We start from the raw sequence: 111,506 nt of genomic DNA on the forward strand, positions 1-111,506 counted from the left end.
GGGCGGCGAGAAAGCCCCGCAGGTCTGCGGGGCGCAGATCGGCGATATCCGAAATGCCGGGTGGGCCGCCGCAATGTCCGGTCAGAAAATGCAGGAACTGGCGCGTGTCGCGCTCATAGGCTTCGACGGTTTCCGGCGACAGCCGGCGTTCGCGCGCCAGCATCTTCAGCCAACTTTCGCGCGCTGCCTGAAGGTCGGGCTTTGCCGGGATGAGGAATTCCTGCATGGCGCTCTTCCAGTTCACGGCCATTTTCCGGCAGCCGGGTTAGGAAGCGGTGAAGAGCGCGTCATTGAAATGACAACTGGCTAGGGCTAGAGCAAGGCAAAGGACCTTTCGCCATGAGCAAGCCCCAGAACCCCGTCCAGATGGCCGTGATCGGCGCCGCGCACGGCATCAAGGGCGAAGTGCGCGTCAAGACGTTCACCGGCGAGCCGCTTGCGCTGGCCGATTACGGGCCGCTCTATGCCAGGGACGGCCGCGCCTTCCAGATCATCGACATCAGGCCGGCCAACACCGTGGTCGTGGTGCGGTTCAAGGGCGTGAGCGACCGCAACGCCGCCGAGGCGCTCGCCGGCACGGAACTCTTCGTCGACCGCTCGATGCTGCCGGACGATGGCGAGGAGGACGAATTCTACCATGCCGACCTGGTCGGCCTGGCGGTCAGGGACGACACCGGCGCCGAGATCGGCAAGGTCGTGGCGGTACACAATTTTGGTGGCGGCGACATACTCGACGTGACTCTAGGCGGGCGCAAGGGCGTGCTGATCCCGTTCACGCAGGCCGCCGTGCCGCAAGTGTCGATCGCCGAAGGTTTTGTTCGCGTCGATCCGGCGGCCGCCGGCCTGGTCGACGACGAGGACAGCGAGGCGCCCGGCCGCGACGGTTTCGATCCGAAGGGCCGGCCGCGCGGACCAAGGGATGCCGGGGGCAACCGGTGAGCTTTGCCGCCTCGGTGCTGACGCTCTATCCCGAGATGTTTCCGGGCGCGCTCGGCCTGTCGCTGGCCGGGCGGGCGCTGGAGGCCGGGACATGGTCGCTGGACGCGATCCAGATCCGCGATTTCGCCACCGACCGGCACCGCACCGTCGACGACACGCCGGCCGGCGGCGGCGCTGGCATGGTGATGCGCGCCGACGTGCTGGCGAAGGCGATCGACCATGCTTCGCCGCCGGGCGATGCGCGACCGCGCCTGCTGATGAGTCCGCGTGGAAAACCGTTGACGCAGGCTCGGGTGCGCGAGCTCGCCGCCGGGCCGGGCGCTGTCATCCTCTGCGGCCGTTTCGAAGGCGTCGACCAGCGGCTGATCGAGGCGCGCGGGCTGGAGGAGGTTTCGGTCGGCGACTTCATCCTCTCCGGCGGCGAGCCGGCCGCACTGGTGCTGCTCGACGCCGTGGTGCGGCTTTTGCCCGGCGTCATGGGCAATGCGGTGTCGGGCGAGGAAGAAAGTTTTGAGAACGGTCTGCTCGAACACCCACACTATACAAGGCCGCAGGAGTTCGAGGGCCGGCCGATCCCCGAGGTGCTGATCTCGGGCAATCACAAGAAGATCGCCGCCTGGCGGCGTGCGGAGTCCGAGGCGCTCACAAAAACACGACGGCCGGACCTGGTGCAGAACGGCAAGACCAAAGGCTGAGATCGCTTCAGAGTCTCTGGCGACCACCTGGCTACCCTGTTGGCTATTAGCCGGGCATCCGCTCGAACTTCTGCAAGACGGGGTCCATCGTGTCCCAGGCACGGCCGCGAATGCTGTATGTCACAACCCGCGGATTGAATTGGCCTGGGTCGTCAAGGCTGGTCGCGTGGACCGCGATCAGGTCCGGCATGGCGGCGAATGTCAGATAGACCGGCGTTCCGCAGGTCGGGCAGAAGGCATGCACCTTTTCGTTGCCGCTGTCGCCCGCCAACCGCCAGGTTTTCGCTTCGCCGGTGATTGCCATATCGGCGCGCCGGCCGAAGGTCAGATAGGATCCGTGGCCAGTGCCACTGCGTTTCTGGCAATCATGGCATTGGCAGTGGTTCTCGAAGATGGGTTCGCTGCTCGTTTCGTAACGGATTGCGCCGCACGCACATCCGCCGCCATAGACCTTGCTCATCGTCGTTCTCCCGCTAACTCTTTGTTTTCACGCAATTCCGACGGAAAACCGCTACGCACTTTTCCTGGAATCGCTCTAGCGTTTCAGGCCGATTTCGGCTTGGCGAAAAGGTCGATTCCGCTCCCGGTTTCGAGGAAGGATTTCATGCTGGACAGCACCGCCGGCCAGCCCTGGCTGATGCCTTTCGCCATGCCGCTGCCGGCTTCGAGCTCGTCATGGGTGACGGTCAGCCGCACCATGGTGTCGTATTCCTCGATGCCGAACGTCACCCGGCTGTATTGCGACGGATCGTCGGCCTGCGAGGCGTTCGCCCAGGTCATCACGAGACGGGTCGGCGGCGAGATTTCGACGACCTTGCCGACGAGTTCGACGGTGCGCTCGTCATTGGCGCGGATATGTTCCCATTTCGATCCCGCCTTCCAGTCGGAGACGTTCTCGTGGCCCCAGTAGCGCCTGGCGATATCGGGCCTGGTTATGGCCTCGAACACTTTTTGCGGCGTAGAGCGGATATAGGTCACGTAGACAAAACTGGTCGTCTCTCTGGTCATCGGTCCTCTCCTTCGAGTTCTTGCTTCAGGTCGTGCAGCAGGCTGAGCCGCTGCCGTTCGAATTTTCGCACCCACCGCTCGTAGATGTCGTGCAGCGGCACGGGGTTGATGAAGTGCAGCTTTTCCCGGCCACGCCGGACCGTGCTCACCAGATTGGCCGCCTCCAGCAGGTCGATGTGCTGAGTGGCGGACTGCCTTGCCATCTCCAGGTTTTCGCACAGCTGGCCGAGCGTCTGCCCGTTCTGCTCGCACAGAAGGTCAAGCAGCTTTCTGCGTGTCGGGTCGCCCAGCGCTTTGAAAACCTTGTCGGCGTCCATCGCCCTCACTCCGTTGTGAGGCCAATACGCAGGTAAATACCTGCATGTCAATGAAGCTCAGCCGTGTTTCATCGCGGCGGCGGACAGGCCGGTCATGACGAATGTGATGCCTGCGCCGATATTGATCCCGGCAACCGCGCGCGGACGGCTGTGCAGCCATCGGCTCAAAACCGAAGCAAAGCCGCCGATGAGCGAAAGGCCGATGGCGGCGATGATGGCAAGCCAGGCGCCGTAGGTCAGCATCTGCGTGTTGACCGAGCCGCGGTCGGCGCTGACGAACTGCGGGATGAAGGCAAGCACGAACAGTCCGATCTTCGGATTGAGGACGTTCGACATCAGCCCCGCCAGGTAGATCGCGTGAAGAGGCCGCCGCGCCGTCGGCGCGAAACTGACGAGATTTCGCGAGAACAGCGCCTTCGCCCCCAGCCAGACAAGATATGCAGCTCCGGCGAGTTTTAGCGCCAGGAACGCAGCGGCCGAGGTCTGGATCAGCAGCGCCAGCCCGAAGGTGGCGGCAAGCGAGTGGATCAGGATGCCGGTGCCGGCCCCCATTCCCGACACCGTCGCCGCGAGGCGGCCCTGGCTCAGGCCGCGCGCAATCGAGAGCACGATGTCGGGTCCGGGCGCGAGCACGATCAGGACGCTCGCGATTGTGTAGGCCAACCAGATATCGATCGGAAACATGGCTCAGTCCTCCGTGTGAATGCGTTGGTGTCGGCTGGCTGTTTTGCGTGGTCCATTTCGACCACCAGGCTCGGTGCCGACATCGGTCATGAGCTGAACGGTAGATCGCCAGCGTCAGCACGCACAGTCACAGCCAGCGGGCATCTGATATGGTACAGTGAGGATTATCGGGCATCTGTACCAGGCGAAGTGCCTGCAATCTGTGTCAGTCGGCTCAGTCGATTTTGCGGTAGGCATTGCACATGCAAGACGATCAATCCGCAGAGGTCCTTTACCTGCAGCTCGCGCATTCGATCGCGACGCCGATCCGGGCGGGTACGCTGATGCGGGGCGAACGCATTCCCTCCGTGCGCGAACTGGCGCGCAACCGCGCCGTGTCGATCGGCACCGTGCTGCAGGCCTATCGCATGCTGGAGGATGCGCACCTGATCGAAGCGCGACCGCGCTCGGGCTATTTCGTCGCGACACGGTCGCCGAGCCTGCCCGAACCGGAGACATCGAATCCGCCGGCAGATTCCATGGCGGTGGACGTCAGTTCGCTCGCGGCGCGAGTGATGCATCTCGCGCACGATCCCGCCTACATCTCCTTCGGCGCTGCCTGTCCGAGTGCGGACCTGTTTGCCGAGGAGCGTGTCCGCCGTGCCGTCAGCCGCGCCGTGCAACGCCACCGGGCGACACTGTGCAACTACACGACCGGCTATGGCGACGAGAGCCTGCGGCGCGCCATTGCACGCCATGCGCTACGCATGGGCTGCCAGCTCGACCCACAGGACATCGTCGTGACCAACAGCTGCCTGGAATCGATCACGCTGTGCCTGCGGGCGGTGACGAAACCGGGCGACATCGTTGCGCTGGAATCGCCGACCTTGTTTGCCTTCCTGGAGATCCTCGAGAACCTGCACCTGCGCGCGCTCGAGATCCCGACCCATCCACGCACCGGCTTCTCGCTCGATGCGCTGCAATTCGCCTTCGACACTCAACCGATCAAGGCCGTGCTCGCAGTGCCCACGCTTTCCAATCCGATCGGATCAAGTATTCCCCTGGCCGACCGGCAGCATTTGGCGCGGATGGTTGCCGACCGCGGCATCCCGCTGGTCGAGGATGTCCTCTACAACGATTTCGCCGAGCTGGACGAACAGCGCCGCGCGGTGCGCGCATTCGATGCGACCGGGCACGTCATGATGTGCGGGTCGTTCTCCAAGACGATCGCGCCAGGCCTTCGGCTTGGCTGGGTGGAGGCCGGGCGCTGGGGTGCCAAGCTCGTGCGCCTGAAGGAATCGACCAGCGGCAGCCAGACGGCGGTGCTGGAGCGTGCGATGGCCGACCTCTTGACGCAGCCGGGCATCGAGGCCGGATACCGTCAATTGCGCGCGACGGTCGCGACGCGGGTCGACGAGGCGCGCGGATTGATAGCGCGGTATTTTCCAGCGGGAACGCGCGTCACCGATCCGCAGGGCGGGTTTATTCTCTGGGTGGAACTGCCGCACAGCATCGACTCGCTTGAGCTGTTCCGGGTCTGCCTGGCGGAGAACATCGTGATTGCGCCTGGAAAGATGTTCAGCGCCACAAACCATTTCGGCCACTGCATCCGGCTGGGGCTGGGCGGACGCTGGGACGATGCCCACCGGCACGCACTGCGGCGGGTGGGGGAGCTGGCGAATTCCATGGTGGCGAACCAGACCGATGCCGACAAAGCTTCCGGCAATGGTCGGGTTCACCCCTTGGCGAAGTAATAGAAGGCGAGAAAGAGGCCGACGGCGACGACGAAGCCGCGCACGACATTTTGCGGCACGCGCTTGGCAATCCAGACGCCGGCATAGCCACCGAGCGCGCCGCCCGGGATCATGACGATCGCCTGCGGCCAGGCGACGACGCCGCCGGAGACGAAGACGACGATCGCAACCGCGGCGATGACCATGGCCAGCATGTTCTTCAGTGCGTTCAGCTTGTGATAGTCGCCTGACTGGGTAATGCCAAGCGTCGCCAGCATCATCACGCCCATGCCGGCGCCGAAGAAGCCGCCATAGATGGAGGTCAGGAATTGCGCCAGCGAGCCGACGAGCGAGCCCACAGACGCTTCATGGTCCGGCTTCGGCGACGGCTTCAGCCATGGCCCGGCAGCGAAGAGAGCAGTTGCGGCCAAGAGCAGCCACGGCACCATTGCCCGGAAGGATGGATTGTCGAGCGCCAAAAGGATGAGCGCGCCGGCCAGCGCACCGAAGGCCGAGATCAGGCAGAGCAGCAATGCCTGGCGCCAGAAATGTCTGATGTCAGCGGCGTAGGCGAGCGTCGAGGTGACGTAGCCGGGAAACTGCGTCACCGAAGAGGTGGCATTGGCGACGATCGGCGGCAGGCCGACCAGCGTCATGGCACCGAAGGTGATGAACGTGCCGCCGCCGGCGACCGCGTTGGCGGCGCCTGACAAAAAACCCGCCAGAAACAGCAGGATCACGTCGAAAACAGACATCAGGGCGCCGCCGAAGACTGGTTGCTTGCCCCGGATTAGGAAGCTTGACGGGAGCGTGCAACCCCGGCCGGGACAATTGCGTAATGGCATGCGCGCAAAAAAGACAGGGCCAAGGCGTGACAAAGCGTCGAAATAGCTGTATGTGCCCGCCCGAACCGGAAGAACAATCTGCCAAGCGCGATCTTCTGGCCCGTCAACAATGACGGTGTAGTCGCCCCTGCCCGATGTCTCCGACAAAGGGCATAGCCGAGCGGTCAATGGAACTGCAAGGCGAGTGTCGGACGCTCTGACTGTCGGAAGAACAAGAAGTGGATTTTTAAGAGATGGATATCCTCCGTCAGCTCGAGGCCGAACAGGCCGCCAAGATCGAAGCCAAGCGCAAGCTTCCCGAATTCCAGCCCGGCGACACCGTGCGCGTTCAGGTCCGCGTGACCGAAGGCACCCGCACCCGCGTCCAGGCCTATGAGGGCGTCGTCATCGCCCGCTCCGGCGCCGGCTTCCAGGAAAACTTCACCGTCCGCAAGATCTCCTACGGCGAAGGCGTGGAGCGCGTGTTTCCGGTCTATTCGCCGATGGTCGAGGGCGTCGAGATCGTGCGGCGCGGCAAGGTGCGCCGCGCCAAGCTCTATTACCTGCGTGACCGCCGCGGCAAGTCGGCCCGTATTTCGGAAAACACCGGCGTGCGCGCCCGCAAGCTGAACGACGAGGAGCGTGACGCGCTGAACGCCGAGAAGGCGCGCATCGAGGCCGAGAAAGTCGCCGCTGCCCAGGCGCTGGCCGCCGAGAAGGCCGCCCAGGAAGCCGCCGAGAAGAAGGCCGCCGACGAAGCCGCCAAGGCCGCCGACGAGGCCGCCAAGGCTGCGGAAGCGGCTACCGCCGAATAAGTTTTTCGAGAAAGCATGGTTTAGAAAGGCGGCTTCGGCCGCCTTTTTTCGTTTTGCGGGCAGGCAGAGCCCGTCCCGCTGGGATCGGCTTGCTCAAGGCGAAAAATCTGCCCCTGCTTTGGTTGACTCGAATTATCTTGTACACTAAATAATCGTGCAAAAATAAATGGAGAAACGAAATGCCTGCACTCTACTCCACCGAAGCCCGTGCCGTCGGCGGCCGCGCCGGCCATGTCCAGACCAATGATGGCCTGCTCAGCGTCGACCTTGCCTTGCCGAAGGAACTGGGTGGCAAGGGTGGCGCCACCAATCCGGAGCAGCTGTTTGCTGCCGGCTATGCGGCGTGCTTCGAAAGCGCCATGCGCTTCATCGCCGGCAAGCAGAAGCTGCCGCTCGAGGATGCTGCGGTGACGGCCAATGTCAGCCTGCACCCCAATGGCCAGGGCGGTTTCGCGCTGGGCGTTTCGCTGTCGGCGGAGACGAAAGGCCTTGATCAGGCGGCCGCCGAAGCGCTTGTATCGGCGGCGCACCAGATCTGCCCCTATTCCAATGCCATCAAGGGCAATGTCGAGGTGGCGCTTTCGGCAGTGACGCTCCCGGCAAAGGCAGCATGACGACAAAGATCATAGGGAGTGCCAGCGACGTCCCGGCGACAGCCGCCGGGACTTTTCCCGTTCCGCGGCTCGACCAGCAGCTCTGTTTCGCGCTCTATTCGGCGAGCGGGCTGATGACGAAGCTTTATCGGCCGTTGCTCGATCCGCTCGGGCTCACCTATCCGCAATATCTGGCCATGCTGGCGCTGTGGGAGCACGCGCCGAGCACGGTGGGCGCGCTTGGCGCGGCGCTGGGCCTGGATTCCGCGACGCTGACCCCGCTGCTCAAGCGTCTGGAAGCAGGTGGTCTGGTCACGCGTCGGCGCGACGCGGCGGACGAGCGCCGCGTGCTGGTCGAGCCGACCGCCAAGGGCCAGGCGCTGCGCGGGCGGATGAAGGAGGTGTCCTCCGGGCTTGCCTGCAGCATGCCGCTGGAGCCTGGCGAGCTGAAAGCCCTGCACGCGACGGTCAGCCGTTTGGTCGCTCGGTTGCGGAACGCTACCGAGAATGCGGCGGATCGCGACTGATCCTCACCACGACACGATCGTTCCGGAATTCGCCGATTGAAAGCATGGGAATCCGCTATCGCGCCAAGCGGTGCAGCGGATCGGCTTGCATGGCGCTTGCGGAAAGCTAAAGTCGGCGCCGGATTTTCCTGCAAGCCCCAAACGGATCGGGGCGTTTCACGTTCCGGGAGTGTGTCATGACCAAATCGAAACTGCTGCTGGCCGGCCTGCTGGCCTGCCTTCTCGCGCCCGTCGCCGCATGGGCGCAGGCGCTGCCCGATCTCGGCGGCAAGAAGGTGGTTGTGGTGACGGAAAACGCCTATCCGCCGCTGCAGTTCATCGATTCCAAGACGGGAAAACAGATCGGCTGGGAATATGACGCGATGGATGAGATCGCCAAGCGGCTGAACTTCAAGGTCGAGTACCAGAACACTTCCTGGGATGCGATGATCCAGGCGGTTTCCGACAATCAGTACAACATCGGCATGACCGGCATCACCATCAAGGACGACCGCAAGGAGAAAGTCGACTTCTCCGACCCCTATATGCGCTCGGAACAGTTCATGCTGGTGCGTGGCGACGAAAGCCGCTTCACCGACGCCAAGACCTTCGGCGCCTTCAAGGACGGTTTGATCGGCGCGCAGGCCGGCACGACGCCCTTCTACACCGCCGTCTACAGCGTGCTCGACGGCAATGAGCAGAACCCGAGGATAAAACTGTTCGAGACGTTCGGCGCCACGGTGCAGGCGCTGAAGTCAGGCGACGTCGACATGGTGCTTACCGACGGCACTGCCGGCAAGGGCTATGTCGATGCCTCCGAAGGTAAGCTGAAGCTGATCGGCGGACCGCTCGGCACCGAGGATTTTGGGTTTATCTTCCCGAAAGGATCCGACCTGGTGAAGCCGGTCAATGCGGCGATCGCCGCGCTGAAGGCGGATGGCACGCTGGATGCGCTGAACAAGAAGTGGTTTCTTGATTACAAGATGGGGCAATAGGCCATCTTGGTGCGACTGATGCGCGACGGTTGTGCGCCGAAAATCCCGCTGGCATTGCGTCAGGCTACCCCCCTCTGCCCTGCCGGGCATCTCCCCCTCAAGGGGGGAGATCGGATGTCGCTTCGGTCTTCGCCAATCTCCAAAGTTGCAGGATGGGCGGCGAGGGTGAAGCTGCCAATCTCCCCCCTTGAGGGGGAGATGGCCGGCAGGCCAGAGGGGGGTGCCTTGGCGCCCGGCTTTCGGAAAGCCACCCTGATCGCTGTCGCCTGATGGCAACGCCCCCATCTTCCATCCCAAAATCCGAGTTCCCCTGGTGGCTAGCCGTAGCCACGACGCTTGCGCTTGCGGCCGCCATCTTCATCGCCACGAGCGGCCTCTACGCTCAGGTCTTCGCCACCGTTGCCAAGGGCATCGGCATCACAATCTTCGTCACCGTGGTCGCATTTGCGATGGCCTCGGCGATCGGGCTCGGCATCGCGCTGATGGGATTGTCCGGCTCGCGTGTGCTGCGCCAGGTCGCGCGCTTCTATGTCGAGATCATCCGCGGCGTGCCGATCCTGGTGCTGCTGTTCTGGATCGCCTTCGCCGGCGCGCCGGCCTTCGTCGCGGCATGGAACGCGCTGACCGCGCCGCTGCAGAATGCCGGTCTCCTCGGCGAGCTTTTGGTGCGCGACGTGTCGCTCTTGTGGCGCGCCATCATGGCGCTGACCATCGGCTATTCGGCCTTCATCTCAGAGGTTTTCCGCGCCGGCATCCAGGCGGTCGAGAAGGGCCAGATCGAGGCGGCCAAGGCGCTCGGGCTGACGCGCACGCAGCGCTTCCGGCTGATCGTTTTCCCGCAGGCGATCCGCACCATCCTGCCGCCGCTCGGCAACGACTTCGTCGCCATGGTCAAGGATTCCTCGCTGGTCTCGGTGCTCGGCGTCGCCGACATCACCCAGATGGGCAAGGTCTATGCCGCCGGCTCGTTCCGCTTCTTCGAGACCTATTCGATCGTCGCCTATATCTATCTCATCCTGACCGTCGGCCTGTCGCTGGCTCTGCGGGCGCTGGAGAAGCGGCTGCGAAACCAGCACGGGGAATAGCCGGCCAGTAAAGACGGCGCTACGATCGCAGAATGCGACCAACTCCGGAGAAACCCATGATCGTCGACAAGGCCAATGCGGCGCTGGACTCCGTCTATTCGGCAGACACGCCGGAAGCACTCGCCAAGGCCTATGCCGAATGGGCCGCGACCTATGACAGCGAGACCGCTTCGCTCGGCTATCTGCTGCCGTTCCTGATCACCGCCTGGGTGTCGCGCCATGTGCCGGCAGGCGAAGGGCCGTTGCTCGATGCCGGCTGCGGCACCGGCCTGTCGGGGCCATCTCTCAAGGCGCTTGGCTATCATGACATTGCCGGGCTCGACCTGTCCGACGACATGCTCAAGATCGCCGGCAGCCGCAATGCCTACAGCGAACTGAAGAAGGCGATGCTCGGCGGCCCTTTGCCCTGGCCGGATAGGCATTTTCGCGCTTTCTTCTCCACCGGCGTGTTCACCATCGGCCATGCGCCGGCCTCCGGCCTGCACGAACTGGTGCGCATCACCAGAAAGGGAGGCCACGCCATCTTCACCGTCCGTGACCAGGTTTTTGAGGCCGGCGGGTTCCAGGCCGTGTTCGATGAGCTTGTGCAGGCGCAAAAATGGCGGCCGGTCGAGGAAAGCCCATGGTTCCGCTGCTATGCGATCGGCGATCCGGAGGCGCTGGTGAAGACGTTCGTGTTCGAGGTGGCTTGAGCGGGACGCATCTTTCCTTCTCCCACAGGGGGAGAAGGCAGGGTCGTGCAAGGCAGCCGCAATTGCCGAAAAGCCAAAACATTGATATGAGCAGCGCCATGGAAGAGCTTTTTGGCGATCCGGCCTACAAGGGTTTCGTGCTGCAGGACAGAAAACGCCTGCCGTCGCGATTTTCCGCGCGCGTCTGCGGCGCGCCGACCAGCCGACTTAGCTAGGCCGAACCGACCAGACCGCTTGCCGGGCCGGATGGCTTCCGGCGCTACCTCTTCCCCATTTTCATATCGACGGATTTACGCACATGAGCGCACCGCGCACCCTCTACGACAAGATCTTCGACGACCATGTCGTCGACCGCCAGGACGACGGCACCTGCCTGCTCTATATCGACCGTCACCTCGTCCATGAAGTAACCAGCCCGCAGGCCTTCGAAGGCCTGCGCATGACCGGCCGCAAGGTTCGGCATCCGGAAAAGACGCTGGCCGTGGTCGACCACAATGTGTCGACCTCGCCTGAGCGCAAGTTCGGCATCAAGAACGAGGAAAGCCGCATCCAGGTCGAGGCGCTGGCGACGAACGCCAAGGACTTCGGCATCGAATATTATTCCGAGAACGATATCCGCCAGGGCATCGTCCACATCATCGGCCCGGAGCAGGGTTTTACGCTGCCCGGCATGACCATCGTCTGCGGCGACAGCCACACTTCGACGCACGGTGCCTTTGGTGCCTTGGCGCATGGCATCGGCACCTCGGAGGTCGAGCATGTGCTGGCGACGCAGACGCTGATCCAGCGCAAGGCCAAGAACATGCTGGTGCGCGTCGACGGCGTGCTGCCGGAAGGCGTCACCGCCAAGGATATCATCCTCGCCATCATCGGCGAGATCGGCACGGCCGGCGGCACCGGCTATGTCATCGAATATGCCGGCGCGGCGATCCGCGCGCTGTCGATGGAAGGCCGCATGACCATCTGCAACATGTCGATCGAGGGCGGTGCCCGCGCCGGCCTGATCGCGCCCGACGAGACGACCTTCGCCTATGTCAAGGACAAGCCGCGCGCGCCCAAGGGCGAGGCCTGGGATGCGGCACTCGCCTACTGGCAGACGCTGCAGTCGGACGAAGGTGCGCATTTCGACAAGGTGATCGTGCTCGACGCGGCGAAACTGCCGCCGATCGTCTCCTGGGGCTCCTCGCCCGAGGACGTCGTCTCGGTGCAGGGCATCGTGCCGAACCCGGAAGACATCACCGATGAGAACAAGCGCACATCGAAGCTGCGCGCGCTCGACTATATGGGGCTGACGCCGGGCACCAAGATCACCGACATCGCGCTCGACCGCGTCTTCATCGGGTCCTGCACCAATGGCCGCATCGAGGATCTGCGCGCCGCCGCCAAGGTGGTCGAGGGCAAGACCGTCAATCCGCGCGTCAACGCCATGATCGTGCCGGGCTCAGGCCTGGTCAAGGAACAGGCCGAGGCCGAGGGTCTGGACAAGATCTTCCTTGCCGCCGGCTTCGACTGGCGCGAACCGGGCTGCTCGATGTGCCTGGCGATGAACGACGACCGGCTGAAGCCACATGAGCGCTGTGCCTCGACCTCGAACCGCAATTTCGAGGGCCGCCAGGGCTTCAAGGGTCGCACCCATCTGGTGTCGCCGGCGATGGCGGCGGCGGCGGCGATCGCCGGCCATTTCGTCGATATTCGCGACTGGAAATAGGCCGTCGCGTCATTTCCGAATACTGCCTCATGCAAAAACCCCGGACCGCTAAGCGGTTCGGGGTTTTCTTTCCGCCGCTTGCAGCCGCGATCCCGAGCGAATTTTTGAGCGCATCGGCCTTCGCTTAACCGCTTGTTTGGGCTTCCGTATTAGCGTCTTCCCTGACGTAAGCGGGGAAATCACAGTCGTTTGGACACGGGTCTGCTCATTGCGCTGCTCAACCCGACGATAGCGCTGGCGCTCGGCGCTGCGTTCCTCGTGCTGTGGTTCCATCAGCGCCACCGTCCCTATCTGGCCGTGCTGGCCCTCAGCTATGCCTTCTGTCCGGCGGGTTTCCTGCTGCAGTATTTCACGCTGCCGATCGGCATGGCGCCGACCAAGCTCCTCTCCAACATATGCTTCACCATTGCCGCCTGCTGCCTGGCCGGGGCGATCGTGGCGCGTTACGGGCGGCGCGTGCCCTATGTCGGGATCGGCATTCTGGCGGGCGGCGGCTTGTCGGCGCTGTGCTGGTTCCTGTTCGTCCAGCCGGACCTGACATGGCGGATTCTCTCGATGAATTTCGGTTTCGGCGGCCTCAGCCTGCTGGTCGCCGCGGAACTGCGCACCGTGCGCAGAAATGGCCCGACGGAGATGATCCTGTTCGTGCTGGCGCTGCTTTCCGGGCTCAATTTCATCGGCCGCACCCTCGCCATCGTCGTCGTGCATGGCCCCTTCACGACCTATGACGGGTTTTATTCCTCGTCCTACTGGACGACGGCGCTGCTGTCGCAGGCGCTGCTGTCGCTGTTGATCGCGCTCTCGCTGTTTACCGCCGCCGCGCTCGACGTGATGAAGGCGCTGAAGGCCGAGACCTACACCGATCCGCTGTCCGGCCTGCTCAACCGCCGCGGCTTCGAGGAACGGGCGGCCCTGCTTCTGCGGCAGTGCGCCTCGGCCAGGTTCCCGGTTGCGCTGGTGCTGGCCGACCTCGATCACTTCAAGGCGCTCAACGACCAGCACGGGCATGCGGCGGGCGACAGGGTCATCGCCGATTTCGCCGCCAAGCTGAGTTTCGCTACCGGCACGCGGGGCGCTGCCGGCCGCATCGGCGGCGAGGAGTTCGCCGTGCTCCTGCCGCTGTGCGATCTTGCTTCGGCGCGCCTGTTCGCCGAGGCGATCCGTTCGCTCTATTCGTCCGGTGGCGTCACCACCCTGCCGCCGGGTGTCAGGGTGACGGCAAGCTTCGGCGTCGCCGCCCGCACCGGCGATGAAGGGCTGGCGCCGTTGATGCAGCGCGCCGACGAGGCACTCTACAAGGCCAAGAAGAACGGCCGCGACAGCGTGCGCCTGTCCTACGAGCGGGCGGAAACCGTCTTCGTTCCGGAGAACGCCAGCGTCGGCTGAAGGCGAACGCGCTTCGGCCAACGACTACGTCATCATGCCGCCCGTTAACGTCTTTTTCGCCCGTCGATGGTTTGCTGTCCTGCGGGGTATGAAGAACCATGGGCAGCGTCGAATTCATTCTGATTATCAATCTGTTCGTCGCCGGCCTGCTGGCGGCGGCCTTCATGATGATCGCCATCCACGACGTGGGCCGCGTGTCGGCGCGCTGGCTGGCGTTCGGCTACATGCTGGGCATGGCCTATTTCGCCATCGAATTCAGCATCCCGGCCTTCGACAATGCCCGGCCGGTGGTTGTCACGGCCTTTGCCGTGTTCCTCGGCGCCACCATCGCCTTCAATGGCGGGTTGGCCCATAAATACGGTGTGACGCCGCCTTGGCCGCCGATGCTGGCCTTCTTGGCCGTCGCTTCGGTCGCGGTGTGGTTCGTGCAGGATCTGCCGCGCCATTCGCTCACCCGCATGATGGCCTACCAGCTTCCCTACGCAGCCATGCAGTTCGCGGCCCTCGGCATCGTCTGGTCGTCCAGGCAAAGGCGCGGGCGGCTCGATGCCCTGCTGATGGCCGTTCTGGCCGCCAGTGCGGTGCAGTTCGCCTCGAAGCCGTTCATCGCGCATGCCCTTGGCGGCTGGGGCGCCAATCCGCAAGCCTATGGGACCACCGTCTATGCACTGGTGTCGCAATCGCTCGGCACGGTGTTCGGCTTCGCGCTAGCGCTGCTGGCGCTGGCGATCCTGGTGCGCGACGTGCTGGCCGAAGCGACGTCGAAGTCGGAGACCGACACGCTGTCGCGGCTGCTCAACCGCGGCGGCTTCGAGCGTCATGCCGAGATCGCGCTGAAGGACGCGGTGCGCCAGGGCGTTCCGGTGGCGCTGGTCATCGCCGATCTCGATCACTTCAAGAGCATCAACGACAGCTACGGCCACGCCGCCGGCGACCGCGTCATCGAGACGTTTGCCGGCTTCCTGCGCGAGGCGGCGGCCGAGCATCACGTCGCCGGCCGCATCGGCGGCGAGGAGTTCGCCATCATCCTGCCGGGCGCCAACCTCGCGGCCGCGCGGCTGTTCGCCGAAGGTGCGCGCAGCGCTTTCGGCGCGCTGCCGATCGACAGCCTGCCGGTCGAGCATCGCTGCACCGCCAGCTTCGGCGTCGCCGAGCTTCATGCGGGCGAGGATTTTTCCGATCTGCTGCGGCGCGCCGACGAGGCGCTGTATCAGGCCAAGGGCAGCGGCCGCGACTGCGTGCGCGTCTCGGCCGGGCCGGCCGCGCGGCAAGACCGCGCGATGCCCAAGGTCAGCGGCAAGGGCTGAGGTTCGGCATCTCGCCATCGGAGAGGCCGTACATATAGGAGCGGCCCTTCAAGAAGACCGGCGGCTGGTAGCAGCCGGGGCCCGAGACATCGTCCGATTCGTTTTCATAGATCACGTCGGGCTGGCCGGCGCCGGTGTAGTCGGACAGTTCCTTGGCCAGCTTGCCCTCGCCGACGATGATGCGCTTGTAGCCGGCGGCGCTGTCGATGACGAGATTGCCGAAGGAATCGGCATAGACGCGATCATGGTGTCTCAGCCCGGCATAGGCCGGAGCCGTAAAGCCGACGGCCAGCGCCGTCAGCGTGAGCGCCGCGAGGCGCTGTCTGCCCGAATTCGAACGCATGGCGTCCTCCGTGAGGTTTCGACCTTTTGGTCTGGGGCCTGTTCGAATCGAAAATTAACCTTTTCTTAACCTTTGTTAATAGCCCGGCGGCTTCCGCTGCAGGATCTTGATGAACATGGTTAATATCCTGGGCCTGGCAGCATCTTTCGGCCATGCTTGCCCGCACCATCGCCGGCCCAGGGGCTAAGGTCTGGTGACCTTGATCTGGCGAGGCATCGTGGCTAGCTTGCCGCGCGGGAGGACAGCATATGGCGTTACGCCGGGCATTTCGGGTGGCGCCGTTGGTTTTGCTGCTCCTGGCCGTAGCGGCCTGCGTGCCGCAAAACAGCGCGCCGAAGGCCGGAAATGCCGCCGCCCCCACTGCCACCGACCTGACGGCGCCGCAGCCGCGCACTGCCACCTACAACTGCGCCGACGGCGGCAGGATGACCATCGAAAACCTCGGCACGTCGCTGCGCGTGCTCGGTCCCGACGGCACGAGCGAAGATCTGCCGGCCTCGCCCGCCAACCAGAACAGCCGCTTCGGCATCGCACATGACGCAATCGTGATCGACGGACGCGACGCGCTGGTCATGAAGGGCGGAAAGACGCCGCTCACCTGCACACGGTAATGCGGTGCTACCGGTATATCGCACTGCAGCGAACGTTGCGCCGGCTTCTCGCCGGCGTCCTAATCGATTGAAGCAAAAGACCGCCGATTTGTCAGACTAAATGACGTTTCCAAAACGATTTTCTGGCTTTGACGCGGTGCAAAAAGAGCATTAGAAACCGGCTGTCCGAAGTCATATGTAAAAGCGGCAAATGCCGCATTTATCGCGGCTCCGGGACGCCGAAACTGGGGGAGCCATGAGCAAATCACCAGCCACCCGAGCCAGACCGCTTTCGCCGCACCTGACCGTGTACCGGCCGCCGATCACGATGACGATGTCGATCATCCATCGCATCACCGGCGGCGCCCTCTATTTTGGCACGTTGCTGGTGGCGCTCTGGCTGATGGCTGCGGCGAGCACCGAGGCCACCTTCGATATCGTCAACTGGGCCTTCGGTTCGTGGCTGGGGCGGCTGGTGCTGTTCGGCTACACCTGGGCGCTTATGCACCACATGCTGGGCGGCGTGCGCCATTTGGTCTGGGACACCGGCGCCGGGCTTGAGAAGCACACCGCCTCGAAGATCGCCTGGGCGACGCTGGCCGGCTCGATCGCGCTGACGCTGCTGATCTGGATCGCCGGCTATATGGCGCGGGGAGCCTGACCATGAGCGGCAAGAATACCGACATGCGCACGCCGCTGGCCAAGGTCCGTGGTCTTGGCTCGGCCCGCGAGGGCACCGAGCATTTCTGGCGCCAGCGCCTGACCGCAATCGCCAACATCCCGCTGACGCTGTTCTTCGTCGGCTTCCTGATCGCGCTCAACGGCGCCGGCTATGCCGAGGTGCGGGCAGCGCTTGCCAATCCGTTCGTGGCGCTGATCCTGGCGCTGGTGCTGATCTCGGGGCTCTACCACATGCGGCTCGGCATGCAGGTCATCATCGAGGATTATGTGCATGGCGAGGGCATGAAGCTGGCGCTGATCGCGCTCAACACATTCTTTTCCATAGCAGTCGGCGTCGCCTCGCTCTTCGCCCTGCTCAAACTGGCATTCGGAGGCTGACGTTGGCCAAGGACGCAAAAGCCGCCAGCACGGCTTCCGCCTATACCTATGTCGACCACAAGTTCGATGTGGTGGTCGTCGGCGCCGGGGGTGCCGGCCTGCGCGCCACGCTCGGCATGGCCGAGCAGGGGCTGCGCACCGCCTGCATCACCAAGGTGTTCCCGACCCGCTCGCACACGGTGGCGGCGCAAGGCGGCATCGCCGCATCGCTGTCCAACATGGGCCCGGACTCCTGGCAGTGGCACATGTACGACACCGTCAAGGGATCCGACTGGCTGGGCGATGTCGACGCCATGGAATATCTGGTGCGCGAAGCGCCGGCTGCCGTCTACGAGCTCGAGCATTACGGCGTGCCGTTCTCGCGCACCGAAGAAGGCAAGATCTACCAGCGGCCGTTCGGCGGCCACATGATGAATTTCGGCGAGGGTCCGCCGGTGCAGCGCACCTGTGCTGCCGCCGATCGCACCGGCCACGCCATCCTGCACACGCTCTACGGTCAGTCGCTGAAGAACAACGCGCAGTTCTTCATCGAGTATTTCGCGCTCGACCTGATCATGGAGCCGGACGGCACCTGCACCGGCGCCGTCGCATGGAACCTCGACGACGGCACCATCCATCGTTTTTCAGCGAAGATGGTGGTGCTGGCGACCGGCGGCTATGGCCGCGCCTATTTCTCGGCGACGTCGGCGCATACCTGCACCGGCGACGGCGGCGGCATGGCCGCACGTGCCGGCCTGCCATTGCAGGACATGGAATTCGTGCAGTTCCACCCGACCGGCATCTACGGCGCCGGCTGCCTGATCACCGAAGGCGCGCGCGGTGAGGGCGGCTATCTCGTCAACTCCGAGGGCGAGCGCTTCATGGAGCGTTACGCGCCGTCGGCCAAGGATCTTGCCTCGCGCGACGTCGTCTCGCGCTGCATGACGCTGGAGATCCGCGAGGGGCGCGGCGTCGGCAAGAACAAGGACCATATCTTCCTGCATCTCGACCATCTCGATCCGGCGGTGCTGCATGAGCGGCTGCCCGGCATTTCGGAATCGGCCAAGATTTTCGCCGGCGTCGACCTGACCAAGGAGCCGATCCCGGTGCTGCCGACGGTGCACTACAATATGGGCGGCGTGCCGACCAATTATTGGGGCGAGGTGCTCAACCCGACGGCGAATAACCCGGACAAGGTGTCGCCCGGCTTGATGGCGGTCGGCGAGGCAGGCTGCGCCTCGGTGCACGGCGCCAACCGGCTGGGCTCGAACTCGCTGATCGACCTCGTGGTGTTCGGCCGCGCGGCGGCGATCCGCGCTGGCCAGGTCATCGACCGCAAGGCGGCGATCCCCGCGCCCAACGAAGCCTCGGTCGAGAAGATCATGGACCGCTTCGACCGGCTGCGCCACGCCAACGGCTCGACGCCGACCGCCGTGTTGCGCGAAAAGATGCAGAAGGCGATGCAGGACGATGCGGCGGTGTTCCGCACCCAGGAGTCGCTCGAAAACGGCTGCAAGCGCATTTCGCAGATCTGGGGCGAACTGAAGGACATCAAGGTGTACGACCGCTCGATGATCTGGAATTCCGATCTGGTCGAGACGCTGGAGCTGGAGAATTTGATGGCCAACGCCATCACCACGGTCTACGGCGCCGAGGCGCGCAAGGAGAGCCGCGGTGCGCATGCACGCGAGGATTTTTCGGCGCGCGACGACGCAACCTGGCGCAAGCATACGCTTTCGAGGCTCAGCGAAGACGGCAAGGTGACTCTTTCCTATCGGCCGGTGCATACCGAGCCGTTGCTGGCGGAAAAAGACGGCGGCATCAACCTCGCCAAGATCGCGCCAAAGGCCAGGGTGTACTGACCATGGCGCTGGCGGCAGCGGGATATTCCGGCACACCTCTCCCGGCCAAGCTCGGCCTGAAGGACGGGATGGTCGCCGCTTTCATCGCTCTGCCGCCGGAACTCGACGAGTTGGCCGATGCCGTCAATTTCGCCCAGGTTGACCGGCTGACCGAATGGTCGGTGATCTCGGGCAGCCTGAAGTATGACGCCGTCCACGCTTTCGCCCGGCAGCGCGCCGAGATCGAGGATCGTCTCGGCGATGTCGAAACGGCGATCAAGCGCGACGGCATGGTGTGGGTCTCGTGGCCGAAGAAGGCTTCTAAGGTGCCGACTGATGTCACCGAGGACGTCATTCGCGCTGAGGCGCTGAAGCGCGACCTCGTCGACGTCAAGGTCGCCGCCGTCAACGAGATCTGGTCCGGGCTGAAGCTCGTCATCCGAAAGGACCGCAGGTAATGGTCGAACTCACGCTCCCGAAGAACTCGAAGATCCAGCAGGGCAAGACCTGGCCGAAGCCGGAGGGTGCCACCAATCTGCGCGAGTACCGCATCTACCGCTGGTCGCCGGACGATGACGAGAATCCGCGCATCGACACCTACTTCGTCGACATGGACGATTGCGGGCCGATGGTGCTCGACGCGCTGCTCTGGATCAAGAACAAGATCGATCCGACGCTGACGCTGCGCCGTTCCTGCCGCGAAGGCATTTGCGGCTCCTGCGCCATGAACATCGACGGCTCGAACACGCTCGCCTGCACCAAGGGCTGCGACGACATTTCCGGTGCGGTCAAGGTCTACCCGCTGCCGCATATGCAGGTGGTCAAGGACCTGGTGCCGGACCTCACCAATTTCTACGCCCAGCACGCCTCGATCGAGCCGTGGCTGAAGACGGTGTCGCCGGAGCCGGCCAAGGAATGGCTGCAGAGCCATGAGGATCGCGAGAAGCTCGACGGGCTGTACGAATGCATATTGTGCGCCTGCTGCTCGACCTCGTGCCCGAGCTACTGGTGGAACGGCGAGCGCTATCTCGGTCCGGCGACGCTGCTGCAGGCCTATCGCTGGCTGATCGATTCCCGCGACGAGGCCAAGGGCGAGCGGCTCGACAATCTCGAGGATCCGTTCCGCCTCTATCGCTGCCACACCATCATGAACTGCGCCCAGACCTGCCCCAAGGGGCTGAACCCGGCCAAGGCGATCGCCGAGATCAAGAAGATGATGGTGGAGAGACGGGTTTAGGTTCTCCGCCTCTCCTCGCGCAGGCAGCGATCCTTCGCGCCCCCTCTGTCCCGCCGACTTTGAGAGGGTCAGCCCTGTCGCGGCGCTCTGATGTCTGTCAAAATCACTGCGCCAAGAACCATCAGCAAGTAGCCAAACCTATGACCGACACCGACCTTCCTATCCTCTCACCCGCCGAAGCCCGCGTGCTCGGTTGCCTGATCGAGAAGAAGGAGCTGACGCCGGATATCTATCCGCTGACACTCAATGCCGCGCATGCCGCAGCCAACCAGAAGACGGCGCGCGAGCCGGTGATGGCGCTGGAGCAGACAGAGGTGCACCGGGCACTGAAGCTGCTTGAGCAGAAGGGACTGGTGCGGCAGATGTTCGGCTCGCGCGTGGAGCGCTATGAGCATCAGATGGCGCAGCGCTTCTCGCTGACCACGCCGCAGACCGCGTTGCTCGGCCTGCTCTTGCTGCGCGGACCGCAGACGGCGCATGAGCTCCTGGCGCGCAGCGAGCGCATGGCGCGGTTTTCGTCGATCGAAGACCTGCGCGGTGAACTCGACATGCTGATTGGCCGCCGGCCGCCGCTGGTCCAGGAAATCCCGCGCGGGCCAGGCCAGCGTGAGGACCGCTACGTGCATCTCCTCTCTGGACCTGTGGACGTTGCAGCTCTATCGGCGCAACGGAGTGCGTCAGTCATGCCTGCTTCCGACCTGGAAGCGAGATTGGAGACGCTGGAGCAGGAAGTCGCGGCACTACGCGCCCGGCTTGATGCGCTGGGTGGTTGAGGCCGAGCAATCATTCCAGACGTTGCCGCACAGGGGCGCCATTGTCGGCAAAACGCCGGCCCTCAGGCCGGCGTTTGTCACTTCAGGTCATCCTGCTCAGCCGAGCTTGGCGTCGAGCGATACGTTGATGGCGCCGAGCGCCTTCGACACCGGGCAGCCGGCCTTGGCCTTCTCGGCCAATTCCTGGAATTTCGCGGCATCGATGCCCGGCACCTTGCCGACCACCGTAAGCGCGCTACCGGTGATCCCCGTACCGGGAACCAGCGTTACCACCGCCTTGGCGTCGACTTGGTCGGCGGGCGTGCCGTTCTCGGCCAGGAAATGCGAGAACTGCATGGCGAAGCAGCCGGCATGGGCCGCGGCGATCAACTCTTCCGGATTGGTGCCGGATTTGCCGCTCTCGTCTTCGAAGCGCGCCTTGAACGAATAGGGCGTGCCCTTGAGCGCCCCGCTCTGCGCGTCGAGCGTGCCTTTGCCCTCTTTCAGATTGCCTTGCCAGACGGCGTTTGCGGTGCGGTCCATGAAGTCCTCCTGATTGTCGTGGTTGCGCCGGCCGGGCGGCGGCGTTCCTCCTGACTATAGCGCCGGCGCGCGAGAAGACCACCGCGAGCCGTCATGCAATGTCGGCGGCGGAGAAATTATTCTGAAAAAAATGCGCGTGCAAAAATGTCGACTTCCATCCGGCCCGACCGTCCTGCGGGTGGCCACGGAGTTCCTGGCCGGATGGAGGTTCAAGATGGACAATCTGTTTTTCGCCCTATGGAAGAGGCCAGGCCGCAAGGCCGACCGACCGGAAGATTTCTGGCTGCATCCGCCGCCTTCCGGTCTCGGCCGGTTGCTGGCGGCGGTCGCGATCATCGCGGTCGCGGCATGCCTTCTCGATTATGCGGCGGCAGTCAAAGGCCCCGCAGACAGTGTCACCACCGCATCCTATGGTTCGTCACTGCAAGGGAGCCGGAAATGAAATATGTCTGCCTGGTCTATGGCGAGGAAAAAGACCTCTACGCGCTCGCCGCCGAGGGATCGGCCAAGCTCGACGCCGATTCGCTGGCCTATGACAGGTCGTTGGACCAGCAAGGCAAGCTGATCGTCGCGCAGGCGCTGCAGTCGGTGAAGACGTCGAAGTCGGTGCGGCGGCGCAAGGGCAAGCGGCTGGTCACCGACGGTCCCTTCGCCGAAACCAAGGAGCAATTGCTCGGCTTCGTCATGATCGAGGCCGACAATCTCGACGAGGCGCTGGAGATCGCCGGCAACATCCCGCTTGCCGAACTCGGCACGATCGAAGTCCGCGCGATCTATAACGTACCGGGGTCATAGCCCCAACATATCCTGCTCCCACTCTTGCGAGCGGTGACTTGAAACCGCGGACTCCGATTGCGGGATCTAAAATGCCTGAATGGGACACTTCGGATTTCTTCGGAGCCGCAACTCCAAAGTGTTGAAGCAAGGCGATGCTTCTCTTATCCTCGCCGCGGGTTTGGGGGATTTCGACATGCCTTTCCTGCTTGCTATCCTTGGCGTGTTGGGAGCGGCCGCGTTCTGGTGGTATCGGATGAAAGCCATGAACGACGCAGCGCGCGAGGTCGCGGATGTCGTCGGGCGCGTGCAAGGCAACATCCGGCGCAAGAAATTGCGCAAGCAGGCGGCATTGTCGCCGCTGACGGCAATCGACGATCCGGTGGTGGCCGCCGCGACGCTGATCACCGCCATCGTCTCCGAAAATGGCCCCGTGCTGCCGCAACGCGAAGCCGTCATCCGCTCGGTGATCTCGGAGATCGCCGACAAGAAGAAGACCGACGAGGCCGTGGTCTATGCCAAATGGGCGGCGGCACAGATCGACGACACCACGATCGTCATCGACAAGCTGGCGCCGTTCCTGCGTGAGCGCCTAGACGTGGCCGAGCGAAACGATCTGCTGCAGATGGTGAACCGCGCGGCCCAGGGCGGGGAGAAGAAACTGGAGATAGCCGACCAGCGCATTCTGCGGCTGCGGCAAAAGCTCGGCTTCGAGGTGAATTGACCCAGGCGACGGTCGATCTTTGAACGGAAGGCAGTCGTGCCTACATGAGGTTTAGGCACACCGAACTGTCACGGTACAAATGGAAGCAATAGCCTACCTGGCTGCGGAATTGGCTGATCTGATAGGCACGCTGTTTGGAGATTGGTTGCGCAAATCCAGGGCCGGCAGGTTGTTGATCGCGTCGTGGCTTTTTACTACCTTCTTTGGCTGCTAGATCGCCTCTCCTTTTAAGAGCCGCGGCGTGTCGCCTGAAAGCCCCGATGCCTGGCGGATGAAGAAATCCTTCAGCTTGGGCATGCGTTCGACGAGGCCGAGGCCGATGTCGCGGACGGTGCGCAGCGGACCGATGTCGTTCGAAAACAGCCGGTTCAGCACATCGGTGGTGATGCCCATCTGCACGGTGTCGAAGCGCCGCCACTGCTGGTAGCGTTCGAGCACGTCGAGCGCGCCGATGTCCTGTCCGAGGCGGTCGGCCTCGACCACCACTTCGGCAAGCGCGGCCGCATAATTGAGGCCGAAACGCTGTTCGACCTCGTGCTCGAAGACGAGGTCGTCGCCATCTGTCGAATGCCCGGACGTCGACGATCCTCCGCGGCAGCCACGCGCCACCGTAGGCGTTGAGCAGTTGCGCATCGCCGAGGATCGGCAGCGCGCGTGTAGTAATTCGACGCGGCTTTGTCTCGGTCTGTCCCCATGCGGGAAACGCGATTGGTTAGGCTGTCGCCGAGTTTGCGAGCGAGAGATATCAAAACGTTCTAATAGGGTACGAGTTCAATTTGGATGTTACCGAAACTAACGCTGCGCAAGGTTCGGCCGATTTCATTGGAGCGTTGACGCGGGGGGCATTCGGAATAGGGCTAATAGCGTCTGCTACATTGCAGCGGAATGGCGTCGAGAATTTCCGCGTCCTAGATAGCTTTGGTCGACTGGTAACACTTGTTCCGGACGACGAGTATTGCGAGCGGGCGCCCCCTCGCACGAAAAATTACATTTATCCAATCACCGGGGTGCTCGGTCTGCGCACGTATGCCCAGACGTTCCTGAGCATGAATCAGTCGGGCAATCTTGACACATCCAAGACTCCCTACACCATAACTTTGACATTTACGACGAGTGCGAAGAGTTCCGTCGGGCCGTCGCTTACGCTGAATCCGCTCGGCGACTCATTTGAGATCTCGAAAGTGTCAGGGTCCGTGTCTAATGATCGATCCGAGGTGCACAAGGTGGCCATCACATTTGTTATGCCAACAGGGCCCGACAAACGAGCTCTCACGATCGCAGAGCAGAGGGTCGAAGATGAGCTGAATAACGTCCGCTTCCAGCAAGCATTCGATCGCAGACGGGAATAGAAAAGGAGGAGCCGAAATGGCAGTCAATTACGACGACTTAGAAATAAGCGCCGTTCCCGAAAATCCCCCTCTCATGACCCCAGAGAAAGTCTTTGAGGTAGTGGATCTTATAACTCGACTGGGGGGTAGAGAGCAGTTTCTGGCCGCCTGCCATGCTCATGGCTTCGCCCTGAACGTGCCATCCGGCGACATTGCCTTTGTGAAGCAAGCTGTCCTCGACATCGTCCGAGCCAATGCTGAGCGAGCGCAAGACTCAAACGTCGAGATCCAAGCAATCGTGCGTTCAAATCCCACTTGCATATAATGATCCGCTCACTGATCGCGCCTGCGTAGCTTTCCAACGCAAAAAGCCTGTACTGGCCAAGGTGTAGGTGTTGGCGTTGATCAGGGCATCGAAGGCCGGGCTGGTGCTGTCTGCGTCATTGTCATGAGACGTCAGGGTAGTTACCCTCGACCTTCGGCGTCGAGGCCAAATCTCGACCACGCATCCACCGGACGCCGGCAGGCATCGCGTCGACGGCCTCGCATCGAGCGTTGGAAAAGAAGGCCTGAGGTAAATTGTGCTAAGCGGCGGCGCTCAGATCGCCTCGCCCTTAAGCAGTTTCGGCGTGTCACTTGACAGACCGGATGCCTGGCGGATGAAGAAGTCCTTCAGCTTGGGCATGCGTTCGACGAGGCCGAGGCCGATGTCGCGGACGGTGCGCAGCGGACCGATGTCGTTCGAAAACAGCCGGTTCAGCACATCGGTGGTGATGCCCATCTGCACGGTGTCGAAGCGCCGCCACTGCTGGTAGCGTTCGAGCACGTCGAGCGCGCCGATGTCCTGTCCCAGGCGGTCGGCCTCGACCACCACTTCGGCAAGCGCGGCCACATCCTTGAAGCCGAGGTTGAGGCCCTGGCCGGCGATCGGATGGATGCCGTGGGCGGCATCGCCGGCTAAAGCGATGCGCGGCGCGACGAAGGCGCGGGCGAGCGTCAGGCCAAGCGGCCAGGCGCGTGGCTTGTCGGCGACGTGGATAGCGCCGAGCTTGAGGCCGAAACGCTGTTCGAGCTCGTGCTCGAAGACGAGGTCGTCGCCGTCGACCAGTTTCTGTGCGTCCTCCGAGCGTTCGACCCAGACGATCGACGAGCGGTTGGTGCCGCTGCCGTCCGGCTTGAGCGGCAATGTAGCGAAGGGGCCAGCGGGCAGAAAATGTTCCTCGGCGCGACCATTGTGCGGGCGCTCATGCGCGACGGTGCAGACGATGCCGGACTGGCCATACTCCCATTTCACCGTCTTGATGCCGGCCATGTCGCGCAGTTTCGAATTGACGCCGTCGGCGGCGACCAGCAGGCGCGCCTTCAGCGTCGCGCCGTCGGCCAGATGCACGGTGATGCCGGCGCCATCGGTGTCGAAGGCGCTGACGGCGAGACCCTCGATGACGTCGATGCCGAGTTTTTCGGCGCGCCGGCGCAAGGCGCCGTTCAAATCCTTGTTGGCGACCATATGCGCGAAAGGCTCGCCGGGCGCCACCTCGCCGTCGAAGGTGAGAAACACCGGACGCACCGGATCGGATGCGCGCGAATCGGTGATGATCATGTCGGTGATCGCCTGCGCCTCCGGCGCGATTTCGTTCCAGACCTGAAGCTGTTCCAGCATGCGGCAGGCGGCCGCCGCGATCGCCGAGGCACGGCCGTCTCTTTGCCAGACGCCGGCGGGCGCGGCGTCGACCACGGCGACGGCGAGGCTGGGACGTGCCTGTTTCAGCGCCACGGCGCTGGCCAGGCCGACATAGCCGGCGCCGGCGACCAGCACGTCGAGCGAGGCCCGGGTTTTCGCATCCGCCTTGCGGTCAACCATGACAAATTCCTTTCGTGGCCCTGGCCCTTGCCGGCCATGTCCGGCCATTCGGCCTTGACTGCCCGTCATTCCTGTCGGAAACCGCCATAACACTTCCGCGGATGGAGCGCGAAACATGACAGTGGCCATGGACGAGCTTCTCGGCATTCTCGACCTCGAGCGGCTGGAACACAACCTGTACCGTGGTCGCAGCCCCAAGCTCGACTGGCAGCGCGTCTTCGGCGGCCAGACAATCGCCCAGGCGCTGGTCGCTGCCCAGCGCACGGTCGAGCCCGAGCGCCATGTGCATTCGCTGCACGGCTATTTCATGCGGCCGGGCGACACCACGGTGCCGATCGTCTACGAGGTCGACCGCATCCGTGACGGCGGCTCCTTCACCACGCGCCGCGTGGTCGCAATCCAGCACGGCCAGGCGATTTTCTCGCTGGAAGCCTCGTTCCAGCAGGATGAGGTCGGTCTCGAGCACCAGGTGCCGATGCCGCAGGACGTGCCGGCGCCCGACAGCCTGCTGTCGCAGCGCGAGTTGCTGGGCAAATTCGGCGAGGCGGTTCCGGAAGGCATCAAACGCTACTGGGACCGCGACCGGCCGATCGAAATGAAGCCGGTGATGCTGAAGCACTATACGAGCCGGGAAAAGCTGGAGCCGGAGCAGAACATCTGGATCCGCACCACCGGACCTGTGCCGGCCGACCGCGCCACGCAGGCGGCGGTGCTCGCCTATCTCTCCGACATGACGCTGCTCGACACCTCGACCTTCGCGCATGGCCGCGCCATCTTCGACCGCGACATCCAGGCGGCCAGCCTCGATCACGCCATGTGGTTCCACCGCAGCCATCCGCTCGACGACTGGATCCTCTACACGCAGGACAGTCCGTCGACTCAAGGCTCGCGCGGCTTTACGCGCGGCTCGCTGTTTGCCCGCGACGGCACGCTGATCGCCTCGGTTGCCCAGGAAGGGCTGATCCGGCTCAAGCGTTGAGCAGGACAGGAAAGCGGTCGTATGCCGCTTCGGCCTGTCGAATAGGCATTTTCAAAAAATTGCCTATTTTTTAATCAGTGACAATGCCGTGACTGTGCACGACTTGCCGTTCCGCGGCCTTCAATCTCTTTGTTTACAATAGGTTAACAGGCTGCTTCGGCAATTGGCACGGAGCTTGAATCCTAGCGGGCACTCTCCGGCTCTCATTGGGATCGGCGAAGTCGTGCAAACGCGGGGACCCGCAACAGCAAAGGGTGAAACCTTATGAAAATCGTGATGGCTATCATCAAGCCGTTCAAGCTCGACGAGGTGCGCGAGGCGCTCACCGCAGTCGGCATCCAGGGCCTGACCGTCACCGAAGTCAAAGGCTACGGGCGTCAAAAGGGACATACGGAAATCTATCGCGGCGCGGAATACGCGGTCAGCTTCCTGCCGAAGATCAAGATCGAGGTCGCGGTCGCTCTCGACATGGTCGACAAGGCCGTCGAAGCCATCACGGCGGCGGCCAAGACCGGCCAGATCGGTGACGGCAAGATCTTCGTTTTCGGCATCGACCAGGCCGTGCGTATCCGCACCGGCGAAACAGACACAGACGCGCTTTGAGCAGCGAGCACGCATTCCAATGGAGAGTTCAATGAACATACCTTCCACCTTGAAGTCAGCGGCGCGCTCCGCGCTGCTGGGCTCGTTCGCGCTCGGAGCATTGGGCACGGTCGCCGCGCTGGCGCAGGAAGCGGCCCCCGCCGTCGCCGCGGCCGCGCCGGCAGCCCCCGCTTTCACCGTCGACAAGGGCGACACCACGTGGATGATGATTTCCACCGTGCTGGTGCTGTTGATGACCATTCCCGGCCTTGCCCTTTTCTACGGCGGCCTGGTTCGCACCAAGAACATGCTCTCGGTGCTGATGCAGGTCTTCACCATCACCAGCGTGGTCATGATCATCTGGGTCTTCTACGGCTACAGCCTCGCCTTCACCGCCGGCAACGCCTTCGTCGGCGGTCTGTCCAAAGCGTTTCTCTCCGGTGTCAGCGTATCGACGCTCTCGGAAACCTTCACCAAGGGCGTCGCCATTCCTGAACTGGTGTTCGTCGTCTTCCAGATGACCTTCGCCTGCATCACGCCCGCGCTGATCGTCGGCGCCTTCGCCGAACGCGTCAAATTCTCCGCAGTGATCCTTTTCGTCATCCTCTGGGTGACGTTCATCTACTTCCCGATCGCGCATATGGTCTGGTTCTGGGGTGGTCCGAGCGCCTATTCCGATCCGTCCGGGCTGATCTTCAGCTTCGGCGCCATCGACTTCGCCGGCGGCACGGTCGTTCACATCAATGCGGGCATCGCCGGCCTCGTCGGCGCGCTGATGATCGGCAAGCGAATCGGCTACAAGAAGGACATCATGGCGCCGCACTCGATGACGCTGACCATGGTCGGTGCTTCACTGCTGTGGGTCGGCTGGTTCGGCTTCAACGCCGGTTCGAACCTCGAGGCGAACGCCTACGCGGTGCTCGCCATGATCAACACCTTCGTCGCCACGGCGGCGGCGGCTGTGACCTGGACCGTGCTTGAATCGCTGCTGCGCGGCAAAGCGTCCATGCTGGGCATAGCTTCCGGCGCGGTGACCGGCCTCGTCGCCGTCACGCCGGCTGCCGGCTTTGCCGGGCCGATGGGTGCCATCGTGCTCGGCATCGTCGCCACCTTCGTCTGCTACTTCTTCGTCTCGGTGGTGAAGAACACGTTCGACTATGACGACAGCCTCGATGTCTTCGGCGTCCACTGCGTCGGCGGCATCATCGGCGCGCTCGGTACCGGCATCCTGGTCAACCCCGCCCTCGGCGGCGCCGGCATCGTCGACTATTCGACGGCCGATTTCGCCGCCGGCTATGCCGGCACGGCCACCCAGTTGCTGGCGCAGGGCAAAGGCGTGCTGGTGACCGTGCTCTGGTCGGGCATCGGCAGCGCCATCCTCTACAAGATCGTCGACATGATCGTCGGTCTGCGTCCGTCGGCCGACGCAGAGCGCGAAGGCCTCGATCTCACCTCGCATGGCGAAGCGGCCTATCACTCGTAAGCCTCGCCAGTGCCGGGCGGCTTGCGCCGCCCCGCATCCTCCCATCCCGTCGTGACGCTCCCGAAAAGGGCTCACGCATTGAGGCCCGGACCTGTTCCGGGCCTCTTTTTTGTCTGACCTTTTGTTTTTGCGCAATTCCGGACGGAAACCCGCGGCACACTTTTCCTGGAATTGCTCTAGATGCCCGCCTGCCGCCAATGCCGGCGGCCCGATCACTATCAGTTGATCGGGCGCGTCGTCAGGCTTCCCGTCTGAAACATCCGGCATGCCGGTTTCGAACTGGGGTGGCGATCGTCGCTTGGGCGCCCGCGAAAAACTGGGAAGGAAACCCATCTCATGAACATCAGGAGTATCTGCCTTGGAGCGCTTGCTCTTTCCATGGTCAGCGGCGTGGCATTCGCCGGCGCTCTCGACTCGCCGGACAATATGGCGCCGTTCTTTACCGACAGTGGCATGAAGGCCATGAAGCCCAAGGCCGAGTTCAAGGCGGCCTGGGACTCGATGGCCAAGGACAAGCAGGACGCGATGATGAAGGAATGCCAGGATGCTGCGATGAGCAAGCCGCATGCCGAATTCTGCGCCAATTTGCAGGCGCTCGGCGGCGCCAACTGAGATGGCAAGGATCAGGCCCATGCGGACCTGGTCTTTCCAAGCAAGCGATGGCGAGTCCGCGGGTTCGCCATTTTTGTTGGTACGGATCCGGCCCGTCAAGCATCAAGCGAATGTGATTCAGAGTGATTCCACAGGCGCATCGTTTGTCGGCTAGCTTGCGCCTCGATCCCACCCCCGGATCAGCGGAGGGCCAAATCCCACTTTCGCCCTCCTCAAGAAAGGCCTCGCTGGCTCCGGCTCGCGAGGCTTTTTTGCATCGACCCGTCCGGCTCGGCAAGGCGGGCGCCGGCAGGCATCCGCAACTCACGGTATCGGGTTTTGGCCGCCTCAACTTCTTATAGTTAATGCGGCCTTAACCTTCCCACCGATAGTCTGGCATCCGAATCTGCCGGAGTGCGTGTTGCGCCCGGCCAGTCCATGACAGACGGGGAACGAGGCATGCGTTCAGGGGCTTCAGCACCGCTCGCGCTGACCGATACGGGGCACGGCATCCAGGCATTCGCGCGGCGCCAGGTCGGCCGGCTGGTCGGCGTCGCCCTGTTCGTGTTCGTTGCCTTCGGCATCGCCAGCCTCGCCACCTGGAACGTCGCGGATCCGAGTTTTTCCCACGCCACCGCCAACATCGTCACCAACGCCATGGGCTATACGGGCGCGGTCTTTTCCGACCTTGCCATGCAGTTCTTCGGTCTTGCCGCCGTTGCTGCCCTGGTGCCGGCGGTGATCTGGGGCTACCTGCTGTTTTCCGCGCGCGGCGTCGACAGGCTACCGAAGCGGGGGCTCACCTGGTTCGGCTTCGCGCTGCTCGCGGCGGCGATCGTCGGCTGCGTGACGCCGCCCAAGACCTGGCCGCTGCCGACCGGGCTCGGCGGCGTGTTCGGCGACATGGTGCTGAAGATCCCCGGCCTGGTCATCGGCGGCTATCCGACCGGTCTCTTCGCCAGTGTGCTCGCCGTGCTGCTTGCCGCGCCGGCGCTGTGGTTGTTCGCCTATGGCTCGGCGCTGATCGCACGCAAGAACGGCTTCGCTGTGCTCGAGCCAGCTGCCGCGCCCGATCCCCGAGAGGACGACCTGCTCTTCGACAATGACGAGGATGAGGGCGACGAAGGCATATTGGCGCTCGGCGCCATCACCCATTGGTGGCTGTCGCTGCGCGCGTGGATGCATCGCCGCGCCGTGCGCCGCCAGCAGGAGCGGGACGAGTTCGAGCCGGAGATGGAGCAGCGCTCCACCGCCTGGCGCCGTGCCGCCGAACGCGTCGAATCGGCGGAATATGCCGAGGCGCGGATGAGCCCGGGCGGCCGCGCCCGCGTCGAGCCGGAATTCTTCGCCGCCATGGTCAACGACCGCAGCATTTCCGTCGACCCGGACGATGACGACGTGTTCGACAATGACGACGCCGACATGGATTTTGCCGACGACGAGCCCGTCCAGCGCCGCACTGCGCCGACCGCCAAGGTGCAGAACTTCCGCTCCGACGCGGCGACCCGCGTCGAGGCACCGGCGCCGCGTCCGGCCCCCGGTGCCCGCGTCCAGCGCGAGGCGCAGACCTCGCTGATCGGCTCGGAAACGTTCGAAATGCCGTCACTGCATTTCCTGTCCGAACCGAAGAACGTCGTGCGCGACGCCAGCCTGTCGAAGGACGCGCTGGAGCAGAACGCCCGCCTGCTCGAGGGCGTGCTGGAGGATTTCGGCGTCAAGGGCGAGATCATCCATGTCCGGCCAGGCCCGGTCGTCACGCTCTATGAACTCGAGCCCGCGCCCGGCATCAAATCCTCGCGCGTCATCGGCCTGTCCGACGACATCGCCCGCTCGATGAGCGCTATCGCCTGCCGCGTCGCCGTCGTGCCCGGCCGCAACGCCATCGGCATCGAACTGCCCAACGCCAAGCGCGAGACGGTCTATCTGCGCGAAATCATGGCCAGTCGCGATTTCGAGACCACCAAGGCAAAGCTGGCGCTGGCGCTCGGCAAGACCATCAACGGCGAGGCTGTCATCGTCGACATCGCCAAGATGCCGCACGTGCTGGTCGCCGGCACCACCGGGTCCGGCAAGTCGGTCGCCATCAACACCATGATCCTGTCGCTGCTCTACCGGCTGACGCCGCAGGACTGCCGGTTGATCATGATCGACCCCAAAATGCTGGAACTTTCGGTCTATGACGGCATCCCGCATCTTTTGACGCCGGTCGTCACCGATCCGAAGAAGGCGGTGGTGGCGCTGAAATGGACCGTGCGCGAGATGGAGGATCGCTACCGCAAGATGTCGAAGGTTGGCGTGCGCAACATCGACGGTTTCAACGCACGCGTCCAACAGGCCGAGAAAAAGGGCGAGAAAATCTCGCGCACCGTGCAGACCGGCTTCGACCGCCAGACCGGCGAGGCGATCTACGAGACCGAGAATCTCGATCTCGAGCCGATGCCCTACATCGTCGTCATCATCGACGAGATGGCCGACCTGATGATGGTCGCCGGCAAGGACATCGAAGGCGCCGTGCAGCGTCTGGCGCAGATGGCACGCGCCGCCGGTATCCACGTCATCATGGCCACGCAGCGTCCCTCGGTCGACGTCATCACCGGTACGATCAAGGCCAACTTCCCGACCCGCATCTCTTTCCAGGTGACGTCGAAAATCGACAGCCGCACCATTCTGGGCGAGCAGGGCGCCGAGCAGCTGCTCGGCATGGGCGACATGCTCTACATGGCCGGCGGCGGCCGCATCCAGCGCGTGCACGGGCCCTTCGTCTCGGACGACGAGGTCGAGAGGATCGTCGCCCATCTGAAGCTGCAGGGCGTGCCTGAATATCTCGACGCCATCACCGAGGACGATGGCGAGGACGACGACGACGAGCCGTCCGGCAAGGGCGGGTCCGGCGGCGGCGGTGGCGGCAATTTCGAGGATTCCGACGATCCCTACGACCAGGCGGTGGCCGTGGTGCTGCGCGACGGCAAGGCCTCGACCAGCTACATCCAGCGCCGGCTCGGCATCGGCTACAACCGCGCCGCCTCGATCATCGAGAAGATGGAGAAGGAAGGCATTGTCGGTCCGGCCAACCACGCCGGCAAGCGCGAGATCCTGGTACCGACGGAGGACGACAAGTTCTGATGCGCCGGCAGGCGCTGCGCAGCGCCTGCCCGCAACCTTTGAACCTTCTGGCGCGTTGAAGCGATTGAGCGCTGTCCGACCCGCCAAACTTAAGCCTAACTGGGGGTCCACGGACTGCTACACCATACGCAACAGACGAAAGTGACCGGCATGAAAAACTTGATTTTCGCCAACAGCGATTTTGCCCCAACCCGCCGTCAGGTGCTTGGCCTTGGCATGGTCCTTGCGGGTGCCGCGGCCATAAACGTCGTGCCTGGTTTCCAGCTGCTGGCGTCAGCGCAAGCGGCTGTTCCGCCGGCGGCGCAGAAGATCGCCGACCATTTTTCGTCCGTAAAATCGATGTCCGGCGAATTCGTGCAGTTCGGGCCGAAGGGCGAGCAGACCGGCGGCAAGTTCTTCCTGGAACGTCCAGGCAAGATCCGCTTCAACTATGACGGATCGTCGAATTTCCGGGTGATTTCCGACGGCAAATCGGTAGTCATCCTCAACAAGAAGCTGAAGACGTCAGACCTCTATCCGCTGTCGAAGACGCCGCTGAAGCTGTTGCTCGACGACAGGATCGACCTCTCCGGCAACCGCGTCAAAAGCGTCAAGGAAGAGGACGACCTCACCACGATCCAGCTCTCCGACAAATCCGTGTTCGGCAATGCGAGGATCACCATGATGTTCGATCCGAAGTCCTACGAACTGCGCCAGTGGACCATCACCGACGCGCAGGGCAAGGACACGACGGTGATGATCTTCAACGTCAAGGAAGGTGTCAGCTTCGCCCCCGACACCTTTGCCATCGACTATACGGCAAACCGCGAGCTGAACACCAAGACGCGCTAGGGGTCCGCTGTCGTGCGGAACCTTCCGGGCGTTTGCGCTGCCCCTCATCTGGCTGCCGCCATCTTCTCCCCGTAAACGGGGAGAAGGACGCTGCCATCGAACGTTTCGCCAATCGCCAGCGTTGCAGAATGAGCGCAAGGCTGCGGCCAGCTTTTTTCTCCCCGTCTACGGGGAGAAATGCCCGGCAGGGCAATGAGGGGCAGCGCCGACCTTGCCGATTATCACCCAGCTTGTTTTTGCGGCGTGCGACTGGCAGTAGATCGGTGATCTTTTGCCGGACCCTGCCGCATGCCCTTTTCCGTCGCCACCTGGAACATCAACTCCGTTCGCTTGCGCATGCCGATCGTCGAGCGCCTGCTTGTTGAGCAGGCCCCCGACGTGCTCTGCCTGCAGGAGACGAAAGTTCCCGACGAATTGTTTCCCGAGAAGGCCTTCCGCAAGCTTGGCTACGAGCACATCGCCTTCCACGGCCAGAAGGGCTACCACGGCGTCGCGACGGTGGCACGGCGGCCGATCGCAGTGGTCGAGAAGCGGCGCTTCTGCGAGATCGACGACAGCCGGCATCTGTCGGTCACGGTGCGGGCCGGCGGCAAGGCGATCCTGCTGCATAATTTCTATGTGCCTGCCGGTGGTGACGAACCCGACCCGGAGATCAACCGCAAGTTCAGGCACAAGCTCGACTTTGTCGCCGAGATGAACGCCATCCGCGCCGAGCACGACGAGGTGTCCGGCTCGATCCTGGTCGGCGACCTCAACATCGCGCCGCTCGAGCACGATGTCTGGTCGCACAAGCAGTTGCTCAAAGTCGTCAGCCACACGCCGGTAGAGACGGAAAGCTTCGAGGCGATGCGGCGCGCCGGCAACTGGGTCGACCTGATGCGGCTCAACGTGCCGCAGCAACAGAAGCTCTACACCTGGTGGAGCTATCGCGCGCAGGACTGGGAGGCCTCGGACCGCGGCCGCCGGCTCGACCATGTCTGGTCGTCACCGAACCTGGTGGCAAATTTTGCCGGCTATGAAATCCTGCGCCCGGCGCGTGGCTGGGAGCGACCGTCGGACCATGTGCCGGTCATTGCGCGATTTGATTTAGAGTAGTCGTGGTCGACGCGTAGTCGAACCTACCCCGTAAAGCGCGGCGCCAGCTCCTCGATGCGACGGATCAACGCCTGAAAATCCTCCAGGATGCGCTGGTGCAGGTTCACCGCGATCTCGGGATATTCTTCCAGGATGCGGCGGAACATCTTGCGGCTCAAGCGCAGCACTTCCGAATCGATCTCGGCTGAGGCGCTGGTCAACCGGTTGGTGTCGGCAATCAGCGCCAGCTCGCTCAAGATGGTGCCCGGACCGACCGTGTTGATGGGGATGCGGTCGCCATTCTGCTCGCGATAGAGCACGATGCGGCCGCTGACCACGATATAGGCCGAATCGGCCACGTCGTCCTCGCGGTAGAGCTTGTGGTTCGCCTGCAGCAGCGTGGTTTCGGCGCCGAAGGCGAGCAGGCGCAGCTGTTCCTGCGTGAAGCCCTCGAAGAGCCTCACGGCGGACAGGATGCGGATGTCGTCATCCAGCGCCATCTAGCTATGTCCCCGAGCGGTCAGTCCAATCCCTCCCTTAGAGCGCCGCATCCCATTGGATGCGCAAAGGATGCTCTAACATCCTGAATCTACGCACCATGCTTTCCAAAAATCGATTCCGATCTTTGGCCGATGCGTTTCGGAGTCGATCCTACCACCCTCCAGCATCAGGATCGCACCCGAAAGCGGCCCCGCCCGACCGCTCATTGGATCATGAAAAGTTTAAGGAACCAGCTTGTAGCCGCCGCTTTCTGTCACAAGAATTTCGGCATTGGAAGGATCGCGCTCGATCTTCTGGCGCAGACGGTAGACGTGGGTTTCCAGCGTGTGCGTGGTGACGCCGGAATTGTAGCCCCAGACCTCTTCCAGCAGCACGTCGCGCGTCACCACCTTCTGGTCGGCGCGGTAGAGATATTTGATGATCGAGGCCTCCTTTTCGGTCAGCCGCACCTTGGCGCCGCGCTGGTCGATCAGAAGCTTCTGGCTCGGCTTGAAAGTGTAGGGGCCGACCGAGAAGGTGGCGTCCTCGCTCTGCTCGTGCTGGCGCAGCTGGGCGCGGACGCGGGCAAGCAGCACCGCGAAGCGGAACGGCTTGGTCACATAGTCGTTGGCGCCAGCCTCGAGACCGAGAATCGTGTCGGAATCGGTATCGTGCCCGGTCAGCATGATGATGGGCGCCTTGTAGCCGCCCTTGCGCAGGATTTTCACGGCCTCGCGGCCGTCCATGTCGGGCAGGCCGACATCCATGATGAGCAGGTCGACGAGGCCACCGCGGGCCGCAGCGACGCCTTTTGCGGCCGTTGCCTCCTGCTGGACGTCGAATTCCTCGTAGAGGGCCAGTTGCTCGACGAGTGTGCCGCGCAGGTCGTCATCGTCGTCAACGATCAGAATGGTGCGTGAGGTCATGGATCAATCCGTTGTTTTGAAAAGAAAATTCAGTTGACCGCCCCCCGTTTATGCGGAAGCTGACCGACAGAACAGCCGATCACAGTGATTTGTTCCGTGACACGATCATACAAGAAAAAACGTGCATGCAATGCAGCCGGCGCATTTTTGCCAAAAGGGCTCGCCGTGCTCAGCGTGCGCGCCAGGCCCGGCAACCCCAGTCAGGGGTTTTTGCAGGCTGGCCGCCTGGTGTTTTCCTGCGCCCTGGGGCGCGGCGGCATTTCTGCCAACAAGCGCGAAGGCGACGGCGCCACGCCGCTTGGCCCCATGCGGATCCTGTCCGGTTATTTCCGTGGGGATCAATTTTCCGGCGGCCGCAGGACGCGGCTGGCGATGACGCCGATCGGCCCCGATCTCGGCTGGTGCGAGGTGCCGGACGACCGCAACTACAATCGCCCGGTGAAAATCCCCTACGGCGCCAGCCACGAGCGGATGCGGCGTTCCGATCGGCTCTATGACGCCTGCCTGGTGCTCGACTGGAACATTTCGCCGCGGCGGCGCGGGCGCGGCAGCGCCATCTTCTTCCATCTGGCGCGCCCGGGCTTCACGCCGACGCAAGGCTGCGTGGCGGTGACGGCGCAAACCATGGCGCGGCTTTTGCCGCTGCTGTCGGATAGGACGGTGGTGAGGGTGGTTCGCTAAGGGCCACTGAGATTCAGGTGATGCCGGCCTGCAAACGATGGCTTCCTGCGCTTCCGGTGCTCACGTACTTAAGTACGCTCCGCTCCGGTTCTCGGAAGCCACCTTGTTTGGTCGCTTCGCGCCCGTCTTCGACTCCGACTCGGCCTGACCTGAATCTCAGCAGCCTTCGAGCGTATCAATGGTTCGGACGGCGTGGCGACTGCCAGCCTGTGTCGAGCAAGCCGAGGCGGCCGAGTTCGCGGTCCATGGCGCGGGCGACGTCCTTGCGTTCGCCGCCGATGTCGCGCAGCTGGCGATCGGAGAGGTCCTCGACATCCTGGTGGGCGATATCCTGGTGGGCGAGGCGTATGGCGACCCTGGCGTGGCGAAGCCAGTCAAGCGCAGCGCTGATCCAGCTCGGCCGGGGGGCTCTCAAGGCGATGTGTGACATGGTGTAATCCGTTCTCCGGATGTCAAATCCGGTTTGATGGTGTTTCGATGATCACATCATGCCGGATTGAAATTTAAGGGGGAAACGAGTAGTTCTTTTCTCATCATCAAGTTTTCTTTGAGGATCGAAGCGCCATGATCCCATTTGACCAGGTCTCGCCCTGATGGCCCGTCTGCTGCCGGGAACCCGTGCCTTGAGAACGCTGGAGGCGGCGGCAAGGCACCTCAATTTCACCCGCGCCGCCGATGAGCTCGGGCTGACGCCGGCCGCGGTCAGCCATCAGATCAAGGAGATCGAGGACCAGCTCGGACTGGTGCTGTTCACGCGCACCAGCCGCACCATCCGGCTGACGGAAGCAGGTACGGTGCTTTCCGACGCCGCGACCGACGCGCTCGACCTGCTGGGCCGGGCGGTTTCGCAGGCGCAGAAGACGGCGCGCGGAACGGCGCTGCTGAAGATCACGCTGGACGCGCAATTCGCGACGAAATGGCTGATGCGGCGCGTCGATGATTTTCGCCGGCAGCGGCCTGGCATCGAGCTGCGCTTCGACATCTCCTATGAAGTGCGCGACTTCGACCGCGACGACGTCGATATCGGCATCCGCTTCGGCACCGGCAAATATCCGGGACTATGCGCCGACCGACTGTTCGAGAACATCATCACTCCGGTCTGCAGCCCGGCCCTGCTGCGCTCCGGGCCGCCGCTCAAGGAGCCGCGCGACCTGTTCCAGCACACGCTCGCCCATATCGTATGGTCGCGCCAGGGCGTCACCTGGCCGAACTGGCGCATGTGGATGGCGGCGGCGGGCGTCGATGATTTCGACGACAGCCGGACCATCGTTTTCGGCAGCTCATCGGATGCGGTGCAGGCAGCGCTCGACGGCAATGCGGTGGCGCTCGCCGATTTTGCCATGGTGGCCAACGACCTGTCCGAGGGCCGGCTGGTGCGGCCGTTCGCACTGGGCATCAAGGTCGCGCCCGAATTCGCCTATTTCCTCGTCTATCCGGTCGCATCCGCCAATGACGCGAGGGTCGTGGCCTTCAAGGACTGGATCCTGAACGAGGTCCACAAGCCGCAGCCGGACCCGACGCGCCGGAGTTGGGACGAGCTTTAGATTGCGCCAGCCGCCATGCGGTCGGGGGGTGTGCTCAGCCGGCAACGACCGGCGCACCGAACCAGCCGATCACCGCGCCGATGAGAAGCAGCACGCCGAGCCAGTGACCGGTGTCGATGAGGGTCAGGTCCCAGCCAAATCCTTCATAGCGGTGGTTGACCGACAGCGTCGTTGCGACGAAGCCCAGCCACAGCACGAAGCCGAAGACCAGCCCGGCGACCAGGGTCGGTTCGCCGCCGGTCATCGCGCCGACGACAAGCGCCATAACCAGAGCCATGATCAGTTCGGCGATGAAGGAGATGATGAAGGGCAGCAGCGAGCGTTTCATCGTCGCCGGGTCGAGCTTGGCGGCCTTCAGCCACGGCTTGCTCAAGCCCATGTACCACGCGGCGCCGAACAGCCACGCCACCACGGCGGCGACGATCACCGCCAGCCAGTTCACGGCCGAAAAATCCATGGTCCCCCCTCCGTATGCAGGTCGCCCAAAGTGCGCAGCTGCTTCGAGACAACGACATGCATATTCTTTGATGCGCGATGGAACGCCTGTTCGGCGGCGGCGTCAAGCAAGGCGCCAGACGGTCGTGCGCTTGACCTCGGCATCCTCCAGCGCGCGTGTCACCGGCACTTCGTAGACGCCAAGCGGCTCCAGGCCCGTCCTGGGCAGATAGGAGCGGCCGGGATCGCCGATCAGGATTTCCGCGCCGCGCGCCTTCAGCGTCGCGAACCATGGCATCAGCCTGTCGGCGAAGGGCTTGTCGTAGAAGACGTCGCCGGCAAGAACCACATCCCAGCCTTCATCAGTGCCGACGCAGTCTGTACCGAAGCATTCCACCTCGACCTGATTGGCTTCTGTATTGAGGGCAATCGCCGTCGCGCAGAACGGGTCGACGTCGGCGGCGATCACCGCGGCCGCGCCGCCCTTCGCAGCCGCGATGGCGACAAGGCCCGAGCCGGAGGCGAAGTCGAGCACGCGCTTGCGGCGTACCGTGGCCGGATGGTCAAGCACGTAGCGGGCGAGACCTTGGCCGCCGGCCCAGGCGAAGGCCCAGAAGGGCGGCGGCAGGCCGATCGCGGCGAGCTCGTCTTCGGTGCGCAGCCACAGATCATGCGCTTCGTCGGCCAGATGCAACAAGACTTCGGGTACGTGCGGCGGTGCCATCAGCGCCGTATTGTCGAGGATGAATCTTCTGGCGCTGTTCGGCGTGAGTATCGTCACGGGGCGGGCGTCAGCCCGCCCATTCGACAGACTTCCTTCCATTCGGCCGGCGTCACCGGCTGCACGGAAAGCCGCCCGAGCCGGACCAGCGCCATTTCGGCGAGCTTGGGATTGGCCTTGACCTCTTCCAGCGTCGGCGGGTTCGGCACGTCCTTGACGGCGCGGATGTCGACGCATTCCCAACGCGGATCGTCGGTGGTGCTGTCCGGATGGGCCAGGGCGCAGACCTCGGCGATGCCAACGATGTTGAGCCCCTCATTGGAATGGTAGAAGAAGCCGAGATCGCCGATCTGCATCGCCTTCATGTTGTTGCGCGCCGCGTAGTTGCGCACGCCGTCCCACTGCGTGCCGGCCTTGCCCTTGGCCTTCAGCGCCTCGAAGGAGAACACCGAGGGTTCGGATTTGAACAGCCAGTAGTTCATGCTTTGCTCCTCCGTTCGGCCTGCAATCAATTAGCCGCCGGCTTGTTGAAGGTCCAGTTCCACTGGCGGATTTCGACGCTTTCGAACAGGCCGGCCTTGGCATAGGGATCGGCCGCCGACAGCTTCTCGGCGCCGGCCAGGTCCGGGGCTTCGACGACGACGAGGCTGCCGTTCGGCTTGCCGTCGGCATCGAGGAACGGGCCGGCGAAGGCGAGCTTCTTGTCGCCGTTCAGCCCTTCCAGGAAGGCGATATGCTCGGGCCGCGTATCGAGGCGCACCTGCAGGCTGCCCGGCTTGTCCTTGCAAATCAACGCAAACAGCATCTTTTTCAGCTCCGGTTTGTTCGAGACTTATATGTCGGTTTCGGTCTTCAGCGGCCGCGTCATCAGCGCCGACACAGCCTGTCGGACTGTAACCGTGCCGTCCAGTATGGCGGCGATGGCGGTGATGATCGGCGCGTCGATGCCGCGCTCCGCGGCGATGCGGGCGGCGATTGCCGCCGTTGGCACGCCTTCGGCCAGTGGCAGACCGGCAAGCGGCTTGCCTTGTCCCAGCGCCAGCCCATAGGCGAAGTTGCGCGACTGCGCCGATGAGCAGGTCAGCAAGAGGTCGCCGAGGCCCGAAAGCCCCATCAGCGTCTCCGGCTTGGCGCCGAAGGCCGCACCGATGCGGCGCAGTTCGACGAAGCCGCGCGTCACCATGGCAGCCTGGGCGCTGGCGCCGAGGCTGGCACCGGTCACCGCGCCGGCGGCAATGGCAAAGACATTCTTCAGCGCGCCGCCGATCTCGACGCCGACGAGGTCGTCGCTCGAGTAGCAGCGCAGGTTCTCGGCCGAAAAGCGGGCGGCAAGGTCGGCGGCCAGATCAGCGTCGCGGGCCGCGACCACCACAGCCGTCGGCAGTCCACGCGCGACGTCAGTGGCAAAACTCGGACCGGACAGAGCGGCAACCGGATTCTTGGGAAGGATGTTCTCGACGATCGCCGACAGCAGCGCACCGGTGTCGCGTTCGATGCCCTTGGCGCAGAGAACCAGCGGCACGTCCTTCGGCACATGGCCCTTTGCGACGGCCAGCATGGTGCGCAGCGCCTGCGCCGGGGTCACGGCCAGCACACAGTCGGCGCCGTCGAGCGCGGCCCTGATGTCGCTCGTCGCCACGATGCCGGGCTCGATCGCAATACCCGGCAGATAGCGCGGATTTTCGCCGCGGTCGATCGCGGCGACGGTCTCCGGGTCGCGCGCATAGAGGCGGACGAAATGGCCGGCGCGCAGCATGGCCAGCGCCAGCGCGGTACCCCAGGCGCCGCCGCCGAGCACGGCAACGCGCCAGCCGCTTGGCGCCCTATCCTCGCCGCTGGTCATGCCCCCCTCGATCATGCCTTTGCCCCGCGCCGGCCCGAGCCGACCATCGGCGCCGAGATGCTGTCCAGCGGCCAGCGCGAGCGCGGCACGAAATCGGCGGCGTTCTCCTCAGCCATGCCGGCGCGCAGCCGTTCGATGCCGGCCCAGGCGATCATTGCCGCATTATCCGTGCAAAGCTTCAGCGGAGGCGCGACAAAGGTGAAGCCGGCTTGTACGCATAGGGCCTCCAGCGTCGCCTTGATCGTGCGGTTGGCGGCGACGCCGCCGGCAACGACCAGCGCCGGGTCCGCCTTGCCCGGGAATTCCTGCCGGAAGCGGTTCAGTGCCCGACCAACACGATCGCCCAGTGCGTCCGCCACCGCCGCCTGGAAGGAGGCGCAGATGTCGGCGACATCCTCATCGCTCAACGGTGCAATGGCCGTCGCCGCCTGGCGCACGGCGGTCTTGAGGCCGGAGAAGGAAAAGTCGGGCTGCGCCGAGCCTTTCATCGGGCGCGGGAAGGCAAAGCGTGCGGCATTGCCTGACGCCGCCGCCTTCTCGACATTGGGGCCGCCGGGATAGGGCAGGCCGAGCATCTTGGCCGTCTTGTCGAAGGCTTCGCCCAGTGCATCGTCGATGGTCGTCGCCCAGCGCTGGTAGTCGCCAACGCCACGAACGGCGACAATCTGCGTATGGCCGCCGGAAACCAGAAGCAGCAGGTAAGGGAAGTCGAGCCCGTCGGTCAGCCTTGCCGTCAGCGCATGGCCCTCGAGATGGTTGATGGCGATCAGCGGCTTGTTCGCGGCGGCGGCAATCGCCTTAGCGGTCATCAAACCGACGATCAGCCCGCCGACGAGGCCGGGGCCGGCGGTGGCAGCGATCGCATCGATATCGCCGAGCGCCATGCCCGAATCGGCAAAGGCGGCCTCGATGATGCCGTCGAGGGCCTCGACATGGGCACGCGCGGCGATCTCCGGCACGACGCCGCCGAAGGCGGCATGCTCCTCGATCTGGCTGAGCACGATGTTGGACAGGATTTCGGGCGCGGACGTGCCGTCGAGCGCCACCACGCTGGCGGCGGTCTCGTCGCAACTCGTCTCAATGCCTAGAACGCGGATCAATTCGTCACGGTCCTCGAAGATTGTATCGCCAGGCGTTCCCCGTTAGGAGAAAACCCGGCAAGACTCGCTTGCCCGGGGGTTATCACGGACCGCGCGCCATGCAAACAACCTTGAAAATCGGAACACGCGGCAGCCCGCTGGCGCTGGCCCAGGCGCATGAAACGCGGGCGCGGCTGATGGCGGCGCACGGCCTGCCGGAGGCAGCGTTCGAGGTGGTCGTCATCTCGACCAGCGGCGACCGCATCCAGGACCGGCCGCTGTCGGAAGCCGGCGGCAAGGGGCTGTTCACCAAGGAGATCGAAGAAGCGCTTTTGGCGCGCCGCATCGACATCGCAGTGCATTCGTCGAAGGACATGCCGACGCTGTTGCCGGACGGGCTGGAGCTGTCCGCTTTCCTGCCGCGCGAGGACGCGCGCGACGCCTTTGTCGGCAAGGCGGCGAAGAGGATTGCTGACCTGCCGCAAGGCGCGAAGGTTGGGTCGTCCTCGCTCCGGCGTCAGGCGCTGATCCGCCGCATGCGGCCTGATCTCGACGTGGTGATGTTCCGCGGCAATGTGCAGACGCGGCTTCGCAAGCTGGACGAGGGCGTCGCCGACGGCACCATTCTGGCCTATGCCGGGCTTAAACGGCTCGGGCTCGAACACGTCGTCACCGATTTGATGCCGCTGGACATCTTCCCGCCGGCGCCGGGTCAAGGCGCGATCTGCATCGAAAGCCGCATCGGCGACCGTGACGTGGAAAAGATGCTGATGGCCATCCATGATGTGCCGACCGGACAGGCGCTGGCCTGCGAGCGGGCTTTTCTCGCGGCGCTCGACGGCTCCTGCCGCACGCCGATCGCCGGTCATGCGACGATATCGGGCGAAACGCTGCATTTCGCCGGGCTGATCATCTCACCTGACGGCACGGCCTCGCATGAGGTTAAGCTGGAGGGTCCTGCGAAGGACGCTGCGCGGATCGGCGCGGACGCCGCCAGGACGGTGCGGACCAAGGCCGGCGAAACATTCTTCGACGGCTGGGCCTAAAATGGTCCGCGTCCTGGTGACGAGGCCTGGACCGGGCGCCTCGCGCACGATGCGCCGGCTGCAGGATATGGGCTTTCAGCCGATCCTGCTGCCGCTGACCGAGACGGTGGCGTTGCCGGTCGACGCCGGCGCGCGCCCACTGGATGCTGCGGCCGTTGCGGTCACCAGCGCCAACGCGGTGCGCCATGCGCCGGAAGAACTCATCGCGGCGCTCGCTGCCTTGCCCTGTCATGCCGTCGGCAACAGGACGGCGGAAGCGGCGCGCAAGGCGGGTTTCCTGTCGGTCGGCGAAGGTCCGGGCGATGCCACCGCGCTGGCCGACGCGATCGTTGCCGGCTATTCGGCAGGGACGATCGTCTATCTCGCGGGCCGCGTGCGCTTTCCGGCCTTCGAGGAGCGGCTCATGGCAGCCGGCGTCAGGGTCCGCGCCATCGAGACCTACGACACGCTTGCGCTGGATTATTCCGACACGGACCTGCTTACGCGCCTGTCCAGCCGGCCGGTCGAAGCCGTTCTGCTCTATTCGGCCAAGGCGGCAGCGGCGACGGAGACGCTGATCCGGCGGCCCGCTTTGCGTGATCTTTTTGAAAAGACCACATTTTTCGCTCTGTCGGGACGTATCGCCGCAGCCTGCGAAAGCATCGCCGGGTCAAGGATCGAGATCGCGCCGGAACCGCAGGAGGAGGCGTTGCTGGGGCTGTTGCGAGCTTGGCGCTGAACCCGCGTCATCACACCGCCCCTTTTCACCGCTTGGTGATGTGCTAGAGCATCCTTAGCTCGACACAATTTGAACCATCCCAAGCCAATTTTGCGGAGCCCAAGCATGGTCAAGACGCCGAAGATGCGACATTCGAAAAGCCGCCGCGAGCCGGTGACGATCGAGCTCGAGCCCGGCGCCGTGTCGCGCATCGTCGACGAGGACGCAGCGAAGGCCGAGGCCGAGGCGAAAGCGGAGGATGCCGTCGACGCGTCGCAGCCGGAGGCTCCGCCGGAGACACCGGAAGAGCCCGTCCATGCCGACCAGACCGACCTCGAGCCGTGGGAGCACACCGATGGCGCGGCGCAGTCCGGCACAGAACAGAAGGCGGATGCTTCCCGAAAAGGTTCCGAGGAGCCGGAAGCCTCCTATCCGGGAACCGAGAAGGCGGCGCCGGAACAGCCAAAAGCCACCGACTACAATTTCGAGGATGCATCCGCCAAGCCGGCGGAAGAGAAGCCGAGGACGAGCCAGGTCCGGCACGACTCCGTGGCGCCGCCGAAGCGCAGCGGCATCAACGGCATCGCCGCCGGGATCATCGGCGGCGTTATCGCACTGGCCGGCGCCGGCGGGCTGCAGTTCGCCGGCCTGCTCGGCGCGCCCGGGCTGGGCGCCGGCAGCGTGTCGCTCGATGGCGTCAATGGCGAGATCGCCGCGCTGAAGAGCGAGATTGCCGGCTTGAAGGAGGCGGGCGGCAACGGCGATGCCGCTGCCAAAGTCGATGGCCTGTCGTCGGCACTGGATCAGGTCAAGACCGATGTCGCGGCGCTGAAATCGGCGGTCGAGCAGGGCGGCGCCGGCGACAATGCCGGCCTTGCTGCACTTGGCGACAAGGTCAAGCAGGTCGAGACGGCGGTTGCAGAACTCGGCAAGGCGGGCAACACGGCGCCGGTCGATCTCGGCCCGCTCAATGAAAAGCTCGCCGGGCTCGAGGCGCTGGTGAAATCGGCCGGCGAGGCGGCGACGGCGCAGGATGGCCGGCTCACCGCGCTGGAACAGTCCGTGTCGCAGCTTTCCGGCAAGGTCGAGGCGCAGGCATCGCAGCCGAAGATCGCTTTGGCCATCGCCGCCTCGGCGCTGAAGGCGGCACTCGACCGTGGCGCGCCCTTCGCCGCCGAACTCGAAACCTTCGCGGCGATTTCGCCTGACGCGCCGGAGATCGCGACGCTGCGCGCCTATGCCGAGAAAGGCGTTTCGACCCGAACCGAGATCGCCAGCGAGGTTGATGCCGCGGCCAGCGCCATGGTTGCCGCCGCCACGCCCGTCGACCAGAACGCGAGCTTCCTGCAGAACCTGATGACGAGCGCCGAATCGCTGGTCAAGGTCAGGCCGATCGGCGCCGTCGAAGGCGCAGGCGCCCCCGAGACGGTGGCGCGCATGGAGGTGGCGGTCAACCAGGGCGACTACGCCAAGGCGCTCACCGAATACGAGACCTTGCCCGAAGCGGTGAAAACGGCCGGTGCCGCGTTTGCCGGCAAACTGAAGGCGCGCCTCGAGGTCGAAAAGCAGATCGATTCGCTGATTGCCGGTGCGATGAAGGCGTGAGGAAAATCCGATGATCCGCATCCTGTTTTTCCTCGCCGTCGTCTTCGCGCTCGGCCTCGGCTTCGCCTGGCTGGCCGATCGGCCCGGCGAGATGCTCATCACCTTCAACGGCTACCAGTACCAGGTCACGCTGATGGTGGCGGCGGTGGCGGTGGTTGCCGTGGTCGCCGCGGTGATGATCTTCTGGTGGCTGATCAAGTCGCTGTGGAACAGCCCCTACACCATCTCGCGCTATTTCCGCGTGCGCCGCCGCGATCGTGGCTACCAGGCGCTGTCGACCGGCATGATCGCCGCCGGCGCCGGCGATGGCGCGCTGGCCCGCAAGAAGACCAAGGAAGCGGCCAAGCTGATCCGCTCCGACCAGGAGCCGCTGATCCATCTGCTGGAAGCGCAGGCCTCGCTGCTCGAAGGTGACCATGAAGGCGCGCGCGAGAAATTCGAGAGCATGCTCGACGATCCGGAAATGCGGCTGCTCGGCCTGCGCGGGCTCTATCTCGAGGCCGAGCGCCTCGGCGATCGCAACGCCGCCAGGCACTATGCCGGCCGCGCCGCGGCAGCGGCGCCGCAACTCGCCTGGGCCGCCGAATCGACGTTGGAAGAATTGACCGGGCGTGGCGACTGGGACGGCGCGCTGAAGCTGGTCGAGGCGCAGAAGTCGACGCGGCAGATCGAGCGTGACGCCGCCAATCGGCGTCGCGCCGTGCTGCTCACGGCCAAGGCGCAGGCGCTGATCGACAGCGACCCCAATGCCGCCAGGACCGCTGCCCTCGAGGCCAACAAGCTGCAGCCGGATTTCGCGCCGGCGGCGGTCGTCGCGGCAAGCCTGCTGTTCAAGCAGAGCGATGTGCGCAAGGGTTCAAAAATCCTTGAGACGGCCTGGAGAGCCGAGCCGCATCCGGAGATCGCCGGACTCTACACCCATGCAAGGCCGGGCGATGCGGTGCTCGACCGGCTGAACCGGGCAAAGAAGCTGCAGGAGATGAAGAAGAACCATGCCGAATCCTCGCTGACGGTGGCGCGCGCCGCGCTCGACGCGCAGGATTTTGCGACCGCGCGGCGCGAGGCCGAGGCCGCGATCCGCATGGATCGCCGCGAAGGCGCCTACCTGCTGCTGGCCGATATCGAGGAGGCCGAAAGCGGCGACCAGGGCAAGGTGCGGCAATTGCTGTCCAAGGCCGTCAGGGCACCGCGCGATCCGGCCTGGGTCGCCGACGGCGTCATCTCGGAACGCTGGGTGCCGGTGTCGCCTGTCACCGGCAAACTCGACGCCTTCGAATGGCGCGCGCCGATGGAGCGGCTTGGCCAACTGATCGACAGCCACGAAGATTTGCCGGAGGCTGTCGTGCCGGCTATTTCTGCGCCGGTCGTGTCGGTCAAGGAAAAGCCTGCCGATGTGATTGATCACCCGGCCGTCTCCGCCGGCAAGACGGCAGCAGCGGCCGGGGCCGTGGCGGAAAGCGACGAGGACCGGGTTACGCCGGTCACCGCCGCCGCCTTTGCCGCTGTGCCCGCCGATTCCGAGGCGGTCGAACCGGCGGAGGAGCTGGCCAGGCTGCCCGACGATCCTGGCGTCGACCCCGACGAGGAAGCGGAAAAAGCGCCGCGCCGGTTCCGTTTGTTTTGAGGCCCGGCCCGGGTTTGGCCGTTTGGGAATGAAGTGATGTTCGAACGCGTCTTGTCGTTTCTTAAGGATTTGCCGGGCGGTGCCGGAGCCCGCGCCAACGCGGATGATCCGCGCATTGCCGCGTCGGCGCTGCTCTACCATGTCATGAGTGCCGATGGCGTGCGCCAGGACATCGAGTGGGAGCGGTTCAAGCAGGTGCTGGCGCAAAGCTATTCGATCAGCGGCGACGAACTTGACGCACTGGCCGCCGCCGGCGAGCACGCCGACAATGAGGCGATCGACCTCTATGCCTTCACCAGCGTGCTGAAGCGCCATCTCGACGCCGAGGCGCGCAAGGCCTTCATCGGCCTGATGTGGGAGATCGTCTATGCCGATGGCGAGCTGCACGAGCTGGAGGACAACACGGTCTGGCGCGTCGCCGAACTGATCGGCGTCGAACGCCGCGACCGTATCGAGGCGCGCCGCAAGGCGGCGGCGCAAGCGCCTGGCGCCAGCGGAACGTCAAGCGACGAATAGGGTGCCGATGCCGCCCAAGCAGAGTTTGAAGCCAAGAATCCTGATCGTGCTGCATCAGGAGAATTCGAGCCCCGGCCGCGTCGGCCATATGCTGCTGGAAGAGGGGTTCGATCTCGACATCCGCCGGCCGCCGCTCGGCGACGAATTGCCCGGCACGCTGGACGGCCATGCCGGGGCGGTGGTGTTCGGCGGGCCGATGAGTGCCAATGACGAGGACGAGTTCGTCCGCCGCGAGACCAACTGGCTCAACGTTCCGCTGAAGGAGAACCGGCCGGTCCTCGGCATCTGTCTCGGCGCGCAGATGCTGGTCAACCATCTCGGCGGCAAGGTCGAGGGTCATGGCGAGGGATTGGTCGAGATCGGCTGGTATCCGCTGAAAGCCACCGAAGCCGGCAAGAAGCTGATGCACTGGCCGGAGATGGTCTACCAGTTCCACCGCGAGGGGTTTTCGCTACCCAGGGATGCGACGCTGCTGGCGACCTCCGAGACCTACCCAAATCAGGCCTTCCGCTATGGCGACAATGCCTGGGGCATCCAGTTCCATGGCGAATTGACCCGGGTGATGATGCAGCGCTGGGTGGTGCGCGGCGCGCATCGCTTCGAATTGCCCGGCGCCCAGCCGGGCCGCGACCATCTCGGCGGCCGGCTGATCTGGGACATGCATCTCAAGCGCTGGCTCGGCGAATTTTTGCAACTGATCTTCGGCAGGGCGGCTGCTGCACAGAATAAAAGCCAATAATTCATAGTGGCCGAGCTTGACGACCTACGTCTGCCTGGGCGTGGACGACCGCTTTGCGCCGCATCTCGGCCGCAGAGATCAGCTTCGCCGCGTACCGCCTGGTCGACCAGATAAGCCGCGCCCGACGCGGCGAATTCGTAAACCTACTCGGCGGCCGTCTCCGATGGCGCCTCTGCCGGCCCCGAAGGCTCGGCCTCGGCACCGGGCTTGCGCCGTGAAAACAGCGAGCTGAGCGTGACGTAGAACACCGGCGTCAGGAACAGGCCGACGAAGGTGACGCCGAGCATGCCGGAGAACACCGCGGTGCCGAGCGACTGGCGCATTTCTGCGCCCGGGCCTGTTGCGATCATCAGCGGCACGACGCCGAGGATGAACGAGAAGGCGGTCATCAGGATCGGCCGCAGCCTGAGCCGGCAGGCTTCGACGGCAGCCTCGGCGGCCGACAGGCCGCGTTCCTGCGCCTGCCGCGCAAATTCGACGATCAGGATCGCGTTCTTGGCGGCAAGCCCGATCAGCACGATGAGGCCGATCTGCACGAGGATGTTGTTGTCCAGCCCTCGGAGCGACACGCCGAGCAACGCCGCGAGCACGCCGAGCGGCACCACCAGCACAATGGCGAACGGCAGCACCCAGCTTTCATATTGCGCCGCCAGCGCCAGGAACACGAACAGCACCGACAGTCCGAAGATATAGACAGCGGCATTGCCGGTGTTGCGCTCCTGATAGGCGAGTTCGGTCCATTCATAGGAGGTACCGGCCGGCAGCGTCTTTGCCGTGATCCCTTCCATCAATGCCAGCGCGTCGCCCGTGGAAACGCCGGGCGCGGCGTTGCCCTGCAGCGGCACCGAGACGTACATGTTGTAGCGCTGGACCAGCGCCGGGCCGGTGACGTCGCGGATCTCGATCAACGTGCCGAGCGGAACCAGCGCGCCGGTCGCCGAGCGCACCTTCAGTTTCAAGATGTCGGCGCGATCGAGGCGGAACGCCTGGTCGGCCTGCGCCCGCACCTGGTAGACGCGCCCGAAAGCGTTGAAGTCGTTGACGTAGGCGGTGCCCAAATTGATCGACAGCGTCTCGAAGATGTTGGGGATCGGCACGTTCAGGATGCGCGCCTTGTCGCGATCGATCGCCAGGAAGAATTGCGGGCTCGACGCGGAGAACGTGGTGAACACGCCCGTCAGCCCCGGCGTCTTGTTGGCCTTGGCGGCGATTTCGTAGGCAAGCGCCAGGATCTGCCGCATGTCGGCGCTGTTGCGCTCCTGGATCTGCAGCTTGAAGCCGCCGGCATTGCCGACGCCGCGGATCGGCGGCGGCGGCAGTGCGATAATGAAGGCTTCCTTGATGCTTTGCAGGCTGCCGAACAGATTGCCGATGACCTGGGTCGCCGACTGGCCGGCTTTCAGTCGCTCGTCAAACGGCTTGAACCTGGCGAAGATCACGCCCGCATTGCTGGCGTTGGTGAAGGTCGCGCCGGAGAAGCCGGCGAAGGCGACTGCGTAGTCGACGCCTGGCGTTTTCTGGATGATCTGCGACGCCTGCTGGATGACCGCATCGGTCCTCGACAGCGAGGCGCCGTCCGGCAACTGGACGACGACGATCGCATAGCCCTGGTCGAGCGACGGAATGAAACCGCGCGGCACCGCCTGCACCATGTAGACCGTGGCGTAGATGAGGGCCGCGAAAACGGCCAGCATGGCGGCGATCGTTATCCGGGAGCCGACCAGCACGCGGATGATGCTCGAATACCAATGGGCGACCTTGTCGAAGCCGCGATTGAAGCCGTCGGCGAGCGCCCGTCCGAACCGGGCCAGGAAAAAGCGCGGCGGTGCCGCCGCGGCGTGGTGCGGCTTGAACAGCAGTGCGGCCAGCGCCGGCGAAAGCGTCAGCGAATTGAATGCCGAGATCGCCGTCGACACCGCGATGGTGATCGCAAACTGCAGGTAGAACTGCCCAGAAATGCCGGGGATGAAGGCTGTCGGTACGAACACGGCTATCAGCACCAGCGAGATCGCGATGACCGCCGTTCCGACTTCGTCCATGGTCAGGTGCGACGCCGGATTGGGCGCCAGCCCTCTGGCGATATTGCGCTCGACGTTTTCGACCACGACGATCGCATCGTCGACGACGATGCCGATCGCCAGAACGAGGCCGAACAGCGTCAGCATGTTGAGCGAGAAGCCGGCGGCGTAAAGCACCGCCAGCGTGCCGATCAGCGACACGGGGATCGCCACGATCGGCACGATCGCCATGCGCCACGATTGCAGGAAGACGATGATGACGATGATGACCAGCAGCATCGCCTCGAGGATCGTCTTGTAGACCTCCTGGATCGACTCGGCGACGAACTCGGTCGGATTGTAGACAATGTCGTAGCTCAACCCCTTCGGGAAGTCGCGGGAAAGCTCCTTCATCTTGTCCTGGATCTCCGCGGCTGCGGCGAGCGCATTGGTGCCCGGCCGCTGGAAGATGGCGAGCGCCACCGCCGGTTTGCCGTTGAGATAGGAGTTGGTGACGTAATCCTTGGCGCCGAGCTCGATGCGCGCCACGTCCTGCAGCGAGATCAGGCGGCCGTCGTCGGTCGATTTGACGATCACGTATCGGAAGTCGCGTGCGTCGTTGAAGCGGCCTTGCGTGGTGACCGTGTACTGGAAAGCCGTGCCGGTGCTGGTCGGCGGCGCGCCGATCGAGCCGCCCGACACCTGCACGTTCTGGTCGCGCAGCGCCTGCACCACATCGCCCGAGGTCATCCCCAGGGCGGACAGTTTTTCCGGATCGAGCCAGATGCGCAGCGAATATTCGCGTTCGCCGAAGATGATGAGGTCGCCGACGCCGTCGAGTCTAAGCAGTATGTCGCGCACCCGCGAGCGGGCGTAGTTCGAGACGTAGAGCTGGTCGTAGGTATTGTCGGGCGACAGCATGTGCACGACCATCATCAGGTCGGGCGAGCTCTTGGTGGTGGTGATGCCAAGGCGACGGACTTCTTCGGGCAGGCGCGGCTCGGCGACCGACACGCGGTTCTGCACCAGCACCTGCGCCTGGTCGAGATCGGTGCCCAGCTTGAAGGTGATGGTCAGCGCCATCGCCCCGTCGCCCGACGAATAGGACGACATGTAGAGCATGCCCTCGACGCCGTTGATCTCTTGCTCGATCGGCGTTGCCACCGTCGCTGCGACCGTCTCGGCATCGGCGCCGGGATACTGCGCGCGAACGACGATGGTCGGCGGCGCGATCTCGGGATATTGCGCGACCGGCAGCTGGGTATAAGCAATCCCGCCGAGGATAAGCAGGACGATCGAGACGACCGATGCGAAGATCGGACGGTCGACGAAGAAATGTGCGAACCTCATTGCTGCAACTCGGCGGTCTCGGCCTTGGGCGGCAACGTCACCATCTCGACCTTCACCTTGGTGCCGGGCCTGGCCTGCATCAGCCCGTTGACGATGATCGTCTCGCCGCCGGTCAGGCCCTGGCGGATCACCCGGTAGCCGTCGAGAAGCGGGCCGGTGCGCACGGGCTTCGCCGACACCATCCCGGCCTCATCCACCAGGAACACGATGCGGCGATCCTGATCGGCGCCGATCGCCTCGTCGGGCACCAGCACGCCGCTATGCGGCAGCGACCCCGGCACGTTGATGCGCCCGAACATGCCTGGCTGGAGAATGCCGTCGGCGTTGAGAAACCTTGCACGCACCCGCATGGTGCCGGTCGCGTTGTCGATCCGGTTCTCGGCAAAATCGAGCTTGCCTTTGAATACCGCCTCCGCGCGGTCGGCGACGCGAACCACCACCTCGAGCCCGCCGGCGCCTTCCTGCATGCTGCCGCCGCGCTCCTTCGCGTCGCGGGCGTAGCTGAAATACAGGCGCTCATCGACGTCGAAATAGAAGTCGATCGGATCGCGCGCAACGATGGTCGTCAGCAAGGTGGAATCCGGCTGCACGAGGTTGCCGACCGACACCAGCCGGCGGTCGATGCGGCCGGACAAGGGCGCCTTGATCTCGGTGAATTCCATGTTCAGGCTGGCCGTCGTCAACGCAGCCGTCGCGCCCTGCATCTGCGCCTGCGCCGAAAGGTATTCCCGCCGGCGGTCGTCGACCGTCGCGGTTGAGATATTGCCGGTCTTGGCGAGTTCGTCGGCGCGATCCAGCTGCATCTTGGAGAATTCGAGCAGACTCTTGGCGACGTCCACTTGCGATTTGGCGGCATCATAAGCCGCCTGGTACGGACGCTGGTCGATGGTGAAGAGCAGGTCGCCCTTGTTGACCAGTGCGCCGTCCTGGAAGCTGACCTTGTCCAGATAGCCGCTCACGCGCGAACGGATGGCGACCTGGTCGACGGCTTCGAAGCGCCCGACGAACTCGTCGTCTTCGACGATTTCACGGACCACCGGCTTGGCCGCCGTCACCACGGGTAGCTGCTGGTCCTGCGCAAACGCAGTGCTGAAAGCCATGCCGACCAGGAATGCCGCCGACACGGCGGCGCGGGCAAGCCAGCCGGCCGATCGACGGGGTCGCCCGCCCGCGTCGCGATGCAATTGCCCATTCTCTGGGGTGTCCATTTGCGTCCTCGCTCGCTGGACCCGGAGGCCGGTTGATCCGCTTCTACGCTCAGGCTTCTCGTCGAGATCAGATCACTGCAGTGTTGTGCATGGCGAGATGATCATTTTCCATGTGGGCTGAAATGTCCACCCTGTGGCTGCCCACCACCGGGCTAAAGCCAGTCGCGATTTAAAGGATTCAGGATTCCTTTGATGGACGGCTTAAGAGGCAGGTGCTGGCGCAAGGCGGCCAACGCGGCGCCGCAGTTGTTTTCAGGCAACGGCAAGCAACGTCGTTGCGGCCGAGATGGGGCGCCAGCGGAATGGCACCTTTCTGGCTAGTTCGTCCCAGAACCGGACCGTCCGTTTCTGGCCCATCTCTGCCGTTGTCGGCGCAAACTGATTTGGACCGAGCGCCGGATCCAGCGGCTTACTCAATCAGTTGCGGCTGTTGAGATGCCGCACCCGGCGTAGCTGCGGAAACAGCACCGCCCATAGACCAGCGACGGCAATCGCCCCGACGCCGCCGATCACCACCGCCGGCACGGTGCCGATCAGCGCTGCCATGGTGCCGGCGCGGAACTCGCCGACCTCGTTGGAGGCGCCGACGAAGACCTGGTTGACGGCGTTGACGCGACCGCGCACCTCGTCCGGCGTCCATAGCTGGATCAGCGTCTCCCTGATGTAGACGCTGAACATGTCGGTGGCGCCGAGGAAGGCAAGCGCTGCGATCGACAACCAGGTGATGGTCGACAGGCCGAACAGCACCGTGAAGGCGCCGAACAAAGCGACGAAGCCTAGCATGATCTTGCCGGCGTTATCGCGAAGCGGGTGCCCGGCGAGCCAGACGGCGACGCAGATGGCGCCGATGCCTGGAGCCGAGCGCAGCAATCCCAGTCCCCAGGGGCCGAGTTCCAGAATGTCGCGCGCATAGACCGGCAACAGCGCCGACGCTCCGGACAAAAGCACGGCGAACAGATCGAGCGAGATGGCGCCGAGCACGATCTTCTCGCTCCAGATGTAGCGGAAGCCGGCAAACAGCGTCTCCATCGTCGGCTTGTCGGTGGCGGTCTGTTGGGCCGGCTTCGGAATGGTGAAGATCAGCAGGGCGGCCACCGCCATCAGGATGGCGGCGGTGGCGTAGGCAACTTCCGCCGAGAGGCCATAGAGCAGGCCGCCGGCGACCGGGCCGACGATGGTCGCCGTCTGCCAGGCGGACGAGTTCCAGGCAATCGCGTTGCCGAAATCCTCCGGCGGCACCAGATTGGCGAACAGCGAGGACGAGGCCGGTCCGAAAAAGGCACGCGCGATGCCGAACAGCGCGAGCACGGCGAAGATCGGCAGCGGGTTGACGAGACCGCGCAACGTCAAGGCCAGGAGAGCGAGTGCACAGCCTGCCTCAATCAGTGTCGACAGGGCCATGATCAGACGGCGGCCGAAGCGGTCGGCGACGACGCCGGTGACCAGCACCAGCAGCAGCGACGGCAGGAACTGGACGATGCCGACAATGCCAAGATCGAAGGGATCGCGCGTCAGGTCGTAGATCTGCCAGCCGACCGCGACGGAGACGATCATGGTCGCGAATGTGCCGAGGAAGCGCGCCGTCCAGTAGCTCAGGAAGGCTTTGTGCCGGAAGGCGGCATAGCGCTGGTCCGGCGATACATGGGATGTCATGGAGAGTGGGGGCCCGTTGCAAATAGCATTGGCCGGCGGGGCACTTCCCGGATGGGCGCTGTTCCGACCAACGAAACTTAGCAAAGTTCGGGGCGCATATGCGTCAAAATCAGGCCAGGATCAAGGGATTTTCGCCCTCTTCCGTGGATCGCACGGGGAAGTTACTGCCGCAGCACCTCGGAAATGGCGTCGAGCCCACCGCGCAATTCGGCCTCCTTCGGCCAACCGAAGCCGACACGGAAAAAGCGCTTCGGCATGTCGAACCAGTGGCCGGGTCCGACATAGGTTCCGTGGTGTTCCAGAAGGTTCGCATAGAACCGGTCGAGATCGAATTCGGGGCCGACATTCAGTCTGGGAAAGCCGACAACGCCGCCCTCGGGCCGCACCCAGTCAGCTAGCGGTTCGCGGTCGATCCAGGCCTGGACGATGTCGCGGCGCCTGGCCATGTCGGGGAGCAGTGCCGCCAGGAAGGCGTCGCGGCGCTCGAGCATGCCGCGCGCGATGCCTTCGTCGATGACGCTGCCGCAAATGCCGATCTGCTCCTTGGCGGCCAGGAACGTCTCCTGCAGCCCGGCGTTGCGTGTGACCAGCCAGCCGATGCGGATGCCCGGAATGCCGAAGGCCTTGGACAGCGACGAGACGCTGATCGCCCTGGAGCTTAGCGATGCCGCCGAAGGCAGGCGCTTACCATAGGAGAGATCGCGATAGGTCTCGTCGACCAGCAGATGACATTGTCGGCTCTCGGCGAGCGCCACCAGCGCTTCGAGATCGGCTTGGCTCATCATCGTGCCGGTCGGGTTGTGCGGGCAGGTGACGCTGATCAGACGAGTGTCAGGTCGGATCGCCGCGACCACGCGGGCGACGTCGATGGCGAAGCCTTCATCGAAATCCAGATCGACATAGGAGATGGCGCAGCCGATCGCCTTGGGCGTCTCGATGTTGGTGGCGTAGTTGGGCCTGACGACGACGAGATGGTCGCGCTCGGACAGGAGCGAGGTCGAGATGATGAACAGCGCGCCGGCGGCACCCGCGGTGACCAGCACGTCGTCGGGCGAGATCCCCTCATCCTGCGCCGCGATCAGCGCCCGCAAATCCTTGTCGCCGCGATGCTCGCCATAGAACAGCGTCAGATCGGGCAGCGACAGGCCGATGTCGGAGAGCTTCTGGTCGGCGATCGAGCTTTCGGAGAGATTGTAGCGGATACGGTCGTAGCCGTATTCCTCCGGCGCCTCTTTCTCGATCACCATCCTGGCGTAGTTCATGGCTTCCCCCCAAACGGCCTGTTTGGTGTATCCAAGCCATAAAAGCATGAAGCCTGCCAAGGCGGATTCGCCGGCAGGCTTCTATTCCAGTCGCCGAAACAATTGGCTCAGCGCCGACCGCGCCGAGCATCGGTTGTTCAAGCCGCGGCTTTGGCTTTCCTGCCCCTCGCCTTGACCGGTTCCGGCGCGGCGGCCTTGCGGCCAAGGCCGATCGACTTCGCCAGCGCGGAGCGCGAGGCCGCATAGTTGGGGGCGACCATCGGATAGTCGGACGGCAGGCCCCATTTGGTGCGATAGGCTTCCGGGCTGAGGCCGAAATGAACGCCGAGATGGCGCTTCAGCGATTTGAACTTCTTGCCGTCCTCGAGGCAGATGATGTAGTCCGGCGTCACCGACCGTCTGGGGTTGACCGCGGGTACCAGCGGCGCTGCCTCGGGAACGGCCGGTTGGCCGAGGCCACTGATCGAGGCGCTGACGCTGGCGATGAGGTCGCTGAGGCCGGAAGCGGGCAAGCGGTTCTTCTCGACGTAGGCGGACACGATGTGGGCGGTGAGCTCGAGCAGGTCGATGTCTTTGCGAGCGTTATTGTTGTCGTCGGCCAATTTATCTCTCCGTCGGTGGGGGGTGGTGGCACTCCTAGTCGGCAAATCTGCTCGGCGCAATGACTTCGTGCCACATCACACGTAATTTTGAACAACTATACTGAATCGTAATACTATCAGACGATCAGCGCCTTGTCGCGCCACAGTCGAAATCCGCCTTCGAAGGCGCGCGTATTGTCGCCGCGCCGCGAATCAGCAGGCAATTCGTCGAGCTTGTCGACATTGCCGCCGCCGATGACCACATAGTCGGGCTGCATGGCGGCGCGAAGCCGGTCGACAATATCGAACACGTATTTGCGCCATTTCTTCTTGCCGCGTTTGTCAAGGCCGCGCTCGCCGACATAATCCTCGAAGCTGCCGCCCTTCTTGTAAGGAAGGTGCGCCAGCTCCATCGGCTGGGCGACATTGTCGACGATCATCGCCGCACCCAGGCCGGTTCCCAGGCCAAGGAAAAGCATGCGGCCGCCCTCGTAGCTGCCGATGGCCTGCATCAGCGCGTCGTTGACAACTTTCACCGGCTTGCCGAAGGCGGCGGCGAAATCGTAGCCGGCCCAGCCCTTGCCGAGATTGGCGGGGTCTATCATCGGCCGGTTGTGGGTCACCGGGCCGGGATAACCCATCGCGACGACGTCATAGGGCAGGCCCTCGGCCAGCGTCTTCACTGCCGCGATCATTTGCTGCGGCGTAAGGCCAGGTCCGGAATCGGCGCGGCGCTCCTCGCCGCCGGCGCTGGTCAGGATCTTGACGTGCGAGCCGCCGATGTCGATCGAGAGCACGATCTGTTCGCCGTCTGCCGTCGGCTTTGCCGTCTTGGCCATCGCTTTGCCTCCGGGAGATTATTTCGACGGATTGATCCAGCCGTTCGGCGGGCCGAAGCCGTTCATCGCCTCGGCGGGGCCCCAGGTTTTCGGCTCGTAGAGATGCGGCGGCGTGGAGTCGCCTAGAACCGGACCAACAATGCGCCAGGCCAGTTCGCTGGCGTCCTGACGGGTGAACAGCTGGCCATTGCCGTTCATGGCATCGCCGATCAACCGCTCATAGGGCGGCATGTCGCCCTTGCTGTCGTCGAGCGCGGTGAGTTCCACCTGCTCGCCGACCATGTCGTCGCCGGCCTGCTTGCGCTGGGCGCCGATCGAGATCGCCACAAGCGGATCGATGCGGAAGCGAACATAGTTGGCGTCGCCGGGCTCGATCGGATCGAAGACGTCCAGCGGCGGCCGTTTCAGCCGCACGATCACCTCGGTGGCGTGCACGGGCATGTTCTTGCCGGCACGGATGAAGAAGGGCACGTCCCGCCAGCGCCATGTGTCGACGAAGAAGCGCACCGCGGCGAAGGTCTCGACCGGCGAGTTCGGCGCCACGCCGGGTTCGGCGAGATAGCCCGTGAACTGGCCGCGCACGACGTCGTCCTTGGTTAGCGTGCGGATCGCGCGGAGCACCTGCACCTTCTCATCAATCAGATCGTCGGCGGAGCGGCCGACCGGCGGCTCCATGGCGAGCAGCAGCAATATGTTGAGCAGATGGTTTTCGATGACGTCGCGGATGCAGCCGACATCGTCATAGAAGCGGCCGCGCCCCTCGATGCCGAAATCCTCGGCCATGGTGATCTGCACGCTCTCGACGAAGTTGCGGTTCCAGATCGGCTCGAGGAAGGAATTGGCGAAGCGGAAATAGAGCAGGTTCTGGATCGCTTCCTTGCCGAGATAGTGGTCGATGCGGAAGATCGACTGTTCTTCGAACACCAGGTGCAGCACCCGGTTCAGCCAGCGTGCCGATTGCAGATCGTGGCCGAACGGCTTTTCCACCATCAGCCGCGCGGCATGCGCGGTGCCGGACTGTTCAAGCCCCTGGACGACGGTTTCGAACATGGTCGGCGGCACCGCCATGTAGTGCAGCGGCCGCTGCGCCGAACCGAGTGCCGTCTTCAGCTTCTCGAAGGTCGCCCCATCGCGATAATCGCCGCTGACATAGCGCAATTGCGAGGCGAGCTTGGCGAAGACCTCGTCGTCGACGCTGCCCAGCGCATTGACGATGCCGTCGTGGGCGCGCGCCTGCAATTTGCCGATGTCCCAGGGGTCGAAGGCGACGCCGATCACCGGCTCTGTCAGCGTCCCCTTGGCGACCATCTGGTAGAGGGCGGGGAAAATCTTCTTGTGGGCGAGGTCGCCGGTCGCTCCGAAGAGCACCAGCGTGTCGGACCGTTCCTGACTCATTTTGTCTCCCCTCAGGCGCCGGTCTTGGGCTTTTCGACATGGCCGCCAAAGGCATAGCGCATGGCGGACAGAAGCTTGTCGGAGAATTCGGATTCGCCCTGCGAGGAGAAGCGGTCGAACAGGGCCGAGGAGAGGACCGGGGCCGGTACGCCGGTATCGATGGCCGCTTTTAGCGTCCAGCGACCCTCACCCGAATCCGAAACCCGGCCGCCGAACTGGGTCAGCGCCGAATCGGTCTTCAAGGCACCGGCCGTCAGGTCGAGCAGCCAGGAGCCGATGACGCTGCCGTGGCGCCAGACTTCGGCGACCTGAGCCAGATCGATGTCGAACTGGTAATATTGCGGGTTTTCCAGCGGGCTGGTTTCGGCATCGGCCGAACGCTGCCGCTTGCCGGCATTGGCCGACTTCAGGATGTTCATGCCTTCGGCATAGGCGGCCATGACGCCGTATTCTATGCCGTTATGGACCATCTTGACGAAATGGCCTGCGCCGCTCGGTCCGCAATGCAGGTAGCCGAAGGGGGCGGTTCCGCCGTCCTTGGCCGGGGTGGCGCCGGCATCCGCGCCGGGCGCCAGCGTGGCGAAGATCGGGTCGAGATGGCGTACCGCCTCGTCGGGGCCGCCGATCATCAGGCAGTAGCCGCGCTCCAGCCCCCAGACACCGCCGCTGGTGCCGACATCGACGTAATTGATGCCCTTGGCCGCGAGCTCCGCGGCCTGGTCGACGGCGTCGTGGTAGTAGGAATTGCCGCCGTCGATGACGATGTCGCCGGGCTCCATCAGTGCCGCCACTTGGTCGGCGATCTTGCCGGTGATCGCCGCCGGCAGCATCAGCCAGGCGCAACGCGGCTTGGCAAGCTTGCCGACGAACTCCTCCATCGAGGCAGCACCAACGGCGCCGTCCTTGACCAGGGCGGCGACGCTCGCCGGGTTGATGTCGTAGACGACGCATTCGTGGCCGTCGCGCATCAGGCGGCGCACCATGTTGGCGCCCATCCTGCCCAGTCCCATCATTCCGATCTGCATGGTCTCGTCCTGAAACGTTTGAGGAATCGAAATTCTATTCCGGCTCATCAATGCCGACGGAGAAGTCGACATTCTCCCAACGGCCGGTGTCGGGCCAGAAAAAAGTGAAGACGATGGTGTTTCCCGGCGGCATTTCGCTAACCGGCAGGTCCACCAGATGGACACCGAAGGCGTTCTCGGCGGTCTTGCTGTCCTGGACGGTCAGCCATTTGTCTGTCGTCCAGTGAACCACGCCACGTGCCGAGAGTTCCACGCGCAACACCTTGCCGGCCGGGATTGTGCGGATCTTGTTGTTGAAGCGCCATATCCTGAGCGGCGACACCGTCTTTTCCTCGATATAGCGCCTGACGCCTTGCGGCGGCATGTCGAAGACGGCGCCGTCGCGCAGCGAACGCAGCAGCTTGATGTGCTCGGAATGCGCCCAGACCAGTGGCATGGCGCTGCCCGACGGCGCGCCACGCCGCAATTCGCGCTCCGGCATGTCGGGACCATCCCAGACCTGCTCGGGCAGTAGGCCGCCCTCTCCGGCCGAGGCTTCGAAGGTTTCGAGCAGCTCTTCCGCTTTGTCCTTTCGCCCTGCCGCCAGTTCGTAATGGGCGCGTTCACCTGCCAGCAGCGGCCAGGGCCGGCCTTGGCCGGTTCCGTCGAAGGGCGCGCCGTCCTCATGCTCGCCATAGCCGTCGCCCGTATAGCGGTACCAGAGCGGCCCTTGCGGCAGGTCGCAGCGCAGCGTGGCGTCGATCACCTTCAGCGTATCGAAGATGCGCGGATCGTCGGCCGCCCTCAGGCCGAACCGGACCAATGCCAGAGCATCAGGGCTGACGATCGCTTCGGCCGGACGGTTCGTATCGCCGGGCGGCCGGTTCTTGATCGGGACAAAGCCGTCCTTCGGCGACGCGGCACCTGAGGCGTCCGGCGGCGCGATACGGACATAATAGCCTTTGACGGCGGCGTCCGTGCATAGGTTCGTGCCAGTAACATAGGTCCAGCGCTCGATCTGGTCGTTCCAGCAATCGGCGGTCTCGCGCAGATAGTTTGCCGGCTCCGTTTTTCCCGAGACGTCGAAAATGTCCGCCGCCGCGAGCAAAGCGGCAATCTCGACGGCAAGCGTGAACGGGCTGTAGCCGGCGTCCTCCTCCCAGCGGTCTTCGCCGGTGACCGGGCCGTTGCGCACGACATAGGACGCCGCGCTCTCGATCATCGGCATAAAGGCGGACAGCGCCGTGCCCGAGAGGTGGCCGGCGCGGCGCAGCGCGTCGGCGAGCAGCAGCGGAAAGGCGCATTCGTCCATCTGGATGCCCGGCCAGTAGGCCGACCCGTCGAGCCAGACGTTCTGCGGCCAATGGCCGTCCGGCTGCTGGATGGAGCGGAGATAGGCGAGGATGCGCAGCGCCTCACCGGCGTCGCCTGCGGCCAGAAAGCCGCCGGCCGTCTCGACCAGGTCGCGCGGCCAGACCAGATGATAGCCGCCGAGATCGTCGTCGCCCTTGCTGAACCCCCAGGGGATCGACAGGCTGGCGACCGCCGCGCCCGGCACGGCGAACGAACGGTGCGCGGCCAGGACCGCGGTGCTGAAGCGGTAGGTGTTTAGCCCGGACGCCGCATGGCGGTCGAGCGGCAGCAGGCTGTCCTGCCATTGGCGCCAGTTCTGGACATAAGACTTCGCCACCGGCTCGAAGCCTCGTTTCAGGCTGGCGGCAGCATTGTCGGCCGCTTCCTCCGGCGTCGCGCCGAAGCCGAGCGCCAGCAGGGCCTTGGTTGCCTTGGCGGAAAAGCCGATCTCGCCGGTCAGCGCCACGTTGCCGTCTTCGGCCCTTTGGCAGGCCGGGTCGAGGCGGCCATCCCTCCGGAGTTGCTGCCAGCCGTCGGAGAAGCCGACATAGCCGGCCGAGCAGGGGCCCCATTGCAGCGAGGAGGCGAGCGCCAGCGAGACGCCGCGCCCGGAGGCAAACAGGACAGGTCTGCCCTTGTGCTCGCCCACCCAGGCGGTATTGCCCATGCCGGCATTGACCAAATGCGGCGCCAGCAGCGCGTAGACCCGGTAATCGGCAGCCGAGCCTTTCAGTGGCGTGAAGGCGATCTCCTGCAGCAGGGCAGGGCATTTCGGGTCCGTAACGATGCGCTTTTCGACCCGCCAGCTTCCGTCGGCAGCGGTGTTGATCAGGCTGTAGCCGGGCACGCCATCCTCGAACGGCGCGATCTCATGCCTGGCGTCGCGCTTTTCTTCCGAGAAAGCGCCGCCGGGGCCGGTGACGATCAGACCGAAGTCGCGGGTGCAGGCGCTGTCGAGGCGCGGATAGTAGATCTCGTTCAAAATGCCGTGGCTGATGGTGAACCAGACGCGGCTGGTCGCTGAAAGTGCGGTGCCGACGCCGCTCTTGGCGCTTGACGTCCAACGCGCCGGGATTCCCGGGGCGCCCTGAGCAACAGTTGGCGTCGCTGCCATGCATTGGTCTCCTGGCTCAGACCTAGACCAGGAGGGGAAGGGTTTTCAATCGTTGCACTGCAAGTTGATCGCCTGCCGCAACGGGAGGCTGTCGTTGACAGCGGCATCGGCAAGCGTCCACTATTTCGCCGGCAGGGAGGACTGCAGGCAAACCGGGTATCGGCCGTGCGCTGGCAATGGCGTGCGGCGCCCGGTCGATTTGCAGTGATGGCAGGGAGGAACCATGTCGGACGTATCTCCCCAGTTGATCGACCGGTTGGTGGCCATTTCGCGGGCGCTGGCCGGCCATATCGATACCGGCTCGGCGTTTCGGGCAACAGCCATCGAAATCGGCACGCTCATTCCGCACGATCACATCGATCTGGCGGTTCTGTTGCAGGGCGGGCGCCTGCACGCCTGCTACGAAGCCGGCTTCCACACCAGCTGGAGCGAACTCGCGCAGCATCCGGTGGAAGGCAGCCCGATCCGGCGTGTGCTGTGGGGCGAGACGCCCTACCTGTTGTCGGACAACGCGGTTGTCGACCCACGCTTCCACTTCGCTGGGGCGTTCGACGAGCCGATCTTCGCCGCCGAGCTGCGCAGCCGCATCATCGTGCAACTCAGGGCGCGAGGCAGCATCATCGGGGCGCTGAACATCAGCCGGCACGAGGTCGGCTGCTACACGCTGGCGGATGTGGCGGTCGCCCAGCAATGCGCCGATCTGATCGCGCCCTACATCTTCGCGCTGATCCAGACCGACGAGGCGCGGCGCGCCATGCTGGCCGAGAGCGAGGCGCGCAACCGTGCCGAGCTTTTGCGGGTCGGCGCCTCGCAGCTGACCGAAGGCATGGAGCGCGAGCGCCGCCGCATGGCCATGGACCTGCACGACCAGACGCTTGGCGACCTCGCCCGCATCGCGCGCCAGGTCTCGGCCTTTCGCAGCCAGGGCGTGGCGCGAACCGCCCAGCTTGCCGATCTCGAGCAGGAGATCGCAAGCTGCCTGACCGAACTGCGCCATATCGTCGACGACATGCGGCCGAGCGTGCTCGAGCTGTTCGGCCTGCGCGACGCCGTCGAGGCACATCTCAATCGCAGTGTCGCCAGAGCCAAGCCGCCGATCGCGGTGCGCATCGCCGACACCAGCGACGGCAGCGCCGACGGCCTGTCGGAAACGATGCGCACGGCGCTCTACCGGATCGTCCAGGAAGCGATCAACAATGCGGTGCGCCATGCAGCGCCTGGCCGCATCGAGGTGCTTCTGACATCGACCGAAAGCGTGTTCAGGGTCATCGTCACCGACGATGGCCGTGGCTGCGGCGCGGTCGATCCGGCCGCCCAGGGCGGCATCGGCCACATGCATACGCGGGCCGCCCTTGTCGGGGCGCGGCTGCGTTTTGAGCCGGCGAGCCGCAAGGGCGGCACGCGCGTGGTCATCGAGATCGACCGCGAGCCCGTCTTGGGCAAGGCCCAGGCAACGCCCGCCGCAATGCCCGGAGAACAGACCGTGCCGGAGGTGGTGTGATGCTGGTGATGATTGCGGAGAATGACGGGCTGCACCGGACCTTCGCGCGCCGCACCGTCGAGCAATTGTGGCCCGGCGACGTCGAAGTGATCGAAGCCGGTGACGGCGCGGACGCAATCAGCCTGGCGGCCGAGCGCGAGCCGCCGCATGTCGTGCTCGACCTGCAGCTGCCCAAGGCGACGGGGATCGAGGTGGCGCGCGCGATCTGGAGCCGCCGCGCCGGTACGCACATCCTGTTCTGGTCGAATTTCGCCGACGAGGCCTATGTCCGGGGCGTGGCGCGCATCGTGCCGCCGGGTTCGGTCTATGGCTATGTGCTGAAATCGGCGACGGAAGAGGGCATGCGCTCAGCCCTGCGCGGCGTGTTCCGCGAAGGCCACTGCATCATCGACCGCGAGATCCGCGGCATCCAGCACCGCGTGCAGGACCGCTTCGAAGGCATCACCGATGGCGAGTATGAAAGCCTGATCGACATCGCGCTGGGTCTCACCGATCGGGCCATCGCGGCGCGGCGGGGCCTGTCGATCCGTGGCGCGCAGAGCCGCATCAAGCACGTCTACGACAAGCTCGGCATCGTGCCGCCGGAGGAGGGCGCCAGCGAGGCCTCCGTCTTCAACTCGCGCACGCGGGCGATCTATCTTGCCATGGCGCGCGGCCTGATCAACATCGACGCGCTGCGCCGCGAGCAGGACCGGCTCGACGCCTGGCTGGCGCATGCGCCGCCGCCGCAGGATCAGTGATCCTCTCCGTTTGAGTGCTGGCCGCTCTTTGCCGCAAGAGCAATCGGCTCGGTTTCGATCAGCCGAAGGGATCTTACCATGTCGGCCGTTTGCGTCTTGTATTTGAGAAAGTGCGGGGTGGTCAGATGGGCCTGGTAGGCGAGCGGGTCGGCGTAACATTCGATGACGCGCACCGCTGAAGGCGCGCCCTTTACCGACACGGCGTAAAGGAACAACACGCCGGGCTCGCGCTCTACAGACGTTGCGATCTCTTCGGCAAGCAAGGCCTTGAATTCATCGATTTGATCAGGGTCGATCTCCAATTCCGCTATGCGGACTTGGATCGATGCGAGGCTGTGCCATTGTCAGTTCCCTTGCTGTTTTGGGGACGCTACCCGGCGTGGCCGCGCCTTGATAGCGGCAAGTGTGCAAACGCACAGTCGTCGTTGCGCTTTGACCGGTATCGCGCCACCAAGGCCGTGACTAGGCTCACCCCCACAACAAGAAAATATCGAGGAAGCGCTCATGCCGTTCGTGAACATACGGATACTCGAGGGCCATTCGCAAAAGCGCAAGGACGAGATCTCGCGCCGCGTCACCGATGCAATCAGCGAGGTCGCGGAACTGCCCAGGGAAGCGATCTGGGTGGTGTTCGAGGACGTCGCCGCCAGCGACTGGTTCGTCGGCGGCACGGCCGTCGGAAAACCGAAGAGCCAATAATGCCGATATCGGCGAAAGCCCGCCATTCCGGCTTCGGTGATGTCGTCGGCAACGCGGCCATGGAACGGCTGGCGACCGGTTTCAGCTTCACCGAGGGGCCGGTATGGCATCCCTATGAGAAATGGCTGGTGTTTTCCGACATTCCGGAAGGCCGCATGTACCGGCGCCTTGCCTCGGGCGAAATCGAGCCGTTCCGCGATCCGAGTCACAAGGCCAATGGCAATACGCTGGATCGCCAGGGGCGGCTGGTCACCTGCGAGCATGCAACAAGCCGCGTCACCCGCGCCGAGCCGAATGGCGGCGTGAGCGTGCTGGCAACGCATCATGGCGACAGGGAGCTCAACAGCCCGAACGATGTCGTCGTCGCCACAGGCGGGGCGATCTACTTCACCGATCCGAGCTTCGGGCGGATGGAATTCTACGGCGTGCCGCGTCGCCAGGAGCTGGCCTTCCAGGGCGTCTACCGCATCGACGGCGACGGCGCCCGGCTGGCGCTGCTTGCCGACGATTTCGTGCAGCCGAACGGGCTGTGCTTTTCGCTGGACGAGTCGCGCCTGTTCATCAACGATACCGAGCGCGGCCATATCAGGGTGTTCGGGGTGGAAGCGAATGGCGACCTGAACGGCGGCGCCGTGTGGGCCGTGACCGAGGGCAGCGAGCCCGGATCGCCAGACGGGATGAAGATCGACAGCCGTGGCAATCTCTATTGCACAGGCCCGGGCGGCATCCATGTCTTCGATGCGTCGGGCGATCTTCTGGGTGTCATACGCACGCCGGAATACTGCGCCAACTTCACTTTCGGCGACGAGGATCTGAGGAGCCTCTACATCGCCGCGTCGACTTCGCTTTACCGGCTAAGGGTTCGCGTGCCGGGACTGAGGCTGTTTTGAGCGCGTTGGCGCTCAATTCGGGATGGCCGCCGATCCAAGGTCCGGCGGCAGCGGTGCCGAGGCATCGTGGCATGGAGGTGTGCCGGACTGGATCCGGCAGGAATTGCAGCAGTCAACAACATCTGGGAGGATTTTTGAGATGAAGAAACTACTCGTCCTGAGCGCTCTGGCGGCAATGCTTGCCTCGGGCACGGCGCTGGCCGACACAAGCGGCAAGAAGATCGCCTTCTCCAACAATTATGCCGGCAATTCGTGGCGCCAGGCGATGCTCGACAGCTACGGCATCGTCACCAAGAAGGCGGTCGAGGACAAGGTGGTCGCCGCCGCCGACATCTTCACCACGGCCGACAAGGAAGTGCCGACCCAGGCCGCCCAGGTGCAGAACCTGATCCTGCAGGGCTATGATGCCATCGTCATCAATGCCGCCTCGCCCGATGCGCTCAACGGCGCCATCAAGCAGGCCTGCGACGCCGGCATTGTCGTCGTCTCCTTCGACGGCATCGTCACCGAACCCTGCGCCTACCGCGTCGTCGTCGACTTCAAGGACATGGGCAGGCAGGAAGTCGAGCAGATGGCCAAGTTCCAGCCCAAGGGTGGCAATCTGCTGGAAATCCGCGGCCTGGCCGGCACCTCGATCGACGATGCCATCCATGCCGGCATCCTCGAAGGCGTCGCCGCCCATCCCGAGTTCAAGATCGTCGGTTCGGTTACCGGCGACTGGGACCAGACCACGGCGCAGAAGGCCGTCGCGACCATCCTGCCGTCGCTGCCCGACATCGTCGGCATTGTCGACCAGGGCGGTGACGGCTATGGCGCCGCCCAAGCCTTCGCCGCCGCCGGCAAGCCGCGACCAACCATCATCATGGGCAACCGCCAGGACGAGCTGAAATGGTGGAAGGAACAGAAGGACAAGGACGGCTACCAGACCTGGTCGGCGTCGATCGCGCCCGGTGTCTCCTCGCTCGCCTTCTGGGTGGCCCAGCAGGTGCTCGACGGCCGCACCGACATCCCGCACGACCTGCTCGTGCCCTATCTGGCCTTTACCCAGGACGATTTCGAGGCCGCGCTGCCAAAGATCAAAGAGGGCGGGGTCGCTACCCACGAATACACCCAGGAAGACGCCATTGCCGCGATCAAAGCCAACATAAAGTGAGCCTGGTGCGATTGTTGCCAGCCGCATCGCCAACCGGATATCGTTGAGGATGCCTCAGGCAAACGCGGACATCGTCAGATTGGACGGCGCCGAAAAACATTTCGGCGCCGCCAACTCTTTCATCATCAGACTGGACGGCGCCGAAAAGCATTTCGGCGCCGTCCGGGCCCTCAGCGGCGTCGACTTCCATGTCGGCGCCGGCGAATGCGTCGGTCTCGTGGGCCATAACGGCGCCGGCAAGTCGACGCTCATGCATATGGTGGCGGGCACGCTGGTGCCCGACAGCGGCAAGATCGTGGTGCGTGGGGCCAGCGAGGACAACTTTTCGGTGCCGCGCGCGCAGCAACTCGGCATACGCTGCGTGTTCCAGGAGCTGTCGCTCTGTCCGAACCTCAGTGTCGCCGAGAACACGCGCATCAACCACCCGTCGCTCACCGGCTTCGGCTGGCGGCGCAAGGCGGCCGACCTGATCGCCGCCAAATTGGATGAGATTTTCCCGGACCATGGCATTTCCGCCTTCGACATCGCAGGCGACCTATCCATCGGAAGGCGGCAGATGGTGGAGGTGGCACGCGCCTTCACGCTGACGCAGGATCCGCTCGAGCTGGTCATCCTCGACGAGCCAACCTCCTCGCTCGACGCGCATACGGCCGGCCAGTTGCTTGCCTTCGTGCGGCGTTTCGTTGCCGGCGGCGGCAGTTGCATCCTGATCTCGCATGTGCTGGGCGAGGTGCTGCAGAATGCCGACCGCATCGTGGTGATGCGCGACGGCAAGGTCGTCGCCGCAGACGCGGCAAAGTCCTTCGATCGCGACAGGCTGGTCACCGCCATGGGCGGCGCCGAGGGACATCAGAAGGCAGCGACCGAGACCGCTAAGACCGAGGCCGGCCCGTTGCGAGTCCGCGCGCGGCCCGCGCGGCAGCAGGACGGCAAGGAGCTTGTCGCACATGTCGGCGAGATCATCGGCCTGGCCGGGCTCGCCGGTCATGGGCAGACGGACCTGCTGCTGGCGATCTTTACCGCCGCGGGGCGCGCCAAGGCCGGCATCGAAGTAACCGCGCCGGTGGCACTGGTGGCCGGTGACCGCCAGTCGGACGGCATCTTTCCGCAATGGTCGATATCGGAGAACATCGGCATCCGCTCGCTGGCGCGGCTGCGCAGCGGGTTTTTGATCTCACCGCAGCGCGAGGCGGAGCTCGCAGATTTCTGGCAAAAGAAGATCGGCATCCGCACGCCCGACGTGAGCAACAACATCTTCTCGCTGTCCGGCGGCAACCAGCAGAAGGTGCTGTTCGCGCGGGCTCTGGGCTCCGATGCAAGAATCGTGCTCATGGACGATCCGATGCGCGGCGTCGACATCGGCACCAAGCTCGAAGTCTACGACCTCGTGCGCGAGGAAGCGCGCAAGGGCCGCACCTTCCTCTGGTACACGACCGAAACCGAAGAGCTCGACAATTGCGACCATGTCTATGTGTTCAAGAACGGCCGGATCGTCGCCAATCTGAGGCGCGACGAGCTGACGGAGGAAAAGATCATCCAGTCCTCATTCGGCGATGCGGCCTGAGATGACAGCGGCGGCCATCGAAAACCAGCTCAAGGGCGCTTCGACGCGCAACGCGGCGGCGCGGGCGCGCAGGCTGCGCAGCCTTTTGCCGGCGCTGTCGCTGGCGCTTGTGCTTTTGGCCATCGCCTGGCTCAACCCGCGCGCCATCAGCTATTTCGGCTTCAGCCTGATGCTGAACCTGGCGATCCCGATCGCCCTGGCGACGATCGCGCAGATGTTCGTCATCGCCGGCAACGAGCTGGATCTGTCGATCGGCACCTTTGTCGGCTTCGTCGGCTGCGTCACTGCGACATGGCTGAAGGATGCCCCATTGCTCGGAATCGTCGTGCTTGCCGGCTCGATCGGCGTCTACGCGCTGCTCGGCGCGCTGATCCATCTGCGCAATCTGCCGTCGATCGTGGTGACGCTCGGCATGAGCTTCGTCTGGCAGGGGCTTGCCATCCTCATCCTGCCGAAGCCCGGCGGCAAGGCGCCCGATTGGCTGCTGTCGCTCATGGCGTTCAAGCCGCCTTTCATCCCCTTCCCGATCATCGCCGCGCTGCTGATCGCGGCGGTCGTGCATTTCGGCCTGATGCGCACCTCCTACGGTGTCATCCTGCGTGGCTCCGGCGGCAACGCGGCCGCGCTCAAGCGCGCCGGCTGGTCGCTGCTCAAGACCAAAATCCTGCTGTTCGCGCTGACCGGCCTGTTCGGCGTGCTCTCCGGCATGGCGCTGATCGGCATCACCACTTCGGCCGATGCCAATATCGGCAATGGCTATACTCTGCTTGCGATCGCCGGCGTCATCCTCGGTGGCGGCGAGTTCGTTGGCGGCCGGGTGTCGCCGATCGGCGCGGTGCTCGGCGCGCTGACGCTGGCGCTCGCCGCCTCGCCGCTGCTCACCTTCATGCACATCCCGCCTGACTGGCAGGTGGCCGCCAACGGCGCCATCCTCATCATCGTGCTGGCGGCCCGCGTGCTGATCAGCCGCAGGGAGAGGTGAGCGATGGCCTCGTTGCAGACGCTCATCGCCAAGCCCTGGATATGGTCCTTCCTCGGCGCGCTGCTGGTGTGGCTGGCGACGGTCGCCTTCACCGGCGGTTATGGCGGCGGCGGCATGATCACGGCCGCACTCTCGCTCGCCGTCTTCACCGTCATCGTCGGCGTCGGCCAGATGTTCGTCATCACGCTCGGGCCGGGCAATGTCGACCTGTCGTTGCCGGCCAATATCGGCCTTGCCAGTGCGGTGGCCATGAAAGTGATGGACGGCAATGATGCGATGATCGTCGTCGGGCTGCTGGCGGCGCTCGCCTGCGGCATGGCGGTCGGTGCCGCCAACTATCTCCTGATCTGGGCGCTGCGCATTCCGCCGATCATCGCCACGCTGTCGGCCAGCTTCATCATCCAGTCGATCGACATCAGTTATGGACGCGGGCTGCAGATCAAGCCGCCGCCGGGTTTCGCCGATTTCACCAACTGGCAGATCCTGGGCATTCCGGTGCTGGCGATCCTCACGGTGCTGTTCACCGTCGGTGCAGCGATTGCGCTGCAGCGCATGATCTATGGCCGCTCGGTGCTGGCGATCGGCCAGAACATCCGCGCCGCCTGGCTGGCCGGCGTCAATGTCGGGCGCATCCGCTTCCTCACCTACACGCTGTCGGGCATGCTCGGCGGTCTCGACGGCGCGCTGCTCGCCGGCTACTTCCGCGGCGCCAATGTCGACATCGGCAACGAGTACCTTTTGGCCTCGATCGCCGTCGTCGTCATCGGCGGCACGTCGGTGGCAGGTGGCAAGGCCAATGTGCCGGGGGTGTGGGGCGCGGCGCTGTTCCTGGTGTTATTGCTCACCATGCTCAACACTTTCGGCGTCAGCGCCGGCGTCCGCCTGTTGCTGACCGGGCTGATCATCGTCGGCGTGATTACGGTGGCGGGCGGGCAGAAGGCGCTGCGCTGAGGACAGCCGGCCTTCCGCTGATACAGCGCCGGGAGAATACCGGCCCTGCCGGAAATCCGGTTCCCATCCGGATATCGGCCCTGTAAACCCGGCGGGCGCGGTTCGCACTTGCTGGAGGTTCGTCTTGTCCGATTTCGTCAGCGTTGCAAGCGACGGCGATGTCGCGGTTGTCACCATCGACAATCCGCCGGTCAACGCCATGAGCTTCCACGTGCGCGAGCCACTTCACCAGGCGCTGGCCGCACTGCGCGACGATCCCTCCGTCGCGGCCATCGTGATTGCCTGCGCCGGGCGGACTTTTGTTGCTGGCGCCGATATTACCGAATTCGGCAAGCCGGTGCAGCAGCCGGAGCTGCGCGCCGTCATCGCGGTGCTGGAAGCCATCGCCAAGCCGACGGTCGCCGCCATTCACGGCACCGCGCTTGGCGGCGGGTTGGAACTGGCGCTCGGTTGCCATTTCCGCGTCGCTGACAGCAAGGCGAAACTCGGCCTGCCGGAAGTAAAACTCGGCTTGCTGCCGGGTGGCGGCGGCACGGCACGGCTGCCGCGCCTCGTCGGCGCCGAGAAGGCGCTCGGCATGATCGTCTCGGGGGCGCCGATCGGTGCTGCCGAAGCGCTTGAGGCGGGCCTGGTCGACGCGATGTTCGATGGCGATCTTCTTGCGCAAACAGTTCGTTTCGCCAGCGAACTGGTGGTCAAAGGCGGGCCATTCCTGCCCGTGCGCAACCGCAACGATCGTCTGGGAAAGGCCGATCTCGCCGCCTTCGATAGGCAGGCGGCGGAGTTGGCCAAGAAGGCGCGCGGCCTCGAAGCCCCGATCGCCTGCGCTGTGGCGGTTCGCAACGCCGTCACGCTGCCGTTCGACGAGACCCTAGCGGCGGAGCGCGAACTGTTCTTGAACCTTGTCGCCGGCGATCAGTCGCGCGCGCAGCGGCATCTGTTCTTCGCTGAGCGCGAGGCGGCAAAGGGTCCCGCCAAAGATCTCTCACGGCGCAAGATCGCCCGGGTCGGCGTCATCGGCGCCGGCACGATGGGCGGCGGCATCGCCATGGCCTTCGCCAATGGCGGCTTTCCGGTCACCTTGCTCGAAACCAGCGAGGAGGCATTGCAACGCGGGCTGGCGACGATCGACAAGAACTATGCCGTTTCCGTCGCGCGCGGCTCACTGGCGGAAGATGCCAAGCGCGAAAGGCTCGGCCTGTTCAAGGGCAGCACCGACTATGCCGACCTCGCCGATTGCGACCTGATCGTCGAGGCGGTGTTCGAGGAGATGGCGGTCAAGCAGGAGGTGTTCGGCAGGCTCGACGCGGTGGCCAAGCCCGGCGCGATCCTGGCCACCAACACTTCCTATCTCGACGTCAACGCCATCGCCGCCTCGACGTCGCGGGCGCAGGATGTCGTCGGCCTGCATTTCTTCTCGCCGGCCAATGTCATGAAGCTCTTGGAAATCGTGCGCGCCGAAAGGACCGCGCCGGACGCGCTGGCGACCGTCGTCGAATTGGCACGGGGCATCGGCAAGGTGCCAGTGGTGGTCGGAGTCTGCCACGGCTTCGTCGGCAACCGCATGCTGGCGGCGCGTGGTGCGGAATCCGAGGCGCTGCTGCTCGAAGGCGCGACCCCCAGCCAGGTCGACCGTGTGTTCACCGAATTTGGCTGGCCGATGGGGCCGTTCCAGATGGGCGATCTCGCCGGCCTCGACATTGGCTGGCGCAACCGCAAGGCGCGCGGTCTGACGGCCGTGATCGCCGATGCGCTGTGCGAGCAGGGACGTTTCGGCCAGAAGACCGGCAGCGGTTTTTATCGCTACGAGAACGGTTCTCGCACGCCGGTTCCCGACGCGGAGGTTGAAGCGCTGATCCGCGCCAAGGCGGCCGAGAAGGGCACTACGCCGCGCGCGATCGGCGCCGACGAGATCATCGAGCGCACGCTCTATCCGCTGGTCAACGAAGGCGCGAAGATCCTTGAGGAAGGGATAGCCGCTCGTGCGTCCGACATCGATGTCGTCTGGGTCAATGGCTATGGCTTTCCGGTCGGCAAGGGCGGGCCGATGTTCTGGGCTGGGCTTGAAGGCGCTGGCAAGATTGTCGAGCGGCTGGAGTATTGGCACCAGCATACCGATCGGCCGATCTTCCAGCCGGCAACTCTGCTCAGGCGTTTCGCCGAGACGGGATCGTGGGAAGCCGCCGCGAGACCGTGAGATCGGTTGTGCGGGTTATCGTCGGGATAGGGAAAACTCTACTTTGAAAATGAGCCGCTCTTTAAAGCTTTCCCGCCTGCGAGACATCGGATTCGCCAAGTGGGATCCAATAGGCTTGCTCGCAGAGGGCGGCATTTGGGACCACAAGCCCTTTGCAAATGAGTATGACCCATATCTCCTTGAGGCGGCTGGGCGCCTTCAAGAAGACGGGACGTTGGAAAGTGTGGTGGAGTTCCTCATGGAGATCGAACGCGATCATATGGGATTGGGTCTGAAAGCAACGTCCCGGCAACGTGCCGAGGCCACTGCGACAGCGATCCAAGCATATCTAGACAATGCTGACGGGTCGGACTGACCCGCTTCCGGACACCGTTCCATAGTCTTGGTTGTCTGACATTTCCTAAGAACAGCCGGCTCGACACGGCTGTCGAACAGAGGGGCACTTCCATGAAAAACGACAACTGCAAAATCCAATCGAAACGCGAGGGTTTATCGCGACGCAACGTGCTGGAACTGGGCGCACTTGGCCTGGCTGCCGCCATGCTGCCGGGCAATTCCTTCGCCAAGGACAAACTGAAGGTGGCGGCGATCTTCGCCACGCCGATCGAGGAGCCGTGGGACAACCAGATCCACGTCGCCTTGCAGAAGGCCGAGAAGGAACTCGGCATCGAGTACAAATGGTCAGAAAAGGTGCAGACCGCCGACTTCAGCCGCGTCATGCGCGAATATGCGCAGGGCGGCTACCAGCTGGTGCTCGGCGATGCCTTCGCCGCCGAGCGTGAATCGCGCCGCACCGCCAAGCAGTTCCCGAAGACCGCCTGGCTGTTCGGCTCGGGCGCCGGACCGGCGGAACCCAATTTCGGCGTCTTCGACAACTGGATCCATGAGCCGGCCTATCTCTCCGGCCTTATCGCCGGCAAGATGTCGAAATCGGGCACGATCGGCGCCGTGGCGGCGATGGGCATTCCGGAAGTGAACCGGCTGGTCAACGCCTTCTTTGCAGGCGCCAGGGAGGTCAATCCGAACGTCAAGAAGAAGGTCGCCTTCATCGGTTCCTTCTTCGATCCGCCAAAGGCGAAGGAAGCCGCGATCGCTCAGATCGATGCCGGCGTCGACGTGATCTATGCCGAGCGCTTCGGCGTCATCGAGGCGGCGGTCGAGAAGAAGATCCTCGCCATCTCCAACATGTCCGACCAGTCGAGCCTCGGCCCCGACACGGTGATCACCGGGCCGGTCTGGAACATGTATCCGACCGTCGAACAGGCGATCAAGCTGGTCAAGGCCGGCGTCTTCACCGCGCAGGACTATGGTGATTTCTCGCGCATGGCCAAGGGCGGTTCCTCTTTGGCGCCGTACCACAAATTCGACAAGACGCTGCCGGCGGACGTCAAGGATCTGGTCGAAAAGAAGAAGACCGAAATCCTCGAGGGCAACTTCCGCGTAGATGTGGACGAGAACACGCCGGTTTCGGATTGAGTGCTTGTGGCTCGGGGTTGGCGCCCAGCCCCCCTCTGCCCTGCCGGGCATCTCCCCCTCAAGGGGGGAGATCGGCAGCTTCGCCGGTGGCGTCATTGTTTACGGTGAAAGTTGGCGAAAGCCGGCGCCACATCTGATCTCCCCCTCTTGAGGGGGAGATGGCCGGCAGGCCAGAGGGGGTGCGCCGAGCTCGCCTTTCATAGTCAAGCCAACCAGTCCTCCAGGAGCCACCTTGCCCGCCCCTCTCATCGAAATGCGCGGCATCACCAAGAGCTTCGGCGCCGTCAAGGCGAACGAGGCCGTGGATCTCAGTGTGGCGCCGGGCGAAATCCTCGGCTTGCTGGGCGAGAACGGTGCCGGCAAGACGACCCTGATGAATGTGCTGTTCGGCGCCTATGCGCCGGATGCCGGCGAGATTCTTATCCAGGGCCAGCCGGTGCGGATCAACAGCTCGGCCGATGCGCTCGCCGCCGGCATCGGCATGGTGCACCAGCATTTTCACCTCGCGCCGCGGCTGTCGGTGCTGGAGAATCTATTGATCGGCATTCCCGGCAAGTCTGGCCGGATCGATCGCGTCGGCGGGCTGGCGCGACTGGCCGAAATCGGTCGTGAGCACGGGCTGACGCTAGATCCCGATCTCCCGGTGTCGGCTTTGTCGGTGGGCGAGCAGCAGCGGCTCGAGATCGTCAAGGCGCTGTTTCGCGGCGCGCGGCTCTTGATCCTCGATGAGCCGACGGCGGTGCTGGCGCCGACGGAGGTCGACGGGCTGTTTGCCGCGCTGCGTTCGATGGCCGCGCAAGGGCTCGGCATCATCTTCATTTCGCACAAGCTCAACGAGGTTCGGGCGCTGACGCATCGCTGCGTGGTGCTGCGGCATGGCCGCGTCGCAGGGCGCGTCGATACGCCCGCCACGACCACTTCATCCGAGATGGCGCAACTGATGTGCGGCCACGAGATCGTGCCGCCGGCCAGGGGGCCGTCGACACCGGGTGCGGCGGTGCTCACCCTCGACGGCATTTCGACGTCAGGTCATTCAGGTACGGTGCTGCGCGGCGTCTCGCTCGCGGTCCGTGCCGGCGAGATCCTCGGCATTGCCGGTGTCTCCGGCAACGGCCAGCGGGCACTGGCCGATGTGATCTCAGGCGTGCTCGTACCGGGCGCCGGCCAGATGACGATAGCCGGCAGAGCAGTGTCGCGGTTCTCTCCGCGCGGGGTGCAGGCGCTCGGTCTCGGGCGCATCCCGGAAGACCGCATGACGACCGGGCTGGTCACCAATCTGCCGCTCGCCGATTCCATGGTGCTGCCGCGCATCGGCACCGAAGCCTTCAGCCGCAAGGGGCTGCTCAAGCCCGATGCGATCCGCGCCTTCACTGAGGAACAGATCAAAGCGTATGACATTCGTTGCCCCGGACCGATGACACGCGCCGGCGCGCTGTCCGGCGGCAATCTGCAGAAGGCGCTGTTGGCGCGCGAGCTTGCCTTCGACCCAAAAGTGCTGATCGTGTCGCAGCCGACACGCGGCCTCGACATCGGCGCGGCTCGTTTCATCCACGAAAAGTTCTTGGACATGCGCGCCAGGGGCTGCGGCATCATCGTCATCGGCGAGGACCTGGAGGAACTGCTGATGCTCTGCGACCGCATCGCGGTGATGTATGAGGGCCGCATCGCCGGCACGTTGGACAGTGCTGACGCCACAGTGGCGCGGCTCGGCCTGCTGATGACCGGGGCCGGGCAGGCAGAGGAGGCGGCCTGATGTTTCGCCTCGAAGCCCGCACCTCGACGCCCGCCTGGTTCAATCTGGCCCTGCCGCTGCTGGCGATCGGGGCGACGCTCATCCTGTGCAGCGGCCTCATTGCGCTGGCCGGCGCCGGCGTCGTCGAGGCCTATGGCGTGATGTTTTCGGCCTCGCTCGGCGACAGCTACGCCATCACCGAAACGCTGGTTCGGGCAACACCGATGATCTTCACCGGACTTGCCGTGGCGATCGCCTTCCGGGCAAAGTTCTGGAATATCGGTGCTGAAGGGCAGCTGCTGGCGGGTGCGGTGGCTAGCTGCGCCGTCGGCGCCATCCCTATGCCGGGGCCGCTCGCCATGCTCTTGATGGCGCTGGCGGGTGCTGCCGCTGGTGCCGCGGTGGCGCTGGTGCCGGCGACGCTCAGGGTGAAATTCAAGGTCGACGATGTGGTCAGCTCGCTGCTGCTCAACTCGGTCATCTTCTACGCCCTGATGGCGCTGATCGAGGGGCCGTGGAAGGACAGTTTCAGCGGCTATCCGATCTCGCCGCCGATCGAGGATTCGGCGAACTTCCCGGTGCTGCTCGAAGGCACGCGGCTGCATCTCGGCGTGGTGGCGGCGCTGATCGCGGCACCCTTGATCTGGTTCCTGATCGTGCGCACGACGCTCGGCTTCCGGATCAGGGTCACCGGCGAAAACCCCGAGGCGGCGCGTTATGGCGGCATCCATGTCGAACGCGTGCTGATCTCGACCGCGCTGTTCTCCGGCGCGCTGGCCGGCCTTGCCGGGGTCGGTGAGGTCGGTGGCGTGCATTTCCAGGTGATGAGCGACATCTCGCCGGGCTACGGCTATTCCGGCATCGTCGTCGCCATGCTGGCGAGACTCAATCCGCTCGGCGTGGTGCCGGCGGCGATCTTCCTTGCCGCCGTCATGACCGGCGCCGAGGCGATGTCGCGGGCGACCGGCGTTCCGGCTTTCCTCAGCGATGTCATCCAGGGCACTGCGCTGCTTGCCATGTTGGTGGCCCTGCTGTTCACCGCCTATCGCATCCGACGCGTAGGGGTGGCCAAATGAGCGCGCTGTTCGAACAGATCTTTCAGGTCGGCTTCCTCGCCGCCATCATCCGCATCGCCACGCCGCTGGCCTTTGCGACGCTCGGCGAAATGTTTTCCGAGCGCGCCGGTGTGCTCAATCTCGGCATCGAAGGCATCATGCTGCTGTCGGCGATGACCGGCTTCACCGCCACCAGCCTCAGCGGCAGCCTGTGGCTCGGCGTGCTGGTCGCGATGCTGACCGGCGCGCTGATGGGGGCGCTGCATGCGCTGTTCACCGTGGCGCTCGGCCTCAGCCAGCATGTCTGCGGCATCGGCGTGACACTGTTCTCTTCTGGTTTGGCGTACTTCCTCTACCGGCTGATCTTCGGCCAGCAGTCGGTGCCGCCGAGCATCAAGGGTTTTCAGACGCTGCCAATCCCGGTTCTCTCGGACATCCCGGTGCTCGGACCGGCGGTGTTCAACCAGTTCTCGCTGGTCTACATGGCGATCATCGCCATCCCGCTTGCCGCCTTCGTGCTTTACCGGACGCCATGGGGCCTGTCGGTGCGCATGGTCGGCGAAAATCCGCGCGCTGCCGATTCGGCCGGCGTCGGCGTCATTGCCACGCGTTTCCAGGCCGTCATTCTCGGCGGCGCCTTGATGGGCTTGGCCGGGGCCTTCCTGTCGATGGCGCAGTTCAACGCCTTCACCTTCGGCGTCGTGTCCGGGCGTGGCTGGGTGGCGATCGCGCTGGTCGTGTTCGGCCGCTGGGACCCGTGGCGCTCTGCCGGTGCGGCGCTGCTGTTCGCCTTCGTCGATGCCTTGCAACTACGCATGCAGGCCAGCGGGCTCGGCCACATCCCCTATGAAGCGTTCCTGATGCTGCCCTTCATCTTCACCATCGTTGCCATGGCGGTGATGTCGCGCAACGCGGTGGCGCCTTCGGCCCTGCTCAAGCCGTTTCGACGGGAGGAGCGCTGACAGCCGCGGGTCTGTCAGCGTCCCGCTTCTCACATTGCGGTAAAGCCGTTGTCGACGAACAGATGCGCGCCGGTGACGAAGCTCGACTCGTCGCTGGCCAGATACAGCGCCGCCTTCGCCACCTCTTCCGGCTCGCCGATGCGGCCCTGCTGCGCGGCGAGTGCCGCATCGGAAACATCGACGCCGAGTTTTCCCAGATCGGCGACCTCGCGCATCCCGTGCGGTGTGCGGATGAAGCCCGGGCAGACCGCGTTGCAGCGGATGTTGCGGTCGCGGAACTCGACGGCGATGGCACGCGCGAACATGTGGCAGGCGCCCTTGGTGGTGTCGTAGAGCACTTCCATCGGCGTCGCCGCCACCGCCGAGATCGACGAGGTGCAGACGATCGAGCCACCGCCGGACGATATCATCCCGGGCAGCACGGCGCGCGTCATCAAGAACATCGAGCGCACATTGACGGCATGCAGCCAGTCCCATTCCTGAACTGTCGTCTCCAGGAAGGGCTTTATCACGATGGTGCCGGCATGGTTGAACAGCACGGTGACCGGGCCGAGTTTTTCGCTCGCGCCCTTCACCGCGGCCTCGACCTGCGCTTCCTCGGAAACATCGGCGACGAAATGCTCGGCGACATGGCCACGCGCCCGGATCGCCGCTGCCGTCGCTGCAGCGGCTTCGCCGTTGCGGTCGATGATCGCCACCTTGGCGCCTTCCGCCGCGAACAGCTCCGAGGCCGCCCCGCCCATTCCCGTCGCGCCGCCTGAAACGATGGCGACCTTGCCCGCCAGTCTTTCGCCCATGCTTTTTCTCCCGTGCACTGGTTTGGTCGTTTCTTCACGTTGCCGATTGCGATGATGCTATCCGTCAAGCACCGGATGGCCAATGCCTGAACCGGGCAGAAAGGCGAAGATATAAGGCCATTCAAGCGCAGAGGCTCATGTCGCCGCTTTGGCCGATCGATCGTGATGACGCAGCGCTCAGCAAAGTGGAACCAAATTTTTCACCGACTGGAGAAAATTATTCCAACAATCGCCAAAAAATAGCACTCGACAAAGTCTACTGATTTTATAGATTAACCAGCGAGACGGAGGTCGATATGTCCTATATCCAGAACGCTCAGACTGATCGCAACGGCCAGCGGCTGGCCAATGGCCAGGCCTTTCGCCCGGCCTATGCCGGCGCCTTCGCCTATCTCGTCTTCGCCCTTGCGTTCGTGTTCACCGGGGCGGTCGTTCTCGGCCTTATTCCCTGAGTTACGGGTGGCGGCCTACCGCCTTCAGGCAACCGGAGTTTGAAAACCCAATCGCGGTGCGCTTTCGTGCGCCAAGGTGATGCGGATTTCGGATTCGCCGCATCAGCGATTCCCAACGTGATGGAGGAGATGGCAATGCCGATCGAGTTCACGCATGTTCCCGGCAAAACGCAGGACGCCAGTTTTTTCTATGATTTCGTCGAGACCGCGACAAAACTGTCGCTGGTCGAGGATGCCGGCTTCAGGAAGATCATCGTCGACGATCAGGCCGGCCTTTTGACCAATATGGACCTTGCCGCCCAGACGCTGGACCGCACCTCGTCGCTCGAAGTGGTGCTGACACATTGGGCCGGGGTGATCGAACCGACCGTGGCGGCGCGACAACTGGCGGTGCTGGATACCAAAAGCGGCGGCCGGCTGTCGCTCAGGATGCTCAGCGAGCCGCTCAGCGACGACGATGCCGACGCGCGTCCTGTCGGCCACACCGTGGTCTGGCAACGCATCGACGAATATCTGGTGCTGTTGAAGCGGCTGTGGTCGAACGACAGGCCTTTCGACCATGAAGGCGCCTTCTACAGCGTTAAAGGCGGTTACGTGCCGCGCAAGGGGCCGCATGGCGTGACCATCCGCATGGGCGGACAGTCCGGAACGGCGCTCAAGGTCGCCGGTCGGCATGCGGATGTCTTCGAATTGACCGCTGGTTCGCTGGACGAGGTCCGCCAGCTGATGCAGCGCGTGCGCAGTGCTGCTGCCGAACACGGGCGCGCCGGCAAGGTGCGGTTCGCGCTGCCGGTTCGGATTCGTTCCGAAGGCAAGGCAGCCGCCACCGATCACAAGGCGATCGAGGTTTCGGGTCCGCCGGGGCAGATCGCGCTGTCGCTGCTGCCCTATGCGGCCCTTGGTGTAAATGAGTTCATGATCGCCGGCATCGACCGGCCACGCGAGATCGCCACGGTCGGCCGCGAAACGGCGACGCTGCTCAGTAACACGCTGGCGCGCCGCGAGGCCGAGGTGCCGCAGCCGGAGGCGTTTGTATCGCGCGCTGTTCCGGAAGTTCGCGCGGCGGGGTGAGCTGTGCAGAAGAGAGCCATTCTGTAGCGATCCTTCACCAGAGGGGTGTGAAGGATCGCTACCGTTTTCATTCTCTCGCCTTCCCAGACAGCCGCGACAGCGCCGCTAGCACAGCACTTGAATCCGCCAGCGCCCCAAAGACACCGTCCTCGACCGTGACCATGTGCAGTGCTGCCTCATGCGCATATCTGTCGCCGCTGGCGCAGGCGTCCGAAATCGTCAGGCACTGGAAATTCCGATCGCAGGCCTCGCGCAGCGTTGTGTGCACGCAGACATCGGTCGTGCATCCCGAAAACAAGAGATGCGTGATGCCCTGCGAGCGCAGGACAAGTTCCAAATCTGTATAGGTGAAGGCGCCGTTGCAGGTCTTGTCGACGATGATGTCCTGAGGCGCGACGTCGATCTCGGGCACGATCTGGAAGCCGGAACCGGATCGCAGCAGGATGTCGGTGCCGTCGAGGCCGGCGCGCTTGCGGCGCCATTTGTCGTAAGGCGTCATGTCGGCCATGTCGGCCCGATAGCCTTGCCTGGTGTGGATGATCCTGAGGCCCGCCGCGCGTGCTGCCGCGATCAGCCGGCTAACCGTCGGCAGGATGGCGCGCAGTGGAGCCGGGTCGTAGCCCTGTTTGGCAAAATAGCCAGTCGTCGACAGGAAATCCTGTTGCAGGTCGATGACGATGAGGGCGGTGCTTTCCGGCACCAGCCTGCCGTCATAGGGGAAATCGAACGGTGTCGCCTTGATCATGTGCCGCTTGCCTCACGCTTGCTGCCCATCATCGTGGCCGGGGAAGGCGATGCCGTCCACCCTCTCAGTGCGCCGATGCCAAATGCTGGGCGCCATGCAGGCGCCGGTAGATGCCGCCGGCTGAGCAGTTCGCTGTGCGAGCCCTGCTCGACAATGCCTAGATCGGATACCACGACGATGCGGTCGGCGCCGCGGATGGTCGCCAGCCGGTGGGCGATGACCAGCGTCGTGCGGCCCCGTGCCAGTTCCCCCGGAACTTGCCTGATTTCGACGTGCCGCCCGCGCGTCACGACATTTTTGTTGATTCAAAAAGTCATCTTCAGAGTTGACTAGTAAACTCATGTTTCATAGTCAACCGGCAATGGTTGCCGGGAACCGGATGCAGGGACCTGCGCAAGCCGGAGTTGCAGAGAGGCCGAAAGCGTGGCTGGAGTTCAAACTGCCTTCCGTATCGAAGCGGTGCGTTTCGCTGTCGGCGAGCGGACCCTGCTCGGCCCGGTCTCGCTCGAACTCGAACGTTCGCGCGTCTACGGGCTGATCGGCCACAATGGGTCGGGCAAGTCGACGCTGATCAAGCTGCTGGCGCGCCAGCAGCCGGCAAGTGCTGGCGCGATCAGCTTCGTCGAGCGGCCGCTGGCCGGATGGGGCGCGCGCGAATTGGCGCGTGCGCTGGCCTACCTGCCGCAGACGACACCGGCGGCGACCGGCCTCACCGTGCGCGAACTGGCGACGCTCGGGCGCTATCCCTGGCATGGCGCGCTCGGCCGCTTCGGCCATGAGGACAAAAGGCATGTCGAGGAGGCGCTGGCGCTGACCGACATGGCCGGTTTCGCCGACCGGCTGGTGGACGAACTCTCCGGCGGCGAGCGCCAGCGCGCGTGGCTCGCCATGCTGGTGGCGCAGAATGCCGGCGTCATGCTGCTCGACGAGCCGATCTCGGCGCTCGACATCGCGCATCAGGTCGAAGTGCTGCGCCTCGTCAAGGATCTCAGCCGCAAGCGCGACCTCTGCGTCGTCGTCGTGCTGCACGATCCCAACATGGCCGCGCGCTACTGCGACGAGCTGATCGCGCTGAAGCATGGCAGGCTGCTGACCCGCGGCACGCCCGGCGAGATCATGCAGGGCGACGTGCTCAAGGGTATTTTCGGCGTCGAGATGGGGGTGTTTGCGCATCCCGTCACCGGCCAGCCGATCGGTTATGTGCAATGACAAAGCGAGGACGAAGCGTGTCCAGAACTGGTTTGTTGGCGGCGCTGGCCGCATCGCTCATCCTGTCGGCCGGCGCCGTCGCGGCGCAGGAACAGCCTGTAACGCCGGCTCCAGCAGTGCAGGCGCCGGCAACGCAAGCCCCAGCGGCACAGGTACCCTCCGCGCCCGCCACAAATGCGCCGGCCGCAGCCGCACCGGCGGAGCCGCAGCCAGGCGTTCAGCCGGCATCGTCCGCCGCCGCAGGGGCCGAGCCGTCGACGGCGATCTCGCTGACGCTGCCGCACGATCTGTCGCCCTGGGGCATGTTCATGGCCGCCGATATCATCGTCAAAGCCGTGATGATCGGGCTTGCCTTCGCCTCTTTTGTCACCTGGACGATCTGGCTGGCCAAGTCGCTGGAGATTTTTGGCGGCAAGCTGCGCGCGCGCCGCGCGGCCAACGCCATCGGCAATGCCGCGACGCTGATGCAGGCCGGGCGTGCACTCGGCCACAACAACGGCCCCGGCGCCCTTCTGGTGCGCGCAGCCGAGGAAGAGGCGGCGCTTTCGGCCGGCGCGCTGAATCACGTCTCGGGCGAGGGCCTGAAGGAGCGCGTCACGTCCCGCCTGGCGCGTATCGAGGCGGCCGCGGCGCGGCGCATGTCGCGCGGAACCGGCCTGCTGGCGACGATCGGCTCGACCGCGCCTTTCGTGGGCCTGTTCGGCACAGTCTGGGGCATCATGAACGCCTTCATCGGCATCTCGCAGGCGCAGACCACCAATCTCGCCGTCGTGGCGCCGGGCATCGCCGAGGCGCTGCTCGCCACCGCCATGGGCCTGGTGGCGGCAATCCCAGCGGTGGTCATCTACAACGTCTTTGCCCGATCGATAGCCGGCTATCGGCAGATCCTCGCCGATGCCTCGGCCGGCGTCGAGCGGCTGGTCAGCCGCGACCTCGATTTCCGCACCGTGCCGCCGGCAAGTGCCATGGCGGCGGAGTAAGCAGCCATGGCGGCTAGAATTCGCGAAACGGCAGGCGACGATCTCGAGGAAAGCCATGAGATCAACGTCACGCCGTTCATCGACGTCATCCTGGTGCTGCTGATCATCTTCATGGTCGCGGCACCGCTGGCGACGGTCGATGTCAATGTCGACCTGCCCGGCTCGACCGCGACGCCGGCGCCGCGGCCCGAGACGCCAATCTTCCTAACGCTGAAAAGCGATCTCACCCTGGCGATCGGCAATGACAGCGTGCCGCGCCCCACCTTCGCCGCCGTGCTCGACGGCAGGACCAAGGGCGACAAGCAGACGCGCATCTTCCTGCGCGCCGACAAGACGGTCGGCTATGGCGAACTGATGGAGGTGATGAACCTCCTGCGAGGCGCCGGCTATCTCAAGATCGCGCTGGTCGGGCTGGAGACATTGCCCGATGCCACTGCGCCGGCCACGAGCGGAGGCCCGGCGCCGGCGCCAAACGGCGGCCCAGCCCAATGACTGAAGCCGCCGCCCTGCCCAGGATAGATCCGCCGCGCTTCGGCGTGCGCGCGGCTGGCCTGTGGGCAGGCGCGGCAGCTCTGGTTCTGGTCGCGCATGTGGCGGTCGCCTATGCCGTGCAGAATTTCAGCCTGACCGAGATGTCGGATGGCGGGCCGCCACCGGCACTGGCGATCGAAATGTCGCCGATGGTGATCGCACCCGCCGTTCAGGAAGAGACGCCGATGTCGGATGTGGTGACGCCCGACCAGACCGAACCGGTCGAGGAGACCATCGCCGAGGTGAAGCCGGTGACCGAGCCGACACCGGAGCCGGTCGTGGAAGAAGCGGAGCCGGTCGCCGAACAGCCGGTTGAAGCCGAAGAGGCACGGGCGCCCGAGCCGGCGGAGCCGACGGTTGCGGCGTTGAGCGAGCAGCAGCCGCCACTCGAAGAGGTCGTGCCCGACATCGTCGAGACGGTTGCGCCCGACGTGGTCATCCCGCTGCCGCAGCCGAAACCGATCCAGACGGAAGTCAAGGCGAACAAGCCGGTCGAAGCGAAGAAGACGACGGAAAATAAGCCTGTCGAAAAGCCGAAACAGCGCAAGAAGAAGGAGAAAGCGGAACCGCCCAAGACGGTGGCGACGGCCAGCATCGACGCCAAGGCTGCGGCCAAGGCCGCCGCGCCGAAGTCGTCCGATGGGGCGCCGCGGTCGAGCGTCAGCCCGTCGCGGTGGAATGCCAGCCTGGCGGCGTGGATCCGGCGACACACGCGCTACCCGAGCGCGGCAAAATCCAGACGGGCCGAAGGCACCCCGAACGTGACCTTCATCGTCGACGCGTCCGGCAGAGTGGTCTCTGCTCGGCTTGCCCGCTCGTCGGGCGACGCCGATCTCGACCGCGCGGCGCTCAGCGCGCTGCAGGGCGCCACGGTGCCCACGCCGCCGGCGGAGCTCGGCGCGCGCGTCACCCGCACGGCGCCTTTCGTTTTCAGCCTGCGCGATTAGCGACTGGGAAATCCCGAACTCGACGCGAAGGGTCGGCGAGGCTCCGCCGCGATTGCCATTGACGGATGTCGGCAACGGGCATCTCGTTGCCGCAGTCTGAACCTCTGGACGACGAGCCGGTATCCAAGAGCGCTCTTTCGGTCAGGCGAATGTGACTTGATTGACTTCCCGAGTTTGGGTCAATCGGGGATCACAGCGAACCGCTGCGCCGCGATGGCGCCGGTTCGTCGCTTATGCCATGTGGGTGCCGGGCCTCCGAGGCCTCTCAGCTGGAGCGAATATGACGGTCCTCACACGTCGCAAACTCTTGAGAACTGCCGCGATTGCCGGCGCTGGTGGCGTCGGGCTCTCTGCCGTGGGCAAATTGGGCAGCTGGGCCGCCGCCACGCCCGGGCCGGTGCTGCTGAAGACGGCCCGGATCCAGGCGAAGCTGATGGATGTCGGCCAGACCAAAAATGTGCTGACCTATGGCGACGCCGGCATGCCGCCGGTGATCAGGATGAAAAAAGGCGAGCCCTTCGCCGCCCGGCTGGTCAACGCCATCGACGATCCGACGACGATCCACTGGCATGGCATTCGCGTTCCCAACAAGATGGACGGCGTGCCGTTCCTGGTGCAGCCCTATGTCTATACCGGCGATCATTTCGACTATGCCTTCACGCCGCCCGATGCCGGCACCTTCTGGTATCATCCGCACTGCAACACGCTTGAGCAGATGGGCCACGGACTGACCGGCGTGATCGTGGTGGAGAACCCGAACGATCCGAAATTCGATGCCGAGGTGGTGATCAATCTGCGCGACTGGCGCCTCGGCGACGATGGGCAGTTCATCGACCAGTTCCGGCCGCGCGATGCGGCAAGATCCGGCACCTACGGCACGGTGCGCACCGCCAACTGGCTCGACCAGCCGCAATTTGACGCACCGGCCGGAGGGTTGGTGCGGCTCAGAGCCGCCATCACCGACGTCACGCGCGTCTATGCTTTTCGCGTCGAGGGCGCCGAAGCGACGGTGATCGCGCTCGACGGCAATCCGGTGCCGCAGCGCTTTGCGCCCGATGCCTTGCAGCTCGGACCCGGACAGCGGCTGGAGCTCGCCATTCGCATGCCCGACGATGAAGGGGCAGTCGTCAGCCTGGGAGACGTCAGGGGCACCAAGCCCAAAATCCTGGCGACGCTGCGTGCCGTTGGAACTTCTCTCAAACGCGACCTTCGCGACCTTGCACCGCTGGAGATCAATCCGGTCCAGCAAGTCGATCTCGCCGCTGCCGAGCACATTTCATTGTCGCTCAGTGCCACGGCGGAAAACGTGCCGAGCGACGGCATCTGCGGCTCGCTCGGCTACAGTTTCTGGGCGATCAACAAGGTGCCGTGGCCAGGCGATACGTCCGATCCGACCGCGCCGCTGGCCGAACTGAAGCTCGGCAAAAGCTATGTCATCGACATGGAAAACCTGACGCCGCAATCGCATCCGATCCATCTGCACGGCATGAGCTTCAAGGTGCTGTCGTCCTCGACGCGCCCGGTGCAGCCGATGATCTCCGACACCTATCTCATCCAGCCCAACGAGAAGGTCCAGCTCGGCTTCGTCGCCGACAACCAAGGCGACTGGCTACTGCACTGTCACATCATCGAGCACCAGAAATCGGGAATGACGAGCTATGTCCGGGTGACCTGAGGACGCCTGGTCCGATACGCCGGAATTGGCATTGACACGGCCAGGGCCCCGATATCTGGGCTGCGTCAAAGGGCGCGCGATTGCGGGCAGCTTGAGGCGCACTCTCTGGCGCTCAGCGAAGGCCAGGGCGAAGGATCCCGGCTCGAATGAGTAGGTGCGTTCCTCTTCGTCTTCGATTACCCGCACAAAGCATTGGCTGTCCGTCTCAACCATCTCAACGCGAGTTCCCAAAAGACCGCCATAGCTATCCAGATAAGCACGCACATCGCTTTGTGAATAAGGCATCGCTTTCTCCCACGTGGCGAAACATGTGACCGTGCCAATAATACCTACGCGCAGCAATAGACTATGACATACCTCACACGGCGTTCAGACGTTCTGCAGCGATGGGCGCGAGATTGGCGTGCACGAACCATGCACTTGATCGAACCCGTACCGGTGCCCGATCTCGCCAGGCGCCGGGAGCGCTTCGCCCACCGCGATCGGGACTTTCCGTATTCGGCCAGAAGGGTCGGCGATGCGACAGCGAGACTGGTGCTCGGGGATTTCGGCGGCAGACATCTTGCCGCCATCTGAAATTCGACCCGCTCGATGGTCGTGGGTTCATTTCGGTGATTGATCCGCTGGTGGAGCTGAGGAGGATCGAACTCCTGACCTCGTCATTGCGAACGACGCGCTCTCCCAGCTGAGCTACAGCCCCGTCCAACGGATGGCGCATTTATCGAAGGCAGCGGTTTCCTGTCAAGGCAGCGTTTTGCGCAAATGACCTCGTTTCAGGCTTTGGTCCGGCATGTGGCGGAAGCCGGCTCTTGCCGGTTCGGCGTGCAATGGCTACATGTCGGCAACAATTGGAGACCGGCATGATCGCCCTTATTCAAACCATCGTCATGGCGCTTGACATCTACTGGTGGATCATCATCGCTTCGGCGATCTTTTCCTGGCTCTACGCCTTCAACGTCGTCAACTCGCGCAACCAGTTCGTCGGCACCATCGGTAACACGCTCTATCGGCTGACCGAGCCGGCGCTGCGGCCGATCCGCCGGTTCATCCCGGATCTCGGCGGCATCGACATCTCGCCGATCATTCTGCTGTTGCTCATTTTCTTCCTCCGCCAGTTCCTGCTCACCACCGTACTGTCGTTGGTCGTCTGAGCCAGCCATTCGATGGCTACGCCGTTTCGCCTGCGTGACGACGGCGTAGACCTGTTCGTCCGGCTGACGCCAAAGGCGGCGCTGGACAGGCTCGAAGGCGTCGAGACGGCGGCGGACGGGCGCAGCCATTTGAAGGCCCGCGTGCGCGCCGTGCCGGAGAATGGCGCCGCCAATGTGGCGCTTGAGAAGCTGGTTGCCAAGGCACTGGGCGTGCCGGTGTCGGCTGTGTCGGTGGTTGCCGGCGGCGCGGCGCGGCTGAAGACGCTGCGCATTTTCGGCGAGCCGGCAGCGCTGGCGAAGCGCATCGAGGCGTTGGGTGACGGCTAAAACGTGTGGCGTTGTGACGGCTGCTATGCGGCGCTTTGATCACGTCGGTCTGCGCTGCCCCTCATTGCCCTGCCGGGCATTTCTCCCCGTATGGTGACGGGGAGAAAGACGCCGTCACAGCTGGTTTCGCCAACCGCCGGCGTTGCGGGACAGACGCCAGTGTTGCGGCCATCTCCCTTCTCCCCGTTTACGGGGAGAAGGTGCCGGTAGGCGGATGAGGGGCAGCACCGACGTTTCCTGATTGGTGCATCTTGCGGCCAAATGGACTCACTTGGCGCCCACACAAATGCCGGGCAACAAAGGTCTCTCAGTCCCCGAGGGGCAAACGCGGGTCGTCGACCTTCAGCGTGTTGACGCTCTGCTTGATGCGGCGCAGGTTTTCCAGGCCTTTCGGTCCGCGCGTTTCGGCAACCGACGTGGCGATCATGTCGACGATCGCCATCAGCGCGTAGCGCGAGGATGTCGGCTTGTAGATGTTGCCGTCCTCGAGCGGCTGGAAATGGATCACCGTGTCGGCTGCCTTGGACAGCGCCGAATCCGGCGCGGTGATGGCGACGGTGGCGGCGCCATATTGCTGCGCCACCTGCACGGCCTCGATGACCGAACGGGCGTAGCCCGACACCGAAAAGGCGACCAATGTGGTCTCCGGCGTCGCCACGGCGGCGTACATGCGCTGCAACTGGCCGTCGACCTGCGCCAGTGCCGACAATCCCAGCCGGAACAGCCGGTTCTGCATCTCGGTCGCCATCATCGAGGAAATGCCGCCGGAACCGATGCACAGCACGTTGCCCGAACTGGCGATGCGCGCGGCCACACCGACCAGCACCTTCATGTCGAGGTTCTCGCTGGCGCGCTGTATGGCCGCTATCGCGGCTTCGGTGATGGCCGAGGCGATGCGCTGCTCGCGGACGTCGCGGTTGAGCGGCTCCGGCGACAGATACTGGGCGCCGATGGCGATGGCCTGCGCCAAATAGAATTTGAAATCGCGCAGGCCTTCGCAGCCGAGATTGCGGCAGAAGCGGGTCACCGTCGGTTCGCTGACGCCGACGCGCGCGGCGATCTCCGAGATCGCCGCCTTGGAGGCGAAGTCGAGATCGGAGAGCACGAGGCCGGCCAGCCTGCGGTCCGACTTGGTGCCGTCCTGCGACATCAGTTGCAGCCGCGTGATGATGTCGGCTGGTGTCTTCATTCGGGCGCCTTCATAGGGGCAGGCCCGTCGCTTTGTCGAACAGATGGATGTTGGCGGGATCGACTGAGACCGGCAAGCGGTCGCCAGGCTTGATCTGCAGCCGGTCGCGGAACACAGCCCGCACCGTGTCGGCGCCGATCGCGCCGTAGACATGGGTTTCGGCGCCAGTCGGTTCGACGACGTCGACGTCGATGGCCATCGCATCGTCGGCGCCGCCGACAACGAAATGTTCGGGGCGGATGCCGGCTTCCACCGTGCTGCCCTCCGGCACGGCCTTGCCGGCCAGTGCCAGCCGCCCGCCGCCGGTCGTCTCGAACCAGGCCTTGGTGGCAGACCCCCTGAGGGCGCCGGAAACGAAGCTCATCGAGGGCGAACCGATGAAGCTGGCGACGAATTTGTTGGCCGGCCTGTCATAGAGTTCCAGCGGCGCCCCGACCTGCTGGATCCGGCCGAGGTTCATCACCACGATGCGGTCGGCCATGGTCATGGCCTCGATCTGGTCGTGGGTGACGTAGACGATCGTCGATTTCAGCCGCTGGTGCAGCGCCTTGATCTCGGTGCGCATCTGCACGCGCAGTTGCGCATCGAGATTGGACAGAGGCTCGTCGAACAGGAACACCGACGGTTCGCGCACGATGGCGCGGCCCATGGCGACACGCTGGCGCTGGCCGCCCGACAATTCTCGGGGGTAACGGTCGAGATAGGAGAACAGGTTGAGGATGCCGGACGCCTTCTTGACCTTGTCGTCGATCGCTGCGCGGGTCTCGCCGCGGATTTTCGGGCCGAAGCCGATATTGTCCGACGCCTTCAGATGCGGGAACAGCGCATAGGACTGGAAGACCATGGCGATGTTGCGCTTTTGCGGCGGCAAGTCGTTGGCGCGCAGGCCGCCGATGATGAGATCGCCGGACGTGATTGGCTCCAGCCCGGCCAGCATGCGCAGCAAGGTCGACTTGCCGCAGCCGGAAGGGCCGACCAGGACGACGAACTCGCCGCTGTTGATCTCGAGGTTGATGTCCTCGAGGATCTTGTGGTGCCCGAACGATTTCGACAGGTCGCGAAACTGGACATCGGTCATGGTCACGCTCCCAAAATGTCGTCGATGAAGGGCAGGCAGCCGGCGGTCAGCCCGGCGTCCACCGGCATCACCACGCCTGTTACGCCCGATGCGCGATCGGACGCAAGGAAGGCCACGGCTTCAGCCACTTCAGAGGCGTTGACGATGCGGCCGAGCGGATAGAGCCGCTGCAGTCTGCCGAGGATTTCCGGATCCTTGGCCAGGCGATGATCCCAGGCCGCGGTGCGGATCGATCCCGGACAGACGACATTGGCGCGCAGGCCGCTGCGGCCGAGTTCGACCGCGATCGACTTTGCATAGGCGTTGATGCCGGCCTTGGCCGCGGCATAGGCCGGATTGCCGAAATGCGCGATGGCATTGACCGAGGAGATAAAGACGACGCCGCCCGAGCCGCGCCGGGCCATCGCCTTGACCAGCGGGTCGGCGAACATCATCACGCCGGTCAGGTTGAGGTCGAGCTCGTGCTCGATCTTGTCCGAGGTCAGCGCCGGCAGCGTCTCGGCGCGCGTCCAGCCGGCATTGTTGATGAGGATGTCGGGAATGCCGTCCTTTTCGAGGATCGCAGCGATCGCGGCTTCCATCGAGACGCGGTCGAGAAGGTTGAAGACGTGGCGCGAGGCAAGCTGCGGGCTGGCCAAGGCCTCGTTCGACTGGTCGCAGCCGACGACCCGCGCGCCGCGCTCGTTGAGCAGCGCCACGATCGCCGAGCCGAGACCACCGCCGGCGCCCGTCACCACGACCGTCTTGCCTTCGAACTCGGTTCTCGAAACCACCGCGCGCGCTCCTCCCTGGTCCCGCTTGGGGTTGTGAGGCTATTCGCCGAAATGTAATTTAGCAACATATTAATCTGCTTGCGAAGCGCAGAATGATGGATAATGTAGGAAAGTCACATAAAATCCTGTGTTGCCAGAACAGCATGGGAGGCGCGCAGGCGCACATCAAAGGGAGAGAGCAGATGAGTCTGACGAAATGGACTGTCGGCCTGATGGCCGGAATGAGCATGCTGACGCTCGCAGCGCAGGCAAATGCCGGCGAGGTGCGCGTCACCGTCGCCGAATACAGCGCCAAGACCGGCCCCTATTTCGAAAACGTCAAGAAGGATTTCGAGGCGGCCAACCCGGGCATCACCGTCAAGTTCGAGATCGTGCCGTGGGACGTTCTCCTGCAGAAGCTGACCACCGACATCACCGCCGGCACCAATGCCGACCTGTCGATCATCGGTACGCGCTGGCTGATCGATTTCGTCCAGCAGGATGTCGCCGAGCCGCTCGACAGCTACATCACGCCCGACTTCAAGGGCCGCTTCATCGACACGTTCCTGTCGCCGTCGATCATGGAGGGCAAGACCTACGGCCTGCCGATCGCGGCTTCGGCGCGCGCCTTGTATTACAACAAGGAATTGTTCGAGAAGGCCGGCATCGCCCAGCCGCCGGCGACCTGGACCGAATTGCAGGAGGACGCCCGCAAGATCAAGGCGCTCGGATCCGGCACGTTCGGCTTCGGCCTGCAGGGCAAGGAGATCGAGACCGACGTCTATTACTACTATGCGATGTGGTCCCAGGGTACCGAGATCCTCAACAAGGACGGCACGTCGGGCCTGAGCACGCCGGGCGCGCTCGAAGCGGCCAAGCTCTACAAGTCGATGATCGATGAAGGCCTGACCGAGCCGGGCGTCACCTCGAACAACCGCGAGGACGTGCAGAACCTGTTCAAGCAGGGCAAGGTCGGCATGATGATCACCGCCCCCTTCCTATCCAACCAGATCAAGGACGAGGCGCCTAACCTGAAATATGGCGTGGCGGCGATTCCGGCAGGGCCGACCGGGGCGCGCGGCACCTATGGCGTCACCGATTCCATCATCATGTTCAAGAATTCCAAGAACAAGGATGAGGCCTGGAAGCTGCTCGACTTCCTGTTCACCACGGAGCAGCGCGCCAAGTTCACGCAAGGCGAAGGCTTCCTGCCGGTGAACAAGGAAGAAGCGAAAATGGACTACTACGTCAACAATGCCGACCTGGCGGCGTTCACGGCGCTGCTGCCCGATGCCCGCTTCGCGCCGGTCATCCCCGGTTGGGAAGAGATCGCCCAGATCACTTCGGATGCCATGCAGAAGATCTATCTCGGCAGCGCCGAGCCGGAGGCTGCCTTGAAGGAGGCAGCGGACAAGGCCAATGCGGTGCTGAAGAAATAGGGCGTTCACTCCCGACGCCCGTGGCGCGCCCCACCCGTCGGGGCGCGCCACCCCCCGACGCCCTCAGGTCAGCCGATGCAAAATCGCTTCTTGCCCTATCTCCTGACCTTGCCCAGCCTGTTCCTGGCGGCCGTCGTCATCTTCTGGCCGGTCTGGGACCTGATCCAGATCTCGACCCACGATGTCAGCCGCTTCGGCCAGCTGCGCGACTTCAGCGGCCTGACCAATTTTTGGGCGCTCACCGCCGATCCTGATTTCACCGCAGCGCTCTGGCGCACCGGTGTGTGGACGGTGCTGGTCGTCGGTGGCGCGCTGCTGTTGTCCATCCCGGTGGCGATCATCCTCAACACCGACTTTTATGGCCGCGGCATTGCCCGCGTCATCATCATGCTGCCCTGGGCAGTGTCGCTGACCATGACCGCGGTGGTCTGGCGCTGGGCGCTCAATGGCGAAAGCGGCATGCTGAACTCGGCGCTGATCGGGCTCGGCCTGATCGAACAGAACATCCAGTGGCTGGCGAGCGCCGAGACCGCGTTTCCGATGCAGGTGCTGATCGGCATATTGGTGACGGTGCCGTTCACGACGACGATCTTCCTCGGCGGGCTGTCGTCGATCCCGGACGACCTCTACGAGGCGGCAGCACTGGAAGGTGCGACGCCGCTGCAGCAGTTCCGCGAGATCACCTTTCCGCTGCTAAAACCGTTCATCAACATCGCCATCGTGCTCAACACCATCTACGTCTTCAATTCCTTCCCGATCATCTGGGTGATGACGCAGGGCGGGCCGGCCAACTCGACCGACATATTGGTCACCCATCTCTACAAATTGGCCTTCCGCATCGGCAAACTCGGCGAGGCGTCAGCCGTGTCGCTGGTGATGTTCGCCATATTGCTGGTCTTCACCATGATCTATGTGCGGCTGGCGATGCGGGAGCACCGCGCATGAGGAACGGCAAGCTGAAGCGTTCGATCATCGCCTGGCTGCTGCTTTCGCCGCTGATCGTGGTGACGATCTTTCCCTTCGCGGTGATGTTTTTGACCGCGGTCAAGCCGCGGCAGGAAGTGCTGTCGCCGACCTGGTGGCCGAGCGAATTCCGCTGGTCGAATTTTGCCGACATGTGGGTGGCGACCGGCTTCGGCCAGGCGCTGGCCAATTCGCTCTATGTCTCGGTGATCGCCACCGTAGGTGCCATCCTGATCTCGGTGCCGGCGGCCTATGCGATGTCGCGTTTTCGCTTTGCCGGCTACGGCGCCTTCCGCCAGTTCCTGCTGGTGTCGCAGATGATCTCGCCGATAGTGCTGGTGCTTGGCCTGTTCCGGCTGATGGCGGCCTGGGGGCTGGTTGAATCAACCACCGCGCTCGGCTTCATCTACATGGCCTTCAACGTCGCCTTCACCGTGTGGATGCTGCAGAGCTATTTCGACACCATCCCGCGCGATCTGGAAGAGGCCGCATGGATGGAGGGCGCCGGCCGCTGGCTGACGCTGCGCAAGGTGTTCCTGCCGCTCTGCCTGCCGGCGATCGCGGTGACCGCCATCTTCACCTTCATCAATGCCTGGAACGAGTTCGTCGTCGCGCTCACCATGCTGCGCAGCCAGGAAAGCTACACGTTGCCGATCCAGGTGTTTTCGCTGGTCGCCGGCCGCTACACGATCGAATGGCACCATGTCATGGCCGCGACGCTGCTCGCCACCCTGCCGGTGGCGATCCTGTTCATCTGGCTGCAGCGCTATCTCGTCCGGGGGCTGGCGCTCGGGGCCGTCAAATAGCAATTCCAGGAAAAGTGTGCAGCGGTTTTCCGTCCGGAATTGCGAAAAAACAAATAGTTAGACTGTCCACGGAGCTTTCATGCGCATCTTCACCGCCTCGCTGGCGACGGAAACCAACACTTTCTCGCCGGTGCCGACTGACCGGGCCTCGTTCGAGATGGCCTTCTATGCCGGCCCAGGCAAGCACCCGGAAACGCCGACTTTGTGCTCGTCGCCGATCGTCGCCTTGCGCCGGCGGGCCGTGAAGGAAGGGCTGACCGTGATCGAAGGCACGGCCACCTGGGCGGAGCCCGGCGGCCTGGTGCAGCGGCAGACTTTCGAGGCGCTACGCGACGAGATCCTCGATCAACTGAAGGCGGCATTGCCGGTCGATGCGGTGATCCTCGGCCTGCATGGCGCAATGGTGGCGCAAGGTTATGACGACTGCGAAGGCGACCTGCTCGAACGCGTGCGTGCAATCGTCGGTCCGCAGGTGGTGATTGCCTCGGAGTTCGACCCGCACAGCCATCTGACGCCGAAGCGCGTGGCGGCGTCGGACATCATGGCCTACTTCCTCGAGTTCCCGCACACCGACTTCTACGAGCGCGGTGAGCATGTCGTCGAGCTTGGGCTGGCCGCGGCGCGCGGCGAGATCAAGCCTTTGATCTCGACCTTCGACTGCCGCATGATCCAGGTGCTGCCGACCAGCCGCGAGCCGATGCGTTCCTTCGTCGACCGCATCAAGGCGCTGCACGGCAAGGACGGCGTGCTGTCGGTTTCCATCATCCACGGCTTCATGGCCGCCGACGTACCGGAAATGGGCACGCGCATCCTGGTTGTCACCGATAACGACAAGGCCAAGGGCGATGCGCTGGCGGAAAGCCTGGGACGCGAGCTCTATTCCATGCGCGAAAAGACGGCGATGACGATGCTGAACACCAGCGACGGCATCGAGCGGGCGCTGGCCGTGCGCGCTGAAAGAGGGGACAGACCGGTGGTGATCGCCGACATCTGGGACAATCCGGGCGGCGGTGTCGCCGGCGACGGTACTGTCGTGCTGCGCGCCATGCTGGAACGCGGCGTCGACAATGTCGGCATGGCAACGATCTGGGATCCGATCGCGGTGACGTTCTGCCAGGCTGCGGGCGAGGGCGCCGTCATCGATCTTCGCTTCGGCGGCAAGGCCGGCCCGCTCGCCGGCGAACCGATCGACGCGCGTGTCAAGGTGCTGAAGGCCGTTACGGAAGGGTGGCAGAGTTTTGGGCCGAGCCGGGTGACGCTCGGACCGACGGCGCTGGTCCGCATCGAAGGCACCGAGGTCGATATCATCCTCAACACCAACCGCACGCAGACCTTCGAGCCGGACATTTTTTCCAACATCGGCGTCGATCCGCTGTCGAAGGATATCCTGCTGATCAAGTCGACCAACCATTTCTATGCCGGCTTCGAGCCGATCGCCGCCGAGATCATCTATGTCTCGGCGCCGAGCTCGTATCCGAGCAATCCGGCGGTGACGAATTACACTAAGCTGACGCGACCGCTGTGGCCGCGGGTGGCTGATCCGTGGAAGGCATAGGCCGGCGAGGCTGCCGATCTCCCCCCTCGTGGGGGAGATGCCCGATAGGGCAGAGGGGGGCGCGAAGGATCGCCACCCTTCGTCACCCTGCGAACGGGCGATAGCAAGCCCGTCGGCGCAAAAAACCATCAATTGAGAGGCCGGAGGGACAGCGCCCCCCTCTGGCCTGCCGGCCATCTCCCCCACGAGGGGGGAGATTGGCTAATTTACACCAGCCCCCGCTTCACCATCATCGCCTCCGGCGACGGCATCTTGCCGCGGAAAGCGGTGTAGAGCTCTTCCGGGTCCTTCGAGCCGCCGGCGGCGTAGATGTTCTTCCTCAGCCGCTCGGCCAGCGCCGGGTTGAAGGGGTCGCCGGTCTCCTCGAAGGCAGCAAAGGCATCGGCATCGAGCACTTCCGACCACATGTAGGAATAGTAGCCGGCGGAGTAGCCGTCACCGGAAAAGACGTGGCCGAAATGCGGGGTGCGGTGGCGCATGGCGATCGTGTCTGGCATGTCGAGCTTGCCGAGCGTTTCGGTCTCGAAACGAAGCGGCTGTTCCGGAGCGTCCGGCCGTGCGTGATAGGCCATGTCGATGAGTGCCGACGCGGTGAATTCGACCGTGGCGAAGCCGGCGCCGAAAGTGCGCGCCGCCAGCATCTTGTCGAGCAGCGCCTTCGGCATCGGCTTGCCGGTCTTGACGTGCAGCGCGTGCTTTTCCAGCACCGCCGGCACCGTCAGCCAGTGCTCGTAGAGCTGCGAAGGCAGTTCGACGAAATCGCGGCTCACCGAGGTGCCAGACACCGACGGCCAGGTGACGTCGGTCAGCATGCCGTGCAGCGCATGGCCGAATTCGTGGAACAGCGTCTTTGCCTCGTCGACCGACAAAAGGGCTGCCTCGCCCGCCGGCGGCTTGGCGAAGTTCATGATGTTGTAGATCACCGGCTTCGAACCGTGGCCCAGCTTGTAGCCGGATTTCAGCGCGCTCATCCAGGCGCCGGAGCGCTTCGAAGGCCGGGCAAAATAGTCGGCGAGGAAGAGGCCGCGCTCGCTGCCGTCGGCGTTCTTCACCACGAACGCGCGGGCATCGGGATGCCAGGCGGCGATGCCCTTTTTCTCTTCGAAGGTGATGCCGAACAATTTTGTCGCCACGTCGAAGCAGGCGTCGACAATGCGCTCGAGCTGCAGATACGGTTTCAGCTCGGCCTCGTCGAAGGCGAATTTCTCGGCGCGCAATTTCTCCTGGTAGAAGCGCCAGTCCCAGGCAGCGAATTGTTCGTTGCTGCCGGCCGCGGTCGCCAGCCGTTGCAGTTCGGTCTGGTCGCTGGCGGCCTTCTCCAGCGCCTTTTCCCAGACGGGATCGAGCAGCGCGTGCACCGCCTTCGGCGTCTTGGCCATGGTGTCGTCGAGCTTCAGCGCCGCGAACGAGCCGTAGCCGAGCAGTTTTGCCTTCTCGGCGCGCAGCTTCAGCATATCCCGAACGACATTCGTGTTGTCGGTGGCGCCGCCATTCTGGCCGCGCATGGTGAAGGCGCGGAAGGCGGTCTCGCGCAGGTCGCGGCGTTCGGAGAAGGTGGTGAACGGCTCGTAGATCGACCGCGACAGCGTGACGGCATAGCGGCCTTTCTGGCCGCGCATCTCGGCGGCCTCGGCCATGGCGCTCTTGAGGAAGTCGGGCAGGCCGGCAAGGTCGGCCTCGTCGAGGAACAGCGCCCAGTCGCGCTCGTCGGCCAGCACGTTCTGGCCGAAGCTGGTGCCGAGCGAGGACAATTCCTCGTTGATCCTGGCCAGCCGCTTCTTGCCATCGGCGTCGAGTTTCGCGCCGGAGCGGACGAAGCCTTTCCAGGTCCTTTCCAACACGCGCAGCGTTTCGGAGTCGAGCTTCAGGGATTCACGGCGTTGGTAGAGGTCGTCGATGCGGGCAAACAATTTCTCGTTCATCGAGATCGCCGAGAAATGCCTCGACATCTTCGGCGAAATGTCGCGCTCCAGCGCCTGGATCGCCTCGTTGGTGTGGGCGCCGGCCCGGCACCAGAAGATCGACGAGACATGGTCGAGCGGCTCGCCTGCAAGTTCGAGCGCGGCCAGCGTGTTGTGAACCGTCGGCGCCTCTGCGTTGCCTGATATCGCCTCGATCTCGGCTTCATGCGCCTTCAGCGCCGCGTCGAACACTCCGGAAAAGTCACCGTCGCCGATGCGGGAGAAGTCGGGCAGGCCAAGCGGCCCTTGCCATGCGGTCAGCGGATGGGCGGCGAGGTCGACGGTCTTCGTGGATGGCATGGATGATCTTTCGGCTGTTGGCGGCAAGGCAGGACGGGTCGCCACCGATGTAGGGCGCGGGCCTGTTGCGCGCAACATCACGGCCAGTCAGGTCTTCGTCAGTAACCGTCGCAGCTTTCCGCGATCGCGGCCTGCGAACTGGCGGTGATGCGGTTGTCGGTGACCGCGAAGGTCTCCTGCATCAGCATGTCGTTGTTGGGGAAGTCGTAGCAGGCGATCACCGTGGTGACACCGCCCTCGCTCTTGGCGATGCGATGCCGGATCGCCGCACCGGCGACAGCACCTTGCCAGTTGTCGATCGAGGCGATGAACTCCTGCTTGTTCTGCACGACGCCGAGGTCTTCGAGCTTGATGCGCACGTCGTCGGCCAGCAGGTCCGACAATTCGGTGCGGTCGGCGACAAGCAGCGCCGAATACCAGCGGTCAATGATCGCACCGTCATCGGCACGAGCAGCGGTGAGCGTCGGCATCAGTGCCGCCACGACGAAAGTGATCGCACGCCAATTCCGCATTGCCACCTCCATGTTTGACCATGATCCTATCCGAAAACCGGGTCCCGCTTTTCGCTGACGCGGACCTTCGGTTCCGGGATCATGGTCTATGCCATCTCCGGCCGTTCGAAATCGCCGGTCTCCTTGTTCATCACCCAAAGCTCGCCGGTCGAGATGTCGAACCAGGCGCCGTGCAGCGACAGCCGGCCCTTGCCTTCAAGGATGGAGACGCAAGGAAAGGTTCTGAGATTGGCGATCGAATAGCGGATCGAGATGCGCTCCAGCGCGGTTTGGCGCTCCGTCGCCGTCATGAAGGTGCTGGACGACACGGTTTCGGCCGCCGGCGCGATCAGGCTCATCCATTTGCCGATGAAGTCGCCAGGCGACAGTGGCGCGGAGTTGGTGTCGAGCGCGGCGCGGATGCCGCCGCAGCGGCCGTGCCCCATCACCACGATGTTTTTCACCTTGAGGCTCTGCACGGCGAACTCGAGCGCGGCCGAGGTCGAGTGGAACTGGCCGTCCGGCGCATAGGGTGGCACCAGATTGCCGACATTGCGCAGCACGAACAGCTCGCCCGGCCCGGCGTCGAAGATCGCTTCGGGCGCCGAGCGCGAGTCGCAACAGGCGACGATCATGGTTTCGGGGGCCTGGCCTTCGCGGGCGAGCGAGCGGTAGCGGCCGCTTTCGGCGAGATAGCGGCCGCTCATGAAATTGCGATAGCCGGCGAGAAGGTGTTCGGGGAGGTGAGGCATGGGCGGCGTCGGGACCCTTTCCGGGTTGGATGCGGCGGCACGTTTCAGTTTGGAATGGCTCTAACGGCAAAAGCCCGTCGCGAGCAATGCCGAATTGCGGATGGGTTCGTCGCAAAACGCGATGCGGCGCGCATAGCTCAGCGCCGATTCACGCCCAGATGGCGACGGGAATGCCGAAACGGTCGGTCAGCGGCGGGTCCGGGAACGGCCGTGCCTCGCCGCTGGCGATGCGGCCGGCGATCAGCATCATCGCCGCTGCGTCGAGGAAATCGTCGGCGGCCGCGCCTTTCGGCGGCGCCCCGTCGAGGAAGTCCTTCTCATAGCCATGCCGGAACAGCAGTGCCTTGCGCTCTGCCATGCCGGCGGGGTTGACCATGCCCTTGATCTTCTTCGGCAGCGACATAGCGGCACCGCCATTCAGCCTGCAGAAGGCGACTTCCGGATGCGATTCGAAGACGCGAATGCGCAATTCGGGGCGGGCGATCAGCAAGGCATCGATCTCGCGGATCTTGGCGAAGATGCCAAAAGCCTGGATCGAGACGCCGCGTGGCGGATCGGAGGTCGTCTTGGCCACTTGGCTGGCGCGGCGATGCGCGACATACCAGGCTTCGACCGTGGTGAAGTCATCCGTGTCTGCGTAAAGGGCGGCGCGCGAGGGAATGGCGAAGACGCTGGATTGGCGCTGCCCGAGCAGCGGCCGCACCAACGCTTCCGGCCCGCGTCCGCCTCTTTGCGAATGATCCGGCAGGCCGATCGGCATGTCGACGGCGACCACGGCGTCGGCGGGCAATGCGTCGACCAGCATCGCGAAGCTTGGAAAGACGCAGACCCAGGGCGATGCGCCCGGATCGCGGTGGACAGCGATCCAGCCGGCCTTGCAGCCGTCGACGCCGACAAGAGTCACGCCCTTTTGTCCCGCCCCGGGTGCAGGAGGTGGCGAAGCTGCACCATTGCCATCGGCTGCGACAGGCTCTGGGCGTCGGTCTCGAGCTGCAACTCGTCGCCGCCGCGCTTGGCCGTGCGCGCCAGAATCTCGTAGACCGCCGCCGTGGTCGACTGCAGCGCTTTGATCGCCGGCTGGCCGGAGAGGATGCGCGCCAGATAGACAGCCGCTGTCAGGTCGCCCAGCCCGTTGGGCGGTTTGTCGATGAGGCGGTGCTCGGCGAGCAGCGCCTGTCTGGCGTCGAGCAGCAGATTTCCGGTGCCGCCAGCCATCATCGACGGCGCCGAGGTGACCAGCATGGTCCCAGGCCCCGCATGAAGGGCGGCCGCGATCACCGATTTGAGGTCGGGCAGCGGCGCGCCGGCCATCCATTCCAGCTCGTAGCGGTTGGGGGTGGCGATGTCGGCGATCGGCATCAGCCGGTCGCGCAAGGCGATCGCCGTCGCTTCAGGCACATAGAGCCCGCCCGAATCGCCCATTACCGGATCGCAGATATAGACGGCGTTTGGCGTCCTTTCCTTGACCGCGGCGACCAGCGAGGCAACGGCTTCAGCCTGGCCGGCCTCGCCGAGATAGCCCGACAGCACTGCGCCGACCTCGCCCAGCCAGGGCGCGCGTTCGAGATCGGCCATCAGCGCCTTGAACTGGTCGAGCGGCGGCACGATGCGGGTGGCGCGGCCATGGCCGGGGTGCCAGGGCAGCACGATGGTCGGCACCGCCCATACCGGAAAGCCGAGCGTCTCCAGCGCGAAGACGGCGGCGCGGTTGCCGACCGAGCCGCGGGCGACATGGCTGGAAATGACGATGACCGCACGCGGCGCGTCGGCTTTTTCATTCATTGATCCTGATTCCTAACGGGTGGCGAAATACACGAGCCAGGCCAACAGGCCGATTGCAATGATGAGCCCCAGCCCCCTGCCGATGCGGGTGCCCCAAACTTCGATCGGGTCCGCGCGGTCGGCGTCCGCGGCCGTGACGTGGTCGCTCGCGCTCTTCGCGGTCCGCGCGACGAACGAGGTGCCGCCCGGCGCGGTCTCATGCTCCACACGCTCGAGAATGCGGCGCGATTCGGTGTCGCTCTCCTGGCGTTTCGCCATGGCAAAATCCTGTTTCGCCGGGACCTTAGCCTGTTCGCGAGACCATTCACAGGGCCTCGTGCCGGACGCGGAGATGCCAGCGGATGCTTCCGGGCCGAGGTCATTTTCTTGCGCGCAGATTGTGGTAATGCTTCGCGTGCAACTTCCGACGAGGGATCCAAATCATGTTTGCCCAGCGCCGCTCTCCACCCTCCATTGTCCGCACTCTACCGGCCTTCCTGCTGATGGCGATCGTGCTGCCGCTGCTTGCCGGCTGCGGCTACAACACCATTCCGACGGCGGAGGAGAATGCCAAGGCGGCCTGGAGCGAGGTGCTGAACCAGTACCAACGCCGCGCCGACCTCATCCCCAACCTGGTCGAGACGGTCAAGGGCTATGCGGCGCATGAGAAGGATACGCTCGACGCGGTGGTGGAAGCGCGCGCCAAGGCGACGCAGATAACGGTGACGCCGGAGACATTGAAGGACCCGGAAGCCTTCAAGAAATTCCAGGACAGCCAGTCCGGCCTGACCAGCGCGCTGTCGCGGCTTTTGGCGGTGGTGGAGAACTATCCCGACCTCAAGGCCAACCAGAATTTCCTGGCGCTGCAGGCGCAGCTCGAAGGCACCGAGAACCGCATCGCGGTGGCGCGGCGCGACTATATCCAGGCGGTCAGGGACTACAATTTGACGTTGAGGACCTTCCCGTCGGTGCTGTGGGCAACCTTCTGGTTCCGGAGCAACGAGCCGTTCGCGAACTTCACCATCGAGGAAGACAAGCTGCAGACGCCCAAGGTCGATTTCGGGACGAAACAGGGCGGGTGAACGATCACTTAGAGAGTGTGGTCCCTGTTGGCCTTGTGCTCCGTCACACCCCCCTCTGTCCTGCCGGACCCAGCCCTCCGCTATCGCTCCGGGCGTTCGTCGTTCGGAAAGCCAAGCAATTGGCTTGCCGTCCGCTACGCGGAGCACTCCTCACCCCCCTCAAGGGGGAGATGGCCGGCAGGACAGAGGGGGGTGGGACGGAACGCCACTCTGACGTTTCTGGCGGTCATTCTAAGCCTCCTTTTCTTCCCCCTCGCCGCCTTCGCCGCCGATCTTCCCGCCCTCACCGGCCGTGTCGTCGACAATGCCGGCATCATCGATGCGGCGACCAAGGCGGTGCTGACGCAAAAACTCGCTGACTTCGAGAAAAAAGGCTCCGACCAGATTGTCGTGGCGACAATACCCAGCCTCGACGGCGAGGAGATCGAGCCCTACGCCAACCGCCTGTTTCGCTTCTGGAAGCTTGGCCAGGCCAAGGAGAACAACGGCGTCCTGCTGCTGGTGGCGCCGAACGACCGCAAGATGCGCATCGAGGTCGGCTATGGGCTGGAGGGCACGCTGACCGACCTGCACACCAAGCTGATCATCGAAAACGACATGGTGCCGGCCTTTCGCGCCGGCGATTTCTCCGGCGGCATCAGCAAAGCCGTCGACGACATGATCATGGTGCTGGAAGGCAATCCGGAGGAACTGGAAGCCCGCGGCGAGCGCAACCAGCAGGCACCGTTCAATTCCGACGACCTGTTCTTCACAATTTTCATCGCCATCTGGATCACCATCCTGGTCGGCAGCCTGGCCGCCTCGATCCTGCCGCCGATCTTCGGCCAGAGGATCGGACCCGGCCGCTATCGCTGGCTGGGCATGACCTTCGAACCCAGCCGGCGCTCGTCCAGCGGCTCGAGAAGTTCCGGCGGCGGCTGGTCGTCGGGGTCAAGCGGCGGCGGTTTTTCCGGTGGCGGCGGCTCGTCCGGCGGCGGCGGCTCCTCGGGAAGCTGGTGACGGCATGACGGGACGCGCCCTCGCAATATCCGGCTCTGTCGCGATGCGGATCGATGCCGCCCTGCTGGCCGTGGCGCTGCTGCTGTTGCTCGGCTTCACGGCTTTCGCCGCGGAGCTGCCGGCGCTAACCGGGCGGGTCGTCGACGATGCCGGCATCATCGATGCCGCGACCAAGGCGGCCTTGACGCAGAAGCTCGCGGATTTCGAGACGAAAGGTTCGGACCAGATCGTCGTCGCGACGATCCCCAGCCTCGACGGCGAGGAGATCGAACCCTTCGCCAACCGGCTGTTCCGCTTCTGGAAGCTCGGCCAGGGCGGCGAGAACAATGGCGTGCTGCTGCTGGTGGCCAAGAACGACCGCAAGATGCGCATCGAGGTCGGCTATGGTCTCGAAGGCACGCTGACCGACCTGCACACCAAGCTGATCATTGAAAACGACATGGTGCCGGCCTTTCGCGCCGGCGATTTCTCCGGCGGCATCTCCAAAGCCGTCGACGACATGATCATGGTGCTGGAAGGCAATCCGGAAGAGCTCGAGGCGCGCGGCAAGCGCAATCCGGCCGACGACAGCTCGCCCATCGATCCCATCGTCGCGCTGTTCCTGATCCTGTGGGCGGCGATGTTCTTCGGCGGCCTGGCGATGGCCTTCCTGCCGCCGATCTTCGGCACGAAGCTGTCGCCGGGCGTGTATAAATGGCTCGGCATGACCTTCCGCTATGGCTCTTCGTCTTCCGGCAGTGGCTGGGTGACGGGATCCTCATCCGGCAGTGGCTGGTCGTCGGGCAGTTCCGGCGGCGGCTGGTCTTCCGGCTCGAGCAGCGGCGGTGGCGGATTTTCAGGTGGCGGCGGCTCGTCCGGCGGCGGCGGGTCTTCAGGGAGCTGGTGAGACGAGATGGCAACACGACCGATCAGCCCGCTGGACCATGACCGCATCGCCGAGGCGATCCGCGCCGCCGAGACGAAGACCGACGGCGAGATCTATTGCGTCGTGGCGCAGGCCAGCGACGGCTATTTCTTTCCGGCCGCCTTCATGGCGACGCTGGCCATGCTGATCGTCAGTCTCGCCGTCGCCTATGGGCTGGAGGCCTGGTGGCTGTCGATCCGCCTGCCGCATTTCGTCTTCGACGAGCTGCTGGCGCTGGCCTCGGTGCTTGTCCTGCTGTGGGCGCTGCCCGGCTTGCGCATCCATCTCGTGCCGCGGCGACTGCGCTACCAGGCGGCACATGCCAACGCGATCAAGCAGTTCCTCGCCCGCAACGTCCACCGCACCACGGCGCGCACCGGCGTGCTTGTCTTCGTCTCGATCGCCGAGCGCTATGCCGAAGTGATCGCCGACAGCGGCATCAACGCCAAGGTCGGCCAGCATGTCTGGGATGGCGTGGTGGGCGACCTCACCCGGCATGCCGGCGACGACCGTCTCGCCGACGGCTTCGTCAAGGCGATCGAATCAGTCGGCGCGGTGCTGGCCGAGCATTTTCCGGTCACGGCCGGCGACGCCAACGAGTTGGACGACCACTTGGTCGAAATCTGACTCTTCAGTCAGCTCAACCGCGGTTTTTTCGTCTGCCGATCGCCTGTGCGAAAGCGCTGCAGCCTGCGACCGGACTCTTTGCAATCGGCCGATGCAGGTTTATGGTTAAGCAATTATGAACACGCTGACCATCGACATCAGGAAAGCCGAGCCGCGCGACGCTGGCGCCATCGCCGACGTGCACCAGGAGGCCTGGCGCGGCGCTTATTCCGGCATCATCCCGCACCGGACGCTGACATCGATGATCAACCGGCGCGGCCCCGACTGGTGGGCGAACGCCATCCGCCGCGCCGCCACGGTGCTGGTGGTCGAAATCGGCGGCAAGATCGCCGGCTATGCCACGATCGGCAAGAACCGCGCCCGCGAGCTCAGGCAGCAGGGCGAGATCTACGAGCTTTACCTGCGCCCGGAATACCAGGGCATCGGGCTCGGCAGCCGGCTGTTCAAGGCGGCACGCGCGCGTCTCGCCGACCACGGCCTGAAAGGCATGGTTGTTTGGGCGCTGGAGGACAACCAAAACGCTCTCTCCTTCTATGCCGGCGCCGGCGGCCGCGATGTCGCCGAGGGCGTCGAGATCTTCGAACAGAAGGCGCTGAAGAAGGTGGCTTTCGTCTGGGAATGACGGCCTGAAGGCCTGCCGCCAGGTCCTGAGCACCATTCGCCGCATTGCACCATGCCGCTTCGCCCGCTATCGATCTCGGAAATCGAGAGAGGGAAAACCATGCGTATCGAAGCGATAGCCACCGGAAAGAACCCGCCGGAAGACCTCAACGTCATCATCGAGGTGCCGATCGGCGGCGAGCCGATCAAGTACGAGATGGACAAGGAGGCCGGCACGCTGTTCGTCGACCGCTTCCTGCACACCTCGATGCGCTATCCCGGCAATTACGGCTTCGTGCCGCACACGCTGTCGGGCGACGGCGATCCGATCGACGTGCTGGTCTGCAACACGCGCGCGCTGGTGCCGGGCTGCGTCATCAATGTGCGGCCGATCGGCGTGCTGATCATGGAAGACAATGCCGGCCAGGACGAGAAGATCATTGCCGTGCCGTCGCCCAAACTGACGCTGCGCTACGAGAATGTCACCGAATACACGCAGCTGCCCGACATCACGCGCCAGCAGGTGCAGCACTTCTTCGAGCACTACAAGGATCTCGAACCCGGCAAATGGGTCAAGATCGAAGGCTGGCACGATTCGAAATATGCCAAGAAGATGATCGTCGACGCGATCGAGCGGGCGAAGGCGAGCAAGTAGTCGACGTTCGAGGTTGCGAGCAGGCGCTAAGCGCGGCGCTGCCCCTCATCCGCCTGACGATTGGCGAAATCCGTGACCGCAGCGTCTTTCTCCCCGTCACTATACGGGGAGAAATGCCCGGCAGGGCAATGAGGGGCGGCGCGGACCGACGATATGCGATCAACTTGCTCCGCAAGGCGTCTTAAGCGCAACTCGCTTTAATTATCCACCCGGCCGAAATCGGGCGTGTCGCCGATCACAACGCGCTTGTCCTTGCCGCAGGCAAAGCTCCTTGCCTTGTCGTCGGCCAGCTTGCGTGCCTGGTCGTTGGCTTGCGGGTTGCCGGTGGCCAGCACCAGCCCGACGGTGCAGCCGTCATGGGCCTCCGGCTGCGCGACCTTGGCGACGACGAGCACTTCGGCCGGCTTGTTCTCGTCCTCGGGATTGCTGATCGAACGACGGTGGATGACGGCGAAGGGGATGGCGATGTCGCCCTTGGTCTCGATGCGCCATTCGATCTTGGCACCGGCCGAGTTGAAGCCGGAAAAGCTCTCCCAGACCGCGGTCATGTCGTCGGACGGAAAGCCGTAGTAGAGCGACTCGCGGGCGTCGTCATAAGCGACCAGCACCGGATAGCCGCGATAGCCCGAGCAGGCGAGATTGGCCCAGTCGCCTTCGCCTTCCTCGGCTTTCGCATAGGTGACGCAATCCTTCTTCCAGTCGAGGTCGGTGTAGGCGCTGGATATGCCGTCGGCATGCGCCGCCTGGCAGAGACCAGCGAGAGCAAGCGGGATCAGAAGAAAGCGCATGCGGACAACTCCGTTTCGAGCTGCCGCAGCGTATCGTCAAACGCTATTTCTTCAAGCTCGCCTCGATCAGCAGGTCGGCGTTGCGCGCCACCGACGCCGCCGGTCCGCCTAACCCGAACAGCTGGCCGCTGATATAGGCGCCCTCGATCAGGAGCAGCAGTCCGTCGCCGAGCGTGTCGGCGTCGGCGGCGCCCATGGCCGTCGCCATGGCGCGCAGGCGGCGGCGCAGTTCCTGCTTGTTGGCCTCGCTCACCACGCGGGCCGGGTGGCCGTGCTCGGGATATTCGATCGCCGCATTGGTCATACCGCAGCCGCGATAGTCGGGTCTTTGCGTGCGCTTGCCGACGCGGGTGAGGAAAGCGTTGATCTGCGCGCGCGGGTCGCCGGGATGGGCGGCCACCGCCTCGTCGAAGCGCTCCCAGAACTCAAGGTCGTATTGTCGCAGGTAGGATGCGGCCAATTCGTCCTTGGACGGAAAGCTGCGGTAGAGGCTGGGCTTGGTCACGCCGGCGCGCTTGACGATCTCGTCGACGCCGATCGCCCTTATGCCTTGCCGGTAGAACAGGTCGCGGGCCACGTCGAGGATCTTCTCGCCGGCTCTCGGCAGGGCCGACGCGTGAGGGTCCTTGATGGACGGTTCAATTTTATTGTCCGATGGCATGCAAAAGACTCGCTTGACAATGTTACTGACCGGTACGTATGGATAGTACCACCCAATTGCAACGTACCGGTCAGTAACATGATAGCTCAATCCCATCCGTTTGGCCAGCGCTACGCTTTCGTCGTGGTCGGCGTCATCTTCCTCTGCCTGCTGATCGCGGCCGGGCTGCGCTCGGCGCCCTCGGTCATGATGCTGCCGCTGGAAGAGAGTTTTGGTTGGCGGCGCGATGTCGTTTCGCTGGCAGCGGCCATTGGCATCTTCCTCTACGGCCTGACCGGGCCGTTTGCCGCGGCTCTGATGGAGCGCATCGGCCTGCGCCGCACGCTGCTCGCCGCGCTGCTGATCATGTCGGGCTCGACGGCGCTCAGCCTGTTGATGACCAAGCCATGGCATCTGCTGCTCACCTGGGGCGTGTTTTCCGGCATCGGGTCGGGTGCGGTCGCCACCGTGCTCGGCGCCACCATCGTCAATCGCTGGTTCAAGACCAATCGCGGCCTGGTGATGGGGCTGATGTCGGCCTCCAGCGCCACCGGCCTGCTGGTGTTCCTGCCGCTGCTGGCTGCGCTCGCCCAGTCGGGCGGCTGGAAGCCGGTCGCCATCGCCATCGCGATCGCAACCGCCGCTCTGGTGCCGCTGGTCTGGCTGCTGGTGCCGGAGCGTCCGGCCTCGATCGGCATGGTGCGCTATGGTGCGGAGGCTGACGACGTGCCGCCGACATCGCCGGCATCGCAGGGCAATTTCCTCGCGCATACGCTGGGCACGCTGCGGCGTGCCGCCGGCACGCGCGTATTCTGGTATTTGTTCGCCACCTTCTTCGTCTGCGGCTTCACCACCAACGGACTGGTCGGCACGCATCTGATCGCCTTCTGCGGCGACATGGGCATCGGCGAGGTGCAAGCTGCCGGCCTGCTGTCGATGATGGGTATCTTCGACCTGATCGGCACGACGTTGTCGGGCTGGCTCACCGACCGCTTCGATCCGCGCAAGCTGCTCGGCGTCTACTATGCCATCCGCGGCCTGTCGCTGATCTACCTGCCCTATTCCGGCTTCTCCGCGACCAGCCTGATCATCTTCGCCGTGCTCTATGGTCTGGACTGGATCGCCACCGTGCCGCCGACGCTCAGGCTCGCCAACGAGGCGTTCGGCGACCGCAGCGGGCCGATCGTGTTCGGCTGGATCGTCGCCGGGCACCAGGTGGGTGCGGCAAGCGCCGCCTTCTTCGGCGGCACGATGCGCGAACTGCAAGGCAATTACGAACTCGCCTTCATGATCGCCGGCATGACCGCGATTGCCGCGGCCTGTCTCTCGCTGCTGATCAACACCAGCAGGCCGGCGTTCGATCCGGAGCCGCAGGCGGCGTAGGGCGCTGTCAGTGAAGCCGCCGATCTCCCCCCTTGTGGGGGAGATGCCCGGCAGGGCAGAGGGGGGCGCTGTCCCGCCGACTTGTCCCTTGGGTTCCAACTGAAATTAGCCTCTCAAGCAAAATCTCAGTAGGCCAACGCATGAAAGGTGAGCGATCCTTCGCGCCCCCCCTCTGGCCTGCCGGCCATCTCCCCCACAAGGGGGGAGATCAGCAGGCCGCCTGTTCACTGTTACGAAACCTTCATGGTTTGGAGATGTGGCTGAAACATTGAGGCTGGACCTTTGCGGCAGCGTTCGAAGCCATCCAGGAGACAGCCATGAACAGAATTTCCCGCCGCGCTTTCGTCACCTCCGCCAGCGCCCTTGGTCTGGTCGGTGCCTCGGGCCTTGCGATGCCCTATTATTCGCGCGCCAATCAGCGGCCGGGCTTCACCCATGGCGTCCAGTCAGGCGATGTCGACGCCACCAGCGGCATGGTGTGGACGCGCACGGATCGTCCGGCGCGTGTCATGTTCGAAGTCTCGACGACGGAAAGCTTTGCCAATGCGACGCGGCTTGCGCCGCTCGATACGTCGCCGGCCAGCGACTACACGGTGAAGCGGCTGCTCGCCGAGCTGGCTTCCGACCAGGACATTTTCTACCGCATGACGGCTGCCGATCTCGCCGACATCAACGCCGTTTCCGAGCCGATTACCGGCCGCTTCCGCACCGCACCTGCCTCCAAGCGCGATATCAAGTTCGCCTGGTCGGGCGACACCGCCGGCCAGGGCTGGGGCATCGACGAGACCGGCATGAAGACCTACGCCACGATCGGCAAGCACACGCCCGACTTCTTCCTGCACTCCGGCGACACCATCTATGCCGATGGCGCGATGAAGGACGAGGTCGACCTGCCCGGCGGTGGCAAGTGGAAGAACGTCGTGCTCATCGAGGGCAAGCGCAAGGTGGCCGAGACGCTCGACGAATACCGGGACCAGTGGAAGTACAACATGATGGACAAACACGTGCTGGGCCTCAGCGCCATCTGCCCGACCTTCTACCAGTGGGACGACCACGAGGTGCTGAACAACTGGTCGGATTCGAAGGATTTGAGCGCCGACAACCGCTATTCGGAAAAATCCATCCATGTGCTGGCGGCACGCGCGGCGCGCGCCTTCCATGAAATGACGACGATCCGCTACGAGCCGTCCGAGCCCGGCCGCGTCTACCGCAAGATAGCCTATGGGCCGCTGCTCGACGTGTTCTTCCTCGACATGCGCTCCTATCGCGGCCCGAATGGCCCGGACATGCAGGATACGATGACGCCGCAGTCACGCATGCTCGGCGAACAGCAGACCAAATGGCTGAAGCGCGAGTTGGCCAACTCCAACGCGACCTGGAAGATCATCGCTGCCGACATGCCGCTCGGCCTCGTCGTCTGGGACGACGGCACCAAAAAGGTGGGGGCCGAAGCGGTCAGCAACGGCGACGATGGTGCGCCAAAGGGTCGCGAGCTTGAGATCGCCGACCTGCTGCGCTACATCAAGAATGCCAGCATCAGCAACACGGTGTGGCTGACCGCCGACGTGCACTACACGGCGGCGCATTACTACAACCCGGACAAGGCTCAGTTTCAGGATTTCAATCCGTTCTGGGAATTCGTCTCCGGGCCGATCCACGCCGGCACGTTCGGCCCCAATGATTTCGACATGACCTTCGGGCCGGAGCTGAAATTCATCAAGGCGCCGACCGCCGAACAGGGCCAGAACCTGCCGCCGTCGGCCGGCCTGCAGTTCTTCGGCCTCGTCGACATCAACGGCGCCAGCGAACAGATGACAGTGCGGCTGATGGATCGTGACGACAACGAACTCTACAAGGTGACGCTCGATCCGGTGCGGTCGGCGTAAGGGGCCGGCCGGAGGCGGCGGTCGTCAATCCGGATAGCAGGCGACGGGAATCTTCGGCCACACGGCCGTGTCGCAGCCGGCGGTTTTCTGCTGCTGCTTGAAGGCGGCGCTGACCGGGCCAGTCACGATCGGATCGACGCCATCGGGGGCGTCGGCGTAGAGCTGCTCGGCCGTCTCGGTGTCCGGCGGCAAGGCAGGATTTCCCTTGAGGGTCGCGGCGGACTGCGCGCCACCTGCCGCAAGTACGACGGCGAGCGCCGCCCAAGCGAGAATCGGCCGGAATTTGCTGACTTGATCGGTCATGACGTTCGAACTGCCCGGGACCCGAAAGGTTCCGCCTTGGTTAACAGAATCATTTCACATGCGGATGTTTAAGATTTGATGAGTATTTGGTGACGAGCCTCCTCTTTCGCAAATGCGAAAAACCCTGTATGAGCCGCGCAACCGAAAGAGGCT

General features: G+C 64.4%; 116 protein-coding genes, 1 tRNA gene and 3 pseudogenes. 74 read left to right on the forward strand and 46 right to left on the reverse strand.

Going from position 1 to position 111,506, the window contains the following annotated elements:
* The coding region (locus DH08_RS25040; RefSeq protein WP_192182077.1) for a site-specific integrase at nt 1-226 on the reverse strand (226 nt) is incomplete at its 3' end.
* 113 nt (nt 227-339) lie between these two features.
* On the opposite strand from DH08_RS25040, the gene rimM reads away from it, so the two are divergent.
* Together rimM and trmD are read left to right on the forward strand one after the other, a co-directional pair.
* Nucleotides 340-939, forward strand: a complete 600-nt coding sequence (gene rimM / locus DH08_RS25045; protein ID WP_006202647.1) for a ribosome maturation factor RimM — start codon at nt 340-342, stop codon at nt 937-939.
* The gene (gene trmD, locus DH08_RS25050; protein ID WP_192181837.1) at nt 936-1,634 is read left to right on the forward strand and encodes a tRNA (guanosine(37)-N1)-methyltransferase TrmD; all 699 of its coding nucleotides are present in this window, start codon (nt 936-938) and stop codon (nt 1,632-1,634) included. The genes rimM and trmD overlap by 4 nt, the downstream gene beginning before the upstream one ends.
* A 46-nt stretch (nt 1,635-1,680) precedes the next feature.
* Here the strand turns inward: trmD and DH08_RS25055 are convergent, their stop codons facing one another.
* The 4 genes from DH08_RS25055 to DH08_RS25070 all read right to left on the reverse strand — a co-directional run bounded on the left by DH08_RS25055 (nt 1,681) and on the right by DH08_RS25070 (nt 3,643).
* Complete coding sequence (locus DH08_RS25055) at nt 1,681-2,094, reverse strand: GFA family protein (protein ID WP_192181838.1); 414 nt, start codon at nt 2,092-2,094, stop codon at nt 1,681-1,683.
* Nucleotides 2,095-2,177: 83 nt separating this feature from the next.
* Entirely contained in the window at nt 2,178-2,642 is a 465-nt protein-coding gene (locus DH08_RS25060; protein ID WP_192181839.1) for an SRPBCC family protein, read from the reverse strand.
* Entirely contained in the window at nt 2,639-2,959 is a 321-nt protein-coding gene (locus DH08_RS25065) for an ArsR/SmtB family transcription factor (RefSeq protein WP_192181840.1), read from the reverse strand. Before DH08_RS25065 ends, DH08_RS25060 begins: the two co-directional genes overlap by 4 nt.
* A 57-nt stretch (nt 2,960-3,016) precedes the next feature.
* Nucleotides 3,017-3,643, reverse strand: coding sequence for a LysE family translocator (locus DH08_RS25070; protein ID WP_192181841.1), 627 nt, complete (start codon nt 3,641-3,643; stop codon nt 3,017-3,019).
* A 242-nt stretch (nt 3,644-3,885) separates the two neighbouring features.
* On the opposite strand from DH08_RS25070, the gene DH08_RS25075 reads away from it, so the two are divergent.
* Nucleotides 3,886-5,376, forward strand: a complete 1,491-nt coding sequence (locus DH08_RS25075) for an aminotransferase-like domain-containing protein (RefSeq protein ID WP_192181842.1) — start codon at nt 3,886-3,888, stop codon at nt 5,374-5,376.
* Here the strand turns inward: DH08_RS25075 and DH08_RS25080 are convergent.
* The gene (locus DH08_RS25080; protein ID WP_192181843.1) at nt 5,358-6,110 is read right to left on the reverse strand and encodes a sulfite exporter TauE/SafE family protein; all 753 of its coding nucleotides are present in this window, start codon (nt 6,108-6,110) and stop codon (nt 5,358-5,360) included. The genes DH08_RS25075 and DH08_RS25080 overlap by 19 nt on opposite strands.
* A 323-nt stretch (nt 6,111-6,433) precedes the next feature.
* Here DH08_RS25080 and rplS point away from each other — a divergent pair, with 323 nt between their 5' ends.
* From rplS to DH08_RS25125, 9 genes are all read left to right on the forward strand, one after another.
* Entirely contained in the window at nt 6,434-6,994 is a 561-nt protein-coding gene (gene rplS, locus DH08_RS25085) for a 50S ribosomal protein L19 (protein ID WP_006202641.1), read from the forward strand.
* 179 nt (nt 6,995-7,173) lie between these two features.
* Entirely contained in the window at nt 7,174-7,608 is a 435-nt protein-coding gene (locus tag DH08_RS25090) for an organic hydroperoxide resistance protein (protein WP_192181844.1), read from the forward strand.
* Nucleotides 7,605-8,114 (forward strand): MarR family winged helix-turn-helix transcriptional regulator, encoded by a 510-nt coding sequence (locus DH08_RS25095; RefSeq protein WP_192181845.1) that lies wholly within the window; start codon nt 7,605-7,607, stop codon nt 8,112-8,114. The genes DH08_RS25090 and DH08_RS25095 overlap by 4 nt, the downstream gene beginning before the upstream one ends.
* Nucleotides 8,115-8,290: 176 nt before the next feature.
* Nucleotides 8,291-9,088 (forward strand): transporter substrate-binding domain-containing protein, encoded by a 798-nt coding sequence (locus DH08_RS25100; RefSeq protein ID WP_192181846.1) that lies wholly within the window; start codon nt 8,291-8,293, stop codon nt 9,086-9,088.
* A 269-nt stretch (nt 9,089-9,357) separates the two neighbouring features.
* Complete coding sequence (locus tag DH08_RS25105; RefSeq protein WP_192181847.1) at nt 9,358-10,173, forward strand: amino acid ABC transporter permease; 816 nt, start codon at nt 9,358-9,360, stop codon at nt 10,171-10,173.
* A gap of 56 nt (nt 10,174-10,229) precedes the next feature.
* Nucleotides 10,230-10,865 carry a class I SAM-dependent DNA methyltransferase gene (locus tag DH08_RS25110; protein WP_192181848.1) on the forward strand — a complete coding sequence of 212 codons (636 nt, stop codon included), beginning with the start codon at nt 10,230-10,232 and terminating at the stop codon, nt 10,863-10,865.
* A 298-nt stretch (nt 10,866-11,163) separates the two neighbouring features.
* Nucleotides 11,164-12,573 carry a 3-isopropylmalate dehydratase large subunit gene (gene leuC / locus DH08_RS25115; protein ID WP_192181849.1) on the forward strand — a complete coding sequence of 470 codons (1,410 nt, stop codon included), beginning with the start codon at nt 11,164-11,166 and terminating at the stop codon, nt 12,571-12,573.
* A gap of 189 nt (nt 12,574-12,762) precedes the next feature.
* On the forward strand, nt 12,763-13,959 hold the full coding sequence (locus DH08_RS25120; RefSeq protein WP_192181850.1) for a GGDEF domain-containing protein: 1,197 nt from the start codon (nt 12,763-12,765) through the stop codon (nt 13,957-13,959).
* Nucleotides 13,960-14,057: 98 nt separating this feature from the next.
* Nucleotides 14,058-15,266, forward strand: a complete 1,209-nt coding sequence (locus DH08_RS25125) for a GGDEF domain-containing protein (protein ID WP_192181851.1) — start codon at nt 14,058-14,060, stop codon at nt 15,264-15,266.
* Here the strand turns inward: DH08_RS25125 and DH08_RS25130 are convergent.
* Nucleotides 15,250-15,609 (reverse strand): hypothetical protein, encoded by a 360-nt coding sequence (locus tag DH08_RS25130; RefSeq protein ID WP_192181852.1) that lies wholly within the window; start codon nt 15,607-15,609, stop codon nt 15,250-15,252. The two genes, DH08_RS25125 and DH08_RS25130, sit on opposite strands and share 17 nt — an antisense overlap.
* A gap of 248 nt (nt 15,610-15,857) precedes the next feature.
* Between DH08_RS25130 and DH08_RS25135 the strand changes: the two genes are divergently transcribed.
* The 7 genes from DH08_RS25135 (at nt 15,858) to DH08_RS25165 (ending at nt 21,088) form a co-directional block, all read left to right on the forward strand.
* The gene (locus DH08_RS25135) at nt 15,858-16,220 is read left to right on the forward strand and encodes a hypothetical protein (protein ID WP_192181853.1); all 363 of its coding nucleotides are present in this window, start codon (nt 15,858-15,860) and stop codon (nt 16,218-16,220) included.
* Between the two features lie 235 nt (nt 16,221-16,455).
* On the forward strand, nt 16,456-16,860 hold the full coding sequence (gene sdhC, locus DH08_RS25140; protein WP_192181854.1) for a succinate dehydrogenase, cytochrome b556 subunit: 405 nt from the start codon (nt 16,456-16,458) through the stop codon (nt 16,858-16,860).
* 2 nt (nt 16,861-16,862) lie between these two features.
* Nucleotides 16,863-17,258 (forward strand): succinate dehydrogenase, hydrophobic membrane anchor protein, encoded by a 396-nt coding sequence (gene sdhD, locus DH08_RS25145; RefSeq protein WP_006202213.1) that lies wholly within the window; start codon nt 16,863-16,865, stop codon nt 17,256-17,258.
* Nucleotides 17,259-17,260: 2 nt separating this feature from the next.
* Nucleotides 17,261-19,099, forward strand: coding sequence for a succinate dehydrogenase flavoprotein subunit (gene sdhA, locus DH08_RS25150; protein ID WP_192181855.1), 1,839 nt, complete (start codon nt 17,261-17,263; stop codon nt 19,097-19,099).
* A 2-nt stretch (nt 19,100-19,101) separates the two neighbouring features.
* Nucleotides 19,102-19,536, forward strand: coding sequence for a DUF3052 family protein (locus tag DH08_RS25155; RefSeq protein WP_192181856.1), 435 nt, complete (start codon nt 19,102-19,104; stop codon nt 19,534-19,536).
* A complete protein-coding gene (locus tag DH08_RS25160; protein ID WP_120014443.1) occupies nt 19,536-20,315 on the forward strand; it encodes a succinate dehydrogenase iron-sulfur subunit in 780 nt (259 codons plus the stop codon). The genes DH08_RS25155 and DH08_RS25160 overlap by 1 nt, the downstream gene beginning before the upstream one ends.
* A 140-nt stretch (nt 20,316-20,455) precedes the next feature.
* Nucleotides 20,456-21,088 carry a YceH family protein gene (locus DH08_RS25165; protein WP_192181857.1) on the forward strand — a complete coding sequence of 211 codons (633 nt, stop codon included), beginning with the start codon at nt 20,456-20,458 and terminating at the stop codon, nt 21,086-21,088.
* A gap of 96 nt (nt 21,089-21,184) precedes the next feature.
* Here DH08_RS25165 and DH08_RS25170 read toward each other — a convergent pair whose 3' ends face one another.
* The gene (locus DH08_RS25170; RefSeq protein ID WP_192181858.1) at nt 21,185-21,610 is read right to left on the reverse strand and encodes an OsmC family protein; all 426 of its coding nucleotides are present in this window, start codon (nt 21,608-21,610) and stop codon (nt 21,185-21,187) included.
* Between the two features lie 13 nt (nt 21,611-21,623).
* Here DH08_RS25170 and DH08_RS36620 point away from each other — a divergent pair, with 13 nt between their 5' ends.
* From DH08_RS36620 to DH08_RS25185, 3 genes are all read left to right on the forward strand, one after another.
* The gene (locus DH08_RS36620) at nt 21,624-22,052 is read left to right on the forward strand and encodes a hypothetical protein (RefSeq protein WP_246801000.1); all 429 of its coding nucleotides are present in this window, start codon (nt 21,624-21,626) and stop codon (nt 22,050-22,052) included.
* Nucleotides 22,049-22,405 (forward strand): YciI family protein, encoded by a 357-nt coding sequence (locus DH08_RS25180; RefSeq protein ID WP_192181859.1) that lies wholly within the window; start codon nt 22,049-22,051, stop codon nt 22,403-22,405. The genes DH08_RS36620 and DH08_RS25180 overlap by 4 nt, the downstream gene beginning before the upstream one ends.
* 175 nt (nt 22,406-22,580) lie before the next feature.
* Entirely contained in the window at nt 22,581-23,108 is a 528-nt protein-coding gene (locus DH08_RS25185; RefSeq protein WP_192181860.1) for a hypothetical protein, read from the forward strand.
* 210 nt (nt 23,109-23,318) lie between these two features.
* On the opposite strand, the pseudogene DH08_RS25190 reads toward DH08_RS25185, so the two are convergent.
* Nucleotides 23,319-23,669 (reverse strand): annotated as a pseudogene (locus DH08_RS25190) (2-octaprenyl-6-methoxyphenyl hydroxylase); the annotation flags it as partial.
* Nucleotides 23,662-23,803 (reverse strand): annotated as a pseudogene (locus DH08_RS37510) (DUF1073 domain-containing protein); the annotation flags it as partial. The pseudogenes DH08_RS37510 and DH08_RS25190, both read right to left, overlap by 8 nt.
* Before the next feature lie 670 nt (nt 23,804-24,473).
* On the opposite strand from DH08_RS37510, the gene DH08_RS25195 reads away from it, so the two are divergent.
* On the forward strand, nt 24,474-24,761 hold the full coding sequence (locus DH08_RS25195) for a hypothetical protein (RefSeq protein ID WP_192181861.1): 288 nt from the start codon (nt 24,474-24,476) through the stop codon (nt 24,759-24,761).
* 273 nt (nt 24,762-25,034) lie between these two features.
* Here DH08_RS25195 and DH08_RS25200 read toward each other — a convergent pair whose 3' ends face one another.
* On the reverse strand, nt 25,035-26,297 hold the full coding sequence (locus DH08_RS25200) for a ubiquinone biosynthesis hydroxylase (protein ID WP_192181862.1): 1,263 nt from the start codon (nt 26,295-26,297) through the stop codon (nt 25,035-25,037).
* 115 nt (nt 26,298-26,412) lie between these two features.
* Here DH08_RS25200 and tesB point away from each other — a divergent pair, with 115 nt between their 5' ends.
* The 7 genes from tesB (at nt 26,413) to DH08_RS25235 (ending at nt 34,981) form a co-directional block, all read left to right on the forward strand.
* Entirely contained in the window at nt 26,413-27,276 is an 864-nt protein-coding gene (gene tesB, locus DH08_RS25205; RefSeq protein WP_192181863.1) for an acyl-CoA thioesterase II, read from the forward strand.
* A 264-nt stretch (nt 27,277-27,540) separates the two neighbouring features.
* The gene (locus DH08_RS25210) at nt 27,541-27,879 is read left to right on the forward strand and encodes a P-II family nitrogen regulator (RefSeq protein ID WP_006201125.1); all 339 of its coding nucleotides are present in this window, start codon (nt 27,541-27,543) and stop codon (nt 27,877-27,879) included.
* 31 nt (nt 27,880-27,910) lie between these two features.
* Nucleotides 27,911-29,341, forward strand: coding sequence for an ammonium transporter (locus tag DH08_RS25215; RefSeq protein WP_192181864.1), 1,431 nt, complete (start codon nt 27,911-27,913; stop codon nt 29,339-29,341).
* A gap of 336 nt (nt 29,342-29,677) precedes the next feature.
* Nucleotides 29,678-29,953 (forward strand): hypothetical protein, encoded by a 276-nt coding sequence (locus DH08_RS25220; protein ID WP_192181865.1) that lies wholly within the window; start codon nt 29,678-29,680, stop codon nt 29,951-29,953.
* A gap of 438 nt (nt 29,954-30,391) precedes the next feature.
* On the forward strand, nt 30,392-33,055 hold the full coding sequence (locus DH08_RS25225) for a DNA translocase FtsK (protein WP_192181866.1): 2,664 nt from the start codon (nt 30,392-30,394) through the stop codon (nt 33,053-33,055).
* 150 nt (nt 33,056-33,205) lie between these two features.
* Nucleotides 33,206-33,886 carry an outer membrane lipoprotein carrier protein LolA gene (locus tag DH08_RS25230; protein WP_192181867.1) on the forward strand — a complete coding sequence of 227 codons (681 nt, stop codon included), beginning with the start codon at nt 33,206-33,208 and terminating at the stop codon, nt 33,884-33,886.
* Between the two features lie 288 nt (nt 33,887-34,174).
* Entirely contained in the window at nt 34,175-34,981 is an 807-nt protein-coding gene (locus DH08_RS25235; RefSeq protein ID WP_192181868.1) for an exodeoxyribonuclease III, read from the forward strand.
* Between the two features lie 23 nt (nt 34,982-35,004).
* Here DH08_RS25235 and DH08_RS25240 read toward each other — a convergent pair whose 3' ends face one another.
* Nucleotides 35,005-35,460, reverse strand: coding sequence for a cyclic nucleotide-binding domain-containing protein (locus DH08_RS25240; protein ID WP_006201133.1), 456 nt, complete (start codon nt 35,458-35,460; stop codon nt 35,005-35,007).
* A gap of 222 nt (nt 35,461-35,682) precedes the next feature.
* The gene (locus DH08_RS25245; RefSeq protein ID WP_006201134.1) at nt 35,683-36,366 is read right to left on the reverse strand and encodes a response regulator transcription factor; all 684 of its coding nucleotides are present in this window, start codon (nt 36,364-36,366) and stop codon (nt 35,683-35,685) included.
* Between the two features lie 147 nt (nt 36,367-36,513).
* On the opposite strand from DH08_RS25245, the gene DH08_RS25250 reads away from it, so the two are divergent.
* Nucleotides 36,514-37,047 carry a L,D-transpeptidase family protein gene (locus DH08_RS25250; RefSeq protein WP_192181869.1) on the forward strand — a complete coding sequence of 178 codons (534 nt, stop codon included), beginning with the start codon at nt 36,514-36,516 and terminating at the stop codon, nt 37,045-37,047.
* 175 nt (nt 37,048-37,222) lie between these two features.
* Here DH08_RS25250 and DH08_RS25255 read toward each other — a convergent pair whose 3' ends face one another.
* Entirely contained in the window at nt 37,223-37,477 is a 255-nt protein-coding gene (locus DH08_RS25255) for a hypothetical protein (RefSeq protein ID WP_192181870.1), read from the reverse strand.
* 163 nt (nt 37,478-37,640) lie between these two features.
* Here DH08_RS25255 and gcvA point away from each other — a divergent pair, with 163 nt between their 5' ends.
* A complete protein-coding gene (gene gcvA / locus DH08_RS25260; RefSeq protein ID WP_192181871.1) occupies nt 37,641-38,591 on the forward strand; it encodes a transcriptional regulator GcvA in 951 nt (316 codons plus the stop codon).
* A 34-nt stretch (nt 38,592-38,625) separates the two neighbouring features.
* On the opposite strand, the gene DH08_RS25265 is transcribed toward gcvA, so the two are convergent.
* The 6 genes from DH08_RS25265 to tsaD form a co-directional block, all read right to left on the reverse strand.
* The gene (locus DH08_RS25265; protein WP_192181872.1) at nt 38,626-39,048 is read right to left on the reverse strand and encodes a DUF1761 domain-containing protein; all 423 of its coding nucleotides are present in this window, start codon (nt 39,046-39,048) and stop codon (nt 38,626-38,628) included.
* 102 nt (nt 39,049-39,150) lie between these two features.
* Nucleotides 39,151-39,849, reverse strand: coding sequence for a class I SAM-dependent methyltransferase (locus tag DH08_RS25270; RefSeq protein WP_192181873.1), 699 nt, complete (start codon nt 39,847-39,849; stop codon nt 39,151-39,153).
* Entirely contained in the window at nt 39,804-40,229 is a 426-nt protein-coding gene (locus DH08_RS25275) for an EVE domain-containing protein (protein WP_192181874.1), read from the reverse strand. The genes DH08_RS25270 and DH08_RS25275 overlap by 46 nt, the downstream gene beginning before the upstream one ends.
* A 26-nt stretch (nt 40,230-40,255) precedes the next feature.
* Nucleotides 40,256-40,552 (reverse strand): YciI-like protein, encoded by a 297-nt coding sequence (locus DH08_RS25280; protein WP_192181875.1) that lies wholly within the window; start codon nt 40,550-40,552, stop codon nt 40,256-40,258.
* Nucleotides 40,553-40,579: 27 nt separating this feature from the next.
* Complete coding sequence (locus tag DH08_RS25285) at nt 40,580-41,605, reverse strand: NAD(P)H-dependent glycerol-3-phosphate dehydrogenase (RefSeq protein ID WP_246801002.1); 1,026 nt, start codon at nt 41,603-41,605, stop codon at nt 40,580-40,582.
* Nucleotides 41,602-42,687 (reverse strand): tRNA (adenosine(37)-N6)-threonylcarbamoyltransferase complex transferase subunit TsaD, encoded by a 1,086-nt coding sequence (gene tsaD / locus DH08_RS25290; RefSeq protein WP_192182080.1) that lies wholly within the window; start codon nt 42,685-42,687, stop codon nt 41,602-41,604. The genes DH08_RS25285 and tsaD overlap by 4 nt, the downstream gene beginning before the upstream one ends.
* A gap of 101 nt (nt 42,688-42,788) precedes the next feature.
* Here tsaD and hemC point away from each other — a divergent pair, with 101 nt between their 5' ends.
* The 6 genes from hemC (at nt 42,789) to DH08_RS25320 (ending at nt 48,896) form a co-directional block, all read left to right on the forward strand.
* The gene (hemC, locus tag DH08_RS25295) at nt 42,789-43,715 is read left to right on the forward strand and encodes a hydroxymethylbilane synthase (protein WP_192181876.1); all 927 of its coding nucleotides are present in this window, start codon (nt 42,789-42,791) and stop codon (nt 43,713-43,715) included.
* A gap of 1 nt (nt 43,716) precedes the next feature.
* Entirely contained in the window at nt 43,717-44,433 is a 717-nt protein-coding gene (locus DH08_RS25300; protein ID WP_192181877.1) for a uroporphyrinogen-III synthase, read from the forward strand.
* A gap of 105 nt (nt 44,434-44,538) precedes the next feature.
* Entirely contained in the window at nt 44,539-46,017 is a 1,479-nt protein-coding gene (locus tag DH08_RS25305) for a COG4223 family protein (protein ID WP_192181878.1), read from the forward strand.
* 10 nt (nt 46,018-46,027) lie between these two features.
* Complete coding sequence (locus tag DH08_RS25310) at nt 46,028-47,641, forward strand: heme biosynthesis protein HemY (protein ID WP_192181879.1); 1,614 nt, start codon at nt 46,028-46,030, stop codon at nt 47,639-47,641.
* A 36-nt stretch (nt 47,642-47,677) separates the two neighbouring features.
* Nucleotides 47,678-48,157, forward strand: a complete 480-nt coding sequence (locus DH08_RS25315; protein WP_192181880.1) for a tellurite resistance TerB family protein — start codon at nt 47,678-47,680, stop codon at nt 48,155-48,157.
* A gap of 7 nt (nt 48,158-48,164) precedes the next feature.
* Entirely contained in the window at nt 48,165-48,896 is a 732-nt protein-coding gene (locus tag DH08_RS25320; protein WP_192181881.1) for a glutamine amidotransferase, read from the forward strand.
* A 143-nt stretch (nt 48,897-49,039) separates the two neighbouring features.
* Here the strand turns inward: DH08_RS25320 and DH08_RS25325 are convergent, their stop codons facing one another.
* From DH08_RS25325 to DH08_RS25365, 9 genes are all read right to left on the reverse strand, one after another.
* Nucleotides 49,040-52,243, reverse strand: coding sequence for an efflux RND transporter permease subunit (locus DH08_RS25325; protein WP_192181882.1), 3,204 nt, complete (start codon nt 52,241-52,243; stop codon nt 49,040-49,042).
* Entirely contained in the window at nt 52,240-53,343 is a 1,104-nt protein-coding gene (locus DH08_RS25330) for an efflux RND transporter periplasmic adaptor subunit (protein WP_192182081.1), read from the reverse strand. The genes DH08_RS25325 and DH08_RS25330 overlap by 4 nt, the downstream gene beginning before the upstream one ends.
* A 525-nt stretch (nt 53,344-53,868) precedes the next feature.
* The gene (locus DH08_RS25335; protein ID WP_192181883.1) at nt 53,869-55,104 is read right to left on the reverse strand and encodes an MFS transporter; all 1,236 of its coding nucleotides are present in this window, start codon (nt 55,102-55,104) and stop codon (nt 53,869-53,871) included.
* Nucleotides 55,105-55,265: 161 nt separating this feature from the next.
* Nucleotides 55,266-56,366: an aminotransferase class I/II-fold pyridoxal phosphate-dependent enzyme gene (locus DH08_RS25340; protein WP_192181884.1), complete on the reverse strand. Its 1,101-nt coding sequence runs from the start codon at nt 56,364-56,366 to the stop codon at nt 55,266-55,268.
* Nucleotides 56,367-56,503: 137 nt separating this feature from the next.
* Nucleotides 56,504-56,968 carry a Ros/MucR family transcriptional regulator gene (locus DH08_RS25345; RefSeq protein ID WP_192181885.1) on the reverse strand — a complete coding sequence of 155 codons (465 nt, stop codon included), beginning with the start codon at nt 56,966-56,968 and terminating at the stop codon, nt 56,504-56,506.
* 116 nt (nt 56,969-57,084) lie between these two features.
* Nucleotides 57,085-57,786, reverse strand: coding sequence for an ROK family protein (locus DH08_RS25350; RefSeq protein ID WP_192181886.1), 702 nt, complete (start codon nt 57,784-57,786; stop codon nt 57,085-57,087).
* Between the two features lie 18 nt (nt 57,787-57,804).
* Nucleotides 57,805-59,181, reverse strand: a complete 1,377-nt coding sequence (zwf, locus tag DH08_RS25355) for a glucose-6-phosphate dehydrogenase (protein WP_192181887.1) — start codon at nt 59,179-59,181, stop codon at nt 57,805-57,807.
* 11 nt (nt 59,182-59,192) lie between these two features.
* The gene (gnd, locus tag DH08_RS25360; protein WP_192181888.1) at nt 59,193-60,206 is read right to left on the reverse strand and encodes a phosphogluconate dehydrogenase (NAD(+)-dependent, decarboxylating); all 1,014 of its coding nucleotides are present in this window, start codon (nt 60,204-60,206) and stop codon (nt 59,193-59,195) included.
* A 34-nt stretch (nt 60,207-60,240) separates the two neighbouring features.
* The gene (locus tag DH08_RS25365) at nt 60,241-62,652 is read right to left on the reverse strand and encodes a glucan 1,4-alpha-glucosidase (RefSeq protein ID WP_192181889.1); all 2,412 of its coding nucleotides are present in this window, start codon (nt 62,650-62,652) and stop codon (nt 60,241-60,243) included.
* 223 nt (nt 62,653-62,875) lie between these two features.
* Here DH08_RS25365 and DH08_RS25370 point away from each other — a divergent pair, with 223 nt between their 5' ends.
* Together DH08_RS25370 and DH08_RS25375 are read left to right on the forward strand one after the other, a co-directional pair.
* Nucleotides 62,876-64,153, forward strand: a complete 1,278-nt coding sequence (locus tag DH08_RS25370) for a sensor histidine kinase (RefSeq protein ID WP_192181890.1) — start codon at nt 62,876-62,878, stop codon at nt 64,151-64,153.
* Nucleotides 64,153-64,893: a response regulator transcription factor gene (locus tag DH08_RS25375; protein ID WP_120014412.1), complete on the forward strand. Its 741-nt coding sequence runs from the start codon at nt 64,153-64,155 to the stop codon at nt 64,891-64,893. Before DH08_RS25370 ends, DH08_RS25375 begins: the two co-directional genes overlap by 1 nt.
* On the opposite strand, the gene DH08_RS25380 is transcribed toward DH08_RS25375, so the two are convergent.
* Nucleotides 64,887-65,216 carry an antibiotic biosynthesis monooxygenase gene (locus DH08_RS25380; RefSeq protein ID WP_192182082.1) on the reverse strand — a complete coding sequence of 110 codons (330 nt, stop codon included), beginning with the start codon at nt 65,214-65,216 and terminating at the stop codon, nt 64,887-64,889. The two genes, DH08_RS25375 and DH08_RS25380, sit on opposite strands and share 7 nt — an antisense overlap.
* Nucleotides 65,217-65,397: 181 nt before the next feature.
* Between DH08_RS25380 and DH08_RS25385 the strand changes: the two genes are divergently transcribed.
* From DH08_RS25385 to DH08_RS25440, 12 genes are all read left to right on the forward strand, one after another.
* Nucleotides 65,398-65,592, forward strand: a complete 195-nt coding sequence (locus DH08_RS25385) for a tautomerase family protein (RefSeq protein ID WP_192181891.1) — start codon at nt 65,398-65,400, stop codon at nt 65,590-65,592.
* Nucleotides 65,592-66,482: an SMP-30/gluconolactonase/LRE family protein gene (locus DH08_RS25390; protein WP_192181892.1), complete on the forward strand. Its 891-nt coding sequence runs from the start codon at nt 65,592-65,594 to the stop codon at nt 66,480-66,482. The genes DH08_RS25385 and DH08_RS25390 overlap by 1 nt, the downstream gene beginning before the upstream one ends.
* A gap of 139 nt (nt 66,483-66,621) precedes the next feature.
* A complete protein-coding gene (locus tag DH08_RS25395; protein WP_192181893.1) occupies nt 66,622-67,635 on the forward strand; it encodes an ABC transporter substrate-binding protein in 1,014 nt (337 codons plus the stop codon).
* 49 nt (nt 67,636-67,684) lie between these two features.
* Nucleotides 67,685-69,199 (forward strand): sugar ABC transporter ATP-binding protein, encoded by a 1,515-nt coding sequence (locus tag DH08_RS25400; protein WP_192181894.1) that lies wholly within the window; start codon nt 67,685-67,687, stop codon nt 69,197-69,199.
* 1 nt (nt 69,200) lies between these two features.
* Nucleotides 69,201-70,181 (forward strand): ABC transporter permease, encoded by a 981-nt coding sequence (locus DH08_RS25405; protein ID WP_192181895.1) that lies wholly within the window; start codon nt 69,201-69,203, stop codon nt 70,179-70,181.
* A 3-nt stretch (nt 70,182-70,184) separates the two neighbouring features.
* The gene (locus DH08_RS25410; RefSeq protein ID WP_192181896.1) at nt 70,185-71,132 is read left to right on the forward strand and encodes an ABC transporter permease; all 948 of its coding nucleotides are present in this window, start codon (nt 70,185-70,187) and stop codon (nt 71,130-71,132) included.
* A 124-nt stretch (nt 71,133-71,256) separates the two neighbouring features.
* Nucleotides 71,257-73,329, forward strand: a complete 2,073-nt coding sequence (locus tag DH08_RS25415) for a 3-hydroxyacyl-CoA dehydrogenase NAD-binding domain-containing protein (RefSeq protein ID WP_192181897.1) — start codon at nt 71,257-71,259, stop codon at nt 73,327-73,329.
* A 43-nt stretch (nt 73,330-73,372) separates the two neighbouring features.
* The gene (locus DH08_RS25420; protein WP_192181898.1) at nt 73,373-73,684 is read left to right on the forward strand and encodes a hypothetical protein; all 312 of its coding nucleotides are present in this window, start codon (nt 73,373-73,375) and stop codon (nt 73,682-73,684) included.
* A 92-nt stretch (nt 73,685-73,776) separates the two neighbouring features.
* The gene (locus DH08_RS25425; protein WP_192181899.1) at nt 73,777-74,805 is read left to right on the forward strand and encodes a BMP family protein; all 1,029 of its coding nucleotides are present in this window, start codon (nt 73,777-73,779) and stop codon (nt 74,803-74,805) included.
* 232 nt (nt 74,806-75,037) lie between these two features.
* A complete protein-coding gene (locus DH08_RS25430) occupies nt 75,038-76,558 on the forward strand; it encodes an ABC transporter ATP-binding protein (protein ID WP_192181900.1) in 1,521 nt (506 codons plus the stop codon).
* Nucleotides 76,558-77,613 carry an ABC transporter permease gene (locus tag DH08_RS25435; protein ID WP_192181901.1) on the forward strand — a complete coding sequence of 352 codons (1,056 nt, stop codon included), beginning with the start codon at nt 76,558-76,560 and terminating at the stop codon, nt 77,611-77,613. The genes DH08_RS25430 and DH08_RS25435 overlap by 1 nt, the downstream gene beginning before the upstream one ends.
* Nucleotides 77,610-78,554, forward strand: coding sequence for an ABC transporter permease (locus DH08_RS25440; protein ID WP_192181902.1), 945 nt, complete (start codon nt 77,610-77,612; stop codon nt 78,552-78,554). The genes DH08_RS25435 and DH08_RS25440 overlap by 4 nt, the downstream gene beginning before the upstream one ends.
* 29 nt (nt 78,555-78,583) lie before the next feature.
* On the opposite strand, the gene DH08_RS25445 is transcribed toward DH08_RS25440, so the two are convergent.
* Nucleotides 78,584-79,351: an SDR family NAD(P)-dependent oxidoreductase gene (locus DH08_RS25445; protein WP_192181903.1), complete on the reverse strand. Its 768-nt coding sequence runs from the start codon at nt 79,349-79,351 to the stop codon at nt 78,584-78,586.
* A 296-nt stretch (nt 79,352-79,647) separates the two neighbouring features.
* Between DH08_RS25445 and DH08_RS25450 the strand changes: the two genes are divergently transcribed.
* Both DH08_RS25450 and DH08_RS25455 read left to right on the forward strand, forming a co-directional pair.
* Nucleotides 79,648-79,803 (forward strand): hypothetical protein, encoded by a 156-nt coding sequence (locus DH08_RS25450; protein ID WP_006201172.1) that lies wholly within the window; start codon nt 79,648-79,650, stop codon nt 79,801-79,803.
* 135 nt (nt 79,804-79,938) lie between these two features.
* The gene (locus DH08_RS25455) at nt 79,939-80,874 is read left to right on the forward strand and encodes an LLM class flavin-dependent oxidoreductase (RefSeq protein ID WP_192181904.1); all 936 of its coding nucleotides are present in this window, start codon (nt 79,939-79,941) and stop codon (nt 80,872-80,874) included.
* Between the two features lie 67 nt (nt 80,875-80,941).
* Here the strand turns inward: DH08_RS25455 and DH08_RS25460 are convergent, their stop codons facing one another.
* Both DH08_RS25460 and DH08_RS25465 read right to left on the reverse strand, forming a co-directional pair.
* The gene (locus tag DH08_RS25460; RefSeq protein WP_192181905.1) at nt 80,942-81,619 is read right to left on the reverse strand and encodes a cysteine hydrolase family protein; all 678 of its coding nucleotides are present in this window, start codon (nt 81,617-81,619) and stop codon (nt 80,942-80,944) included.
* Between the two features lie 64 nt (nt 81,620-81,683).
* Nucleotides 81,684-81,867 (reverse strand): annotated as a pseudogene (locus tag DH08_RS25465) (multidrug ABC transporter ATP-binding protein); the annotation flags it as partial.
* Nucleotides 81,868-82,042: 175 nt separating this feature from the next.
* On the opposite strand from DH08_RS25465, the gene DH08_RS25470 reads away from it, so the two are divergent.
* The 6 genes from DH08_RS25470 to DH08_RS25495 all read left to right on the forward strand — a co-directional run bounded on the left by DH08_RS25470 (nt 82,043) and on the right by DH08_RS25495 (nt 87,537).
* Nucleotides 82,043-82,828 carry an ATP-binding cassette domain-containing protein gene (locus DH08_RS25470; RefSeq protein WP_192181906.1) on the forward strand — a complete coding sequence of 262 codons (786 nt, stop codon included), beginning with the start codon at nt 82,043-82,045 and terminating at the stop codon, nt 82,826-82,828.
* Nucleotides 82,829-82,845: 17 nt separating this feature from the next.
* A complete protein-coding gene (exbB, locus tag DH08_RS25475; protein WP_192181907.1) occupies nt 82,846-83,808 on the forward strand; it encodes a tonB-system energizer ExbB in 963 nt (320 codons plus the stop codon).
* Nucleotides 83,809-83,814: 6 nt separating this feature from the next.
* Nucleotides 83,815-84,300 (forward strand): TonB system transport protein ExbD, encoded by a 486-nt coding sequence (exbD, locus tag DH08_RS25480; RefSeq protein WP_192181908.1) that lies wholly within the window; start codon nt 83,815-83,817, stop codon nt 84,298-84,300.
* Entirely contained in the window at nt 84,297-85,286 is a 990-nt protein-coding gene (locus DH08_RS25485; protein WP_192181909.1) for an energy transducer TonB family protein, read from the forward strand. The genes exbD and DH08_RS25485 overlap by 4 nt, the downstream gene beginning before the upstream one ends.
* A 280-nt stretch (nt 85,287-85,566) precedes the next feature.
* On the forward strand, nt 85,567-86,961 hold the full coding sequence (locus tag DH08_RS25490; RefSeq protein WP_192181910.1) for a multicopper oxidase family protein: 1,395 nt from the start codon (nt 85,567-85,569) through the stop codon (nt 86,959-86,961).
* 420 nt (nt 86,962-87,381) lie between these two features.
* Complete coding sequence (locus tag DH08_RS25495; protein WP_192181911.1) at nt 87,382-87,537, forward strand: hypothetical protein; 156 nt, start codon at nt 87,382-87,384, stop codon at nt 87,535-87,537.
* A gap of 48 nt (nt 87,538-87,585) precedes the next feature.
* On the opposite strand, the gene DH08_RS25500 is transcribed toward DH08_RS25495, so the two are convergent.
* Nucleotides 87,586-87,661 (reverse strand) — tRNA-Ala (locus DH08_RS25500).
* 160 nt (nt 87,662-87,821) lie between these two features.
* On the opposite strand from DH08_RS25500, the gene DH08_RS25505 reads away from it, so the two are divergent.
* Nucleotides 87,822-88,112: a YggT family protein gene (locus DH08_RS25505; protein WP_006201184.1), complete on the forward strand. Its 291-nt coding sequence runs from the start codon at nt 87,822-87,824 to the stop codon at nt 88,110-88,112.
* A 12-nt stretch (nt 88,113-88,124) separates the two neighbouring features.
* Nucleotides 88,125-88,439 (forward strand): DUF167 family protein, encoded by a 315-nt coding sequence (locus DH08_RS25510; protein WP_192181912.1) that lies wholly within the window; start codon nt 88,125-88,127, stop codon nt 88,437-88,439.
* A gap of 307 nt (nt 88,440-88,746) precedes the next feature.
* Here the strand turns inward: DH08_RS25510 and DH08_RS25515 are convergent, their stop codons facing one another.
* Genes DH08_RS25515 through DH08_RS25525 form a run of 3 tightly spaced genes read right to left on the reverse strand, consistent with a single transcriptional unit; the run spans nt 88,747 to nt 91,479 of the window.
* Complete coding sequence (locus DH08_RS25515) at nt 88,747-89,628, reverse strand: MurR/RpiR family transcriptional regulator (protein WP_192181913.1); 882 nt, start codon at nt 89,626-89,628, stop codon at nt 88,747-88,749.
* Nucleotides 89,629-89,638: 10 nt separating this feature from the next.
* Nucleotides 89,639-90,706, reverse strand: coding sequence for an ABC transporter ATP-binding protein (locus DH08_RS25520; protein ID WP_192181914.1), 1,068 nt, complete (start codon nt 90,704-90,706; stop codon nt 89,639-89,641).
* Nucleotides 90,707-90,708: 2 nt separating this feature from the next.
* The gene (locus DH08_RS25525; RefSeq protein ID WP_192181915.1) at nt 90,709-91,479 is read right to left on the reverse strand and encodes an SDR family oxidoreductase; all 771 of its coding nucleotides are present in this window, start codon (nt 91,477-91,479) and stop codon (nt 90,709-90,711) included.
* A 182-nt stretch (nt 91,480-91,661) separates the two neighbouring features.
* Between DH08_RS25525 and DH08_RS25530 the strand changes: the two genes are divergently transcribed.
* From DH08_RS25530 to DH08_RS25545, 4 genes are all read left to right on the forward strand, one after another.
* A complete protein-coding gene (locus tag DH08_RS25530; protein WP_192181916.1) occupies nt 91,662-92,897 on the forward strand; it encodes an ABC transporter substrate-binding protein in 1,236 nt (411 codons plus the stop codon).
* 75 nt (nt 92,898-92,972) lie between these two features.
* Nucleotides 92,973-93,842: a carbohydrate ABC transporter permease gene (locus DH08_RS25535; protein WP_192181917.1), complete on the forward strand. Its 870-nt coding sequence runs from the start codon at nt 92,973-92,975 to the stop codon at nt 93,840-93,842.
* Nucleotides 93,839-94,666, forward strand: a complete 828-nt coding sequence (locus DH08_RS25540; protein ID WP_192181918.1) for a carbohydrate ABC transporter permease — start codon at nt 93,839-93,841, stop codon at nt 94,664-94,666. Before DH08_RS25535 ends, DH08_RS25540 begins: the two co-directional genes overlap by 4 nt.
* Nucleotides 94,667-94,745: 79 nt before the next feature.
* A complete protein-coding gene (locus DH08_RS25545) occupies nt 94,746-96,221 on the forward strand; it encodes a M81 family metallopeptidase (RefSeq protein WP_192181919.1) in 1,476 nt (491 codons plus the stop codon).
* 206 nt (nt 96,222-96,427) lie between these two features.
* Here the strand turns inward: DH08_RS25545 and DH08_RS25550 are convergent, their stop codons facing one another.
* From DH08_RS25550 to DH08_RS25575, 6 genes are all read right to left on the reverse strand, one after another.
* Entirely contained in the window at nt 96,428-98,482 is a 2,055-nt protein-coding gene (locus DH08_RS25550) for a M3 family metallopeptidase (RefSeq protein ID WP_192181920.1), read from the reverse strand.
* A gap of 98 nt (nt 98,483-98,580) precedes the next feature.
* Nucleotides 98,581-98,994, reverse strand: coding sequence for a nuclear transport factor 2 family protein (locus DH08_RS25555; protein WP_192181921.1), 414 nt, complete (start codon nt 98,992-98,994; stop codon nt 98,581-98,583).
* A gap of 86 nt (nt 98,995-99,080) precedes the next feature.
* Nucleotides 99,081-99,725 carry a carbonic anhydrase gene (locus DH08_RS25560; RefSeq protein ID WP_192181922.1) on the reverse strand — a complete coding sequence of 215 codons (645 nt, stop codon included), beginning with the start codon at nt 99,723-99,725 and terminating at the stop codon, nt 99,081-99,083.
* A gap of 148 nt (nt 99,726-99,873) precedes the next feature.
* The gene (locus tag DH08_RS25565) at nt 99,874-100,629 is read right to left on the reverse strand and encodes a DUF429 domain-containing protein (RefSeq protein WP_192181923.1); all 756 of its coding nucleotides are present in this window, start codon (nt 100,627-100,629) and stop codon (nt 99,874-99,876) included.
* A complete protein-coding gene (gene pdxY, locus DH08_RS25570) occupies nt 100,626-101,507 on the reverse strand; it encodes a pyridoxal kinase PdxY (protein ID WP_192181924.1) in 882 nt (293 codons plus the stop codon). Before pdxY ends, DH08_RS25565 begins: the two co-directional genes overlap by 4 nt.
* Before the next feature lie 12 nt (nt 101,508-101,519).
* Entirely contained in the window at nt 101,520-101,765 is a 246-nt protein-coding gene (locus DH08_RS25575; protein WP_192181925.1) for a hypothetical protein, read from the reverse strand.
* A 164-nt stretch (nt 101,766-101,929) separates the two neighbouring features.
* Between DH08_RS25575 and DH08_RS25580 the strand changes: the two genes are divergently transcribed.
* From DH08_RS25580 to ppa, 6 genes are all read left to right on the forward strand, one after another.
* Nucleotides 101,930-102,568 carry a LemA family protein gene (locus tag DH08_RS25580; protein WP_192181926.1) on the forward strand — a complete coding sequence of 213 codons (639 nt, stop codon included), beginning with the start codon at nt 101,930-101,932 and terminating at the stop codon, nt 102,566-102,568.
* A 192-nt stretch (nt 102,569-102,760) separates the two neighbouring features.
* Nucleotides 102,761-103,567, forward strand: coding sequence for a TPM domain-containing protein (locus DH08_RS25585; protein WP_192181927.1), 807 nt, complete (start codon nt 102,761-102,763; stop codon nt 103,565-103,567).
* Nucleotides 103,568-103,571: 4 nt separating this feature from the next.
* Nucleotides 103,572-104,453, forward strand: coding sequence for a TPM domain-containing protein (locus DH08_RS25590; RefSeq protein WP_428339151.1), 882 nt, complete (start codon nt 103,572-103,574; stop codon nt 104,451-104,453).
* A 6-nt stretch (nt 104,454-104,459) separates the two neighbouring features.
* On the forward strand, nt 104,460-105,098 hold the full coding sequence (locus DH08_RS25595) for a TPM domain-containing protein (protein ID WP_192181928.1): 639 nt from the start codon (nt 104,460-104,462) through the stop codon (nt 105,096-105,098).
* Between the two features lie 115 nt (nt 105,099-105,213).
* Nucleotides 105,214-105,720, forward strand: a complete 507-nt coding sequence (locus tag DH08_RS25600; RefSeq protein ID WP_192181929.1) for a GNAT family N-acetyltransferase — start codon at nt 105,214-105,216, stop codon at nt 105,718-105,720.
* Nucleotides 105,721-105,819: 99 nt separating this feature from the next.
* Nucleotides 105,820-106,353, forward strand: a complete 534-nt coding sequence (gene ppa / locus DH08_RS25605) for an inorganic diphosphatase (RefSeq protein WP_192181930.1) — start codon at nt 105,820-105,822, stop codon at nt 106,351-106,353.
* Between the two features lie 197 nt (nt 106,354-106,550).
* On the opposite strand, the gene DH08_RS25610 is transcribed toward ppa, so the two are convergent.
* Both DH08_RS25610 and DH08_RS25615 read right to left on the reverse strand, forming a co-directional pair.
* Nucleotides 106,551-107,141, reverse strand: a complete 591-nt coding sequence (locus DH08_RS25610) for a hypothetical protein (RefSeq protein WP_192181931.1) — start codon at nt 107,139-107,141, stop codon at nt 106,551-106,553.
* Nucleotides 107,142-107,184: 43 nt separating this feature from the next.
* Nucleotides 107,185-107,802 (reverse strand): TetR/AcrR family transcriptional regulator, encoded by a 618-nt coding sequence (locus tag DH08_RS25615; protein ID WP_192181932.1) that lies wholly within the window; start codon nt 107,800-107,802, stop codon nt 107,185-107,187.
* Between the two features lie 78 nt (nt 107,803-107,880).
* On the opposite strand from DH08_RS25615, the gene DH08_RS25620 reads away from it, so the two are divergent.
* Both DH08_RS25620 and DH08_RS25625 read left to right on the forward strand, forming a co-directional pair.
* Nucleotides 107,881-109,164, forward strand: coding sequence for an MFS transporter (locus tag DH08_RS25620; RefSeq protein WP_192181933.1), 1,284 nt, complete (start codon nt 107,881-107,883; stop codon nt 109,162-109,164).
* A gap of 317 nt (nt 109,165-109,481) precedes the next feature.
* Nucleotides 109,482-111,050 carry an alkaline phosphatase D family protein gene (locus tag DH08_RS25625; protein WP_192181934.1) on the forward strand — a complete coding sequence of 523 codons (1,569 nt, stop codon included), beginning with the start codon at nt 109,482-109,484 and terminating at the stop codon, nt 111,048-111,050.
* Between the two features lie 24 nt (nt 111,051-111,074).
* Here the strand turns inward: DH08_RS25625 and DH08_RS25630 are convergent, their stop codons facing one another.
* Nucleotides 111,075-111,353 (reverse strand): hypothetical protein, encoded by a 279-nt coding sequence (locus DH08_RS25630; protein WP_192181935.1) that lies wholly within the window; start codon nt 111,351-111,353, stop codon nt 111,075-111,077.
* Nucleotides 111,354-111,506 lie beyond the last annotated feature (153 nt).

Source organism: Mesorhizobium amorphae, from assembly GCF_014843845.1.
In the GTDB taxonomy this organism is placed as follows: domain Bacteria; phylum Pseudomonadota; class Alphaproteobacteria; order Rhizobiales; family Rhizobiaceae; genus Mesorhizobium; species Mesorhizobium amorphae_A.

Coding starts and splice junctions, on each gene's coding strand:
- DH08_RS25070 (WP_192181841.1), bottom strand. CDS start 3,643: ATGTTTCCGATCGATATCTGGTTGGCCTACACAATCGCGAGCGTCCTG.
- DH08_RS25215 (WP_192181864.1), top strand. CDS start 27,911: ATGAACATACCTTCCACCTTGAAGTCAGCGGCGCGCTCCGCGCTGCTG.
- tesB (WP_192181863.1), top strand. CDS start 26,413: ATGACAGTGGCCATGGACGAGCTTCTCGGCATTCTCGACCTCGAGCGG.
- DH08_RS25235 (WP_192181868.1), top strand. CDS start 34,175: ATGCCCTTTTCCGTCGCCACCTGGAACATCAACTCCGTTCGCTTGCGC.
- DH08_RS25245 (WP_006201134.1), bottom strand. CDS start 36,366: ATGACCTCACGCACCATTCTGATCGTTGACGACGATGACGACCTGCGC.
- DH08_RS25340 (WP_192181884.1), bottom strand. CDS start 56,366: ATGAACTACGCCAGGATGGTGATCGAGAAAGAGGCGCCGGAGGAATAC.
- DH08_RS25435 (WP_192181901.1), top strand. CDS start 76,558: ATGTTTCGCCTCGAAGCCCGCACCTCGACGCCCGCCTGGTTCAATCTG.
- gcvA (WP_192181871.1), top strand. CDS start 37,641: ATGGCCCGTCTGCTGCCGGGAACCCGTGCCTTGAGAACGCTGGAGGCG.
- DH08_RS25185 (WP_192181860.1), top strand. CDS start 22,581: ATGCCTTTCCTGCTTGCTATCCTTGGCGTGTTGGGAGCGGCCGCGTTC.
- DH08_RS25075 (WP_192181842.1), top strand. CDS start 3,886: ATGCAAGACGATCAATCCGCAGAGGTCCTTTACCTGCAGCTCGCGCAT.
- DH08_RS25550 (WP_192181920.1), bottom strand. CDS start 98,482: ATGCCATCCACGAAGACCGTCGACCTCGCCGCCCATCCGCTGACCGCA.
- DH08_RS25280 (WP_192181875.1), bottom strand. CDS start 40,552: ATGCTGTTTGCGTTGATTTGCAAGGACAAGCCGGGCAGCCTGCAGGTG.
- DH08_RS25620 (WP_192181933.1), top strand. CDS start 107,881: ATGATAGCTCAATCCCATCCGTTTGGCCAGCGCTACGCTTTCGTCGTG.
- DH08_RS25060 (WP_192181839.1), bottom strand. CDS start 2,642: ATGACCAGAGAGACGACCAGTTTTGTCTACGTGACCTATATCCGCTCT.
- DH08_RS25170 (WP_192181858.1), bottom strand. CDS start 21,610: ATGGACCGCACCGCAAACGCCGTCTGGCAAGGCAATCTGAAAGAGGGC.
- DH08_RS25275 (WP_192181874.1), bottom strand. CDS start 40,229: ATGAACTACTGGCTGTTCAAATCCGAACCCTCGGTGTTCTCCTTCGAG.
- DH08_RS25230 (WP_192181867.1), top strand. CDS start 33,206: ATGAAAAACTTGATTTTCGCCAACAGCGATTTTGCCCCAACCCGCCGT.
- DH08_RS25165 (WP_192181857.1), top strand. CDS start 20,456: ATGACCGACACCGACCTTCCTATCCTCTCACCCGCCGAAGCCCGCGTG.
- DH08_RS25285 (WP_246801002.1), bottom strand. CDS start 41,605: ATGATCGAGGGGGGCATGACCAGCGGCGAGGATAGGGCGCCAAGCGGC.
- DH08_RS25440 (WP_192181902.1), top strand. CDS start 77,610: ATGAGCGCGCTGTTCGAACAGATCTTTCAGGTCGGCTTCCTCGCCGCC.
- rimM (WP_006202647.1), top strand. CDS start 340: ATGAGCAAGCCCCAGAACCCCGTCCAGATGGCCGTGATCGGCGCCGCG.
- DH08_RS25330 (WP_192182081.1), bottom strand. CDS start 53,343: ATGGCTTTCAGCACTGCGTTTGCGCAGGACCAGCAGCTACCCGTGGTG.
- DH08_RS25580 (WP_192181926.1), top strand. CDS start 101,930: ATGTTTGCCCAGCGCCGCTCTCCACCCTCCATTGTCCGCACTCTACCG.
- DH08_RS25240 (WP_006201133.1), bottom strand. CDS start 35,460: ATGGCGCTGGATGACGACATCCGCATCCTGTCCGCCGTGAGGCTCTTC.
- DH08_RS25530 (WP_192181916.1), top strand. CDS start 91,662: ATGAGTCTGACGAAATGGACTGTCGGCCTGATGGCCGGAATGAGCATG.
- DH08_RS25400 (WP_192181894.1), top strand. CDS start 67,685: ATGCCTCAGGCAAACGCGGACATCGTCAGATTGGACGGCGCCGAAAAA.
- DH08_RS25590 (WP_428339151.1), top strand. CDS start 103,572: ATGACGGGACGCGCCCTCGCAATATCCGGCTCTGTCGCGATGCGGATC.
- DH08_RS25425 (WP_192181899.1), top strand. CDS start 73,777: ATGAAAAACGACAACTGCAAAATCCAATCGAAACGCGAGGGTTTATCG.
- DH08_RS25390 (WP_192181892.1), top strand. CDS start 65,592: ATGCCGATATCGGCGAAAGCCCGCCATTCCGGCTTCGGTGATGTCGTC.
- DH08_RS25485 (WP_192181909.1), top strand. CDS start 84,297: ATGACTGAAGCCGCCGCCCTGCCCAGGATAGATCCGCCGCGCTTCGGC.
- DH08_RS25335 (WP_192181883.1), bottom strand. CDS start 55,104: ATGACATCCCATGTATCGCCGGACCAGCGCTATGCCGCCTTCCGGCAC.
- DH08_RS25105 (WP_192181847.1), top strand. CDS start 9,358: ATGGCAACGCCCCCATCTTCCATCCCAAAATCCGAGTTCCCCTGGTGG.
- DH08_RS25160 (WP_120014443.1), top strand. CDS start 19,536: ATGGTCGAACTCACGCTCCCGAAGAACTCGAAGATCCAGCAGGGCAAG.
- DH08_RS25090 (WP_192181844.1), top strand. CDS start 7,174: ATGCCTGCACTCTACTCCACCGAAGCCCGTGCCGTCGGCGGCCGCGCC.
- DH08_RS25535 (WP_192181917.1), top strand. CDS start 92,973: ATGCAAAATCGCTTCTTGCCCTATCTCCTGACCTTGCCCAGCCTGTTC.
- DH08_RS25560 (WP_192181922.1), bottom strand. CDS start 99,725: ATGCCTCACCTCCCCGAACACCTTCTCGCCGGCTATCGCAATTTCATG.
- sdhC (WP_192181854.1), top strand. CDS start 16,456: ATGAGCAAATCACCAGCCACCCGAGCCAGACCGCTTTCGCCGCACCTG.
- DH08_RS25300 (WP_192181877.1), top strand. CDS start 43,717: ATGGTCCGCGTCCTGGTGACGAGGCCTGGACCGGGCGCCTCGCGCACG.
- DH08_RS25595 (WP_192181928.1), top strand. CDS start 104,460: ATGGCAACACGACCGATCAGCCCGCTGGACCATGACCGCATCGCCGAG.
- DH08_RS25220 (WP_192181865.1), top strand. CDS start 29,678: ATGAACATCAGGAGTATCTGCCTTGGAGCGCTTGCTCTTTCCATGGTC.
- DH08_RS25125 (WP_192181851.1), top strand. CDS start 14,058: ATGGGCAGCGTCGAATTCATTCTGATTATCAATCTGTTCGTCGCCGGC.
- DH08_RS25225 (WP_192181866.1), top strand. CDS start 30,392: ATGCGTTCAGGGGCTTCAGCACCGCTCGCGCTGACCGATACGGGGCAC.
- DH08_RS25055 (WP_192181838.1), bottom strand. CDS start 2,094: ATGAGCAAGGTCTATGGCGGCGGATGTGCGTGCGGCGCAATCCGTTAC.
- DH08_RS25180 (WP_192181859.1), top strand. CDS start 22,049: ATGAAATATGTCTGCCTGGTCTATGGCGAGGAAAAAGACCTCTACGCG.
- DH08_RS25270 (WP_192181873.1), bottom strand. CDS start 39,849: ATGGAAGGAAGTCTGTCGAATGGGCGGGCTGACGCCCGCCCCGTGACG.
- DH08_RS25310 (WP_192181879.1), top strand. CDS start 46,028: ATGATCCGCATCCTGTTTTTCCTCGCCGTCGTCTTCGCGCTCGGCCTC.
- DH08_RS25545 (WP_192181919.1), top strand. CDS start 94,746: ATGCGCATCTTCACCGCCTCGCTGGCGACGGAAACCAACACTTTCTCG.
- zwf (WP_192181887.1), bottom strand. CDS start 59,181: ATGAGTCAGGAACGGTCCGACACGCTGGTGCTCTTCGGAGCGACCGGC.
- exbD (WP_192181908.1), top strand. CDS start 83,815: ATGGCGGCTAGAATTCGCGAAACGGCAGGCGACGATCTCGAGGAAAGC.
- DH08_RS25505 (WP_006201184.1), top strand. CDS start 87,822: ATGATCGCCCTTATTCAAACCATCGTCATGGCGCTTGACATCTACTGG.
- DH08_RS25080 (WP_192181843.1), bottom strand. CDS start 6,110: ATGTCTGTTTTCGACGTGATCCTGCTGTTTCTGGCGGGTTTTTTGTCA.
- DH08_RS25520 (WP_192181914.1), bottom strand. CDS start 90,706: ATGACCGATGTCCAGTTTCGCGACCTGTCGAAATCGTTCGGGCACCAC.
- DH08_RS25065 (WP_192181840.1), bottom strand. CDS start 2,959: ATGGACGCCGACAAGGTTTTCAAAGCGCTGGGCGACCCGACACGCAGA.
- DH08_RS25095 (WP_192181845.1), top strand. CDS start 7,605: ATGACGACAAAGATCATAGGGAGTGCCAGCGACGTCCCGGCGACAGCC.
- DH08_RS25385 (WP_192181891.1), top strand. CDS start 65,398: ATGCCGTTCGTGAACATACGGATACTCGAGGGCCATTCGCAAAAGCGC.
- DH08_RS25395 (WP_192181893.1), top strand. CDS start 66,622: ATGAAGAAACTACTCGTCCTGAGCGCTCTGGCGGCAATGCTTGCCTCG.
- DH08_RS25195 (WP_192181861.1), top strand. CDS start 24,474: ATGGCAGTCAATTACGACGACTTAGAAATAAGCGCCGTTCCCGAAAAT.
- DH08_RS25305 (WP_192181878.1), top strand. CDS start 44,539: ATGGTCAAGACGCCGAAGATGCGACATTCGAAAAGCCGCCGCGAGCCG.
- DH08_RS25370 (WP_192181890.1), top strand. CDS start 62,876: ATGTCGGACGTATCTCCCCAGTTGATCGACCGGTTGGTGGCCATTTCG.
- gnd (WP_192181888.1), bottom strand. CDS start 60,206: ATGCAGATCGGAATGATGGGACTGGGCAGGATGGGCGCCAACATGGTG.
- DH08_RS25490 (WP_192181910.1), top strand. CDS start 85,567: ATGACGGTCCTCACACGTCGCAAACTCTTGAGAACTGCCGCGATTGCC.
- DH08_RS25600 (WP_192181929.1), top strand. CDS start 105,214: ATGAACACGCTGACCATCGACATCAGGAAAGCCGAGCCGCGCGACGCT.
- DH08_RS25315 (WP_192181880.1), top strand. CDS start 47,678: ATGTTCGAACGCGTCTTGTCGTTTCTTAAGGATTTGCCGGGCGGTGCC.
- DH08_RS25110 (WP_192181848.1), top strand. CDS start 10,230: ATGATCGTCGACAAGGCCAATGCGGCGCTGGACTCCGTCTATTCGGCA.
- pdxY (WP_192181924.1), bottom strand. CDS start 101,507: ATGAATGAAAAAGCCGACGCGCCGCGTGCGGTCATCGTCATTTCCAGC.
- DH08_RS25130 (WP_192181852.1), bottom strand. CDS start 15,609: ATGCGTTCGAATTCGGGCAGACAGCGCCTCGCGGCGCTCACGCTGACG.
- leuC (WP_192181849.1), top strand. CDS start 11,164: ATGAGCGCACCGCGCACCCTCTACGACAAGATCTTCGACGACCATGTC.
- DH08_RS25515 (WP_192181913.1), bottom strand. CDS start 89,628: ATGAAGACACCAGCCGACATCATCACGCGGCTGCAACTGATGTCGCAG.
- DH08_RS25445 (WP_192181903.1), bottom strand. CDS start 79,351: ATGGGCGAAAGACTGGCGGGCAAGGTCGCCATCGTTTCAGGCGGCGCG.
- DH08_RS25540 (WP_192181918.1), top strand. CDS start 93,839: ATGAGGAACGGCAAGCTGAAGCGTTCGATCATCGCCTGGCTGCTGCTT.
- DH08_RS25265 (WP_192181872.1), bottom strand. CDS start 39,048: ATGGATTTTTCGGCCGTGAACTGGCTGGCGGTGATCGTCGCCGCCGTG.
- DH08_RS25100 (WP_192181846.1), top strand. CDS start 8,291: ATGACCAAATCGAAACTGCTGCTGGCCGGCCTGCTGGCCTGCCTTCTC.
- DH08_RS25135 (WP_192181853.1), top strand. CDS start 15,858: ATGGCGTTACGCCGGGCATTTCGGGTGGCGCCGTTGGTTTTGCTGCTC.
- ppa (WP_192181930.1), top strand. CDS start 105,820: ATGCGTATCGAAGCGATAGCCACCGGAAAGAACCCGCCGGAAGACCTC.
- DH08_RS25610 (WP_192181931.1), bottom strand. CDS start 107,141: ATGCGCTTTCTTCTGATCCCGCTTGCTCTCGCTGGTCTCTGCCAGGCG.
- DH08_RS25365 (WP_192181889.1), bottom strand. CDS start 62,652: ATGGCAGCGACGCCAACTGTTGCTCAGGGCGCCCCGGGAATCCCGGCG.
- DH08_RS25455 (WP_192181904.1), top strand. CDS start 79,939: ATGCCGATCGAGTTCACGCATGTTCCCGGCAAAACGCAGGACGCCAGT.
- DH08_RS25200 (WP_192181862.1), bottom strand. CDS start 26,297: ATGGTTGACCGCAAGGCGGATGCGAAAACCCGGGCCTCGCTCGACGTG.
- DH08_RS25320 (WP_192181881.1), top strand. CDS start 48,165: ATGCCGCCCAAGCAGAGTTTGAAGCCAAGAATCCTGATCGTGCTGCAT.
- DH08_RS25375 (WP_120014412.1), top strand. CDS start 64,153: ATGCTGGTGATGATTGCGGAGAATGACGGGCTGCACCGGACCTTCGCG.
- DH08_RS25405 (WP_192181895.1), top strand. CDS start 69,201: ATGACAGCGGCGGCCATCGAAAACCAGCTCAAGGGCGCTTCGACGCGC.
- DH08_RS25615 (WP_192181932.1), bottom strand. CDS start 107,802: ATGCCATCGGACAATAAAATTGAACCGTCCATCAAGGACCCTCACGCG.
- DH08_RS25410 (WP_192181896.1), top strand. CDS start 70,185: ATGGCCTCGTTGCAGACGCTCATCGCCAAGCCCTGGATATGGTCCTTC.
- DH08_RS25625 (WP_192181934.1), top strand. CDS start 109,482: ATGAACAGAATTTCCCGCCGCGCTTTCGTCACCTCCGCCAGCGCCCTT.
- DH08_RS25350 (WP_192181886.1), bottom strand. CDS start 57,786: ATGGCCAAGACGGCAAAGCCGACGGCAGACGGCGAACAGATCGTGCTC.
- DH08_RS25450 (WP_006201172.1), top strand. CDS start 79,648: ATGTCCTATATCCAGAACGCTCAGACTGATCGCAACGGCCAGCGGCTG.
- DH08_RS25325 (WP_192181882.1), bottom strand. CDS start 52,243: ATGAGGTTCGCACATTTCTTCGTCGACCGTCCGATCTTCGCATCGGTC.
- rplS (WP_006202641.1), top strand. CDS start 6,434: ATGGATATCCTCCGTCAGCTCGAGGCCGAACAGGCCGCCAAGATCGAA.
- DH08_RS25255 (WP_192181870.1), bottom strand. CDS start 37,477: ATGTCACACATCGCCTTGAGAGCCCCCCGGCCGAGCTGGATCAGCGCT.
- DH08_RS25155 (WP_192181856.1), top strand. CDS start 19,102: ATGGCGCTGGCGGCAGCGGGATATTCCGGCACACCTCTCCCGGCCAAG.
- DH08_RS25510 (WP_192181912.1), top strand. CDS start 88,125: ATGGCTACGCCGTTTCGCCTGCGTGACGACGGCGTAGACCTGTTCGTC.
- DH08_RS25210 (WP_006201125.1), top strand. CDS start 27,541: ATGAAAATCGTGATGGCTATCATCAAGCCGTTCAAGCTCGACGAGGTG.
- DH08_RS25575 (WP_192181925.1), bottom strand. CDS start 101,765: ATGGCGAAACGCCAGGAGAGCGACACCGAATCGCGCCGCATTCTCGAG.
- DH08_RS25555 (WP_192181921.1), bottom strand. CDS start 98,994: ATGCGGAATTGGCGTGCGATCACTTTCGTCGTGGCGGCACTGATGCCG.
- DH08_RS25630 (WP_192181935.1), bottom strand. CDS start 111,353: ATGACCGATCAAGTCAGCAAATTCCGGCCGATTCTCGCTTGGGCGGCG.
- hemC (WP_192181876.1), top strand. CDS start 42,789: ATGCAAACAACCTTGAAAATCGGAACACGCGGCAGCCCGCTGGCGCTG.
- sdhD (WP_006202213.1), top strand. CDS start 16,863: ATGAGCGGCAAGAATACCGACATGCGCACGCCGCTGGCCAAGGTCCGT.
- DH08_RS25460 (WP_192181905.1), bottom strand. CDS start 81,619: ATGATCAAGGCGACACCGTTCGATTTCCCCTATGACGGCAGGCTGGTG.